Raw genomic sequence first — 112,647 nt, 5'->3', positions numbered from 1 at the left:
TTTCAGCGAAGCCGATCTGAACTGATCGTCTCCGCAGCAGCGCGCCCGGTCCATCATAAGGGGGGATTGAGGGCGGCCGTGTGGAAATAGTCGCGCCAGGCGACGATCTTCCCGTCACGCAGTTCGAACGTACCCATGACAGGGGTGGCGAACAACATATTCCCCCGTCCATCCAGCATATCATCGACTCGCTCAGTCACCACGGTGTTGCCCATGCGCGCGATGGCATGGGTATGCACGACCATCCAGCCGCCGCTGGTCGTCATCTCATGATGTCGGACGAAATCCAGAATTTGCTCGATCCCATAGACTTCGACATGCCGATATTCTCGTAAACGGCGTCGTCCGAGAAATACGTGTTTACGCCCTGCTCCCAGCCTTTTGGCTTGTCCCACATGGCTAGGAATGCGGTTACGGTAGCGACGGGGTCTGTCATCCTCTCTCCTTGGCGCAAGCTGGCTGCGCGGGCGGCTCGCCTGTTTATCAGCCAGCGATGCGCCATATTCACTTTGCCATGGCCGCTATTTCCGATGGAACGAGCGGCGGCTGGCGGAGACGCGACGTCAACGATACCAAGATGAACTGACCGGAGCGGGCCATTCATCAGGAATGCTGACACTCGGCGCGGATATCATTCGCGACGCACAATCACATCGCTGATTTGCAGAGAGAAGCTGACTGCGGCATTGTTGCCGGAAAAGGGTTCTGGGCCTGCCGAAGGGAAAAATTGGTGGAGGATTTTAGTGGTAAGCGCGCTCTGATCACTGGCGGTGCCACGGGAATCGGTTTGGCTCTGGCGCTCGCTTTGGTGCAGGAGGGTGCTGAAGTCGTCATCGGATCGACCAACGCCGAACGGCTTGAATTGGCTGTGGAGTCGATCCGCGCAGCAGGTAGCTCTGCTTCGGCGATCCCTTGCGATGTATCGGATCGAGCAGCGGTGCGTGCGATGGAGAAGGCGGCGGGTCCAGTCGATCTGCTCTGCTCCAATGCGGGCGTGACCACTGCGGGCAGCTATCTGGAGCATCGCGACACGGACTATGACTGGGTGATGGGCGTTGTGCTGGGGGGCGTGACCAACTGCGTCCAGGCTTTCTATCCCTCTATGGCGTCGCGCGGTTCGCTTCTGGTGCCAGCCTACACCCATACCGACATCGCACAGTCTGAACGGGCACGCCCCGCCCCTTTCGGCGAGCCGCTGACGGGCGAGATAGCCGTGCAGGACGGCGCGTCTGCGCCGCTTTCTGACCAGCCATTCGCCCTGTCGCCGGACCAGGTTGCCAAGCAGGCGATCGCCGGCGTCCGGGCCAATGCGCCATTGATCGCCACGCATGCAGGGATGAGACCTGTGGTGCAGGAGTATTTCGCGGGGGTGCTTGCCGCTTATGACGATGCCGCCCGCCGCCTAACAGGAAAGAAAACCGAAAAATGAATATTCAGAGCGTGATACGGCCAAGCCATATCCCCGAAGATCTGGTTTTCGATTTTGATCTCTATTCCATTCCGGGGCTTGTCGATGGATATACCGACGATGTTCATGCTCTGTGGAAGAAGGTGCAGGACGACTATCCCCGAATGTTCTGGACGCCACGGCACGGCGGTCACTGGGTCGCCACGCGCTATGATGAAATCGCAGCATTATGTACGGATGCCGGGCGTTTCTCGAATTCCGAACCTTTCGTGCCAATCGGCATCATCCCCCACACCGGTCCGTCGCAGCTGGACCCGCCTGACCACGCACCGTTCCGTAAGCTGGTTTCTAAGGCTTTTACACCGGCCGCCCTCAACCAGGCCAGTATTCGAGCTCGTGCCGTGGCGGCCGAGATCGTTGCAGACCTAAGGCCGAAAGGTCGCTGCGACTTCATGCGCGACTTTGCCGGGGTGATGCCGATCGTGACCTTTCTCAATCTGTTGGGCATGCCGGAAAGTGAAATGACTTATCTGCGTCACCTTTCGGAGCGGATGGTGCCGGGCCAGCCGGGGGCGGAGGAGGCGCAAGGGGAAGCGCGCGATTATATTGCCGATCTTATCGTCGATCGGCAGCGCAATCCTGGCGATGATTTCGTCAGCATGCTGGTACAAGCCCAAGTCATGGACCGCGATCTGACCCCAGAAGAGCGGCATAATGTCGTGCAGTTGGTCGTGACGGGCGGACTTGACACCGTAATCAACGTCACGAGCTTCGCCACCACCTATTTCGCGCGGCATCCCGAAATTCAGCGTGAACTGCGCGAACAGCCCGAACTGCATGATGGCGCGGTCGAAGAGATCATGCGCATGTTCGGCACGAGCAACCTAGCCCGTATCACGCACCACGACATGGAACTGGGCGGGGTCACCATTCTCAAGGGGGAACAGATACTGGGTATTTATCCGCTCGCCGGTCTGGACGAAACGGTCAATCCCGATCCCTTAACGTTCGATCCGCGCCGCAGGAATCGGCGGCACATGAATTTCGGTAGCGGCCTGCACACCTGTCTGGGAGCGCGGCTTGCCAAACGGGAAATCCGTATTTTCCTGGAGGAGTGGGTTGCCGCTATGCCTGAATTTAGGATCGTCGCTGGCACTGCGCCACGCATGTCGTCGGGCCTGATCAACACGATGCGCGATTTGCAATTGGAATGGGATCCGGCGTGACTCGGCGCTGACCGGTGATGCGGTCCTGCCGTCGGATCGCGTTGCACCTGTGAAATACCCGCCAACCGTCCGGCAAATTCGTGCGCGTTTGCGCGACGGATAAGCGGAAGCCTAATTCTGTCTGGTCAACAGGCAGCTTTATTGATTGAGAACGCAGTGGAGATGCTGCGGAAACGAGAGGAAAACAAGCTATGAGGGCAGTATTTTTCGACAAGGTGGGCGAGCCCCTGCAACTGGTGACGATGCCCGATCCCGAGCCGGGCGAGGGCGAGATGGTCATTCAGGTTCGCCGCTGCGGCATCTGCGGATCGGACGTTCATCTGACACAGGTGCATGGCTTCTATCCCGAACAGTCGGTGTTGGGCCATGAATTCGCAGGCGAAGTCGTCGCTTTGGGCAAGGGCGTGGAAGGTTACAAGGTCGGGGATCATGTTTCGGCGTTGCCCGCCGCCGGCTGCGGAACGTGCCAGCCCTGTCTGCAAGGCACCCCCTTGCTTTGCGAGAACGGCATCAGGGGCTACGCGGGCGGGTTCGCCGACTTCATGCGCATCTCGGCTTCGACCTCGATCCACTTGCCGCAAACTGTGTCGATGAGCGACGGCGCGTTGGTCGAGCCCCTGTCGGTCAGTTTGCACGGTGTGGCTATGGCGAAGCTGCAGCCCGGCGCGCGCGTGCTCGTGGTCGGCGCAGGGGCGATCGGGCTGGCGGCTATTTACTGGGCGCGCCGCATGGGTGCGGGCCGGATCGTTGCGATATCCCGTTCGCGCCGCCGTGCAGAGATGGCGATCGCCATGGGCGCCGACGCCTTTGTCACCACAGGCGAAACGGAAGTGGAAGATGTACGCGAAGCGCTGGGCGGCGCGCCGCAGGTCGTTTTCGAAGCGATCGGAGCGGTGGGCGGTCTGCAGCAGAGCATCAACCACGTCGCTACCAATGGAACGGTGGTCTCCCTGGGTTTCTGTTTGAAGCCCGATCCGATCCTGCCGTCCATCACGACGTTTAAACAGGTGACGCTAATATTCTCTATGGCCTATTCTCTGGGAGAGTTCCAGTTCTGCGCCGAGTCGCTCAGTAACGGGCATGTCGATCCCAAGATGATGATCAGCAGCACCATCCGGCTTGAGGATGTGCCTGACATGGTAGCAAGCATGCAGGCCGGAACCGCTAGCGAGGTCAAGGTCCACGCCGATATGTCCCTTTAACGACAGGCGATGATGTGGGATCTGGCGATCTCGCACAATGGAGGCGATGTTCTCGCCATTTGGGGAGAACATCGCCGCACGCACATTTCTGTTGGCACGGTCAGCATGATCTAGAGGTCGATCAGGCTACCCCCATCGCCGAACGAGCCGAAGTCCGACCGTTCAGTTAGCCGCGACACTTTCGAAGAAGGCTTTCCCGGCTTCCGTTGGATAGACATATTCAAGATAGTGGCCCAGTTCAGGCGCATCGACATAAGCAAAACGAACAATGTCCGCCTGACCGCCGAAGATGACGGGCCGTTTCTCTCGCTCCAGCAATGCCTCCATTCCATCCCATTCCGCGTCGTCGTGGATATAATAGCCAAAGTGGTGCAGCCGGATGGCGAACGCGTCAGTCTTTGGAAGCCAGTCGGTGTAGAGCGCTATATCCGTGCCTACGGCCTGGATAATCTCTATCTGATGCCCCTTCACCCAGGAGAGGCCGATCTCCATGCCACCGCCGGGGGCGAACGTCGTCCACTGTCGCACGCCATATCGGTCACCCAGAACCTGCGTGGCGCGGGCGAGGTCAGTCGTGACATAAGCGGTTTGAAACAATTCGAATGCCAATGACCCGCCGATGGTGGGGGTCTCTGGCGGCCGTACGACCGTGATAGCCACTATAATTCATCCTTCTCCCAGGCGTGACCTTATCTGGTCAGCGCTTATGCCGTAATCTTCCAGCTTGTAACTATGTGCGCCATGCTTGTCGGCCGGATTGGCCGCGAGCCAGGCCTCCATCGCTGCGGCAACTTCGTTGCTAAGCGTCAGGCCGAAATGGTCATAGATCGATCGGACAATTCGCATAGGATCGCGGTGAAAGTCCAAATGATCGACGTCCAGAATCTGGCCTTCGGGCCGTGTCTTTCGCGCTTCGTCGGTCGCGTGTTTCGCACGCGCCCAATAGGCCAGTTCGCGGGGACCGATCAAACTAACATGCGGGTCTTCGTAGAACATCTGCCGCGGCCCGGCCAACACGCTGCCGAGTGAACCCAGCGACTTTACGGGATCGCGATGGGTGATGACCACGCGGGCGTCGGGGAAGGCGGCGAACAGTTCGTTAAGATGTCCGAAATGCCCGGGGTTCTTTAGTAACCACGTCCGATCGTCATGCAGCCCGATCAACCGGATCGTGTCGGCCAAGCGCTGATAAAGCGGCGTTTCATCCTGCGCCTGAAACCAGTCGTCATATTCAGGAACGATATATATGGATGTGAAGCGGTTGGCGATGAAATCCAGCCGCAGAATTTCGAGGCATTCGTCCACTTCATCCGCGACGATATCGTGCGACACCCTCAGCGCGGGTATCAACTCGAACAGCTTTTCCAGAGCCGCCACCGCATTCTGATATCCCTGCTCCTGTGTCCATTCGGCACGCGGTGGACGGGGCTTTGGCCAGGATGTCAGCCAGTGATCAAGTCCCTGGAACTGCGGGTCTACCGACAGCAGCTTGTGCAGTGCGGTGGTGCCAGTGCGTGGGATGCCACAGATCACCAGCGGACGCTCGATCTGCCGCTCGCGCCAGCCCGGATTCTTTTTCCATTCATCCTCCCGGACCAGCCGTCCTATCAGGGCGACGATAAGATCCTCCCGCATTGCCGCCCGGCCACTGTCCGATAGCAACGAAGAGTCGAGATGTTCCGCCAGCATAGCGAGCGGCTTGTGAAATCCGTCTGGACCGAAATCGGTCAGCCCGGTCCGACCCGATGCTTCTTGGCACAATGCCTCGACGATGGAGCCGGCGGTTCCGGTGTCAGCTTTCATCATGCTCACCATTTAACCCGCATCTGCGCAGCACGGGCGCGCGCCCGGATACGGGCGTCCCGCTCCGTTGCATCGATTACCGGCGTGTCTGACGGCAGGTGATCCCGCAGCTCCGAAAGCTGAACCTTCTTGATGGTTGGCATAGGATGAGAAGAACATTTGTACCAGCGGCCCACCAGGGTGCCCTGCAGCCTGCCCACGGTGTCCAACCAGTTGGGAACGCCGGGGTCGTCGAGCGATATCACGGCGCGGAACTTGCCATCGCTATCCAGTTCGGCCTGATGCCCATTCAGATGGCTTTGCCGCCACACATATTCCAGCGTGTTCCAGATCTCGTCATTCAGCTGGATATTCCAGTAGGGTGCGACATCGGGAATCTCGGTTTCCAGGATAAGCGCCTCGCCCGGTTGCAGCTGAAACATGCCCCACCAATATTGCTGCACACGAATGCCGCCCAGTTCGGCAAAGCCATGATTTTCTATCCGGTTGATGATGCCCTTGTCGCGGATTTGATCCTGATAGCGCAGCCATTGGCGGGAATGGCGCTCGGCATATTCGGCCAGACCCATCAGCCGCGCTTCGACTTCCTGAGCCGATGGCCGTGGTTTGAGCGCGGGAACATCCAGCCGCTCGATCGCAAGGCGAGGATCGCGCTCGTTCTCCCAGTCATAGGCGCGGCGTCGGATCAGGAAGCCATTCGTTTCGGGCGGCATGCACAGCCATTGCCCTTCATAGCCTTCCGGGCGCTCGGCGCTGAAGATACATTCGAAGGTGCCGTCTTTGCCGAAGGTAAGGCACTCGTCCAGATCATATTCGGCCGTTTGTCCGCCCGGCGTTTCCGTCGTGCCGATGACATTGTGTCCCAGCGTAGCGGTAAGGAGGCGAATGGTGCCGCGCTCGCCAGACAACCGGTAAACGCCGTTGCCATCTACTTCTGTGCGAACATAGGTGTCGTCAGGATTGGGCTGGAGCCGCAGGATATTGTTATAGTTGGGCGTAAAGTCGGGATGATTTGCGTTAGCGCCCTGGAATAGAAAATATCCCTGCACCAGATTCATGAAGAACTGGTCGTGCAAGTCTGCACGCAGTTGCGGGTCTTTCGGGTTCCAGGTGGTGCTTTCGAGCGCAGCGCCCTTACCGATCGCGTCAAGATAGGACTGCAGTGTGTTGCTCATGTCGATCTCCAAATATCTATACTGCTTGTCGCCGAGGCCGCGCGCCATATTCTTATGCGCGGTGCAGATCGCTTCACCTTCGTGGGCTGAAAACATCCGCCGCTTGGAACATGGCTGACATCGTCAAACTGGCCTGTAAGATGCCGACGCAAAGGGAAAGACCATCGGACATACAACTTCCATCTGGGATTCGCGCGAAGAGGTGTCGGATCGACGGCCAATTGATTGATACAGGCTCGCGGCGGTCGCTTGTCAATCGCCGCTCCGCTGTCTTCACGTACTTAATAAGCGCTGCCTTGCACCCGACGGCGGGCGATGGCGTGGGTGCATTCCGCCCTTTAGCCGGTTTTCGCACCTCGGTCTTCCACATGTGGCGGCGGGAAGCCTCGACTAACGCCCGGGCGGCTGGAGTTGCCCGCAAGGTCATTTCGCACGGGGTTTCGGGGGGTGTGCTGGCCGGGTCGTTCTGGAGAACTTGTCCACGCCGGCACAGAGAGGGCCGATGGTATGGAATGAGCGCCCGGGTCACTTGTAACCCGGGCGCTCATCTATGTCAGAACTTGAAGGTGACTTCCGCGCCATAGGTACGGGGCGCACCATAAACGCCGGTGTCTAGGCCAACACTATCCTGAAAGGGGATCGCGCTGTCGACATAGCGCTTGTTGAACAGGTTGCGACCGAACACGGCGGCAGTGAACCCCGAGCCGGAGATATTGCCCAATTCGATACGGCCGTTGACCAGCGCATAGCCCTTTTGACCGAACACGGTATCGGTTGGCAAGAATGGCACAGCGCCGGGCGAAATGCGCCGGATCAACTGGGCGCGGTTCTGAAAATCTTCGCTGAAAAAGACCTTCGATTGATAGTAGACATTAGCGACGATCCGCAACTCGCCCAAACTTCCAATGTCCGGCGTGAGTATCAGGTTAGCGTTGATCTGATGCTTCGGCTGATACTTAAATTGGCGATCGGAAAAGTCATCAGGCTGCCCCGATACGCCACCGACAGTCGTTAAAGTCTGATAATCCTTATACTCGGCCTTGACATAAGCGTAATTGAAATTCAGCTCCGCCAGTCGCTCATAACGCAGCGACAGTTCCGCCTCACCGCCATAGATGTTGGCTTTGGCAGCATTCTGAATGACTGTACCGATATTGCCACTTGGCAGTACTACCGTCACGCCCTTCTGCACGTCGCTATACCACTGGTAATAACCAGCCAGATTGGCGGTAAGACGCATTCCACCACCGAGGTCTGAGCTCTGTTTGATACCCAGTTCGAGATCCTTGACCGTTTCAGGCTTGAAGGATTGTTGCGCAGACTCATTCGTAGAAGCGCGCAGATTGAACCCGCCGGCGCGGAAGCTGTAACGATGCGTCAGGTAAACAAGAGTATTAGGTCCGAACTTCTTGTCGATACTGAAAAGGTAGCTTGGCTTTGAAAACGATTTTTCTACGTCGAAGAAGCACTCGCTAGCCGGCAGTGGTGTGCCGGCATTGTTCGTGAAGTTGCAGGCGGTCAGCGGAAAGTTTCCGTTAGTCAGCGTGGCTTTGCGCTTATCCACCGTGTAGCGCAAGCCGCCGGTGACGTTGAGGCTGTCTGTAAGCTTGTAACTTGCCTGAGCAAATCCTGAAAAACTAGTGTTGTTGACTGAACCGTAAACCGTCGATGGCTGGCCGAAAGTGACGTTGCTCCCGATGGTGCCTGGAACACCTGATCCGTCGATACCCTTGAGCACATAATAATAGGCACCGAATATGTAGTTCAGGCGGCCTTCGAACGCCTTGCCCTGTAGCTGGGCTTCTTCCGAGTATGACTTGGTCGATGTAATACCTTGCGTATCAAGCACCGGCACCAAGGTACCATCGAAGTCGTTCGACACTTCGTCCTTGGCTTTGCGGTATGAGAATATGTTTTTGAAGATCAGATCTTCGCCAAGATCCACCGTATCGGTATGGATAACCCCCGTTACTCGCGTGCGGGCATACTGCAAGCCTTGGCCATCTTCCGAGTCATACACGCTGCGCGCCTTGGCTCTTGCATAAGCGTCGGAAATGGCACTGCCGAACACGAAACCGGCCGCGCCAGCCGGACTTGGCGTATCGAGCAAAGTGAACGCAACACCACCACTATCGGCGCGCGAATGATAGACTGTCGTCATGGTACGCAACCAATCGGTCGGATCAATCGCGGCGGTAAAGCGCAAGTTCAACTCGTCGCGATCGAACAGACGCTGGCCTGCCCTCGCCCCAGCGACGATACGGCCATAGCCATCGCTATTCGTGTAATCGACCGCACCGCGCAAACGGATTTTTTCGTTAACGGGCACGTTCAACACAGCCGTTGCCGTTTTCGTATCAAAATTGCCGTAGCCGAGGCGCAGACTGCCCTCGAACTCATCAGTCGGCTTAGCAGTGGTGAACAAAACCGCACCACCTGTAGTATTGCGGCCGAACAGGGTGCCCTGCGGGCCCTTCAGCACCTGAACATTCTCCATGTCGAACGTGCCAAGATTGCTACCCTGCATAGGAGAGAGCACAGCCTCGTCCATGTAGACAGTTATCGGCTGATCCTGGGTGAGGAGGGTATCATCGGCGCGTTGGCCGCGGATCTGGTAGACCGGCGTGGCGTTACGGCCAGCGGAATAGGTGATCTGGAGCCCAGCAACCGCCTGACGAAGATCAACCGTGCTACGCAGTCCGAGCGAATCAAGCTTGGTTCCCTGCACGGCGGTGATCGCGACAGGTACGTCCTGCAGGCGCTCACTCACGCGGCGGGCCGTGACGACGATTTCGCCATCGGAAGGAGCCGTGGAGCCATTATTCTGGGGTGTCGTTTCCTGTGCCAGAGCGGGCATCGACGCAATGCTGGCGATGATACTGGTGGCGGCAAGTAGCCGAGCTGCAATCACAAACCTCTCCTTGAAATTAGCGCATATTTTTAGGGTTGCGCGTTAGAGCGGCGGTTAGCATCTGGTAGTGAAAGGCGCAACGCGGTGTTGGCCGCCCAAATGTAAATCCCTAGTATGATTTATTCGATGACACGGGGCTCATTGGCAAAACACGCAGCGTATTGAATTCGGAGCTTACATACTAACGCTTCATTCGGTTGCATGGTAGCTTGTAAGCGGACCGCGGCACCCCTTTTGCCTCCGGGTCTGCAACTTCGATTCCACCGACTTGGTGCCCGGCTCACCTGCCATGCCTAGAATTCAATTGGAGGATATGCGCGTCGGACGTTTTGCCCGATCCGTGCATATACAAAAAGGCCGCCATATCCATGGCGGCCTTTTTCCTTCGGGGGTTAAGCGGGATCAGACGCGCCTCTGCCCCAGCACATAGCGCTCGAGCACCTGGTGGAAATTCACCACCTCCATCTCCTGCACCGGATTTGGCCTGGCATATTTGAACTTGCTCGATTTCATGCCCGCCTGCACCTCGGTCATGTTGGCGATGTCCTGGTCCAAGATCAGGCAGACGCTCTGCTTCGTCGGATCGGTGATGATCCGGGGCTCGGTCTTAGGCTCCTTGCCTGGTCCGTAGCGCTTAAGCGACCAGATCTCGAAAACGGATTTGTCGGGATTGTCGGGTTCGACGAAATCGGGCCGCGCACGATACCAGAGCGCGCCGTCGAAGTAGGGGAGCGTCACGCAATTAGGGAAGATATGCCAGTCCGTTCCGGCCTTCGACATTGCCTCAAAGGTCAGGCGTTCAGGATAGTCCGTGCCATCGTCGATTGCGGCCTGACGCCCCAGTTCAATGGCGGTGCCGAACGCGGTCATCGCATCTGTGTCGGCGGGAAGGATGTCCATAATCTTTTTGGACGCTTCATAATCGCGGTCCGTCATAATGGCGTTTAGGTCTTCTTCCATCTGGCGGAAGAACTCAATAACCCCGGGGCGCGGATCGGCAGGAGCCTCCATCTTCAAGCGAGGAGAGGGGACGCCGCCGGGTAGCGGATCTTTCCAATAGCCGAAGTGCGCGTGTTTGCCCTGTGCCGCACTTTGCGTGTAGTCGTTGCCCTGCACCGGCAGCAACTGGGGATGTGTGGCGGCGACGTGATAGCCTTCCATGAAGGCCTCCAGCGCAACTTTCCAGTTGACCCCCAGGTGCATCTGAACGCGCCAGCGATAGCGCATACCTTCGAGTTCGAACGGATCGAGATGCTCGGGGATAGTTTCCAAATACTCCGCGAGTGTTTCGCCTTCTTCCTCCATACTGATCCACACGAAGCCGCCCCAGGTGTCGACGCGTACGGGCCACAGGTCGATGCGCTCGTCAACGAGGCCGCCTTCCCAGTCGTGTTCATCCTGAACAGCGACGTTCTTGCCTTCCAGGTTGAACGTCCAGCCATGATATTTGCAGCGAAACTGGCTGGCCCGGCCGCATCCGTCGGCCAGGCGGCGGCCACGATGAGGGCAGACATTGTGATAGGCGACAATGCCAGCCTTGCTGCGCGTCACGACGATCGATTCGCGCGCCACATTGTAAGTGATGTAGTCACCGACGTTGGGGATTTCCTCCTCGCGGCAGGCAACCTGCCAAACTTTGCCCCATAGATGTTGATTCTCCGCCTTCGCGAAGTCTGAAGAAATGTAGTTTTGGACGGAAACACGCGGGATGGCACGTGCCGGCTTAATCTGGGTGGCCATGTTCAGCTTTTCCTCGATATCGGTTGCGCTCGTACGGCGTAAATCACGAAGCATTATAATGTATTTGCTGACTAATGTAGAGTGGGAGGGCCGGACGCACAACCGTACCGCGCTCCCTTCTCTTCAGTCTACGCCAAGCTGGGCACGTATCGCGTCGGCGATGACGAGTGCGGTGTCATCTTCCCGCGTCGGCGGCGACTGCAGCCGGTTGTGGGTGATGGCGACCGCCAGCTTCGTTTCCGGATCGGCAAAGCCAATCGAATTACCCGCGCCCGGGTGACAGATGGCGCGCCGGTGCTTGGCGGCTGCGCAAGGGGGCTGGTCTGTGCCAAGCCAGAAGCCTGCAATGCCCAGCGGGATCGGCATGCCGAACATCACCGGATCGGGTTCGTCGCTATTGGGGCGCGGCGTGTTGAAGCTGCGCACGATGTCTTCGGACAGGATACGGACCCCGTCCAGCTCGCCGCCCTGCGCCAGCATCGCCCAGAAGCGGGCGCAGCTGCGCGCGGTGAACACGCCGCCAACGCCTGCAATCTCGGCGCGGCGCACTTCGGGCAATTCGAATACGGCGGGTATCAGATCGACCTGCGGGGGCATCGACGCGGTGTAGAGCGGGGGCAGATGTTCCGCCGGAATCTGCGGCCGCGCTTCGATCTGTTTGGCGACGCGACCGAACTGGTCGTCGGGCAGTCCGACCCAGATGTCGGGCGCGTTGAGCGGCAGCGCGATCTCCTCGCGAATGAACTTGCCGATGGTGCGTTTCGCAGGGTCGGTGCGGCGCACGATCTCGCCGACGATCCAGCCGAAGGTCATCGACAGGTAGAGCGCCTTTTCGCCCGGAGGCGCGAGCGGGGTGAGGTTGGCGATTTGGTCGGTCATCCAATCCCAGTCGCACATCTTTTGCGGCGTAACGCCTTCGGGCATCTGCGGAATGCCGGCGCGGTGCGTCAGCACGTCGCGAATCGTGGTCGCGCCCTTTTCATTGGCGGCATATTCCGGCCAGTAATCCGAGACCTTCGCATCATAGTCGACCAAACCCCGGTCCACCTGAATGTGGAGGGATGTGGCGGCCAGCGGCTTAGTGACCGAATACATATTGAACAGCGTTTCGCCGTCGACCATCCGGCCCGTGTCCGGGTCAGCGATGCCGGCGAAACTGTCTACGACGAGTTTCCCGTCCAGATAGGCCGCGACCTGAACTCCAACTTCGCGCCCCTCGTCGATCAGCTGTGCGATCGTCGTATCGACCAACGTGGCCTGTTGTATGGTTTGGGTCGTCATGGACTGCTTCCTTGAAAGTTGGGCTTATGGCGGACGAAAGGCGTCCTCTCTCGCGCGCAAGATGGCCCAGGCTCGTCGTGGCGCAATGCCTTGCGTACCCGGAGGTTACAAATCACGTCCCTGAATTATGGCGTTGACCTGCTTGCCCGTCACGTATTGACGCGGGATTGTCGGGCCGTCACCCTGAAAACGGGAACGATCAGGATGGGAGAAACGATGTCGGACGAGCTCGCGGCGCGGTTGGACCGCATGGAATCGATCGATGCCATCCGGCAGCTGGCGTCCAAATATGCGCTCGCGGTCGATATGCGCGACACCGACGCCATCGTGAACCTTTACATCGCCGATGCGAAAGTGTCGCGAGATGAGAGCGGCCGGTCGGCGCTCAAGGCGTCGTTTGACCGGGTGCTGCGCAATTTCCGATCCAGCGTTCACCATATCGGCGGCCATGTCATCGAGTTTGACGACCCGGACAATGCCCATGGTATCGTGTATTGCCGGTGCGAGCATGAGATTGGCGACAAATGGGTGCCAGTCTATCTCTATTATCTGGACATCTACCGGCGTGACGCGGGCCGCTGGTATTTCCGGCGGCGCAATCCCAGCGAGCTATATGGCGCCGACGTGCTGGAACGACCCGAGGCGGGCATCATCCACTGGCCCGGAACGGGCGACAGGCGCGGCACGTGGCATGGGCATTTCCCGTCCTGGCAGGCATTTTGGGACGCAGAGCCCGCCGGATGGGCACCGTCGGTGGCGTCCGAGGCGCCCATCGACGGCTTCATCGACGCCATGCGTCACGGCAACCGCCGTGTGTTGCCGATGGATTTTAGCTTCAGCGGTTGACCATCATGCCCTGCCTCGTCCCCAGTCCTCAGGGCCGCTTGAGCTGCGTCACAGCAAAACTATCCGGGGCCGGGCCGAAAACTGCCGGCCGCGTCGTTCTTGACATCGAGTGCCGCCACTGCCGCCGCGTCTATAGTCACGTTCCGCGCAGCGAGATTTTCCGCCAGATGCCCGGCTGACGACACCTAGGGGATAACGGCAATCTCCTGCCGCACCAGCCAGGCGAGCACGAGCTGCGCCGGGGTAAGATCACGCGCCTTCGCCAGCGCCACGACATTCGGACTGGCCAGTGTCGCGCCGCGTCCTAAGGGGGCTCAACGCCTGGGTGACGATCCCCATCTCCGCATGCACGACGCGCAGCGCTCGCAGCTGAAAGGCGGGGTGCAGTTCCACCTGGTTGACCACCGGGATCACGCCGGTCTCATCGACGATGCTGCGCAGATGATCGGGCTGGAAGTTCGACACGCCGATCGCGCCCACCAGCCCCTCTTCGCGCAACTGGATGAGTGCGCCCCAGCTTGCGACATAGAGATCGAGCGAAGGCACCGGCCAGTGAATGAGATAAAGGTCGATCCGGTCCGGCGCCAGCGGGTCCAGACTGACCCGGCATCCCCTGATCGCCGGGTTATAGCCCTGCTCGGAATTCCATAATTTCCTGGTAAGATACAGCTCCTCGCGCGGTACGCCAGATGCGCGCAAGCCGCGCCCTACCCCCGGTTCATTGCCATAGATAGGCGCAGTGTCGAACCCCGCAATAGCCCAGGTCCATTGCGGTGCGGATCGCCGCAGGGATATCGGCATCGAGAATCTGCATTGCCCCCATGCCCATGGCGGGAATCGGGTGGCCAGAGGCGGAGGAAAAGTGATGGGGTATGATGGCTCTCCTGCGATTATCGTGTCGGGCACCAGGATAGCAGCGACGGCTTGCGCGCGTTGCCGAGCTGGCCAACAATCACAAATATGAGATGTAGGCGTGGAAGCTTGGCCGTCTCTCCCCCTGGGGGTACGTTCACGGGCAAGCAGTCGATCCCGATCGCTGCCCATAAAAAGAAATATGAGGAGCAGGGTTGGTCATGGACGTCGGACTATACTTTGATCTGCGCAATCCACCATCCTGGGAACAGAACACGTCCCGCCTCTACAACTTCGCCATCGAAATGTGCGAGGAGGCCGAGCAGCTGGGTGCGCATTCGGTGTGGACCACCGAACATCATTTGTTCGAGGACGGCTATATCACGCAGCCGCTGACCTTTCTTGCCGCCGTTGCTGCGCGCACGAAACGCGTGCGGCTGGGCACTGCGATCCTGCTCGCGCCATTCCGCTCGGCTCCGCTGATCGCAGAGGAGGCTGCGGTGGTCGACATCATCAGTGGCGGCCGAGTCGATCTGGGCCTGGGCGCGGGCTATCGTGTGCCGGAGTTCGAGCTGTATGGCGCCGACATCACCAAGCGTTATGGCACCACGCTGCTGCGCGCGCGCGAGCTTCGCCAGATCTGGGAGGAAGGACGGCTAAAGCCCATGCCGGTGCAGCGTCCGATCCCTATCTGGCTGGGATTTCAGGGGCCGAAAAACGCCTACAAGGCTGGCTTGCAGGGCGATCATCTGCTGACCGCCATGGGCTCAATGTACGAACCCTATCGCCAGGGTTTGATCGACGGTGGGCATGATCCGGCAAGTGCGCGCATGGCGGGCGGGCTTCAGGCCTGGGTGACGGAAGACCCCGAGAAGGACTGGCCGATCGTCAAGAAATATGTCGCAGCCCAGCTCGACAGCTATCGCTTCCATATGGTCGAGGGCACGGAACATCCGACGCCCCGGCCGGTCGATATGGACAAGCTGCGCAGCCGCTCGGCGCTCAGTTCGCTCGACTATTTCATCTTTGGCACGCCCGAGCAGGTGGCCGAACAGGTCCGTGCCTTCACCGCCGGCGCGCCGGTCGAGACGGTCTTCTTCTGGGCCTCGTTTGCGGGCATGCCTGAGGACATGGTCGCGCGTAATGTCGACACGATCTGCACAAAGCTGCGACCCCTGCTGGTCGATTTATAAGAAGAGGGCGAAGCGGCGGGGGCGGAGCCCTGCTCGCGCGGATCGATCGGATCGAGTCAACGCTTGCCATCCAACAGCTTCCGGTGCGCTATGTGCTGGCGGTCGAGGGCGCGACATCGACGCCTGGGTCGCCTTGTTCTTGGAGGTCGTGAACTGCGGCCGGCACGGGACGGGGCGGCAGGCGCTGGCGGGCTATATCGAAACGCTGATCACCACCTTCTACCGCTCTCAGCATTTCATTTGCGGCCACCGGATCGACTTTGTCGATGCCGACCATGCTAGCGGAACCGTCTATTGTAAGGCGGAACATGAGGATGGCGACAATTGGATCGTCATGGCGATCTTCTATTACGACAGCTATGAGCGGCGCGAAGGGCAATGGTATTTCGCCCGCCGCGCCGAGCGGAGCTGGCACAGCACCGACACGCTGGTTCGTCCGACCGGTCCTAATTCCACTAACTGGCCGGGGTAGCCCGACAATCCGGATCCGTCGCCCCCTCACAAATACCCGCAATGGCGCGCCTATTGGGACAGGATCGGGCCGGAGATCGAGAACAAGCGGACTCGCCATCCGATCCGCTGAAGGATTCCCTGCGCCCCAATATAGTTCAGGCGATAGCGGGTGCCGCCTGAACGTTGAGAATGCGCCGCATCGCTCGTGCCGCAACGCCCAGCGCTGCGATGGCGAGCGGCGCCAAAATGCAGTGCGCTATGATGATCGACGTGCCGATACGACTGTCGTCACGCAGGATATATTCGGTGATAAATGCAGTCACCGATGGCCCGCAACCAACACCCAACAACGTGTAGACGAAGAGATAGAGCGCCGACGTGCGCCCGCGGCAGGGGGCCGGCGTTACCAACTGCAGCGCCGCCACGGCCGCACCGGCATAACCTAGACCCGGGAAATACAGCGCCAGCAAGACAAAGCATAATGTCAGATTGTCGGTGGTCATCGCCGCCGCCATGATCACCGTCTGTACGCCGATTACCAGCATCGACAATTTGAGATGAGCATCGCGCCGTCCGCTCGCGAAAAGCCGATCGGCCAACGCGCCATAGACAAGCACGCCGATCAGCCCGCCCACGATCGTCGCTGCGGCCAGACCCGCGCCGGTCGATACTATGTCGAGCTTGTGATGTCGCATCAGGAAGGTCGGCAGCCAGCTGGTGACGGAGAAACCACATGCGGAATAGAGGCCGAAACCGATGAAATGGCCGATATAAAAACGCCGGTTGGCGCGCAGATGACGCCAGACCTCCGTCATGGGAGTGGGCATTGCGGATCGGAGCTTGTGTCCGGGATCGCCGACAGTGAAGATGATAGGTGACAACAGCAGGCATGGAAGGCCGCAAAGCAGAAACACGAATTGCCACGCCTCGAAATGGCCGAGCAAGTGCAGGGTGACGCCCGTGCGTGGCACATGGGCAATGAGGAGTGCACCGCCTAGCGTCGCTGCGCCACCGCCCAGCAGCGCCCCCGCCGAGAAGATCGACATGGCAAGCCCGAAGCGATGCGGCGGAAATCGGTCTGCGATCAGGGAATAGCCTGCCGGCATCAGCCCTGCCTCGCCCGCGCCCAGCGCGAAGCGCGCGAGCGCCAACTGCCAGAATTTATGGGCAATGCCACCAGCGGACGCCGCGATCGACCAACAGAACACGCCGGCGAATATGACCCAGCGGCGCGGGAGGCGGTCGGCCGCCCATCCCATCGGCAGGCCGAACAAGGCGAAGAATATCGCGAACGCCGCGCCCTGGACCAGGCTGATCTCGAATTCTGTGATGTCCAGACTGCGCCGGATGGGGTCCACCATCAGCGAGATGATCTGCCGGTCGAGATAGGATAGCGTGTAGAGCAGCATCAGTACGAAGACGAGCCACCAGCCTCCTGCCCCCGGTCCGGCGGGCGCTTTGTCGGCTTCGGCGGGGCTCAGCGCTGTCGATGCCATCGGGCCTTCTCCTGAAGAGCGGCCATGCACCGGCCGGCTCCATTGTTTGACACGCTATGCGCGTAAAATGGCCCATTTGCCCAGCTACATCGGGCTTATCATCCCTGTGATTTGGCGGATCACGCGCCGTTCTTGTTTTCAGGTCCGGGTTTTTCGCGCGTATGCGTGCGAGATAAAGACGTAAGGGGAGGGGGGAAGACAATGGCTTCCAAAATCATGGTTTCATCGTCGCGCTTCATTGTGCTGCGTCGCGGTCGACTGGCGCTGCTGGGTGCTATCTGCATTGCTTCCCCGGACATCGTCCGTGCTCAGGCGGTCGAGAGCAACGAAATCATCGTTACCGCGCAGCGCCGGTCCGAACGGCTGGAAAGCGTGCCGATGTCGGTATCCGCCGTCACAAACGAAACGCTCGCCGCGACCGGTGTGAACAGCGTTCGCGACTTGTCTTCAGTGGTTCCAGGCTTTCAACTGGCGGCAAGCGGGGTCTTTCCGCAGCCGGCCATTCGTGGCATCAGCGCGACCGTCGCCAGCTATTTCGAAAATAACGTCGCGGTTTATGTCGACGGACTCTACCAGACCTCGTCGCAGGTGCTGAACATCGACCTGCCCAATATGGAAAGCGTGCAAGTGCTCAAGGGGCCGCAGGGCACGCTCTATGGCCGTAATGCGACCGGCGGCGCGCTGCTCATAAACACTTTTGATCCCGACGACAGTTTCCGCGGCAACGCGGAACTGACTTATGCCCGGTTCGACGACAAGCGAGCCAGCGGCTATGTTTCGGGGCCATTGGCGGAAGGCATCAGCTTCAGCGTTGTGGGCTATATCCGGCGCAGCGACGGCTATTACAAGCTAGCGAGCCGGACGACACCCGGCGCGACCAGCAAAGGGCCGCCGGTCAAGCAAGATTCTGTCCGGGCGAAGCTGAAATTTGACATGACGCCCACCCTGTCGGCCACTTTGCTCTATTCAAACCTTCACATCGACGATACCCGCACGAACATTTTTTCTCCGATCGAGAATGTCTCCCGCTTCTATGCATCGCGCCCTGGTGGCGCGACCCGCGCGACCGAAGAGGGCGTGTGCCTATAATCCGCGCAATGTTGCAGCGTCCGAACAGGATGAATTTGGCCTCAAGCTCCGGCTCGACACGGGATTGGGCGCGTTGCAATCGATCACCGGCTATACGGACACACGGTGCATAATCGCTTCGATTTCGACGGCAGCTATATTCCGGCGTCCTATATCGTGCTCGATCCGGTAAAGACCTATACGTTCCAGCAGTCGCTCGACTATAACATTGATGCTATTAATCGTTTGAATCTCGCCTTGGGGGCGTCCTATTTCGACATTCTGACGAAAGCGGCACAGTTCAATTATGCCGGCAAGGATCTCAACAATCCCGGCGCGACTCCGCTGACGCTGGCCAATGACTACAATGTCTCGTCCAGCTCTGTTTTCCGCCATCATAAAAAAGCCTGGGCCGCCTACGTCGATGCGACCTGGGAATTTTCCGACGCCTGGTTTCTAACCGCAGGCAGTCGTTATAGCACAGAAATGATGAGTGCTTTCGGGCAGGCCCTTTCGGCGAACGCCGCTGCGGTGCGTAATCCCGTCAATGCGGAAACCACGTTCAAGAAATTCACGCCCCGCGTCACGCTGCGCTACGAAATCTCGCCGCGTACCAACGTCTATGTGTCTTATTCGCAGGGTTTCCGCAGCGGCACCTATAATACGATTTTGCCCGCCTGCGTGAATACCACGCCCAACTGTTTCGTGCCGGCCAAGCAAGAAAGCGTCAAAGCCTACGAAGCCGGCGTTAAGACGGCGTCGGGCAATATGCGGTTCGACATTGCCGGTTTCTATTATGATTATCGCAATATCCAGATCAGCGCGACGAAAACGGTCGATGGCGTCGTGTTCATCGACCTTGGCAATGCCCCAAAGGCGAAGATCTACGGTGCGGAAGCCAATATCTTCTACAAGCCTATCAAGAACTTTACCGTCACCGCTAGCGGGACTTGGCTACACGCACGCTATGGTGATGGCTTCATCTATTCGGGCCTCGGCCTGTCCAACGCCACCATCGGCCTCAACAGCAATGCCGATCCCCTCAAGACTTATTCCAACGTCGATCAGTTCCAGGATCTATCCGGGCTGCAGATGACCCGTGCACCGAACTACTCGGGCAATATCGGCTTCAATTTCAAAGTGCCCAACGGCGATGGTGGGTTGCAATTGTCCAGCAACCTCAAGTATTCGTCCCGTTTCGTGCCGAGCAATCCGTCTGTTTGGGGCATCGGCGCTGGCGTTCCGGTCGAACGTCAGCATGAACAGCCTTCACTCAAGGCTCCTACGCGCAGCTTAACGCATCGGTCACCTGGACCAACCCCGGCGGTCATTATTACGCGCGGATCTGGGGGAACAACCTGACCGACTATCAGTATAAGCTGCACTATAACGGCAACAGTTCCTTCGGGACCTATATACCGCTGTCCGACCCGCTCACCGTGGGTATCACGCTAGGCGCAAAAATGTGATCAATCCGGCTGTCCGGTTTGCAGGCCGGACAGCCCTCACTCATGGAAAGTGATGATGCGACGTGAGTGAAGATCCGAAACCCGTGACACCCAGACTATCGGCGACCATCCTACTGCTGCGTGACGAGCCGCTGGAAGTGCTGATGATCCGGCGTCATGCGAAACAGGTCTTCGCGTCCGCATTAGTGTTTCCGGGCGACACGCTCGATCCGAGCGACGGATCGGACGAATGGTTGCCCTATCTGGTCGGGACCGAACTATTTTCCGTCGAGGACCGAACTCTGCGCATCACCGTCTTTCGCGAGACGTTCGAAGAGTGCGGTATCCTGCTGGCCCGCGACGATAGCGGTGCTCCGGTTGCCTGTGTCGATGAGGACAGGAGCGATTTTCTGGATATCGTGCGGCGGACGGGCGGTAAGCTGTGGTTGGAGGATCTCGTGCTGTTCGGCCATTGGATCACGCCAGAGTCCGCGCCCAAACGATTTGATACTCGCTTCTTCCTGGCGGTTGCGCCCCGCGCGCAGGTGGCTCGGTGTGACGGGCGTGATGCTGTCGCGCTGGAATGGGTGCGGCCACACGACATGCTGGCGCGCACCGGGACGGAGGGTCGCGAACTGATCCTGCTAACCCGTATGAACCTGCTGCTGCTCTCACGCAGCGACGAAAGCGCTGGCGCGTTGGCGGACGCGCGGGCGCGCCCAGTCTTCACCGTGCTGCCGCGCATCGAGCGGCGGCAGGACGGTGTGATGCTGACAATTCCCGCCGAGGCGGGCTATGGGGAAACGGAGAGCCTCGTGCCCCACAGACCGATCTAGCGACGGTCGATTTCGTTTTTATCCGCCATTGCTTTGCCCGCTCGCAATGAAAATATGCAGACAACAGAAGAGATAGCGAAGCAGACCTGCGTTATCAGCGTGCCCCGGCCGCGCTCGCCGTCACCTCCTGCGCGGTACTGGCGACCAGTTGTCCCGTCCGGTCGTAGAGAAGGCCGCGCGTCTGCCCGGTCCCCCCGGCCATGGCGGGGCTGTCGATTGTGTAGAGCAGCCAATCGTCCACGCGGGCCGCTATGGAACCACAGCGCCTGGTCCAACGCGATCATCACCGGATAACTGTGGGTCAGCGCACTATCGCCGTCTCCGCCATCCACACGACGCTCAGATAGGCCAGCACGGCGGTATGAACGGAGGGATCTTCGATCATCGCGGCTCCAGGCAGGCGGAACCATATGCGGCGTTCGGGCGGGCGCGGTTCCGCGCCGCCCACCGTCGCGCACCCGCTCGACCGTTAGTGTGATCCTGTGTGCGCCGCTGCCCGCAGCGATGAAATGGACATGGGCCGAATGGAGCGTACGTCCAGGCGCGGTCGCGATCGCCGCGGCTAACGCATGTGCGACGATTTGGCCGCCGAAGATGCGATCGGCCGGCATCGACACCGACGCCAGGTTTTCGAAACGATCCCCGCCCAAGGCGTCCAGTGCGACCAGTTCGGCAAGTTCACCGTTCTACCCGACCGTGCGCCCCGTCCGCTTCATGCCGACGTCTTCCCGTCAATCATTCTCCGGTGAAGATGGGCGCGCGCTTCTCCAGGAAAGCATCGACCGCCTCGGCATGGTCCTGCGTCTCGTGTGCGATCGCTTGGAAAGCGGCTGACAGCTCCAGCACATCCGACAGGCGCTGGTTCTGCGCCTCCCGCAACAACCTCTTGGTCATACGCAGCGCGCGCGACGGATTGGCCGCGATCTTCTGGCCTAGCGCCACAGCTTCGTCGATAAGTGTATCGGCGGGCACAGCGCGGGAGATGAGGCCCATGACAATCGCTTCTTCAGCCCCGAACGTATCACCGGTGAAGAACAGTTCCGCCGCCTTTGCATAGCCCACTGCGCGCGATAGCGCCCAGGCGCCACCGTCGCCAGGCACGATGCCGACCTTGATGAAGCTCGCCGCGAACTTCGCGCTGTCGGCCGCGATACGCATGTCGCACAATGCCGCCAAATCCAGCCCCAGGCCGATCGCATGACCGTTGACGGCGGCGATCAGCGGCAGTTCGCAGTCATAGATCGCCTTGGCGACCTTATGCACGCCACGGCGATAGTTGGCGCGCGTGTCATCTGGCGTGGCGAGCCGGCCGATGCCGCTGCGCTCCTTCATGGCTTTGAGGTTCCCGCCAGCGCTGAAGGCCCGGCCGCTGCCGGTAATCACCACTGCGCTGACGCGGTTATCACGCTCCAGTTCGGTCAGCGCATCGACGATCGAGAAACAATCCTCCTGCGACGCCAGTGCATTGAGCGTATCGGGGCGGTTGAAGGTCAGGATGGCGACCTTGCCGCGACGTTCGATCTTCGCGAAATCTTGCATGAGGGGCGACATATCCTTGGACTGAAGGTGAGGGAAGGAAGGGAAAATTATGCCTTGGGCCATGCCTGCAACGGACGGCAACGTCATGTCCGCGACTCGGCGCGAAAGCAGTTATCATGATGACGATGGTTATCGGAGCGTTTCAGGCACCCTGTTCGCGGGTGCAAGACTGCGGAGCGGTAAGGAACGCTATGTTTGCCGACGCCCGGAATTGAAGTGGAAGCTCGTTGAGAGCTTGTAATTCAGCCTATATTTCAAATAGCTAGATGCGTACAACGCGCAGCGAAAAAATCTGGCTGCGCGACTCTCTTGACCGCGACCGAACAACTGTTAGGATCGCGCTCATAACGGAGAGACAAGATGCAACTGAACAGGTTGTCGCGCGCGCTGGGTGAACTCAATGTCGTGGGATGCGAGGACGACGAGACCGATCGCGTCGTCAAGTCAGCCGGTCGGGTTCTGCGAATATTGGAACTTTTCGACGTCCTGAAGCGCGAGGCGCTTGTGTCAGAAGTTTCCGAACTGCTCGAATTTCCGCAGTCTAGCACATCCGTCCTTTTGCGCAGCATGGTGATCCTGGGCTATCTCTACTTCAATCCTGAATCGCGGGCGTTCGGTCCGACGACCCGGGTTGCCCTGCTGGGGAGCTGGATCAACGGCCCGATGATCAGCGACGGCACGCTGACGCGCTTGGTCGAGGGTGTCAATAAACGCACTGGCCAGGCCGTTGTGCTGGCGGTGCGGAACCGCATCTGGTCGGAATATATCCACGTTGTGCAGGCGACCGACCCGCTGCGCATGTTCGTGGTAAAGGGGTCGCGTCGTCCGCTGGTCTGTTCCGGCACCGGCTTTTCGCTCATTTCCGAACTGCCTGATAGCGACATCAAGCGCATCGCGCTTCGGTACAATGCCGAATCGAACGAAAATGTGTGCCTTTCCACCTTGCTGGAGCAGGTCAATCGCACACGGGTTCATGGCTGGGCCGCCAGTTACGACACAGTGACGCCCGGCGGCGGGATGATCGCGATGCGCCTTCCACTGTTCGACAACGAGGAATGTATCGTCGTGGGCGTGACTGGCCTTACCAGTGTGCTGCGCGAGAATGAGGGCCGGTTCGTCGCCGCGATGCAGGAAGAAATTGCGGATAGTATCGCGGGCGTGCGGATGGAGCCTCCGCAGCTTATGGCGGTCTGATCCCGGCTGCGCGTCCCGCGCTGTTTGGGAAATCAAAAGAGGCGGTGGGCGATCAGGTCGCCCACCGCCTCTTTCTATTTATCCGCGATCGTTTAGGATCATCGCGGAAGCGCGCGACGCCATCGCCATGGTCGGCGCGTTGGTGTTGCCCGCGATCATCTCCGGGAAGATCGACATGTCGCACACCCGCAGCCCCTCTATCCCCCTTAGGCGCAGTTGTCCGTCGAGCGGCGCGCTGTTATCCTGGCCCATCTTAATGGTTGCGGTGGCGTGATAACCCGATTGCCCGCGTCGGTGATAATAATCGAGTATCTCTTCATCCGTCTGGGCGTCTGCGGTCGGCCCGACTTCCCCCACAACATAGGATGACAAGGCGGGTTGCGCCATTAATGCGCGGATATAGCGGGTGGCGCCGATCGCGGCCTGTCGATCGCCTTCCTCAGTCAGATAACGTGGATCGATCGCCAACGGCGCGGCAGGATCGGCCGAGGTGATGGTGACGCTGCCTTCGCTCTCCGGGCGCAGGCGGAAGGAATAGAGGCTGACTCCCGGCTCCTTTTCGAACGCCATCGCGCGTTTGGGGTCGGTGGAGTAGGGCTGGAACATGATTTGGGTGTCAGGGCGCGTCGATTGCGGCAACACCCGTACGAAGGCTGCTGCCTCCGTCGATCCATAGGACAGAGGGCCGGTGCCCAGCAACATGTGTCGCGCCACATTGGCTAGCAACTTTACGCCAGAATAGGCGCTGTTGTCGCTGTCGGCCTGACGCCTCAACCGAAAATTCTGAAGGATAAGCAGATGTTCACGCATATGTTGTCCGACGGACGGGCTTTCTAGAACGACGGGCACGCCCGCCGCGTTCAGGACGTCGGCCGGCCCGATGCCCGACAGTTGCAGGATGCGCGGTGACCCGATCGCGCCTGCCGAAAGGATCACTTCACCCCGTGCGGCAAACGTCACCGGTCGGCCGTTCTGCATCCCTTCGATGCCCACGGCCCGATGGTTGCGGATGGTGACGCGGTCCGTGCGTACGCCAGTCAACACGGTCAGATTTGACCGGCGCTTTGCCATGGTCAGGAAACCGCGCGCGGAACTTACCCGCCGGCCGCGCCGATCGATGTTCCACTGCATCGGGCCAATGCCTTCCTGCGCGACGATCGAATGTTCCTCCTTGACCGGCAGGCCCAGCTGCGCGCCTGCTTCTATCCAGGCGTGCGTCAGACGCGAGGGGCGCGGATGGCTCTGCACAGTGATCGGCCCGCCAGAGCCGCGCGTGTCGCTTTCCCCCATCAGATGATTTTCGATACGGCGCATATGCGGCAGCATCTCCTCCCACGACCATTGCGGGCCGGCTAATTCCGCCAGCCTGTTATAGTCCGCCGGGATGCCCCGGTTCCAGACCATGCCGTTCACGCCGCTCGATCCACCCAGCATCTTGCCGCGCAACCACATTTCCTGCGGCACCGTGCCTTCGCGCGGATTGACGGTGGGGTAATAATGGGTGGTGGCCGGGTTCATCAGCGTCTTGCCGAACCCCTTGGGCATTTCAATTATCCAGCTATCGCCGGTCCCGCCCTCCTCGACCAGAAGAACCTGGCTCTTCCCGTCGGCAGACAGCCGCTCGGCAAGTACGCAGCCAGCTGATCCGCCGCCAACGATGATATAGTCGAATTCGCCCATCTTTATGTCTTGCTCTATCAGATGAATGCCCGGCGCAGCGGGCGGGAGTAACAAAAAAAGCGGAGCACGGGTTCGCCCCGCCCCGGTCAAGCCGGATCGAAACGCACGTGCAGGTGATGGGGAACGCGCATCATCGCTCCCCGAATGGAGGGCGATGGCATGTCCGGGTCCAAACGCAAATTGTGCAAATTGTCGAGAATTGCGGCGACCGCCCGGGTCATTTCGACCCGCGCCAGATGTTGGCCGATGCAGATATGCGGTCCGGCGGAAAAGCTTAGATGCCGGTTCGCGTTCGGCCGATGGATGTCGAACTTGTCAGGATCGTCGAATTTGGCGGGATCGCGATTGGCTGCGCCCGCCATGACATGCACGATCGATCCGGCCGGGATATGCACGCCCGCCACTTCCACATCCTGGGCCGCCCAGCGCGCCTGCTCGATCACCGGCCCGTCGAAGCGCAGCGCTTCCTCGATCGCATTGGGCAGCAGCGAACGGTTCTGCCGAAGTGTTTCAAGCTGGTCAGGATTTTGCAGAAGTTTGGTCAACAGGATGCTCGTGCCGCGATAGGTGGTGTCGCCGGCCGCGTTGATCAGTTGGCGGAAGAAGGAGACCAGCACATCCTCCGGCAAATATTCGCCGTCGGCTTCCGCTGCCGCGAGCAGGCTTACCAGGTCGTCGCCCGGATTGCGCCGCCGTTCATTGATCAGGCGAGGGAAATATTCCCCCAGATTGGCCGATGCTTCCTTCCCTTGCTTGGCGTACATTGACACCAGCGTTTGCGTCACAGCAAGCTTGTGGAAAAGTTTGCCTTCGTCGGGCGGCAGGTCGAGTTGGCGATAGATGACGCCAAACGGATAGTGCAGCGTGAACTGGCTGATGAGGTCGGCCTTACCCTCACCGATGAAGCTGGCCATCAGTTCGTTCACGACCGGATCGACGATCGACGAACCCCAGTGCTTCACATATTGGGGCAGGAATATCTTCTGGAAGATGCGGCGGAAACGTGGATGTTCCGGCGCATCCATGGTTGACACCGACCGACCGAAACTGGTGCCCAGATTAAAGCTGTACGACTTATTGGAAAAGATCTGCGGCGCGAGCAGTGCCTTGCTGACTTCCTCATAGCTCAGGATCATATAATGACCCGCTTCGGCCGGATGCGTAACGTCGGGCGCCAGGCCCATCACCTCGCGATAATCGCCTGCCATCGCGCCGCCGCGCGCGCGGAGTTCGGCCAGATGGGGATAGGGATCCTCATGATCACCGAAGAAAAGCTTCTCTTCGATGAAGGGATTGAAATCCGCATCTTCCAGATCGCGCAGTCGGCCAAGTTTTGTCATGTCTCTCCTCCAGGAGCAGCGGCGACCGTTGTACGAGCCAATCGTGCTAGCGCTATATAAGCCGGTTTGCGTTCGGTCACCAGGCATCATGGTCAATCACACCAATGATTTGTCGCCGCAACCCCCGGCATGAGGTGGTGCGTCAGCCCGCCTTTTGTTAGCTCCAGCGCCCGGCCCGGAAACTTCCGCGCCGACCTGTTTAGGCCCCCGCCCAGTCAGAGGTGTGATTTGAAGTTCCGGTTCGACGAAAGTGATGAGCAGTTTCGCCAGATGATGCGCAGCCGGATCGCGCAGATCCTGCCGACGGACATCAGCGATCGGCATCGCCGTATCTTGTCCAACTCCTCCCATCTTGAGGATCAGCGTCGCTGGTTTTCGATTCTCGACGCGGAAGGCTGGTCGGTTCCCGCCTGGCCTGTCGAGTTTGGAGGTACCGGCTGGACCGCGTTGCAGCGCTTCATCTTCGAGGACGAGATGTACGCGGCCGATGCGCCGGAGTTCAACTGGATGGGCTCCCACATGGTTGGCCCTGTGCTCTACACCTTCGGCTCGCAAGCGCAGCGCGATCGCTTCCTGCCCCCGATCCGCAATGGTCAGGAAATCTGGGCGCAAGGCTTTTCGGAGCCGAGCGCGGGGTCGGACCTCGCCTCGCTACGTACCCAGGCCCGGCGCGAGAGCGACGAATATGTCGTCAACGGGTCCAAGATATGGACCAGCGGCGCGTTTGAGGCAGACTGGCTGTTCTGTTTGGTCAAGACCGACACGCGGGGCAAGCCGCAGCGCAGCGTGTCCTGCCTGATGATCGACCTCAAGTCGCCTGGCGTCACCATTCGTCAGATTCGTCAGATAAACAATGAAGCGCATCTGTGCGAGGTCTTCTTCGACGATGTGCGCGTGCCCGTCGATAATCTCGTGGGCGAAGAAGGCATGGGCTGGACCTACGCCAAATTCCTCCTCGACCATGAACGCACGACCAGTTCCTTCATCTTCTGGATCAAGCGCGAGCTGGCGCGCACCCGCGAACTGGGGCGCGCGATCCTGCGCAATGGCCGACCGTTGATCGAGGATCCTGCCTGGTCGCGCCGGCTGGCCGTCGCCGCCGCGGAGATTGAGGCGCATGAATGGTCGGTGCTACGCGTATTGTCGGAGGAGCCTTCCGGCTTCCCCATCACCGCCGCCGCGTCGGTGCTCAAGGTCAAGGGTTCGGAGTTGCAGCAGACCATCACCGGACTGCAGGTCGACGCGCTGGGCGATCAGGCGCTACGCGATTATGGGACCGAGCTGCTGGACGCCTCCACCGATCCGATCTGGCCCGACCTGTATCAGGGGCGGACCAGCCGGGCGCTGATCACCCGGGCATCGACCATATATGGCGGCGCATTGCAGATTCAGAAGAATCTGCTCGCCAAACTCGCGCTGGGACTTTGAGTAAACAAGATGGATTTTGAACTCAGCGAAATGCAGCAGATGGTCGTCGACAGCGCGCAGCGGCTCGTCACGGCCGAAACAGGGCTGGAGCAGTGGCGTGATCGACGTGCGCTGGCGGACGGAGTCGATGCGCCGCTATGGACGAAGATGGCGGAACTGGGCTGGATGGCGCTGGCCGTGCCGGAGGATGCCGGCGGCCTCGGCAGTCCGATGGAGGATGTCGCGCTGCTGATGATCGAACTGGGCAAGGGCCTGGTGACGGAGCCGCTGGTCAGCACCGGCGTATTGGCCGCGCATATTCTCGACCGCGCCCTGTCTGGCGATACACGCGCGAACTGGTTGGGGCGGATCGCTGGCGGTGACGTGCGTATCGCGCTGGCGCATGAAGGGCCGCAGGCGCCCGGAACCTCCGACGTCACGGCGCGCCGCGACGGTGGCGGCTTCGTGCTGGACGGGCAGAAGATGATGGCGTTCGATGCGCCCTCGGCTGACAATATGCTGGTGACAGCGACCTTGGACGGGGCGACTGCCTTGTTCCTGATGCCTTCGGACAGCGTGGGGGTCAGCGCTAACGCCTACGCGTTAATTGATGGCAGCCGCGCAGCCGATTTGACTTTCACGGCGGCAGAGCTGCCTGCCGACGCGCTGATCGCGACCGGCGAAAGCACGGACATGCTTCTGGACGAAGCGCTGGACCGGGCGCGTGTGGCGTTGATCGCGCAGGCGGTGGGCGTAATGGAAGTCGCGCTGCGGACTACGGCCAACTACGCCAAGGAGCGCCAGCAATTTGGTCAGCCGATCGGCAAGTTCCAGGCGATCCAGCATATGGCGACGGATATGTTCGTCGCTTCCTATCAGGCGCGTTCGTCGCTTTATGCGGCGCTGCGCGATATTGAGGGCAGCCCCGCCGTCCGCGCGCACGCTGTGTCGGTGGCGAAGGTTGTGTCGGGCATGGCGGGGCAGACCGTCTCGCGTTACGGCATCCAGATCCATGGCGGCTACGGTGTGACCGACGAATATGCGATCAGCCATTATTATCGCCGTCTGGTGGTCCTTGAAAAGCAATATGGCAGCATAGACGTCCAGGCGAGCCTACTGGCCGCCGCCGAGACAAGCGCGTGAACCGGGGCACTGGAACGTCGATCCAGTTTGAACAGGGAGTGAAGGAATGACGCGACCAGCTTCGACCGGGCCGCTGGCCGGCCTGAAGGTCATCGACATGACGCGGGTGATCGCCGGGCCGTTTAGCGGACAGATATTGGGCGATCTCGGCGCGGACGTGATAAAGATCGAACGGCGTGGAGAGGGTGACGATTGCCGTCGCGTAGGTCCGCCTTGGATTCGGGAACCCAGTGAGGGCATGACGGGAGAGTCCACCTATTTCCAGGCGGCTAATCGCAACAAGCGATCGCTGTCGGTCGATTTTGCCAAGGAGGAAGGGCAGGCGCTGATCCGTCGCGTGGCCGCCGACGCCGACATATTGATCGAAAATTATCGCACCGGCACGCTCGGGCGCTATGGTCTGGGCTATGAGCAGGTGCGGGCTGTCAATCCCGGCGTCATCTATTGCTCCATCACCGGATTCGGTCAGGAGGGTCCGTATAGCGGACGTTCGGGCTATGACTTTTTGATCCAGGGCATGGCCGGTCTGATGAGCGTAACTGGCCATCCTGACGGCGAACCCGGGGAAGGGCCTATGCGTGTCGGCATACCGGTCGCGGATATTCTGGCTGGCCTCAATGCCGTTATTGGCATCCTCGCCGCACTGGAGCACAGGCGCGAGACCGGCAAGGGACAGCATATCGACATATCGCTGTTCGATTCTCAGGCGTCTGCGCTGCTTAATTCGGCCTCGGCGTGGATGAACGCGGGCACCAAGCTCGGCCGCACTGGAAACGATCATCCGAGCGCCGCCCCTTATGGTGTTTACGAGGTAGAAGACGGCTACATCATCGTTGCCACCTTCAACGACCGCGAGTTCAACCGGCTGGCCAACATATTGGGCCATCCCGAATGGATCACCGACCCGCGCTTTGCCTACAATGGCGACCGCGTGCGCAACCGGCCCGCGCTCAAGGCCGCCGTGACCGAGGCGCTTAAGGGCAAGACCCGCGTGGAATGGGTAAAGATATTGAACGACGCCACCGTTTCGGCGGGGCCGATCAACGATATCGAGGATATGGAGAATGACGAACATGCGATTGCGCGCGGCATGTTCTTCTCCATGCCCTCGCCCGAATTTGGCGAGGTGAAAATGATCGCGTCGCCCTATCGCATGTCCGCGTCGCCACCCGACTATCGTATCTCGCCACCAAGCATCGGCGAGCATAATGATGAAATTCTGGCGGAAGCGGGACTGACGGCCGAGGAATGCGCCGCACTGCGCGACAGCGGCGTCATATAGAACCGAAAGGCCGGCGGGAACACCGCCCGCCGGCCTTCGATTGGGCGAACAGCGCGCACGCGCGCAGCGTTCGTCAGAATGTGACGACGATCTTGCCGCCGCCGGCATTGGCGTTCATCGTGCGCATCGCTTCCTGCACTAGTTCAATACCCTTATAGACTGTCCCGATCGGCACGGTCAGTTTACCGCTGCCCACCAGAGCAAGCAGGCCATCGATTGCACGCTGAAAGGCGACCGGCTCACCCTTCATGCCCATCGCGTCTGACCCGGAATACTGCAGGGTCGAAAAAATGTGTAGCTTGGGTTGCTTGTGGAACCACAGCGGCCAGCTCACTGTGACGGGGCTGGGATCCAGGTAACCAAACATCAACCAATAGGCGTTCATGGCGCAGGACTTCACGATCTCGTCCGTGATTGCCCCGCCTACACAATCATAGACAATGTCCGCGCCCTTGCCGCCGGTGAGGTCCGCCACTCGATCCGAGAGGCTTTCCTCTTCGGTGGCGACGACCGCGTCCGCACCTAACTCCAGCAACCTCGCGCGGCTGGCGCTGCTGCGGCTGGTGGCAATTACGCGCGCGCCCATCAGCTTGGCGAGCAGCACTGCACTATTGCCATTGGCGCTGGTTGCGCCGGACACCAGCACGGTCATGCCCGCGCGCAGGCCCGCCGCTTCCACCAGCCCCAGCATTTGGGTAAGGTGTGTGAAAATGAAAGATGCGCCCTCCGCATCGCTCAGGCATGCGGGTGTGTGGACCAGCGCCTCGGCCACGACGATCGTATGTTCGGCGAAATGCGCATAGGTCAGCGGGTGCGGCAGGTTGCTGACACGATCGCCGGGCTTGAAGGCGGTCACGCCTTCGCCGACCGCATCGATGATGCCGCAAAATTCGGCGCCTACGCGACTGGGCAGTGAAGGAGTGAAGAAGCCAGCGGTGACCCAGAGCAAATCGGACCGGTTCATGCCGACGGCCCTGGGCTTGACGCGGACCTCGCCCGGGCCGGGTTCGGGGATAGGCAAATTTTCGAGGACGAGCGATTCAGGGCCGCTCGTCTCGTGAATGCGCCACGTTCTGCTGGTCATGGGATCTTCCTCTCCGGGCAAGCGCGCTGTTGCGCGTAATGCGGGCCTTCTCGCGCAGGCGGCCGCGCCGGGCAACGGCAACAGCGCACAATTCATGAATATGGTAAAGTGAAACGTGAGCAGGCAACGCTTTGCAGATGCACGCCCCGGCCGCATGCTCTTCTGTACTAGATCGATAGCGGGAGAGAAACATGCTTGAACAATGGGCGGGCCTCAAGGGCAAGACGGCTTACGTCATTGGCGGAGCGGCCGGCATTGGCCAGGCAGTGACGATGCTACTCGCCCAGGACGGCGTCGATCTGGCTATCTGCGACAAGGATAGCGAAGCGCTCAAGCGGACGGCGGCGGATGCGCGCGCGCTGGGCCGCAAGATCGTCGCGGTAGAAGCCGACGTGCTCGACGCGGCGGCGCTGGACGCCTTTTATGTCGCGGCGATAGCGGAATTTCCGCGTATCGACGTGCTTGTCAATCTGGCCGGCGGCACGCTTCAGCGCGATTTCCTAATGGGCACCGACGCACAGGACGCAGAGGATATCCGCCGCAATTACGGCTATGTCATCCAGTCGATCCGCGCGGCCGTGCTGCACATGCCGCGGGGCGGCAGTATCATCAACTTCACCACGATCGAGGCGCGTCGCGGCGCGGCGACCTTTTCGGTCTATGCCGGGGCGAAGGCGGCGACTAGCAACCTCACGCGCGCGCTGGCGGTTGAATTCGGCAAGCGCGGCATCCGCGTGAACGAGGTCGCACCCGACACCACCCCGACCCGCGGCAATATGGAAGCGATGCGCCCCGATCTACTGGCCATGGCGACCGAAGCGGGCGAGGACGTGGGCGCACAGGCGATGCGCCTCTATATCCCGCTCGGCACCCCGCCACACCCCGAACATATCGCCGACACCGTACTGTTCCTGGCGTCGGACCTGCCGGCGATGGTTAGCGGCGTCACGATGCATGTCGACGGTGGCACGTCGGCGGCTATGGGCTTTCTCGACTGGCCGTTCGGCGTCGGGCCGATCCCGACGGCAGTCGGTCCTGCGGCCACCGCGCTGTTCACCGGCAATCCCTATCCCGAAGGTTAAGGTAGGACAGACGTAATGAGCATAGAAAATAATAAGGCGGTGGTCGTGGCCTTTTTCGACAAGATCGAGAGCGGCGACATTGACGGCGCGTTTGCGATAATGACCAATGATGCGAGCTGGTGGATACCTTCCGATGCGCCCGGCGGCGTCACCCTGACAAAGGCGCAGATGTACGACGCGATCCAGGTATTTGGCAAAGCGTTCAGGACGCCCCCGAAGATCGAGCGTGGCCGCATCACAGCGGAAGGCGACCGTGTCTGTCTGGAACAGGTGTCGCGGGGTGGCGAGACCCATGGCGGCGCGACTTACGCAAATGACTATCATCTGCTGATCTCCCTGCGCGACGGCAAGATCCAGGAGATCCGGGAATATATGAACCCGATGCTGGGCGTGGCGCTCATGGCCGAGATGCAGGGTGGCGCCTGATGCCGGGTGACGAGCAGGCAGCACAGGTGGAGGCGCTGGTCCGGCGCTATATCAACTTGTTCAATGCCGACGATTTCGAGGCGGCGTTTGAATGCTATCGCATGCCCTTCACCTGGCTGTTTGGTAAACGGGCGGTGACGGTCGGGTCGCGCGAGGAATTCCTGGCGATGATGACCGCGACCAAGGGGTCGCTGGTGAAAAATGGCCTAGGCCGAAGCCGCCTCGTCCAATTGAACGTGCGGATGATGGACGAGCATGTCGCGCTTGCCGGCACGGCGGTCGTGCGCACCCGCGCGGATGGCACCGAGATCGAAACGATTGGAGGAACCTATATGGTGCATAACGATGGAAGCGGTTGGCGCTTGGTGGGGCAGGGAACCCATGCCCCCGATGCGATAGCACCGACGCGAAGGCTGTGAGCATGGCCACCGGCATCTGCCTGACGACGTCGCCCGCCGGAGTGCCGGTGCGTGGCGATTTCGCGCTTGTCCCCTATAAAGTGCCCGAACCGGGAGAGGGAGAGATCAGTATCCGTGCTCTGATGGTGTCGGTCGATCCCTATCTCATGATGCCCATCCGCTCGGGCGGCTTTCCTGAAGGCCGCGTGCGCAGCCGCATCATCGCCAGGGTTGAAATGTCACGCGCGCTGGGCTTCGCGCCCGGCGATCTGGTGCTCGGCTTTGCGCGCTGGCAGGATCGGGACTGCGTGCCTGCAACAGAGATGCGGCGGCTGGAACCGACCGCGCCGCTTTCCGCTTATCTTGGCATCGCGGGCCATTCCGGCTTTACCGCGATGGTCGGCATGAACCTGCTTGAGCCGCAGCCGGGCCAGACGGTCGTCGTCAGTTCAGCTGCTGGCATGGTGGGCCTAGTGGCCTGCCAGCTTGCGCAGCGGGCCGGTGCGCGGGTGGTGGCGATAGCCGGAGGCGAAAAAGCGGCGCGCGTCGCCGACCTTTACGGGCTGGCGGCGGGTGTCGATCATGCCGCGCCTGATTTCGCCACGCGGCTGGCAGCGGCGTGCCCCGACGGCATTGACCGGCATTTCGAAAATGTCGGCGCGAAGATACTGGACCCGGTGCTGGGGCTAGCGAACGAGACTGCCCGCATCGCCCTGTGCGGCCTTATCCAGCATTATGGTGACGATGCGCCGGTACGTCTGACGCATTTCCGCAGCCTTTTGCTTAAGGGCATCTGCATCCTGCCCTTCAGCATCTATCGCCATGAGGACGCTTATCCGGCCGCGCGGCGCGATCTGGAGGCGATGTTGCTGTCCGGCGCGCTGCATGCACCTGAAACGATCCATGATGGGTTCGACGCCATACCCGATGCTTTCCTGGCGATGCTGTCAGGCGACGGCATCGGCAAACATCTGGTGAAGGTTGCGGATTGAGCTGCATTCCTGCAGCTGACCGTTATGCTGGCACAATAAGATCTGTCGGGGGGCAGGAGGGTTTGAATCGCCACCCGATTTGTCGCGCGCGTGTCGGCCGGGACGAGCGCATATCATCATTGTGATCTTGTGACCGCGCTGGCTGTTTTCCTGTGGGTGGGAGCGCATAAGAGCGTCCCTATGGCGCGTCGCCGCCGAACAAGTAGATAGGAGCATTGGGCATGAGCGTGGATTTCGCGGGCAGGACGGTTATCATTACAGGCGCAGGCGGTGGCCTGGGTCGCGGCTATGCGCTCGAAATCGCGCGGCGCGGCGGCAATGTTGTGGTCAACGATCTGGGCGGCAATGTCGAAGGCGACGCCGGCACGTCTGAAATGGCGGACAAGGTCGTAGCGGAAATCCGCGCAGCAGGCGGCAATGCCGTCGCCAACTATGCCAGCGTAGCCACGCGCGAAGGCGCGCAAAGCATCGCGCAAACGGCACTCGACTCCTTCGGCCGCATCGACGCGCTGATCAACAATGCCGGCAATCTGCGCAATTCCTGGTTTGAAGCGGTCAGCGACGTGGATCGGGACTCGGTGATTTCCACCCACCTGCTCGGCACATGGAACGTGACCCAGGCGGTTTGGCCGCACATGATAAAGGCGGAGTATGGCCGCGTGGTCTTCACCTCCTCCGCATCCGGCGCCTTCGGTAACCAGACCCAGGCCGCCTATGGAGCCGCGAAAGCCGGCATTATCGGGTTGATGAACGTGCTGGTCCAAGAAGGGCTGCCCCACAATATCCTGTGCAACGGTCTGTTGCCCAGCGCAGGTAGCCGTATGGGCGCGCAGATGACGCCCGAGGAGATGGCGCCGGTCTATCCCCACATCATGAAGATCGGACCCGACACGATCTCGCCCGATTATGTCACCGCTCCCGTCGTCTATATGGCGAGTGACGCCTGCACGACTACGCATGATCTCTACTCGGTGACTGGCCGCCGCGTCTCCCGCGCCTTCGTGGGCTTTACCGAAGGCTGGATCAACCCGGCGGTGGCGCCAGCGACCGCAGAGGAGATCGCCGCCAACATCGACCTGATCCGCGACGAGAAGCGCGGCGTGCACATCCCCACCAGCCTGATCGACGAATTCCGTATCGTGGGCGAACAGTTCGAGGCGCTCGGAGGAGCCTGAACGAAACAGCGCGAGACCGGGCGGGGGACAGCAGGAGGCGGAATGAGTGACGGGATGGAGGCCATTCGCGAGAGCATCGAGGCGGTGCTCGGCGATCGGTGCGGCAGCCTCGTCCTCCATGCCTTTTTCGACGGCGAGTCGAGGCTGGCCGAAGACCGGCGGGGGCAGGCGATCGCCCTTGGCTGGCTCGCCGTTGGCCTGCCTGAAGCATCCGGCGGCTTTGGTCTGGGCGCGCCAGGCCTCGGCCTGCTTCATCGTGTGCTGGGGCGGTTCGCTGCGCCCGGTGACCTGATTGCGCAAAGCGTCGCGCTCGATGTGCTCGTCGGCTCGGACGACGCAGTCGCGGTCGATCTGGCGCAGGCGGTTGTGGCGGGAGAGAGGCGGGCCGCCATCGCAGCGCGGCCAGCCGATTGCGCGCAGGGCACCCTGTGTCTGGGTGACACGTCCTCCGACATTGCGCTGGTTCTGGCGGGGGATGATGTCCTGCTCCTCGACATCTCCGGCTGCACTCTGGAGGCGGGTGACTTCTGGGACCGTACCCGCACCCTGTTTGACTTGCCCGCCAGCGCGGGCGTGCTGGTCGCGACATTGCCGGGCGCCCGGAGCAAGCTTGAAAATGCGCTGGCGCTGGCGCTGGCGGCCGACAGCGCCGGGCTGGCGCGCGGCATCGCCGAACGCACGCTCGCCTATATGAAGGAACGGCAGCAGTTCGACCGGCCGATCGCCTCTTTCCAAGCGCTCAAGCATCGGATTGCCGATATCTGCAAGGCGATCGACAGTGCTGACCATCTGGTCGACCAGGCGGCTGCCTGTGCCGCGCAGGGCGGGGCGATGGCGGCGCTCTGGGCGATGCAGGCCAAGGCATCGGCGACCGACATGGCCGCTTTCGTGACCGGCGACTGCGTGCAGCTTCATGGCGGTGTTGGCTTCACTTGGGAATATGACCCCCACGTCTATCTGAAACGGGCGCGCATGAACGAGATGCTGCTGGGTGCGAATGGCGCGCTGCGCGACCGCGCGCTCGTCGAGATGGAGCGCGCGGTGCTAGACGGCATCGATGTGATGGAACTGGCGCTGTGATCGTCGAGTTGAAGAACGACCCCGTCGCCTTCCGCGCCGCCCTGCGCGAATGGCTGGCCGACAAGGTGCCGCCGGGCTGGGCCGCGCACGCCGACCGGGAAGGGGAAGAGGCGCATATCGAGGTTCAGCGCGACTGGCTGGCGAAACTGGGCAAGCAAGGGCTGGCCATGCCGCACTGGCCATCGGAATATGGCGGGGCCGACCTGGACCTCAGCGGCCAGATCATCTTGACCGACGAGTTGGTGCGCGCCGGTGCGCCGCAGCTTGAGATTTTCACCATCTCGCTCAATCACGTGCCCGGCACGCTCATTCCCTGCGGATCGGAAGCGCAGAAGCGGCGCTATCTGCCCGAAGTCCCTAAGGGCGCGATCTGGTGCCACGGCTTTTCCGAACCGTCGGCCGGGTCGGACCTTGCCGCGCTACGCACCCGCGCGGTGCGTGACGGCGATCATTATGTGATCAACGGCCAGAAAATCTGGTCGTCCATGTCGCGTTTCGCGCAGCACTGTATCCTGCTGGTCCGTACCGATCCCGACACGCGCAAGCATGCGGGCATCATTTCCTGCTGATGGACATGGATACGCCGGGGCTGGAAATACGGCCTATCCGCCAGATGAACGGCCATCGTGAATTTTCCGAACTGTTCCTGACCGACGTGCGCGTGCCGGTGGAATCTGGTCGGTGCCGAAAATGGTGGCTGGCAGGTGGCGCAGGCCACGCTGGCGTCGGAACGCGGCCTGTTGTGGTTCGACTATGCCGAACGCCGCCGTATTGTGATCATGGACTATTTCCGGCTCGCACTGGAAGAACGTGCGGCCTGGCTGAACGATCAGGAATTGCGCCGTGAATTCATGGCTGTGCTGGCAGAAGCGCAGGCTGGCCGCCGTCTAATTCGCCAGCTGCTACGTGAGAATCGCGATGGCCATGGCGCGCCGGCGCAGACCGCAGCCTTCGTCAAACTGCACGACACCACCCTGTCGCAGAGGTTGATGAACCTCGTCACCCGAATCGAAGGGATGGAGGGCCAACGCACTCGGGACAGTCGCACCCACACGCATCTGATAGGCCTTGGCGACTATCTCTGGTCGTTCGCCAGCACGATCTCGGGCGGTACGAACGAGATCATCCGTAACATCATCGCGGAGAGGGGTTTGGGCATGCCGCGCGGCTGACGGGGTCGACAGTCAGCAGGGCGCGGTCATCATGGCTGTGATACCCCTGCGTTGGCGGGTGACGATGGCGATTACCCACTGCAAAAGTCTCGCGCATTTAGGCAGAGAGGCGTTTCGCCATCCACCGGAGTTTCCCGTTGCAGACGTTCATCGCCAATCCCATACCTTGGCCGGACAACGCAGCCGCGTTGCGCGCTACCGTGCGCGACCTGGTCGCCAGGCATCCCGACCCCGCCGATCCGGCCGACCGCGCCAATAGCTGGAGTGTCGCCGATCCCTCGTTCAGCCGGAAACTGGGCAAAGCAGGCCTGATCGGCATGGCGTGGCCAAAGGCCTATGGCGGACATGAACGGTCCAGCCTGGAACGCTATGTCGTGCTAGAGGAGTTGCTTGCCGCAGGCGCGCCCGTCGGTGCGCACTGGATGGCGGATCGCCAGCATGGCGGCATGTTGCTGCGCTACGGCACGGAGGAAGAGCGCCAGCGCTGGGTGCCCGGCATGGCGCGGGGCGAGATATATTCCTGCATCGGCCTTTCCGAACCAAATGCCGGGTCGGATCTTGCCTCAGTGCGCACCACCGCGCGGCGCAAGGGCGACCGCTGGGTGATAGACGGGCAGAAGGTCTGGACCACGGGCGCGCATTTCGCTCATGTCATGATCGCGCTGGTGCGGTCGGAGGAAGGATCGGAACGGAACGTGGGCCTCAGCCAGTTCGTCATTCCGATGGACGCACCCGGCGTCACCGTGAAGCCGATCATCGATCTTACCGGCGGCCATGATTTCAACGAGGTATTCTTCGACAGCGTCGAACTGCCGGAAACCGCTCTGGTGGGCGAGGAAGGGCAAGGCTGGCGTCAGGCGACGGCGGAACTTTCGCTCGAACGCTCGGGGCCGGAGCGCTATCTCTCTTCAACAGCGCTGCTGCTGGAGCTGATCCGCCATGTGGGGCCGAACGCCTCGTCCGAAGTGCGTGACCTGATCGGTCGCCTGACGAGCGATCTGTGGACGTTGCGCATGATGTCGGCGTCGGTCGCCGCGCGACTGGCCGCGGGCGAAGACCCCGCGCTCGAAGCTACCATCGTCAAGGATCTGGGCAACAGTTTCGAACAGGCGATGCCGACGCTGGTGCAGGCGAGCATCGAACTGGACATGGCCGACCCAGCTCCGATCGGCCGGGTGCTGGCCCATCTGCTTCAGGTTTCGCCCTCCTTCTCGCTACGCGGCGGGACCAGCGAAATCCTTAAAGGCATCATCGCGCGGGGGCTTGGCCTGAGATGAACGAACAACAGACAATGCTGAGCGACATGGCTAACGGGCTGTTCGCCGAACTTGGTAGCAGCGCGACCGTCGCGCAGTCGTGGGACCGTATCGAGGAGCTGGGACTGGCCTCGCTCCTGGTCGGAGAGGATCAGGGCGGCTTTGGCGGCAGTTGGGATGACGCGCGGGTGGTGTTCCGCCTCGCGGGCTATCATGCGCTGGCATTGCCAGTTGTGGAGGCCGCGATCGCGCAATATGTCGCGGCTCCCTTGGGCATAGAGGGACGCGGCACGATCGCGAGCGCGGTTGATGGTAATTTCGCCGACAGCCGCTTTACCGGCACGGTCAAAGGCGCGGTGGCGAGCGAGGGTGCGACGTATATCGTCGCGCCGGCCCCGGACGGCGGCGCACTGGTGTTGCGCACAGCCGATGGTTCGCGCAGGGCGCACGAAACCCTGTCGGGCGAAGCGCGCGACGCGTGGACGTTCGACGGCACTCAGGCCATTAATGTGTCGGTCGACCTGTTCCGCCTGGGTGCCTTCGCCCGCGTTGCGCAGATTGCTGGCGCGCTCGACGGTGCGCTGTCGCTTTCGGTCGGCTATGTGAATGAACGCAAGCAGTTCGGTCGCCAACTCGCCAAATTCCAGGCTGTGCAGCAGAACCTGGCGACCTTCGCTGGTGAGGCGGCGGCCGCCAATTGCGCGGCGGTCGGCGCGGCGCAGGCGCTCGATCGAGGCGAGGGCGATTTCGAGATTGCCGCCGCCAAGCTGCGGACGAACCGTGCAGTCGGAATCGGCGCGGCGATCGCGCATCAGTCCCACGGCGCGATCGGTTTCACACACGAATATAGCCTGCATTTTTTCACTCGCAGGCTATGGACATGGCGGTCCGAATTCGGCGGCGACAGCTGTTGGTCCGCTGTGTTGGGCGCGCGCGTGACGCAGGCCGGCGCGGATCGTTTCTGGGCCGACCTGACGGCGCTCACCGACTGAGCGCCGTTGCACCCGTTTGGTCGGCTAGGGCGGGGCGCGCATAGTTGATGCGCGCCATGAAAGTAAGTGTGCGCCACTCATCACATATCGCGTCGCGGCGGGGCAGATAATGATCGACATAGGCGTCGGCACGAGTGATCTCCTGCGCTTGTTCCCGGCTGTCGAACCAGAGTTCCGTTACGGCGTCGAAATTATAGCCGGGCTGCCGGTCCGTCACGATGTTGACGACGGCGCGCGCTCCGCCCTTGGCCATTGCACCGTGCACGTCGAGTAGCGCATTGGTGAACCCATCCATGTCGAGCTTGCGGTCACGCTTCAGAAACAGGATCAGGCAATAAGGGCGCATGGGGCCATCGACCACCACATGTTCCAGCGTGGTTAATGAGAAGTGCCGCACATAGCCGTCGAAGGTCGCCAACTCGTCGGGCAGGACCAACTCCAGCACTTCGTCGCTCTGCCAGGGGATCGAGGCGTAGGCTGAATCAACCAGGGTCAGCAGATTGACCCCGTCATAATCGAGCGCTGCGCGAGGCATGACCTCCCGGTCGTAAAGGTTGATGCACTGCGCGACCTGAGCGAAGCCCGGCCGAATCGAGGGCATCGACCCGGCCAGTAACGAATGCTGCCGCCAGCGCGCGGGAAACTCCTCCCGGCTAAGGCCCGGGTTACGCCGCGCCAGATAGACGACCTTTGTAACCAACTCGCTCGCCATTGTTCGTTCGCTCCCTGCCTGCTCGCCTGCCGCCTTCAGGCGGTTCCAGCCGGTCCGGCCTCTGCCCAGCCGGGCACATAGGTGGACAGGGTGCCGCCAAAGCGGCGGCGGCGCGACGCCATCGGTCCGCGTACATGAACGGGCAACAGCTCGAAATCAGGGTCTTCGCCCAGCTTCTGCGCGGCGTCGATCGCCCAGTTGGGGTTGTAGAGCATCTCGCGGCCCAGCGCGATGATGTCGGCCGCGCCTTCCTGCAGGATTGCTTCGGCCTGCTGAGCGTGGATAATATGGCCGACCGCCATAGTGGCGACACCGGTTTCAGCGCGCAGTTTCCGCGCATAGGGCACCTGATATCCAAACTCATCTGCATTGACGCCGGGAATGTCGCGCATGTCGTCACGCAAGCCACCGCTGCTGCAATCGATCACGTCGACGCCCAGCGCCTTGAGTTTGGCGACCAGGGGCACGATCTGCTCCGGTCCCACGCCCGCCTGATCTTCGCAGGACAGGCGCACGAACAGCGGCTTGTCGTTGGGCACCTGCGCGCGGACCGCCTCGGTCACTTCCAGCATCAGCCGCTGGCGATTTTCTTCAGTGCCACCATAGCGGTCGGTGCGCTGGTTTGCGACTGGTGAGAGAAAGGCGTGGAGCAGATAGCCGTGTGCACCGTGCAGTTCCACCGTATCAAAGCCCGCAGCCATGGCCCGCCGCGCCGCTGATGCGAAGGCGTCGATGATGCCAGGTATCTCGTTCAGCTCCAACGCGCGTGGCATCACCTTGTCCGGGCCGTGCTGGACGGCGCTCGGCGCCACCGCCTCTTCAGGCACCGTACTTGCAGCACCGCGTTTCCGCCCGGTGTGGCCCAGTTGGATGCCGATAGCCGCGCCGTGGCTGTGCGCGAAATCCACGATCGGGCGAAACAGCGGCACTACCGCGTCGTCCCATAGGCCGAGATCGCCGATGGTGCCGCGCCCGCGCGGCTCCACCTTCGTCGATTCCATCATGATGAGGCCCACGCCGCCAATGGCGAAGCGGCCGATATGGACATGGTGCCAAGCCGTGGGCTGGCCATCGACCGCCGCCGCCTGAAGCATGGGCGCCACTGCGATACGGTTGCGCAATGTCAGGCTGCGCAGGGTAAGCGGAGAAAAGAGTATCGACATGCGTTTTCCAGTTTTTTCGGGGGAAAGGGGGGAAGGGGGGCGTCAGGCGTCCTTCCAGCCCTTGCCCTCCTTCGCCAGCCGCTCCAGCAGCTTGCTCGGCGCCCAGCGCGGTCCGTTGCGCTCCGCTGCTGCTAGCGCGGCCTCGTAGATTTGGGTCAGCCCGACCTGCTGGCCCCAAAACATAGGGCCGCCCTTGTGCGAGGGGAAGCCATAGCCATTGACCCAGGCGACATCGATGTCGCTGGCGCGCAACGCCGTGCCGTCTTCGATCTCCTTGGCACCCTCGTTCACCAGAGGCGCGAACAGGCGGAACTCGATCTCCTCGTCGGTGAAGCTGCGCCGCGTGATGCCCAGTTCCGTGGCGACGTCCTCGATGATCTGCGTGGCCTCGGGATCAGGCGACTTGTCGCGTCCTTCATAACGGTAGAAGCCTTTGCCCGTCTTCATCCCGCACCGTCCACGTTCCACCAGCCGCTCCAAAATGGGCGAGAAGCGCTCACCGGGCGGCAGCGTCTTTAACCGCTCTTTGCGGACGAGCACGCCGATGTCGAGGCCGCTCATGTCGCGCATGGAAATCGGCCCCATAGGCATGCCAAACTTCTCGGCGACCCGGTCGATCTGCTCGGGGGTTGCGCCCTGCTCCATAAGGAACTCGGCCTCTCCGGTATAATATTGGAGCATGCGGTTGCCGATGAAGCCGTCGCAATTGCCGGCGAGCACCACATTCTTGCCCAGCGTCTTGCCCAAACCCATGACGGTCGCGATCACCGCGTCGGATGTCTTGGCGCCCCGGATATTTTCCTGAAGCTTCATGACGTTGGCGGGCGAGAAGAAATGGACGCCGATCACATCTTCCGGTCGCTTCGTCACCGCCGCGATCTGGTCGATATTCAACGAAGAAGTGTTGGTCGCGAGGATTGCGCCCGGCTTCATCACGGCGTCCAGCCTGGTGAAGATGTCCTTCTTGAGGTCCATCTTTTCGAACACCGCTTCCACGACGATGTCGGCCTGCGCGAAATCGGCATAGTCGATGGCGGTGGAGATGAGCGAGAGCGCCTTGTCCATCTTGTCCTGCGTCATCGATCCGCGACTGACCGAAATCTCGTAGTTCTTACGGATCGTGGCCATGCCCTTCGTCAGCGCTTCGTCGCTGATGTCGGCCAGCGTCACCGCGATGCCGGCATTGGCGAACACCATGGCGATGCCGCCGCCCATCGTGCCCGCGCCGATTACCGCAGCCGACGCGATCGGCTTTGCCTCGGCGGTCAGCCCTGGCACCTTGCGCGCCTCCCGCTCGGCGAAGAAATAGTGCATCAGCGCCGATCGCTGGTCGCTGGCGTACAATTCGGCGAATTTCGCCTTTTCGAACGCTAGACCTTTCGCCGCAGATCCGTTGCAGGCGGCCTCGATGCAATCGATAATTACCATAGGCGCGATCTTGCCGCGCGCCTTCTTACCCACTGTCCTACGCGCCTGCGCGAAAACGGCCGGATCGACGCCAGTGATCTTCTCGTTCCGCTCGATCACCGGCACGAAGCTGCGGCCCGACGCCAGCGCGTCGCGCGCAAAGGCGATGCCACCTGCGCGGACATCGTCCACCACCGCGTCGATCAGGCCCATCTCCAATGCCTTGGGTGCAGGAATATGCTTGCCGGACGTGACGATATCGATCGCTGCTTCCACCCCGGTCAGACGCGGCATGCGCTGAGTCCCGCCCGCACCCGGCAGGATGCCCAGATTGACTTCAGGAAGGCCGACCTTCGCAGATGCGACCGCGACGCGCGCATGGCAGGTCAGCGCCAGTTCCAGCCCCCCGCCCAAAGCGGTCCCATGTATCGCGGCGATCACAGGCTTCGGGAAGGCCTCCAGCATGTCCTGAAGGTCGTAGAGAGTGGGGCTGGCCTTGCCCTTTTCGGTACCGAACTCAGTGATGTCGGCGCCGGCGATGAAAGTGTTGCCGCCGCCAAGGATGACGACTGCGCGCACCGAATTGTCGATGCGGGCGCGGTCCAGCGTCTCGGCCAGGCCGCTGCGCACCGCGAAGCTTGCCGCGTTGACCGGCGGATAATCGACCGTCAACACTGCCACTTCGCCATCAACCTCGTAAATCACCGCGCTCATATGGTCTCCAATTTCAATCTATGCTCATCTATGCCGACCATCGCCGCACGGCGCGAGGGCGATGATGCGATATCGCCAATATGATTCCCGCTCAGTGCACAAGCCCCGCCGGCGCATTAGCCATCATGCATGTAATTTGGCCAAACCAGCGGGGTTCTTGTCATCCCAATAGCGGAATACGATGGCGTTTGAGCTCACGCTCAACTAATCTCATTCGAGCACAATATTGTGCGTGCTGACGTCGGACCAACTGACGCTGCATCCAACAAAACCTTTTTGGGAGGTGCCAATATGTTGCGTATGCCTTTAATGGCAGGCGTCAGTCTGTCCGCTATGTTCATCGTGTCGGGGGCTCAAGCGCAGGTTTCGCCATCTGCCGGTATTGCCGAGATCATCGTGACCGCACGCAAAACGGCGGAATCCCAGCAGAGCGTGCCAATCGCGATCACTGCTCTGGGCGGTGAAGCGCTCCAGCAGAAGTCCGTTCAAAGCGTCCGCGACATCCAGTTCAATGTGCCTGGTCTGGTTGTCTATCCCGAGCCGCAAGGCGGCGCGCCTGACTTTTCGATCCGCGGCACACGCCAGCAGGGCATCACAGGTTCGCAGGGCGGCGTCGCCGTTTATCTGGGCTACGTGCCGCTGACATCAACCATGGCGATCAAGAACTCGAACTATGACATTCAATCGGTTCAGGTTCTGAAAGGCCCGCAGGGCACACTGTTCGGCAAGAACACGACCGGCGGCGCGATCCTTTTCACCCCGAATGCGCCGACCGACACGTTCGAGGGCATGGCCAAGGTAGGCTATAGCCGCTGGAACCGCAAGGACTTCACGGGGATGCTCAACCTGCCGATCACGGATGTAGTTTCGCTGCGAGTGGCGGGCCGTTATATAAAGAGCGACGGCCGGATGAAAAATATCATCGATCCGACTGATCCCGATGTCGCTTTTTATGATTCGCTATATGGCGCGGGCACCCACAACACGAAGGATCTGTGGGCTGAAGACAATCAGTCTTTTCGGGTATCGCTCAAGATCAGCCCGACTGATACGTTGACTAACACCACGATGCTGGACTGGTATCATCAAACCAAGGACCAGACCGACAACCAGGGGGGTTTGATCACGAAAATCAACGGTACTTGCGGTGCGCTCTACGGTACCTTTGATTTCTCGAACTTTCCCAACATCGCGCCCGCAGCCAATGATTCAGGATGCAATCATGATTTCGCCCGCCAACAGGCGCAGGGTAAGCGGAAGACCACGCGGATATGGCCGGTTTATGTCGCGGGTACCTGGTGGGGCATCACCAACACGACGGAGCTCGAACTGGGCGACGTGACCGTGCGCAACATCTTTGGCTATCGCAACGACAAGATCGAAAATTCTGAAGTTGATTCCGGTGTCGACGCACCGATCCTGAATGGCTGGAACAAAGTTCCTGCGCACGCTTATACCAACGAAATTAACATCTTCGGCAAGGCCTTCGACAACACGCTCGATTATACAGTCGGCGCTTTCTATTCCGATCAAACCACGCGACAGATGCTGAGCTACTCGGTCCTGAATTACTGGCGTGATCGCGATCCGTTCGGCGTACTGCCACCATGGTTTGCGCTGAACCCACGTTGGGCCGACTACACCTACGGCAACAAGACCCTAGCCGGCTTCGGGCAGGTCAACTACCATATCGATGACAAGCTGACCTTAACGCTTGGTGCGCGATACACGAACAATAAGCAGACGTATCGCGCCAGTGAGTACACCGGCGTGCGTGCGGGCATCGATCCCGCGTCGCTGATCGGCAATCTCAATAATCAGGGCCAGCCTACGGCGTTGTCCAACATGACCTGCGTCAGCGGAGCGTTCGCGACAGCCGGCGAGGATTACGATGCCGCAAATTGCACATTGCGTCGTAAGGCGACCTTCAACTCGTTTATCTTCAACGGTGGCCTTCAGTTCCAAGTCGATCCGCGCACGATGATTTATGTGAACGTCGGCAAGGGCTATCAGTCGGGCGGCTTCAACAATCAGCAGCCGATCGCCTTTTCAACCTACCGGCCGGAAACGGTGATGAACTTCGAGGCGGGCCTTAAGAAGGATTGGGAACTGTTCGACCGGCCGATCCGCACCAACTTCGCGCTGTTTTATTCCAAATATAAAAATCAGCAGCGCTCGCTCAACGGCTCTTTCACGGCGACAGATGTCGCCAATTTCGGCCTGCCGGCCAGCCTGATCGGCAATTCGTTCATCGCGGTATTCAACGCCTCCAACTCGACGACATACGGCGGCGAACTGGAAGTTTCCTACAACGTCAGCGACAACTTCCAGCTTTCGGCTTTCTACACTTATATCAGCGCTAAATATGACAGCTTTGATTCGCCTCCTTATGGCAACGCCACTGGCGTGGTTGATCTCTCCGGTCGCGCCCTGTCATCCACCCCCTCGCACACTGCGAACCTGTCGATGAACTATACCGTACCGATCACGGCCAATGAGGGGGGGCTACGTTTCACGCTCAATGGCTATTATCGATCGAAGGTGCTCGCAGACGACCGGGATTCCAGCATCGATACGCGCGTTTCAGGCTACGCAATCCTCAACGGGCGCATCGACCTAGTGAATACGCTGCCATTCGACATCGGTATCTGGGCCAATAATTTGCTCGATAAGAACTATGCGATCAACAAGAATCAGACGCTCGACAATTTCGGTCTTGCCCGCACCGATTACGGCGAACCGCGCGCCTACGGTGTCGAAGCAACCTACCGCTTCTGATTGAGGCCGCAGAGAAAAAGTAGGGCGCGACTACGGTCGCGCCCTACTTTTTTTGCGCCCGCTCTTTCGCTGGTCCACTCCCCAGCGATCCGCGCGATCAGCGCCGTCAATTCAAGAGGGCGATCGAGCAGCACATGATGGCCAGCGCCGGTCATCGTTTCGAACCATGTGCCGGGCGTCATATGGCGTCGCAATGCCCCGCGCGGCTGCGGACCTACGACCAGCGATCAATCCGCATCGATCATCGCCATCGGGCAAGCGCGCCGCGCGGCGTATATCCAATTGTTTTTCCATTCCAGCCGCTCCCAAAAATTGGGGTCGAACGCCCAGCGATATCCCGGTCCACGAGGATCTTCGGGCGCGAAGCGACGCAGCGAATGGCGCGCCATCCGGTCGATATAACAGGGATTCGGACAGGTTTGCGGAGGCGCCAACGCTTCCGAAGGCGGCATAAGCGTGCGGCGCCGGCAAAGGCGGAAAGCGTATCGGTCACGCTGCTGTTCGATGATCGTGTCGATGACGATCACCCCCTCCAGTGCGTCGCCATACCGTTGTGCCAACGCCAGCATCGGGCCGCCGCCATAACTGCGCGCCGCCGCCCAGGCGTCGCGCACATGCCCCTGAACCGAATAATGGTTTCGCCAGTCGGATCCGCCCATTCCCGACCGGCTGAGCGATGCGACGCGAAACCGGTCGGTAAGCATCGCCGCAATCGGCGACCACCAACGGGCATGAGCGCGGCTGCCATGCAGTAACAGCAAGGCCTGGCGCGCCTCGCTGACCCCAGACCAGCAGTTCGAGCGTGGCCCCCTCGACACGCAACGGCACCATCTCAAAGGGCCGCCCGATAGCCTCTACGAAACAACTTGGCGCGGGCGGACGCGCACCGGCAAAGCCTCTGAGCGGCGCGACCATTTCTTCGTCAGCCGATCGTTCCATTCTCCGCGTCTCGTTCGACCGCACCCGACTTGTACCGGGCGCGTAACCCATTCCTTACATGTTACAGATTTGCCGCACCCCTATCAGTTTCGAACGTCTGATTGCCAAATCAGAACCATGATCATCCAAAATGATCTCTGGAGCGGATTGTGAGCGGCAAGGTCTACGAATAGGGACGCCGCCAGGAGAGGAAGACAAACACGGTGCCAAGTTCGCCCTGTTTGTCTTCGTTTTTTTAGTGCGATTGGAGAGGATATTTCGCGCATGAACCGTTTCCATCTATTTTCCGGCGCCAGCGCCATCACATTGCTGGCCTGCGCATCTCCGGCCTTCGCGCAGCACGCCACCCCGGAGGACGATCAGGGGACGATTAACGACATCGTCGTGACCGCCCGCAAAACCAATGAAAATCTCCAATCCGTGCCGGTCGCCATCACCGCACTCAGCGGCGAAGCACTTCAGAGCAAGACCGTGCAGAGCGTTACAGATCTTCAGTTCAATGTGCCTGGTCTCGTCAACTTTCCTGAACCGCAGGGCGGCGCGCCGAGCTTCGCCATCCGCGGTACGCGTCAGCAGGGTATCACTGGATCGCAGGGCGGCGTCGCCGTCTATCTGGGCTATGTTCCGCTGATCTCCAGCGTGCCGATCAAGAACGCCAATTTCGACATGCAGTCGGTTCAGGTGCTTAAAGGCCCGCAAGGCACGCTGTTCGGCAAGAACACGACCGGCGGCGCAATCATTTTCCAGCCGAATGCGCCGAGCGAAGAGTTCGAAGGCATGGCGAGCCTTCAATATGGCAACTGGAACCGCATAGACTATACCGGCATGATCAACGTCCCGGTCGCCGATGGCATTGGTCTGCGTGTAGCAGGACGCGTCGTTGCGCGCGACGCCTGGGTGAAGAATATCGCCCCGGGCCAGCCCGATCTCAATAATGAAAACAATCAGTCGATTCGCGTGTCGCTGCGTTTGCAGCCCACCGACACACTGACCAACGACACAGTAGTCGACTATTATCACCAGAATGAACGCACGAACCAAGCGGGCATCCAAAGCGCCGTCCTGGGCTTGGACGGAAATCTGCACTTCGGCAACGGCGCGACCGTCAGCAATCCAGCCTATGCCGGTTTCGCCCCGTGCGATGTCCTATATTCCGACTGCTCTGCCCAGTTCGCTGAGCAGAATGCTATCGGATATAAGAAAATACGCCGTACCTTCCCCATTTATGTCAAGGGCGACTGGTGGGGCGTCTCCAACACGACCACGCTGGAACTTGGCGCGATCACATTGCGCAACATCTTCGGCTATCGCGACGATCATCTGAAGAACAGCGAAGATGACGATGGCACGACTAACCCCGCGCTCGACGGCTTCAACGAACTCAAGTCGCGGCAATATACGAACGAGCTGGACCTGATAGGCAAGCTGTTCGACGATCGCCTCGACTACACCCTCGGTCTCTATTATTCCGACTACAAGGCTGATCAGTTCCTGAACTACATTGCGATCGATGAATCCCCGACCCGCGACCCGTTCGGTATCCTACCGCCGGCCGGGGCGATCTCCCCGAATCTTACGAACAGCCTGTATGGGACCAAGAGCTACGCCGCTTTCGGGCAGGTCAACTATAAGATCGACGAAAAGCTGACGCTGACACTCGGCGCGCGGTACACACATGAAAAGCTGAATTATGCGTTGCAGCAATATTCGGGTACGCCGCTCACCTGTTCGACGCCGATCTATGCGCTGACTGACGGCAACGGCAATATTACGGAAGATTATGACGCTGCCCAGTGCCGCGTATTCCGCAAAACGACATTCAATAGCTTTATCTTCAACGGTAGCCTGAATTATAAGGTAGATCCGCGCACCCTGATCTATGTCAACGCGTCGAAGGGCTATCAGGCTGGCGGCTTCAACGCCCAGATCCGTGAGCCGGAATATCAGACCTTCGCGCCTGAAACTGTGATGAGCTTTGAAACGGGTGTGAAGAAGGACTGGTTCCTGGCCGGTGCGCCGGTGCGTACCAACTTGGCGCTCTTCTATTCCAAATATGACAATCAGCAGCGGTCGCTGAATGGGTCGTACAGCGACAACCGTGCGTGGGTCGCTGTCTTCAACGCCGCTTCGTCAACCGTCTGGGGCGGCGAGGTCGAGCTGAACATCAATCCGACCGATAATCTCCAGTTGTCGGGCTTCTACAGTTACGTCAATGCGAAGTACGACACGTTCAAACCGCCGGTGGTGGGCGGCAACGTGCCCAGCACGTCTGATCTGTCGGGCTTCCCCCTGACCTCGACGCCCAAGCACACGCTGAATGCGAGCGCGATATACACGATACCGGTCGGTTCGAACGACGGTGGTCTGCGGCTGACAGGATCTTATTATTATCGTTCGGGGGTGAACACTGACGACCTCTACTTCCTCGATGATACCACCAAGATTCCGAGCTACGGTCTGGTCAACGGCCGTATCGATTTGGTCAAGACGCTGCCGTTCGACATCGGTTTCTGGATGAACAACGTTCTCGACAAGAAATATGCGATCTTCAAGACGCAGCAGCTCGCCAACTACGGTAACGCACGTGTTGGATACGGCGAACCGCGCAGCTATGGCGTGCAGGCGACTTACCGCTGGTAATCAGCGGCATGCCATCGTGCATGTGAAAAGACCGTCGTCTCGCCTGTGCGAGGCGGCGGTCTTCGCACATATTCCCGTTGTCGTCGCGGGCAGGCGAGCTATCGCGGCATCCTGACGGAGTGGAATGTGGGCGGGGAACGCTCAGGATCTAGTCTGCCGGGAAAGAGAAATCATGAAGCTTTACGCTCTGACATTTTCGCCGTTCGCCGCGCGCGTGCGGCTCGCCCTGCGGATAAAGGGCATTTCCTACACTCAGGAAGCGCCGCCGGGCGGCGGCACCCGCTCGCCCGAATATCTCGCCATCAATCCGATCGGAAAGCTGCCCGTGCTGGTCACCGACGATGGTCTGGTGATCGCTGAATCGGAGACGATCATCGACTATCTGGACGATCTCATCCCAGTGCCTGCGCTGGTTCCCGTATCGGCCATGGCCCGGATGCGGATGCGTAACGCCATCCGCACGCAGGAACTTTATGTCGTGCCCGCGCTATTCCGACTGTTCCCAAATCTCGACCCAACATCGCGCGACGCGGCTGTCGTCGACGCAGAAATCGCCCGGCTGCGGGACGGCCTCGCCCTGATGCAGCATTTCGTTGACGATGGGCATTTCGCGGCTGGCGGCGCGCTGTCGAAGGCGGATTGTATCGTGCTGCCGACGCTTTTGCTGTGCGAAGTGATCCTGCCTATGGTCGGCGTGGCGGACCTCTGGGCCGATTTCCCTGTCTTGTCCGGCTATGCCGCCAAGGCGCGGCAGCATGCAGACATGGGCGCTATCTGGGACGAGATGGAAGCCGCGCTGGCGGCCCCGCGCGGCTGACCGCGCCGGTCCGTGCGATGCGCCATCATGGAGTGGGCCTGCGCGCTCCCGCAACCTGTAGTCTGGGAGACTTCAATCCCAACCCAGCGCATCGACGCGGATGCGTTTGAGTACCAAGGTCTGGATCTTCCAAGCGCCGTCGATCCGGCAATAAGTGTCGTGATAATGGCCGTAGCCGGGCAGCGAGCGGATGGGGACCGCCGAGCCAGGTGCCCAGAACAGCATATCCCCCATCGCCCAGATGCCCTGCGCGCTGTCGTCTGAGGTCAGGCTGATTTCCGGGCAATGCCCGTGATGGAAGCTGGTAACTTCCGCGCCAGCCCTGCGCGCGCCCACGCCACGGCGGCGTCGGCCCCGTGGATCAGGACGCCTTCGGGTATGTCGTCGCTGATGTCGAGGATGACATCGTTGGCAAACACCGCGCGATATCCGTCCCAGTCCGTCGTATCGACGCAGCGGAAATAGCGCCTTGAGCTGGCGGATCGGTTCCATCTCCCGAAGGATGTGGGCCGTGTCGGTCATGTCTGGCCTCCCACCGCCGCCGCGCTACCCATAATAACGATGTTGAATTGGATGCCCTGTTTGACATCCCAACTCGTCATTATTGCGGCCTCGTCATTTTGAAGGATGCGGACCGGCGCTCTATCACTGGCGAATAGATCCTGCCACTGCGCGCCGGCCAACATAAGCCGCCATTTGAAACAACCAACTGAAACCAAAGTGACGTTCCGGCAATATTGTCGCCAAGACTCAAATATTATGCCTACAATCATGCAGATGATATCGCCGCAGGTTATCGCTATGTGCGACCGGCCCGCTACCTAGACCCGCAAAGATCGCACTAGGCGAACAGGGAGCGGATGAATGTCGATTGTCTACGATGAGCAGATGCACGCCAGGTTGGTGCGATGGGCGACCGATCACCGCGCCATGTATATTGGATCGGGCGGCACGCGGGTCATATCATGGATGCGCGCTTTCTGGGCGGACATCGCTTCCAGCCGATGGTGCTGATCCGCTATGTCGGACGCAAGAGTGGCCGCACGATGATCACCCCGCTCGGCTACGCCAATCTGGACGGACAGGTGCTGATCGGCGGGTCAAAGGGCGGGGCGGAAGAACATCCCGCCTGGTACCTCAACATAAAGTCCGGCAGCCCGCTCGCCTTTCAGATCGCCACGCAGGCGTTCGACGCCAGCTGGCGCGAGCCGGAAGGGGCGGAGCTGGACCGGGCCTGGGTCGCGATGCAGGACCAAAATCCGCCTTTCCGCGAGTATCCCTCGGCCACCCGGCGAAAAATCCCGCTGATCCTGATGCAGGCGCTCGACGAGATTTCCGTTTTCATGGAATAGGCCGGCAATGCGTCACGATCCTTCCCCCAGCAGTTCCGCGATCCGGCGGATGGCTGGATTGCTGTCGATCGGCATGGCGATGCCGGCCGCCCCGAACAGCGAGAAGGCGCGTTGCACGATCCAGCCGAAGCGCCACGCGGCGAAGAATTCATACCATTCCATCGCCTGCGCCCTGCACCCCATTTCCTCTTCCCACAGCGCGATGGTCGCTGCCCGATCGCCCAGGCCCTTGGCTCGCTCCATACCTATGCCGACGCTAGTGGCGCGGTCGAAATACCGCCACCAGCCAAGGTCATATTCGCCCCCACCCAGTGATGCGGTCTCCCAGTCCAGCACGGCGACGCAGCGATTGTCACGGAACAGAAAGTTATTGAGCCTGGCATCGCCCCAGGAAACGCCGACCGGCGTGGGAGCAGGCCGGTGATCCTCCAGCCAGCGCCCGTCCCCGGTCGAGTATGTCGACGCCCGGCCGGCCGGCCCACGCCCGGAAACGGTCCCAGCGCGCCAGTTCCTGATCGATGCCGCACGGCCCCAGGCTTTTGTCGTCCAGAAAGGCGAAGGGAGTGGGATCGGTTCGGTGGACCCGCGCCAGCATGCGGATGCTGTCGCGCCACATCGCCTCGCGCGCGGCGGGACTCGCCTCCGCCAGTACGCCCTCGCGATGATATTCCTCCGGCGGAGCCTGCCCCTCGATCCGCTCCATAAGAAAGAAGGGGCTGCCCAGCACAGAGGGGTCGTCCTCGAACCAGAGCGTATGGGGCACTGGCACCTCGCCGATCCGCTTCAGCGCCTGCATGACACGATATTGTTTCCTAACCGCCGGATCCTCATAGACCTGCACTTGCGTCGCCTGGATAAGCAGCACCCATCGCGCCGCGCCGCCCGTGCCCAGCGTGGCGTCGACTAGATAGGTTTCACTGGAAAAGCCGCCGCTGGGAACGACGATGCCCGTGACGACGACAGTATCGGACAGGCGCAGTGCCAGCCACTGTTCCAGCGTACGCTCCAAAATGTCGAAATCGCGACGAACTACCATCACCCTGCATCCTCACATTTATGTTTTTCTGACCATTGCGTAACAAGGGAAAGGCCCTGTGACGATGCGTGATATTGCCGTATTCGATCCCGCTGACGATCGTCCGCACACACCAGGAGCTGACCCATCGTGGCAGTAGAGCGCTCTTTTCACCTGGCATGACCCGAAAGCAGGGCTGGGCGGCTTCTGGCGGCTGGGGCAGGAGCCGGTCGTGGGCGCGCTCAATTCCTGCTTCGGCGTCTTCACGGAGGATGGGACGCGGTTCCGCTCCAACGTCACGGGCGCGGCGATGGCTGCAGCCGACCGGGGGGAGGCGCATATGGGATGGGGGCCGCAGTTGCGCGTCAGCTTCGATGGTCATGCCGACATCGTTGCCGATTTCCCTGATTGCCAGGCGCGCCTGCGTTTCGACGATGATCATCCACGCTACGACTATATGCAGATGGTCGGGCAATCCACGGGCGAGAGTCATCATTTCGAAGTGGCAGGACGGATGACTGGGACGGTCTGGCTGGGTGATCGGGAGATCGCGATCGACGCAGTCGGCTATCGCGACCGATCCTGGAGCAATCGCGACTGGGGAGTCATCCTGGGCACGCGCTGGTGGCCCTGCGTGTTCGGGCCTGACTTGTCGTTGCACCTGCTGCACGCGGCGGTGGAGGGCGGCGTGATGTTCAAGGTCGGCTATCTATTGCGCGATGGCGATCCGATCCGGGTCACAGACAGCCGCATCCTGGTCCACCTTGAATCGGACGCGCTCAGTTACCGGACGGCCAGCGGTCATGTCGTGCTGGAAACCGGCGAGGAACTGACGCTCGACTTCGCCTATCGGGATGATATCGTCATGCACGTGCGCGGTTATAGCGCGGTGGAGGCGATCGGCACCGTGACGATGGGTGACCGGAAGGGCTTTTCCACGCTGGAGGTCAGTACCAATCCCGGCGGCGGGACCAAGCCGCCGGTGGTCGCGCTCTATGCCAATAATGTTGAAGGCATTAGTCGGCGGTAAGCTACGGGACGAAAACGGACCGAAGGGCTTCGGGTTCTCGTCGAAATCCGAAGCCCTTCGGTATCAGGCCAGCCGCAAGTGCTGGCGGATGAACCGAACCTGTTCCGCCAGATACTCGCCATCCTCCGGCGCTCCCATGAAACCGCCATGCGGCATCGCTTCCCAGACATGCAATTCGGCCGCCACACCGGCGCGCAGCATAGCGCGATGCAGCAGGACCGTATTGGACAGGAACAGGTCGCGCGTGCCGGACAGGAGGATGGTGGGTGGAAAGCCCTCGAAGCTTCCGAACACGGGAGACACATAGGGGTCGCGCAGATCGTGGCCATTGGCATAGAGCGCGATGGTGGTGGTAAGCCGATGTCGCAGTACGACGTCAATCGTGTCGTTCGTTTCGAACGTATCGCCGCTTTCGGTCAGATCAGCCTCTGGCGTCACAAGGATGCATGCGCCGGGCATCGGCACGCCCATGTCTCGTGCCTTGAGAAGCAGGGCGGCGGCCAGCCCACCCCCTGCCGACATACCCGCGACGGCGATGTCGCCTGGCGCATGGCGGTCGAGCAGCCAGCGATAGGCTTCCAGCGCATCGTCTAGCCCGACTGGAAAGGGATGCTCGGGCGGCATACGATAATCCACCGAAAAGGTGCGTAAACCCGTCTCGGCCGCGAGGGGTATCGCCATGTTCGCCGCCGCGAGGCCTGCCCCATAGATATATGCGCCGCCGTGCAGAAAAAGGATTACCTTGTTCCGTTCGGCATCATTCAGCTTGTCGGGTGTTAGTTCATAGAGCGGAGCCGCAAGATGTCGATGCGTGTCCACGCACGCGGCGGATAGCACTACGCCTTTAGCGATAAACTCGTCTACCACTGCGTTCGACAGCGTAATGTGCGCACGCCAGGCGTCGACATCGTTCGGGTCGGTCGGAGCCTCCTGCATCGGCGAACGCGGTATGGAAAGAAAAGCCTGCGCTTCTGGGCTGATCGTGGACGGCGGCGGAATCCGGCGGGCAGGCACCAGCAAGCCCTGGTCTTCCTCATCCATGGTCATCATTTTTCTCTCCACCAGCTTTTTCTAGCTTCGATCACATGCCGGATGATCATAGCAGCGCGCAAGTCCCGGACTAATTTAGGTCCGCACACGGAAGGCGCTTCTATGATCGTCCCCCTAATTCAGTCAGGAGGATGACACATGGCGGAGCGGATTGACCTGAGCGGACAGGTGGCAATCATCACAGGCGCAGCTGGCGGACTGGGCAAGGTCTATGCTCTGCTCCTGGCGGAACGTGGCGCGGGTTGTCGTCAACGATCTGGGCGGCGTCTCGCTGGCGCAGGCCGTGGTGGAGGGAATTTACGCCAAAGGAGGTCGCGCCGTCGCCATTGGCGACAACGTAGCGACCAAGGGCGGGGGCGAGGCGATAACTCAGGCGGCGCTCGACCATTTCGGTCGCGTCGATATCGTCATCAACAATGCCGGCAACCAGCGCAACGCGCTGATCGAAGATTTGACCGAGGACGATATTGAATCGATGCTTGCCGTCCACCTCAAGGGCGCCCTCTAAGTCACCCAGCCGCTTGTCGCCTGATGAAGCAGCAGGGTCATGGACGGATCATCTTTGCCTCCTCGCAATCGGGCGTAATCGGCAATCTCTATCGGGCCAATTACGGCGCGTCGAAGACAGGCGTGATTGGCTTGATGCGCGTGCTGGTGCAGGAAGCGCCCGACAGCATCTGTATCCACGCGATCATGCCGAACGCCACCGGCGCGCCGCATGGGCGCGCTGACAGGCGAGCGGGTAGACGCCGACTTCATGGCCGCCGCTATGGCCCGAGGCAATAAATATGGCGACCAGATGGCGCCGGAATATACCGCAGCGCTGATTGCCTCGCTTTTCAGCCCGCAATGCAGTGTGACCGGAGAAACCCACTCTATCCTGCGCGGCAATTACAGCCGGGTATTCAGCGGCCTGAGCGAAGGCTGGAGCGGTATGCTTCGCGTCTGTCCCTCGCCTGACGAGATTGCCGCGAATCTGCCCGCCATGTTCGAACCGCGCCATTGGGACGAGCCCGCCACCGGCCTTGACGAGATAGACCGGGCTACCGTCCGCTTTGACCGCCGCTATGAGGGCAGCTGACCGGGCGGGGTACACCTACCACCTCACCAAATGGCAATTTACTTCGCCGCGCCTCCGCATGAACCTGTGCAGCAAGGAGAGCGAGAATGAACGTCAGTCCCCTGCCGGCGCAGACGTCGTTCGGCTGCGTCGTGTCGGGCTTCGGCGCGGCGGACATTGCCGACGGCGCGGTGCGTGACACTATGCGGCTTCCGTGGATCTTGAACGCGAGGCATTTCTCATGCTGAGGGACGGGCCGCCCGGCATGATCCGCCATGGGGAACACACGCCCGTCGCGGACGATCGCGCTCCGGGACGTGTCAGCGCAATATCAACACTTAAAGCGGCTTGGGCAAGGAAGACAGGATTGCCTGCTCGGGTACGATCGAATCCCAGTATCCGAGGAGCAACTATCTGATGACCGTCGAGAACAACAAGGGTTTCGCATCCGACCAGCCGCTTCAGGTCGTCCAGCACATCGTCAAGGGCGAGCTGGTCAAGGGCACGGACGAGGTCTTTTCTGGACGACCGCCCTTCGCCACGCCGAAGATCGACATCGGCAGCCTGGTCTGGTCGCGCATGGAGCCATGCCCGGCCGCCGATGTTCCGGTGGCGGAGATCATCGACATTCTCGACCGCACGGGAGAGGCGTTGCGCGCCGACGTCGATGGTCATGTCGCCAAGGCGCTCGATCGGATGAGCCGCACTTGCACGCTAGAGCGGCGGATCGTCGAAAATCTTTATGACGACCTGCCCGGCATGTTCTCCGACCGGGCGGGCATCGCCTATATGCTCAAGCGCGAGCTGGGGTCGTTGGAGATACTCGACGGCTGGCAGCGCGAAGTGCTGACCAACGGCAAGATGATCAAGGTGCGTGCCTTCCCACCGCGCATCCTGCATGTGCTGGCCGGCAACGTGCCGATGGTGGCCGCTGGTGCGATCATCAAGGGCGCGCTGACCAAGGGCGTGCACCTGCTCAAGATGCCGACCAACGACCTGCACACCGCGCCCGCGATCCTGCGGACCATGGCGCGCATCGTACCAGGCCACCCGATCCTCAAATCTTTCACTGCCGTCTATTGGCGCGGTGGCGACGAGCGAGTCGAAGGTGCGATCTGCCGCCCGCAATATTTCGACAAGATCGCTGCCTGGGGCGGCGAACGCGCGATCACCGGCATCAAGAAATATGCCGGGCCGGGGCTGGAGCTCATTACCTTCGATCCCAAGACGTCCATTTCGCTGGTCGGCAAGGAAGTGTTCGCCTCCCAGGCGAACATTGAGGAGGCGGCCGAACTGGCGGCGATCGACGTCGCCAATTTCGACCAGAGCGCCTGCGTCTGCTCGCGCTTCATCTTCATCGAAGGCAGCGTCCAGGATGTCGACCGTTTCTGCGCCACGTTGCACGGGAACATGATCAAAGAAAGGCGCTATACTGCCGCCGCCTGTTTCCCGGTGTCGACCGACCTGCGCGAAGAGATAGAGGCCTTCTCGATGCTGGAGCCTGACTATCGCGTATGGGGCAGGTATGACGGATCGGGCATCGTTGTGCGCTCTGACGAGCCGGTCGAATTCCACCCGGAAGGCAAGATCGTCAACGTGGTTCGCGTGGAGAAGCTGGCGGACGCGGTGCGCCATGCCTCTGTTGCCACCTCAACTGCAGGCATCTACCCCTTCGCCCGCAAGGCCGAACTGCGGGACACGTTGGCCAATGCCGGCGCCCAGCGGATCGTCAACCTCGGCATGGCGATGTCGTTCGGATCGGGCGCGCCACATGACGGCTTCTACTCCATGCAGCGCTACATGAAGTGGATCAGCGACGAGGGCGAACCCTGATCGCGCGGGCTACTCATCATCAGAAGGGATGTCGGCATCCCGGAAAAGGCAGTAAGATGGCCGCAATCATAAAGCGGAGGATTGCGGCATCTCTCCAATGGCGTGAAATCTACGCCAATTATATTCAGACCGAGGACTTTTAGCCTGCGGCCGAGCTAGCCTTTCGGTCGCTCACTCGCCCTTTTTATGGAGATCGCACCGATGACGAACGCTATCGCCTTTGCCGCGCATTCACCTGAGCATTTCGCGCCTTTCCATTTTGACCGGCGTACGATCGGCGAGAAGGATGTGCGCATCGACATCCTCTATTGCGGCGTTTGCCATTCCGACGTGCATTTCGCCCGCAACGATTGGCATAACGACATTTATCCGTGCGTGCCGGGCCATGAGATCGTGGGGCGTGTCAGCGCCGCAGGAGCGGGCGTCAGCCGCTTTGCCGTCGGTGATCTGGTCGGCGTCGGCTGCATCGTCGATAGCTGCCGCGAGTGCGCGTCCTGCCATGAGAATTTGGAGCAATATTGCGACCTGGGCATGGTCGGCACATATGGCAGCAAGGACGCCGAAGGAAAGCCGACCTATGGCGGCTATTCTGACCATATCGTGGTCGATGAAAATTACGTGCTGCGCATGACCCACGACGAATCGCAACTGGCTGCGGCCGCGCCGCTTTTGTGCGCGGGCATCACCCTCTATTCGCCGCTGCGCCACTGGCAGGCTGGACCGGGCAAGACAGTAGGCATCGTGGGGATTGGCGGACTGGGGCATGTCGGTGTGAAACTGGCCCATGCGATGGGCGCGCATACCGTGGCCTTCACCAGGTCGCCTGACAAGGCGGCCGAGGCGCACGCGCTCGGCGCAGACGAGGTGCTCATCTCCAGCGACCCGGACGTGATGAAGGGCAACGTCGGGCGCTTCGACCTGATCCTCAATACTGTGTCGGCCGCGCAGGACTTGGTGGCCTATACCAATCTGCTCAAGCGTGATGGCGCGCTCGTCATGCTGGGGGCCGGTACGGAACAGCATCACTATCCTGCCTCCATGCAGTTGGCGATGCGTCGCCGCACGCTAGCGGGGTCGATCATTGGGGGTATTGCGGAAACGCAGGAAATGCTCGATTTTTGTGCGAAGCACGGCATTGTCGCGGATATCGAGATGATCGATATGGGTGCGGTCGAGGACGCCTATGAAAGAATCTTGGCGAGCCAAGTCAAATATCGTTTCGTGATCGATATGGCGACTTTGCCCGCGGCGGTTGGTTAGGCGATCTAACCGGCGAGCAATATCATTCCGGGAGAGAAAGATGAACGAACAGGCCAGCTTAAGGTGGGTGAAGGACCGCATCGAAATCTATGATTGCCTCATCCGCTACTGCCGCGGCATGGATCGTTTCGACCGTGATCTGCTAAGTTCGGCCTATCATGCCGATGCCTTGGATGATCATGGCGAATATGTCGGCGGGGCTGAAGGCTTCATCGATTATTATTTTGCCTATCACGCAAAATATCAGCACCGCACCATGCATACGCTGGGCAATCACAGTTGCGAAATTGAAGGCGACACAGCCCATTGCGAAACCTATTATACCTTCACCTCGGTCAACAGGGACAAGCCAGTCCATAGCCGCACGACCGGGCGCTATATCGATCGGCTGGAACGGCGTGACGACAAATGGGCGATCGCCGCGCGCATCTGCGTGATCCATGGCCTGAACGATGCGATCGATCCGGACGGGGCACTGGGCGACATGGATTTCATACCTTCTACACGAGACAAGTCAGACCCGTCCTACATGCGGCCGCTGACGATCGATCCGGCTCGTGTCAACAATCGCGCGGCGCATCTGGCTTAGGAGCCCCCCCCTCTGCCCGCACCGCGATGGGGGAGAGGGATTTGGACGAATGTCATCCTTATCGGGGAGAAGGCTGGCGCTATCACCCGATATCAACGACCGTGAGTATGGCCGGCTGACGCCGGATTTTCATCGGAAGCAAATCCCTATAGCAGGCGCAGCTGAAGAGAATCGACAGCAGGAGCCCCGCATGTCCGTGACACCCTTTCGTATCGACGTGCCCCAACCGGTACTTGACCGGATTGCCAGGCGCGTGGCCGACAGCCGTATCGGCTACGCGCCTGTCGAAGGCGCGCCTTGGGACTATGGCATGGACCCGGCATATCTTGCCGAACTGGTCGCCTATTGGCGCGACAGCTATGACTGGCGCGCGCAGGAGGTCGCACTCAACCGCTGGCCGCAATTCATCGCCGATATTGACGGCGTGCCCATCCATTTCTACCATATTCATGGCGACGGATCGCGGCCAGTTCCGATCCTGCTCACACATGGCTGGCCCGGTTCGGTGGTGGAGTTTCAGGCCGCGATCCCGCTGCTGCTCGCCGCGGGCTTCACGCTCGTCATTCCCTCGCTGCCCGGCTACGGCTGGTCGGGGCGCCCGACAAAGCCAATCGGGCCGGCCACGGTCGCAGCGATGTGGCGCAAGCTGATGGTCGAGGCGCTGGGCTATCCGCGCTTCTACGCACAAGGCGGCGACTGGGGATCGGCGGTCACGCGTGAGTTGGGCGCGGGCCATGCCGATGTCGTTGCCGCGATCCACCTCAATTTCTTCTTCGGGCCGCCGCCTGGGTCCAGCGACGATCCGGAACTGGCCGAGTATTGGGCGGGCGTCGGCCAAGCGACGGCGGGCGAAAGCGCCTATCAGCATGAACAGGCGACAAAGCCAACGACCATCGGCCTGGCTCTGCACGACAATCCGGTTGGCTGGGCCGCTTGGGTGGTGGAGAAGTTCCGCGGCTGGGGCGACACCGGGGGCGACGTGGAAAGCCGTTTCAGCAAGGATCAACTGCTTACCAACCTCATGACCTATCTGGTCACGGACAATGTGATGTCGTCGCTTTGGATGTATTATGGCGTGACCCGCGATCCGGGAAATCCGGGGCCGGTGAAGGTGCCGACTGCGCTCGCACATTTCCCCCGCGAATTCTATCCTATGCCAAGCCGCCGTCTGGCCGAACAGGCCTTTAATGTCGTTCGCTGGAGCAAGATGGAGGCGGGCGGGCATTTCGCAGCGATGGAAGAACCACACGCCTTCGCCGCCGACGTGATCGCTTTCTTCTCCAGCCTCGACTGAAGCGCTCGGCGCACGCGCTGTTTCAGCATGTGCGTGATAACGCTGAGCCCGCCGTTGCGGTGGACCGGACACGACCTTACCCATAGATCTCAAGCGGGGCGGGAATCGCGTCGGCGTGGCGGTAGGAGAGCAAACGTGATCGAGAGCATATCGCCCGAATTGTGGGAAGAAACCCGATCGCTCCGCCCGATTGTCGAGGCGGCTAGGGACGAAGCTGACACGCTTCGCCGCCTTCCCGATACGGTCGCTCGCGCCTTTGTCGAGCGTGACATTTACCGCATATTGCTGCCGCAAGACATGGGCGGCAGAGGCCTGTCGCCGCTCTGCCTGTTCGACTTGATTGAAGAAGTATCGACCTATGACGGGTCGGTCGGGTGGAATTACGCCATTGGCACAAATGGCGGATCTTTGGCCGGCGTCATGGATCAGGACTTTGCCCGCGAGCTGTTCGCCGACGCGGAGGTCGCGACTGCTGGCTCCGGCCCGCCGCAGGGCCGAGCAGTCGCGACAGAGGGCGGTTATCGGGTCAGTGGCACCTTCGGATGGGCCAGCGGCGTCCATCAGGCCAAATGGGTCATGGGCGGATGCTTCGTGTTCGACGGGGCGGAAATGCGCAAAGGGGCGACCGGCATCCCGGTGGTGCGCCATGTGCTTGTCCCCGTGTCGGACATCACCATCCTGGACAGTTGGAAGACCGGTGGGATGCGAGGAACGGGCAGCACCGAATTCACGGTGGACGACGTGTTCGTGCCTGAACAACGGGCCTTCGCCATGTTCGGATCGGTGCCCCAGCACGACTCACCGATCTATCGCCTGCCGACCAGCTATTTCGGTTTTGGTCTGACCGCCGTACCGCTCGGCATTGCGCGCGCGACTATCGGGGCGCTGCGAGACATGGCCGCTAAAAAGACGCCGCCGCCGCCGCGACAAGGCCTCGCCCACCAACCCTTCGCGCAATATGTGGTGGCGAAGGCCGACGCGATGGTAGAGGGCGCGCGGCTGGGCGTGCGCGACGCCTTTGACCGGATGTGGCGCGAAATAAAGGAAACTGGCGAGACCAGCATGGAGGCGCGCGCGCGTATGCGCCGGTCGAGTGTCCATGCGGTGGAGACCAGCGTCGAGGCGGTCCAGCTATGCTATCGCGCGGCGGGCGGCACGGCGCTGTTCAGCGACCAACCTTTCGAACGCGCTCTGCGCGACGTCAATGCGGTGGCCGGCCATATTGTGTTCCAGCGCGCGATGATGGAGGATGCCGGCCGCGTCGCCATGGGCCTGCCGCCATTGCTGCCGATGTTCTGAAAAAACGCGCCGCGCGGACTCAGCGCGGCGCTAAAAAGCTGTTGGAATGGTCGCGTCCGAAACGGTCGCCCATTTCCGACGGCTTGCCAAACATGCCCGTCTCCCAGTCAGACGCCTTATCGTCCACGCGGAACCAGTCGATCAGCACATGGCGATGTGCGATCCGCCACTGCCCCACGCGCAGTTCCATATGGTCGAGATAGCGCCCGGCGGCATGGACATCCTGCTGCTCGCCCTGTCGCTCCTCCTGATGCACGGCCCAGAAATAGCTTTCGCTTGTTGCCCGCGCACCATCGATGCGGATCAGGATATTGGTTAGTTGATGCTGGGTGACGCGCATGTTTTCCAGAAGGGGGATGACCCGTTCGATGAAATAATGGGCGTTGAGCGGCGGCTTGCCCGGCACGGCATGGCTGTCGAGCGCATCGGGCCAGAACGCGCTTCGCAACAGATCGGCGTCGCATCGATCGATACCCCGGCAATAGCGATACAGACAATCGCGGATCGCCTCACGATCGGCTAATTCCTCCAGAAAGCGTGTCCGATCCGGCATGGCCAGAAAGGGGTCGGGGGTGGTCATATCCTCTGCCATGTGGCGAGGGTTGGTCAGGAGAGACGAGCCCGGCAAGCGCGCAATACCTTCCCGTCGTACGTCTTCGCCAATGATCACCTATTTGATGAAGCGGCCCTCTCCCTCCGATGCCCTGCCGTGCTAACCATTGGCGATAAGAGGAGTTCGGAGTTTATGAGTGACAGGAAATCGGCAGTCATCGTCGGCGCCACGGGAACCGTCGGGAGCGGCATCGTGCGTGTCCTCTCGGCGGCGGGATGGCAGGTCGTGGCGGTCGCCCGCGACTCTGCGAAGCTTGCCGCTCTGGCGAAGGCGGTGCCGGGCATCGCAACGGTCGCCGGCTCGGTGGACGGGGACGCAGCGGCCGGCGATCTGGCGGCGAAGGTCCGCGCCGCAGCGCCCGATATTGATGCCGTCGTCACCTCGATCAACATCCCGCTTTTCACCACCCAGTTGCTCGATTGCCCGGCGGACAAACTCATCGAGATATTCCAGGGCAATCTGATCTCGCATCATTGTGCCGCCCGGGCGCTCATCCCCCTGTTGGCGCCGGGCGCGCGCTATATCGGCATCGGTGGCGGCATGGCCGACTTCACCTTCGCGGGCGTGGGACCAGTGTCGCTATGCCAGGCAGCGCAGCGCAACATGTTCCGCTTTTTCGCGATGGAAACGCAGGAGCAGGATCTTTCAGTCGTCGAGCTGATGCTGTTCTCGCATATCGTTGATCCGGCCGACGAGGACAGCGCCAATCCGCGCGAAATCAGGGCGGACGAGGTAGGCGACCATGTCCGCGCCATTCTCGACCGGCCAGAAGATTTTCCCGGCCCGATCCTGGCACTCAAGTCGCGCAAGCAGGTCGGCCAGCCCGAGCGACAGTAGCCGCGATGCCCGCCGTACTGGACGCCCTGACTATAGAACGGATTTATGCCGGGGCGCTGGCCGATGCACCCTGGCAAGATGCCGTCGATATGCTGTGTGATGCGCTTGGCGCGGTGATCGTCGCGCTCGCCTTCCGCACCGTTCGCGAGGGGCTGCCTTCCGTCGGCGTGCAGGCCTTTCGCGGTAATGGCCGCCGCATGTGGGACGGTTTTTTCGAACAATATAGCAAGGTCGAGACCTTTCCCTACGACCGGATGGAAGCAGGGGTCATCTATCCGCTGAACCAGTTTGCGGGGCAGGATGCGACGGAGCTGGAACGGCTGCGCACGGATTTGCAGAAGCCGCTGGGCGGGGGTGAGACCTACGCGTTGGCGTTATGCGATCGCGGTCAACCCGTCGCCTATCTGATCTGGGTCACGCCGGCGGATCAACCACTGACGCCCGAGCAGGCGCATTGGGTCGAAGCGGTGGCCGGGCCGCTGGCACGCGCCGTCGGCGGCTATCACCGCATGCGGGTTGCCGAACTGTCCGGGCGGCTGACCGGCGACGCGCTAGGCCGACTGGAGGTTGGCGTGGTTGCGATCGATGCGGAAGGGCGCATCCTCTTCAATAACGCGATTGCCCGCGACCTGATCGCGCAATGCGCCGATATGGGCATGCATAGCGGGCGGTTGGTGATGACCCGAGCCGACCTTGCGGCCCGGCTGGAAGCGAGCCGCGCTGTCCCGCAGGCGGCACAGGTTGCAGGGCGCGGGGAGGTGAGGATCGGCCTGATGATGGTGCCGGTGGCCGATGGACGCGACGAACTTGGCCCCGGTTCGCGGCCGGAACGCGCCATCTACCTGCACGATATTGCACGCTCCGCGCCCGTGCCGGAACGACTGATCGCTGAATTGTTCGGCCTGTCGCGGGCCGAATCGCGGCTGGCCGCGCTGCTCTGCATGGGACGGACCCTGCGCGAAGCGGCGAAGGAAATGCACATCACCGAAAACAGCGCGCGTACCTATTCTAAACTTGCCTTTTCGAAGCTGGGCGTATCGCGCCAGGCCGAGTTGGTGCGGCGGGTGCTGAGCAGCGTGGCGATCTTCGGCAATATCGGCGCGAACTGACGGATCGACATCGAACCGATCCCCATTTGGTAAGTGCGGGCGCCGGGCGAACATGGTCTGTGATAACAGATCGCACAAAGACGACGATCCGACAAAGACGAGACGGAGGGATGCACCATGGCAACGCTCGCCGAAATTAATGACAGAAGCACGGCTTTATCGATGCCGAGGCGCAACTATCTGCTCGACGCTGTGGAGCGCATCGGTCTGATCGAGGCGTTCACGATGGAGTCTGAGGAATTAGAGACTCTGCAATTGCGCGCCGCGCAGGAAATCTTCGCCACCCGACGCGGCCAGATCGCCGTGCTGGACAGACGCGCGCGCGAAACCGGGATCGACGAAATCCGCACAATCGACGACATCGTGCCGCTGCTGTTTTCCCATACGACGTATAAAAGCTATCCCATGTCGTTCGTTACCGAAGGCCGTTGGGACCGGCTGCTGCGCTGGTTCGGCACTCTGGTGGCGACTCCGGTGGACAATGTCGATCTGACCGGCGTGGAGGATTTCGACAGCTTCATCGCCGCGCTTTGGGCGGCGGGCCATTGCGCGGTCGTCACCAACGGCACGACCGGCAAGGTATCGCTGCTCAACCGTACTGTGGGCGACAATGACCGCTATCGCGCGCTGGTTGCCAAGACGATGGCCTGGCCGACCCCCGCCAAGCCGGAGAAAGCTCATCATGTGTTCAAGTTCATGCCGAACGGCGGCCCCTACCTTATGATGATCGCCAGCGCGGCGCAGGAATATTGGTTCGCGCGGCCCGACTCTATCCATCCGCTGTCGGACCAGCCCCTTGAAGTCGGCAGCGTCGTGCGGATGGCGCAGATGCGTATGGGCATAGCCGATGGCAGCGCCACGCCCGACGAGATAGTCGCGTTCGAGGACCAGATGAAGGAAAAGGCTGCGCGTACCATCGCCCGCGCCGCCGAGATGACCGACATGCTGATCGACCTGCGGCGCGAACCGATGATTATCGGTGGCCCCTGGTTGCAGATGTGGAACGTGTTACTGCGCGCCCGTGAGCGCGGGGTGGGCGACGGTGAATTTCATCCCGACACCATATTGGTGTGCGGCGGCGGCACGAAGAATGCGCCGATCCCACCGGATTATCGCGAACAGATCCTCGCTTTTCTGGGGCCCGTGCGTACCAATCAGGGCTACGGCATGTCGGAAATGTCCTGGCATTTCCCCATGTGCGAGGCCGGTAATTATCACGTCAATCCGTGGACGATCCCGATGCTGCTCGATGCGGAGGGGGAAAAACTGCTTCCGCGCACGGGCGTCCAGACCGGTCGCTTCGCCTTTCTCGACATGGGTTTTGAAGGGCGCTGGGGTGGACTCATCACTGGTGACCGGGTGACGATGGATTATAGCCAGACGTGCGGCTGCGGCCGGAAAGGCGCGGTGGTGTATCCCGACATCAGCCGCTTCGCCGCGCTGGGCGAAGAGGATAAGATCGGCTGCGCGGGCACGATCGACGGCTATATTCGCGGCGCGCTGGCGCAATGAGCGGGACCGTCGATACCCTTCATCTTTACCGTTCCCCCCGCACAGGCTGATCCATGCCCGATGTCAGCCGCGCGCATGGCGCATTTCTCGACACCCTCTTCTCGCTCAGGGGGCAGGTCGCACTCATTACCGGCGCGGGGCGCGGGCTGGGTCTGGAAATGGCGCGCGCGCTGGCGGCGGCGGGCGCGACGGTGCTGCTGGGCGGCCGCGATGTGGCACGGCTGGAACCGGCTATTCGGCGGATCGTGAAGGAGGGGGGCACGGCCTTTCCGTTCGCGTTCGACATGGACGACGCAGGCGCCACGGAGGCGGCCATCGACGCAATCCTGTCGACGCACGGTCGATTTGACATATTGATCGCTAATGCTGGCGTGCGCGATCGCACTGGCTTTGCGGGTCTCAGCCGCGCCAGTTTCACGGCGCTGCTGGGCACCAATCTGGTCGCGACGGGTGATCTGTGCCACCGCGCCGCGCAGGCGATGGCTGCTGGCCGGCGCGGTGGACGGGTCGTCGTCATCGGTTCCATGATCTCCTCGATGTCAAATGCAGGAGATCCGGCGTATCTCGCGGCCAAGGCCGGCCTCACAGGCTTGGTCCGCGCGCTGGCCGCCGAACATGGACCGCAGGGGATCACCGTGAACGAGATCGCGCCAGGCTCCTTCGCAACCGAATATAATGCGGCGCTCGCCGCCAATCCGCAGGCGAATGCCATGGTGCAGGCGCGCACGCTGCTCGAACGCTGGGGCAAGCCGGAGGAGATCGCCGCCGCAGCGCTGTTCCTCGCCTCGCCCGGCGCTGCTTATGTGACCGGGCACCGCCTGCTAGTCGATGGAGGCATGTCAGTAAAAGCATGAAGGCTACGCTCAATTATATACCCCCCGCGCAGGCGCGCGATCTTCCCGGCCTTCGCCTGGTGCTAAACGCTGGCGTGCCCGGCCCCTGGAGTGAGGCAGCTAAGGCGCTGTTCCATGTCAAGGGCATCGATTTCGTGCCGGTCCCACACCTGGGAGGCATGCCGAACGATGATCTTGTCGCTTGGACTGGCATAGCGAACGCCCCGGTCGCGATGCTGGATAACGAACGGCCCCGCTCGCACTGGAGCGAGATATTGATGTTGGTCGAGCGGCTTGCGCCAGAACCGCGCCTGCTGCCAAAGGATCAGGCGCTGCGAGTGCAGGTGCTGGGGCTGTCGCATGAGATTTGCGGGGAGGACGGCCTCGGCTGGAATCGTCGGTTGCAACTGTTTGAACAGTCAGAGGCGAGCGCGCGGCGCAAGGCAGCGGAAAAGGATCCTGCCGCGCTGGATCGGCCCAACGTGCCGATCGCCCGGATGCGCTTTCGCTATTCTCCCAACACCGACCTGGCGGCGGCCGAAAGCCGCACACTGGCGGTTTTGGCGCATCTCGACGCTGCGCTTAAGGCGAACCGTGCGGCAGGGTCCGACTGGTTCGTCGGCGACACGATAACGGCCGCAGACATCTACTGGACGGCCTTTTCCAACATGTTCGCGCCGATCCCGCATGAGCGGTGTCCGATGCCGTCCTATTATCGCGATAGCGCGGTGGTCCAATCGGCCGCCGTCGCTCGGGCCATCACGCCCGCGCTGCTCGATCACCGCGACAAGGTGGCGGCCATCTGTTTTGAAAACCCCATGCGGTTTTGAACGCCCCGGCAACACCCGGCCAAGGGAGAGCAACATGTTCGATATCGTCATTCGCAACGCCACCGTCATCGATGGGACAGGCGCGCCCTCGCGTTTCGGTGACGTCGCCATAACGGGTGACAGGATCGTTGCTGTGGGCGAGGTGGCCGGGGAAGCGCGCGAGGAGGTGGACGCGGGCGGCCTGGCCCTGACCCCCGGCTTCGTGGATATCCACACCCATTATGACGGGCAGGTGTCCTGGGACAACGAGATGGCCCCGTCGTCGTTGAACGGCGTCACCTCGATCGTCATGGGCAATTGCGGCGTCGGCTTCGCGCCCGTCCGCCCGGAACATCATGACCGGCTGATCGAGTTGCTGGAAGGCGTAGAGGATATTCCGGGCACCGCCCTGCACGAAGGGCTGACCTGGGACTGGGAGAGCTTTCCGGACTATCTCGACGCGATCGACCGGCGGCAATACACGATCGACATCGGTGCGCAGGTGCCGCACGCGGCATTGCGTGTCTATGTGATGGGTGATCGCGGCGTCGATCATGAGGCGATCCCCACCGACGCGGAACGGGCGCAGATGGAAGCGCTGGCGCTCGAAGCGGTGCAGGCAGGCGCGCTGGGCATCACCACCTCGCGTAGCGTCGTCCACCGCGCTATCACGGGCGAACTGATCGGTACGCTGACGGCGGAAAATGACGAGATCATGGCGCTCGCCCGTGCGCTCAAGACCGCCGGGACCGGCGTGTTCCAGCTCATCACCGACGCTTATATGAAAGGCGACGCTGATTTTGTGGACGCCGAAATGGGCATGATCGAACGGATCGGGCGCACCGCTGGCCGGCCCGTATCCTTTACCCTGATGCAGACCGACGCGCTGCCAGACCGCTGGAAGGAGCTTCAGGGGCGGGCGGAAGCCTGGTCGCGAGAGGGGCTCGACATCCGCACCCAGGTTTCGGCGCGGCCCGTGGGCGTGATCCTGGGCTTTGCCACCTCTCTCAACCCCTTCGCCTGGACCCCCACTTATGGGTCGCTGCACAAGTTGCCCGTTATCGAGCGGCTCAATGAACTGCGGAAGCCGGACGTGCGGGCCGCAATCCTGGAGGAGCATCGCACGATACCCAGGGACGCGATGACGGCTCAGACCCAGACCGCCTTTTCCAAGATGTTCCGCATGCAGATGCCGGTCGACTATGAACCGCAGCCGGAAAATTCGATCAACGCGGAAGCGGAGCGGCTGGGTAAGGATTCGACCAACCATATGTATGACGTGTTGTTGGAGAAGGGCGGCTATCGCCTGCTCTATTTCCCGGTGATCAATTTTACTGACCATTCGCTCGACACCGTCCACGCCATGATGGCTTCGGAACGCGCGCTGTTTGGCCTGTCGGATGGCGGCGCGCATTGCGGCACAATCTGCGACGCCAGCTTTCCGACTACTGCAATTGATTTCTGGCGGCGCGGCAACCGGCATGGCAAGGCCTTTTCAATCGAAGCAATGGTGCATGGCTATAGCCAGCGCAACGCCCGCTATGTTGGTTGGGAGGATCGCGGCGTGATCGCGCCGGGCTATCTCGCTGACCTCAACCTCATCGATCTGGACTCGCTGGCACTGCCGCCGCCGGAGATCGTACGTGATCTGCCCGCCGGCGGCGCGCGGCTCATCCAGCGACCGACAGGCTATCGCATGACCATAAAGCGCGGGCAGGTGACTTTCCGCGACGGTCGCGCGACCGGCGCGCTGCCCGGACGTCTGGTGCGTGGCGAGCAAGCGCTGAAATAAAGAACGGCACGGGGGATGGGACAAGCGATGACGGGCAAATCCGAATGGGGCAAGGGCTGGCGCACAGTCGCCAGCGGGACGCTGGGCATGACCGCGATGGCCGGCATTTCCAGTGTGACCGGCGTCGTAATGGAGCCGCTGCACGATGCGTTTGGCTGGTCGCGCGCAGTGGTGGCCATCAATGTGTTCCTCTGTTCCGCAATGACCTTGCTGCTGGCGCCTCTCGCAGGCGCAGTGACCGCACGGCTGGGCGTGCGCAAGGTCGCGATCGGGAGCACGATTGCCACGATCCCCTGCCTGCTGTTGATCAGCGCGACCGGCGGTTCACCATGGACTTGGTATGCCGCCTGGACAGTATTCGCGGTCATCAACATCGGCATAGGGCCGATGATCTGGTCGATGGCAGTCAGCGGACTGTTCGAGCGATCGCGGGGCCTCGCGCTTGCTGCGACGCTCAGTGGCGGCGGCCTTGCCTACCTCCTCTTTCCGCCGGTCGCCGTTCTGACGGAAGCACATTATGGCTGGCGCGGCGTATATGTCGCTATCGCAGCTATTTTTCTGCTGTTTCTGCTGCCCGTCCTGATCGGCCTGTTTCGGGCGCGGGAGGATTTGCCAGCGGCGGAGGCGATGGATGGACCGTCATCGACGGGTCACGCCGTGGCATCATTGGCGATCGGGCTTGTCTTGGCGGAAGCCTTACGCACACGCCATTTCTGGCAGCTCGCTGTTCTCGCACTATTGGTGGCGTTCGTAGAAGGCGTGATGATGGTGCACCTGTTTCCCATATTAAGAGAAGAAGGCCTGACCGCGACGATGGCCGCAAGCATCGCGTCGGCGATGGGCCTGTCGTTGATCGTTGGGAGACTGCTGACTGGTGTGCTGCTGGATCGTATTCAAGCATCTCATGTGTTTGCGGCATCCATTCTGTTCCTGCTGCTTTGTTGTCTGATAGCGCGCATTGTCGAGGGCAATGTGCTGACTGGCGCGGCCGTAGGCGTCCTGCTCGGCCTTGGTTCGGGCGGCACGACGAGCACGCTGGCCTATATCACCGGGCGCTATTTCGGCTTGCGGGCCTATGCCGCGATTTTCGGAATGATGATGGGTATATTCGCGCTGAGCTATGGTATCGCACCGGCACTCGCAGGCCATGTTCGCGACCTGATGTCGAGCTATTCCCCGCTGTTCTTCTATCTGGCGATAACATCAGCCGCTGCCGCGATACTGGCGTTGACATTGGGCCGAGGTCCGCAATCAGTGAAATCGGGGTAGGCTGGCGGAACGGCGTTTCGACGAAGAATCTGCGGTTTCCATTTGAAGTGCGACTTCCGGTGGTTGCATAGCACTTCGATTGGGGGGGCGGCCCCCACCCCCCCAATCGACCAAATCATCTTGTTTGCCGGAAGGGCAATCTGCTCTCCCAGCGCCTCCTGCGGCGTTTGGTAGTCGAAGCATTTGAGGGCGTGTTGTTGACCCGGTCAACAAGCGCCTAGCGTTCTATGTCCGACACCAGCGCGATGTCCTTTGTCGAGCGGCAGAAAGCGCCGTATCCGGCCGTTGCTGTTTTCGAAGCTGTCCTTCTGTCATGGGGCGGCTGGCATACGGAAATAGCTCACCATGCCGAGTTTCTCTTGCAGGGTCAGAAAGGCTGCAAATTCCGTCCCATGTCGAAAGTTATACTTTAGCGAAGGGAGGGGGCCAGGGCCTTCAACTCCCTGCCGATACCAGCCATCATACCGGCCGAGTGAGGCTCGGATTGCGCGGCAAAATCGTAGATCGGCTGCACCATTCAACTAGCGACGTCTGATTCGCTTTGCTAAATTCCTGTCGGAAAGCCACTAGGTCGCCTTCGCGATGACCAAAGCAGTTACGGCGGTCGATTTCAGCGGGCCGCACTTTGATCGTGTTGGCCAGCGAAATATGAACGCCGCGCGGCTTGCAGGCATAACGCCGACGTCGTGATCGGCGAGCATGTCCACGATATAGGTCGCCAGTTCGGGATTGCGCGCAACTTTCGCGCCGCGCACACGGCGGCTCGTAGCCTTGATCTGCGCGACCATAGGGAAATAGACGCAGAACAGCGGTTCCTCTTCCAGATGCCGGTTACGTTTGATCTCACGATATAGCGTCGAGGGGTGGCGCCCCAGTTCCATCGCAGCCTGCTTTACGCTTCGTCCAGTCTGCACCAAACGATATAATACTCGCCGCTCGTCCGATCTGAAGTGATGGTATCTGCCCATCATTCGCATTCCTTGCAAAGGGGAAACCCCATAGAATCCAAGGAATTCGCACTTCGAAATAGAATCCACCCGCTTACGTTTTAAAAGTCCGATAATATATCTTATGTTAAATCGAGACCCGTAAAAGAGCTATTGGTCAATAACCATAACATGGAAGGCATAGTGACTATATCAGTTTCCAGCCAATGCCTGTCTCACCGTTGCCGTGATCGTATAGACCGCTTCGCATTGTGCACCCCGATTGAGATGATCAACCCGGTAGCCTTGATAATGGCGTTGCAACAATCCAGCGCGTACAAGGTCTGATACTGCCCGGCTGACATTAGTCCGACCCGATCGCAGGATGCGCGCCTCGATCTCTTGCTCGAGTTGAAGAGCCAAATCGTCCGAGATTTCTGAAGCTTCCGTGGTTTCCGTCAGCTTGGACCGGACTGCTGCGATCTTGGCAGTACGGCGGCAGTCGCGATGAGCCAACGGAGCCATCGCTTGGCATAGCCAATCCCGCACCGGAATTTGGCCCACTTCGTTTCGAACGTATGGTCCGAGTCTACCGTCCTCCCGCGCGGCTTTCGCAATAAGGTTGAGGATCAGCAATGCATATCTGGGACGTTTCGAAACTCGGGATACGCGCGCCACAAGTTCTGGCAATGCAAACGCGGTGGGCACTGCAGCCGGCGGGGATTTCTCGATGCGATCGAACAGGTCAGTTTGATGGAACATTCCAAGAATTTAACATAATCGATCCGCCTGTGAATCCCCTTAAATCATTCGCTTAAACAAAAATCACCAGTGTCACTTTACCCGCTGCGGTAAAGTGACACTGCCTTTCGGTAGTCGCGCGTTCCGTTTGGCGTCCGCCTCAGATAGACGGCGCATGCGAAGGCTCGGCGCGCTTGCCGGGAAGCGCCTCAATCATGATCGAATAACTGGGAAGCTCGTTGCGCTCCGCGATTTTCAAGATTTCGAACTTGAAGCGTCGGTATTGTCCCTCGGCGCCTGATTTTTCGAAGAGGGTAGGCAGGGATATTACAAATCCCGCATCGCCGGCTCCGCCCGCGTGCTTTCTAGCGACTCTGTATAGCCAACGCTCCCCGCCATCGCTGATATCGGAATAAGCGCGATTGATCGATAGGATGCCACCCTGCATAAGGACACCCTCATAGGACCAGTTGCTGAACTCGATCGTCATACCGCGCGAGCGCTCTGTTTTTCATCGATCATTGGGTCCAACCGTCCAACCAGCTGAAGGTCGCCTCACGCCCATTTTTGGCCTGGATATTGGTTTTGACGGTTGCCGAGACTAACCGGTGCAGCGACTGGCCCAGGAGTTCGTAGGCCCGGCCAGTTGTCGGGCGGCTAATAGCACGGAGTAGATCTTAGGGCATAAGATGCAGTTTGCGCGGGACATCATTCACACCGCGGCGCGCCATATCCGCAAGGGTAGAAGCGCAGTAGATCAAGATGTCAGCGTCCTAGATTGTTGCCATGCCATAATTGGGGTTGGCAGAAACATGGACGCACAACTTGGCGTCAGGCGATTGGTAGTCAATCGGCTTGATGCGCTTTGACTTTGCAAGGCTGAAGAATGGCCGTTCGATCATCTCGCGTTGGTCGCGCAAGGGGAGGTCCGAAATATAGGGAAGGAACAAATTGAACTGCTCGGATATTTGAGATTTTCTTGCTTTTGTCACAGCTAGAGCCCGACGATATACGATTGAGCTCCCGGGAGCCTGGCGATCGGTGCGGTTCGTAGGGTAGGGGGAAGAACCTGCCCTGGAAGGACCGATGAACAGATAAAGAGCCTGATCGATCGAAGCGGGCAGAGACCGCGTTTCCCCGGGGAAATTTCGCGCCGCAGCGGTCGTACCAGTTATCCCTGATCGCGCCCGCTTCAGAACGCGAAACGATGTGGCGGCGGTTACGCCTCAACGACGCCTCCGTAGGAAAAGCAAAGCGGCGTGCGGTCAGCTTTCCGACGGAAAGTTCCGCATGCGCGGGGACGGCTCACCGGGGCCTGCGAGCAGAGCGACCGGTGACCGCAGACGACATGATGTTCTATGTAAAAGGGCAGGGGGGGGGCGGCGCCAGCCCCCGGACCGTTCGGGCGATTGCAGCTTGGTTAGAAGCAGCTGGTATCGCGGCAGGGCCGGTGTTTCGGCGCGTGAATGCGCGGCGCTACAAAGCCAAGGCTAAGTCCCGAAACAGCTCCTCCTTGCTTGCAAAATGGTAGATAGCAAGGCCGTGGGGTACCTGCGCGAGTTCCTTAATCTGTCGCATTGATCTGCCCGCACCGAGTGGACCGATTGGTTTGTTAGTGGATTAAGGTGTCGCCGTTTCTAATGCCGGGGGTCGGTATCCAAGGCTGCTGTGCGGGCGAACGGTGTTGTAATGCCGTCGCCAAGCTTCGATCAGCACTTTGGCTTCGGCGACGCTGTAGAAGATCTCGCCGGTGAGCAGTTCGTCGCGAAGCGACCCATTGAAGCTTTCATTATAGCCATTCTCCTATGGTGATCCCGGGTGATATAGAGCGTCTTCACGCCGATCTGCCCCAACCATTTCTGGACAGCGGCCGCGATAAATTCGCTTCCATTGTCGGACCGTATATGTGCCAGAGGACCGCGCGAAATGGACAGGTCAGCCAGATCCGTCAGCACTTCCTCATGCTTGAGCTGCCGCGCGACGATGAGCGCCAGGCACTCCCTGCTGGCCTCGTCGATGATGGTCAGAATACGGAACTTGCGGCTATCGTGTGTGCGCCCTTCGACGAAGTCGTAGGCCCAGACATGACCGGGATACTCAGGCCGTAGGCGGATACATGATCCGTCGTTGAGCCACAGGCGTCCCCGTTTGGGTTGGCGCAGCGGGACCTTCAGTCCCTCGCGTCGCCATATCCGCTCAACCCGTTTGTGGTTCACCGTCCACCCCGCATGGCACAGCAACGCCGTCACCCGGCGGTAGCCATTGCGACCATATTGCTTCGACAACGCGATGATATCCTGCGGGAGCGCCTGTTCGTCATCCGCCCCACGCGGCAACTTGCGCTGTGTCGATCGATGCTGCCCCAGCACCCGGCATATCCGTCGCTCGGACACCCGGATCGGCCAATCTGGTCGCAACTGATCGATGCAGCGCCGCCGCCGCGCGGGGCTTGGAAGTTTCCCTTGGCAGCCTCCTGCAAGATCAGCTTGTCCAGCGTCAGATCCGAAATCGCCCGGCGTAGCCGCTGGTTCTCTTTCTCCAGATCCTTCATCCGCCGCGCCTGGTCGGTCTTCAGGCCGCCATATTCCTTGCGCCAGCGATAGTATCTCTGCTCGCTGACCGCGATCCGTCGGCACGTCCCTGCTGTCGAGGCCCCCTGCGCCAACACGATTTCAACTTCATGCAGCTTGCCAATAATCTCTTCCGGCTTGTGCTTCTTGCTCGGCATTCATCGTCCCACTCGTGGTCCAGACCATCATAGTCTCTGGGCCACTCAGCGGGGGCGCAGTGCAAGCACAATAGAGATTGGATTGCCATTGCGCTGGCGCAGGCCTTTTCGCCATGTCGGCCTGATGCCGACGACGTTCATCACGATGCAATGGCTGGAATGGGCGACGGTCCTTTTGGCGCGATGCGACGGGCAGATCATCACCGACATCGCCTTTGAAGTCGGCTTTAACGATTCCGCCTTCTTCGCCCGATGTTTTCGCCTTCAGTTCGGCCTGTCGTCCAGTCGATGGCGGCAGGGTGCGGGACGGGCCGTGTCGTGACGAACAGATATTGGGGCAGCGCCATGTTCGCATGTGTCCTGATCCACCGTTAGCCCGCATCCAAGACCCGGAACATCTGGGTCACTAAAAGAAGTGCAAAATCGCCGGAACAGGCGTTATTTCAACGGGAGAGACATCCCATGGATAAAACGACCATCGCGTTGTTACTGGCATCTTCTGCTTGGACAGCGGTTCCGGCCTTCGCGACGGTCAGTCAGCAATCAACCACGGCCAGTGACGGGAACGCCAACCAAGGCGGGATCACGGACATCGTCGTCACGGCGCAGAAGTGCGCTGAAAATGTACAGGATGTGCCGATCGTGATTTCGGCTTTTGCTTGGGACGGCGGAATTCGTACCCGGAAATTTTGCGGGAACGACCAATTTGCCAAGCACCGCATTTGATCCGACCGGCACTACCGGTTTCCTTTTCGCCGGCGTGTATAAATTCTGCGTTGGCAGCATGGGCGCGGCGCAGAACTTGAAGTGGGGGATGCAGGCCTTGTCACCGGACCGATCGACGCCGAGATCATATTCCTAATATAGACAATCTATCTTTATCTATTGGCGCGACAAGGCGTCTTCGAGGCTATAGCAAGCGGGCGTATCGCCGTTTCATGCAGCACGACCCGGCGCGGGTCGCGGATGCAGGCCCCCTATTACGGTGTCGCCGACGGTCCGCCCCAAGATTTGTTACAGGAGCGAGATATATGCAAGCCGTTGTCTTTCGTCGCTATGGGGGACCTGAAGAACTGGTCCTGACAGATGTGGCCGATCCGGTTGCGACAGATGGCGAGATGCTGATCAGGGTGCGCGCCATTGGGGTCAATCCGGCTGACAGCAAATGGCGGTCTGGCATGTTCCAGTCCATCGCGCCCGTACCGTTGCCGCACATCGGCGGCTATGATGTTGCTGGCGAGGTGTTGAGCGGAGGCAATCTGCCCGCTGGCACCCGCGTGGCGGCGATGGTCGACACATTTCGGTCGGGTGCCTATGCCGAACTGACCGTGGTAAAGGCTGAACGGGTCGCCCTGTTACCCGATGGCATGGACTTTGCGACAGGAGCGGCATTGCCTACTCCCGGCCTGACGGGTGCCCAGATCATCGAAGAAAATCTGGATGTCGCCGCCGGCCAGCGGGTGCTGGTGACGGGTGCAGGGGGTGCTGTCGGGCGCTTCGCGGTCCGTGCGGCCAAGACCCGTGGCGCGCATGTCGTGGCGGGAGTGCGTGCCTCCGCACGTGCGGACGCGCTGGCGCTTGGGGCCGACGAAGTCATTGTGCTGGACGGTTCGGACTATGAAGGCCCCGCGTTCGATCGCATCGCAGACACGGTGGGTGGCGAACTGGTCGCGCCCTTGTGCCGTAAGGTGGCGGTCAATGGCCGCATCGTTACCGTCGCCACCAATCCGATCCCGGCCGATGATGTCCCTGTCGAAATCGCGTTCGTCAGCGTCCATCCGGACGCAGCCCGACTGGCGCAGGTCGTGGACTGGGCGGCCTCGGGTGTCATTCCGGTACCGATTGCAGCGCGCTTCCCGTTGGCGCAGGCAGCCGGGGCTCAGCAAATGGTCGACGGCGGCGGTGCCGGTGGCAAGATCGTGCTCGAACCCTGAGCGAAACCGCCATGAACGATGAATTGGAGAAGAAAATGGGCGCTGACGTCGAGTCGCTTGTGCGCGAACTGAAGGATCGGCAGGACATCCGCGACTGCATGGTGCGATATTGCCGCGGGGTCGATCGCTTCGACAAGGAAATGGTGCGATCGGCCTATCACCCTGATGCCATGGACGACCATGGCGATTTCGTTGGCGGTGTCGAAGGCTTCATCGACTGGGCCTTCGATTATCACACCCGCTACCAGCACCGCACGATGCATTCCATCACCAACCATCATTGCGAACTGGACGGCGATACGGCGCATAGTGAAACATATTGGAACTTCATTTCGGTCAATCAGGACGCGCCCCATCAGACTTTTTCGTCTGGCCGCTACATCGACCGGATGGAGCGCCGCAACGGGGAGTGGCGGATCGCCGCACGTATCTGTGTCATAAATGGCCTCGACCATCAGACCGATCCGCAGGCACAGTTCGGCGACATGGCGTTTGTCCCTTCCGTTCGGGATCGCAGCGACCCGTCTTACATGCGTCCGTTGACCATCGACCGCTCACGCATCACCCCAACGCGCTGAACCGCTCGACCCGTCCAGACAAGGAGCCGCAACATGGCAAAAAACTGGTTCATCACCGGCACATCGAGCGGCATCGGTGCCGCGCTCGCGCAGGCAGCACTGGCGCGTGGCGACGCTGTGGTCGGCACCGTTCGACAGCCCGAACAGATTGCCACATTCGAGGCCCTCGCGCCTGGCCGCGCGCATGCGCTGCTGCTCGACGTCGATCAACTGAACGATATCGCTGGAGCCGTTCAGACGGCAGTCGATCGGCTCGGGACGATCGACGTCGTAGTCAACAATGCCGGCCGTAGCATCTTCGGAGCGGTGGAGGAGACGGCCATCGATGATGCGGCCGACCTGATGCGCACGAATTTGCTGGCACCCATGGCAGTGATGCAGGCGTTTCTGCCGCATTTCCGCGGGCGCGGCAGCGGCATGTTCATCAACATGTCTTCGGGCTGTGGCCTGTTCGGTACGCCGGGCGTAGGTGCCTATTGCGCCAGCAAATTCGCGCTGGAAGGACTGTCGGAGACCGTCGCCGCCGAAGCTGCCGGGTTCGGCGTCAAGGTCATGCTGGTCGAACCCGGAGCCGTGGCGACGCGCTTCATCTCGCATGGCACGCAAGAGGCGCGTACGCGCCTGCCAGATTACGAAGCCCTTTCCGGCCGTGGCAAGGCGGCGCTTGACGTCTATTATCAAAGTGCGGCGGAGCAACCTGAAACGGTTGCCTCGGCGATCCTTGCTGCGCTGGAAAGTGATAACATGCCCTTGCGGCTGCCACTTAGCCAAGGCGTTCGCGACGGGCTGAAGCACAAAGGCCAGGCCTATATCGACATGGCATCCGACTGACGTTTGCCAGGCAAGGATGGCATAGAGGCCCGCGCATCGGCTTGACTCACAATGAAGGCAACAAGAATGAGCCCCGATTATTTCGATCGTTATGCCGGGATCGCCTTCCGTCGCGAGGACGGCATCTTGGAAATGCGCATCCATACGCGCGGCGGTCCCGCGCGGTGGGGTCATTGGGGTGGACTTCACCGAGAACTCGGCCCCGCCTTCCGCGATGTTGCGGACGATACCGAAAATCGTGTCGTGATCCTGACGGGCACGGGGGACAGTTTCTGTTCGGCCTATGATGATGAGAGCGAACAGCCGCCCGCCTTGAATGCTTCCGCCTGGGACACGATCGTGCGCGAAGGTCAGGCGCTTTTGCGCAATCTCCTGGCGATCGAGGTGCCCGTCATTGCCGCAGTGAACGGCCCCGCCTTCATTCACGCCGAACTGGCGGTACTCGCCGACATCGTCCTCGCGTCTGAAAACGCGTCCTTCGCCGACAAGGCGCATGCGATCGCTGGCGTTATGCCCGGGGACGGCGTGCAGAAGATATGGCCTATGCTGATCGGCCCCAATCGAGCCCGGTATTTCCTGCTCACCGGAAGGAGATACCGGCACGCGAAGCTATGGCACTTGGCATCGCCGCAGAGGTGCTTGCGCCAGATGCGCTGATGGCCCGGGCCTGGGAACTTGCCCGCGAGATTGCGCAGCGTCCACCTTTGGCCATGCGCTATGCCCGCATTGCGCTCACCGCGCGGCTGAGGGAGGAACTCATGGGGGATCTTACTCCGGGACTCGTGATGGAAGGTATGGCGATCCTGGCTGCGATGGGCTGACCGACAGTCCCAAAGACGCTCCGCCGGACCTCGCCCCTCAGGGGGCGATGGTCGCCGGGTCACCATCAGCCTAACGAAGCAGTGATCGCGTGGCGACCGCCGCCCCCCGGCGTCCATACCTGCGTCCGATGCTAGGCCGCCTCAACAGGCCACCGCGCTGTCGGCGACCGGGGCGCCCTGCGCGCCGCGAACGAGCCGGCCTGGCAGCGCGCCGGTAGGCTCGCCTTCGCGATAGACGATCTCGCCCGACACGATGGTCGCGACATAGCCGTCCGCCCTCTGCTCCAGTCGACGTGCACCGGCGGGCAAGTCGCGCTTGGTGAGCGGCGCGTGCAGATGGATGCGGCTCATGTCGATCACGTTGATGTCGGCCTTGTACCCAACCTTGAGCAGGCCGCGATCCTCCAAGCCTACTGCGATCGCAGGGTCCTGGCAGAGCTGCCGGATGAGCATGGGCAAGTCCAGCGCACGTCCGCTCTCCGCATTGCGCACCCAGTAAGTCAGCATGTAGGTGGTATAGGCCGCGTCGCAGATCATCGAGTAATGCGCGCCCCCGTCGCCCAGCGCGATAATCGTGCGTGGATGAGGTACCAGATTCTCCACTGGCCCGTGGAAGCGCTCGCCCACCGCGCCGCCCATCGGGCGGTAGAGGATTTCCTTGCCGTCGCGCTGGAGCAGCGCGTCGTAGAACACCTCCGCCACCGGCCGGCCTTCGCGCCGGGCCATGGCGGCCAGCGAATCCTTCTCCTCAGGATTATAGTTGGGCGGATCGCCAAGTACGTAAATCCGTTCGGTTTCGGAAATCAGAAATATGAAGAAGGGATTGGGGTCGTCCGGTTGCTCGGCGATCAGCTTCGCGCGGAAATCAGGATCGCGCATGATCGCTACCTTCTCCGCCAGCGGCAGGTCGGCGATCGCCTTGTAGCTGGGATTGAGCGCGAAGGGGTGGAGCGTGAGGTCAAGGCCCATCATCACCGCCGAGGGGCGCGGCAACACCTGGCCGCGAATGTCGAGGCCCGCCGCGGCGGCGCTCTCCAGCTCGTCCAGCATGAATTTCCAGCCATCCGGCTCGTGCGGCGACTGGCCAAGGGTAAAGGACACCGGACGCCCTGACGTCTCCGCGATCTTACGGTGGAGCTTCGCCTGGGAAGGGGAGTCGATCTCGTAGCTCGGCAGCAGCTGAAACACGCCCGCACCTGCGTCGCGCAACCCGGCGGCCAGTGCCAGAACCTCTTGCTCCTCGGTCGGCACCGACGGCGCCAGGCGACCGTCGCGGAAGCGATGAGCGATATGGCGGGAGGTCGATGCGCCCAGCGCACCGGCGCGGATCGCCTCCGCCGTCAGCCGCCGCATCTCGGCCAGATCCTCTTCGGTCGGAGGTTCCAGATTAGCGCCGCGGTCGCCCATCACATAGACACGCAAGGGGCTGTGCGGCAGCTGTGTCGCGAAATCGATATCGACATGACGCTTTTCCAGCGCGTCGAGATATTCGGGGAAGGTTTCCCAGTTCCAGGGCAACCCTTCGGCCATTACGACCTCAGGAATATCCTCCACCCCTTCCATCAGCTTGATCGCTAATTGGCGCTGGTGCGGGCGGATCGGCGCAAAGCCGACGCCGCAATTGCCCATGACGACGGTGGTCACGCCATGGCTGGACGAGGGCTTGAGCCGATTTTCCCAAGTCACCTGCCCGTCATAATGGGTGTGAATGTCAACGAATCCCGGCGTCACGATCGCGCCACTGGCGTCCAGCTCTTCTCGTCCGGCGGCGATGCCGGCTCCGATGGCGATGATCAGACCGTCACGGATGGCGATGTCCGAGACGAAGGGCGCGGCGCCCGACCCATCATGGATCAGGCCGCCACGGATGACGATATCCGGTGTGAGGGTCACGACATGCTCTCCATTGCTTTTGTATCCGATCGTACTGTCCGGTCAAAGCATGGCGATGGCGATACCCATATGGTAAGTGGTCGGCGGCGAGGCGCTGACTGGACCGATTGTCAAGGTCAGGCCTTGATCCAGATCCCGCAGCCGTGGACGAGCTGAACACCTCTCGCGCTCAGCCTTTGTAGAAGCGACCGTCGACCTGTTGGCGGTCCATATGTCCCCGGGTTGCTATTTTGGCCAGCACGGTCTCCAGGATAATCGCTATCCGGTCGCCTGACTGAAACTTGGCCGTGCCGAGCAAGCTGGCGGCCACGCCCTGAGACTGGATGGGCATGTGCGGGCATCGTCGATTTCCCTGACCCAACCGATCCCATCTTCGCCCACGTCGATCGTGAACGTTCCCTCCAATACTCCGTCCAACCCCATAGTCTTGTCTCTCCCCCGCCACCTTTAAGCAGGCATGCCTAATGGTCCGTATCATGGTTGGCATTATGGCGCATCTCCGTAAGCGGTGCGCGTCGATCCATTTGCAGTGAGCGGTGGGCGTAAATCAACTATCACCACTCTGATACCAATTCTGGTTTAGTAATGCTTGCCTGTTGGTCACGGGCACGCGGTCGCAGTCTGCGAACTTTAATAAGGACGTTGGCGGTACTGCCGATAGCGCGACTCGACGGGAAGGGGAGAAGATATGGGGCAGGATCGGCTTCTGGATACAGCGTCCATTATCGAAACCGCCGAAGTGGCCGCTGGGGTCACCGGTCTAGTGGATGACGGTCTGAGGCGGCGGGTCGACCGTCTGGCGGAAATTTTTAGCGCAGCCGGCCCTGATCTGTCGCCACCGAATGGACCGATTGGTTTGTTAGTGGAGCAAGGTGTCGCCGTTTCTGATGCCGGGGTCGGTATCCAAGGCTGCTGTGCGGGCGAACGGTGTTGTAATGCCGTCGCCAAGCTTCGATCAGCACTTTGGCTTCGGCGAGGCTGTAGAAGATCTCGCCGTTGAGCAGATCGTCGCGAAGCGATCCATTGAAGCTTTCATTATAGCCATTCTCCCATGGTGATCCCGGGGTGCTACAGAGCGTCTTCACGCCGATCTGCCCCAACCATTTCTGGACAGCGGCCGCGATAAATTCGCTTCCATTGTCGGACCGTATATGTGCCGGAGGACCGCGCGAAATGAACAGGTCAGCCAGAGCCGCCAGCAGATCCTCATGCTTGAGCTGCCGCGCGACGATGAGCCCCAGGCACTCCCTGCTGGCCTCGTCGATGATGATCAGAATACGGAACTTGCGGCTATCGTGTGTGCGCCCTTCGACGAAGTCGTAGGCCCAGACATGACCGGGATACTCAGGCCGTAGGCGGATACATGATCCGTCGTTGAGCCACAGGCGTCCCCGTTTGGGTTGGCGCAGCGGGACCTTCAGTCCCTCGCGTCGCCATATCCGCTCAACCCGTTTGTGGTTCACCGTCCACCCCGCATGGCACAGCAACGCCGTCACCCGGCGGTAGCCATTGCGACCATATTGCTTCGACAACGCGATGATATCCTGCGGGAGCGCCTGTTCGTCATCCGCCCCACGCGGCAACTTGCGCTGTGTCGATCGATGCTGCCCCAGCACCCGGCATATCCGTCGCTCGGACACCCGGATCGGCCAATCTGGTCGCAACTGATCGATGCAGCGCCGCCGCCGCGCGGGGCTTGGAAGTTTCCCTTGGCAGCCTCCTGCAAGATCAGCTTGTCCAGCGTCAGATCCGAAATCGCCCGGCGTAGCCGCTGGTTCTCTTTCTCCAGATCCTTCATCCGCCGCGCCTGGTCGGTCTTCAGGCCGCCATATTCCTTGCGCCAGCGATAGTATCTCTGCTCGCTGACCGCGATCCGTCGGCACGTCCCTGCTGTCGAGGCTCCCTGCGCCAACACGATCTCAACTTCACGCAGCTTGCCAATAATCTCTTCCGGCTTGTGCTTCTTGCTCGACATTCATCGTCCCACTCGTGGTCGAGACCATCATAGACTCTGGGCCACTCAGCGGGGGGCAGTGCAATTCGGCATATATCTCCGCAGCACGCCAACGTGCCCGCGCCTGGGATTTCACCGATAAACAAGACTGTTGGCAGGCCAACGCCAAGTTCATGCACGATAGCGACATTGGCAAGATCACGCTCTTCTTCGACTATAATGACAGGACGCAGCCGAACAAGGACCCCACTGTCTTCTTCAAGCCTTCTGCGGGCGGCCCTGCCACGCTGGTGCAACTTTATACGTCCTACACCAAGCCGTTCTTCTACCCCGAGTTTGTCACCTACCGAACATCCTATCTGAGCGCGGCAGGCAACTCGCCGGTGGCCGAAGGCAGCAACTATCGCAACTACTATTTGGCTGCGCAGCGGACGGATTTTCTCGGCTATCTGTGCTACGACGCTCATCTCTCCGACCACATGAACTGGTCGCCGACCGGCTATTATCACCAAAATGACGGAGCGGGTGTTGTTGCCGGTCCGCTAGGGCAGTCAATCGCGACCGCACAGGCATATCTCGATCCCGCTTATGCGACCCTTCCTGCCCACTGCCGCTTCACGGCTAACAATAACGGTATCAAGCCTGCCGCTTGTACCGCGCTGACCTCTGCACAGGCGAGCGCGGCGCTGTTGCCGCGACTGGCGGATCGGGCCTGATTAGGCGTACCACTGAATATCGGATCGAGCGCGGCGGCATAATTTCGGCGCTTAACATTGATATCGGAACACACAAGATCGAGCTTGGTGGATGGTTCAAGCATAACAGCACGACTCAGTGGCGCCGTTGGTATGGCGTGGACGTCGCCGATCCGGCACTGAGCACGCCTATATCCGGCCGCTCGACGTTGCCAATCCACTGTCCACCCATGAAGCGAAGATCAACAATCTGCAGATTCATATCCAAGACACTTGGCAGGTAACCCAGACTCTGCTTGTCCAGGCGGGTTTCAAGACGAGCGCCCAGTGGGCGGATGGTCGCTATCCCAACGTATGATTTCAACGGACATGAGCAGATATACTTCAACGCCCAGAAGAATCTGCGGCAGTATCAGGCCTATCTGGCTGGCGGCGGCCGCCCTTAGTTCACGGGGAGTCAAGCGGCGTTCGATGCATTCGCCGATGAAGGCAAGCCGGAGAGCAGCTGGACCTATGAAGCGGGTCTGCGCACCCGCCCCAGCTTTGGCGGCGGCATCGGCTTCGATGCGCAGATCAACTATTATCACGTCGAATTCAAGGATCGACTGCTTGCCATTCCAACCAATCCGGGCCGCATCACCGGCGGTAGCTCGACCCTGGTCAATGTCGGCGACGTCAAGACCGACGGCGTCGATGCGGCGTTCACCTTTCGCGTAGGAAGCACATTCTCGCTGTACAATGCGATTTCATATAACCTCGCGAAATATCAGAATGACTACACGTCGACTGCCCTCGGCATCGGGGCAACCAGCGACACCTGCATCGGCGGCTATCTCGTCGTCGGCGGCGTCGTGCCCACTTGCGGGAAACAACTGCCGGGCACGCCCAAATGGATGACAAAACGGTCGCCACCTTGTCTGTAGATCCGCTTGAGGTTCAGCTAATCGGCGATTAGGTTGGCCGCCGCTTCAGCACCTTTACCTACGATGCCAGCGTGAAGTCCTATTTCCTGACGTCACTGCGGGTTGCCGGACGCGTGCCGGAAGGCGTACTGCGATTGCGCAAGATGGACCGGCGCTCAACGTGACGAACCTCACCGACAAGAAGGGCGTCTCCACTCTTTCGATCGGATCGGCAACCAACAGCTATTCGGCATATCCAATTGCGCCGCGCCAATGGTTCCTGACACTGTCGGCCACATACTGACAACATCAGGCGCATCTTGGTGGTATAAAAGCCGGTTACCAAGATGTGCTGATATTTACTTCAAGAAAATGATGTCAGCGAAAATTTAATCTATGTTGCCGCCACCATAGGCGCATGCCCATGTTGAAAAAGCCGCCAACTGCCATGGCGGCCTTTGCAATTCGCACCACCTTATGGGCGATGGCGATCAGGAGCTGTCGCATTGGGCTTTAAATAAAGCGGTCACATCCGTGCGGCGCGCAGTGCGCCACGCCGAACCTTGCCGGCATCGTCACGCAGCCGATCGTGAGTGAACTCAATCGACCGGGGCCGTTTGAACGGCGCGATCGCCCCGACAGCTGGTGTGATGAAGGCCAGCGCATCTTCCGCCGCCGGAGCTGCGCGATCGCGCGCCAATTCGACGATGGCATGGACGCGGTTACCGATGTCGGCGTCGGGCAGACCGATTACCGCCGCGCATAGCACGTCCGGCAGTTGCTCGATCGCGGCCTCCACTTCGGCGGGATAGACATTGATACCTCCGACCAAGATCATGTCGGTGCGCCGGTCGGCGATGTAGAGATAGCCTTCGGCATCGACCCACCCCATGTCACCCAGTCCGTCGAGGTCGCCCCTGATCCGGCTTTCCGCGCCGATATAGCGGTAGCCAGAGCCCGGTCCGGCCGCGCGGCGGAAAAATATCTCGCCGATTTCGCCGGGCGGCAGCGGCACGCCTCCATCGCCCATGATCACGATCTCGTCGCCGCCGACAGCTCGGCCGACCGATCCGGGATGGGCCAGCCAGTCTTCGCCGTTGATGAGGGTGGCACCGACCCGTTCGGTCCCGCCATACACCTCCTGCAACACGCGCGGCGCAATCCGCTCCAGCCACCAGCGCTTTACCTTCTCCGGGCAGGGCGCCGACGAGTGCATGATGACCTGAAAGGAGGAAAGGTCGGCGGCCCGCGAAATGGCGGGATCCAGCTTAGCGATCCGGCTCATCATGGTTGGCACCATTGTCGCGAAGGTTGTGCGATGCCGTTCCGCCAGACGCAGCCACTCCACGGCGTCGAACCGCTCCATGCATACGACATGACATCCCTCGGCCAGCGCGACCACAGCGAAGGCGAAGGGCGCAGTGTGATAGATAGGACCTGCATTCAAAATGGTGCTGCCCGCTGGACGATAGGGTACCGCCTTGTCCGGGCCCCAGCCAGAATCGTTGGGATCGACGATCAGCTTGGGTTGCCCTGTGCTGCCACCGCTGCCCAATATCTTGCCGGGTGACGAGATGGCGACCGGCAGCGGGCGGTCGTCCATCCCGTCCGGCAGGGGGCGGTCGATGTCGAACAGCGGCGCGTCAGCGCTCGCCTTGTCCGCCGTGCCTAAGATTATGCGGGGCCGGGCCAGCGCCACCACTTGCCCAAACTCAGCCGGGGTCAGACGCTGCGATATGGGTGCGGGCGTCGCCCCCAGCTTCCACAGCGCATAGACCGCCTGTGGATAGGCGGGCCGATTTCCCATAGATAGGATGACGGTGTCGCCCGTGCCCACACCCCGCGCGGACAGCGCGCGCGACATGCGGTTGGCGGCCGCGTCCATCTCCGCGAACGTCCATGTCCGCTGGCCGAAAGTGAACGCGGGCGCATCCGGATTGCGTGCCGCCTGTGCGCTCAGCAATATGCCTAGCGGTGCGCCATCGCGCGCCCTGCCGTCGTCATGTAGCCACTGGCCGATATTACCAACCGGATCTGGCGCGCTGTTCGTCATGGGCTAACTCCCGTCACAGTCCGCGAGCGTCCTAGCATTGCGGGCGCGCCTCGTCGCCGCACGGTTGTGATTTCTGGACGGAAGCCTCGCCCGTCGCCGTAGCTTCGTGCGAAGCAACGGTAAAGCTTCAAGAACAAGCGAAAGGACATATCATGCAGACCAACCAGGCCGCCCATGGGCCGGGCATTGGACCGGAACGGACCGCCGCGCTTGCCGACCGGGTCGAAAAATTCGTCCGCGAGGTCGTGATCCCTTATGAAAAAGACCAGCGTCGCGACCATCACGGCTGCCCGACCGAAGAACTGGTCAAGGAACTGAAGGAACGCGCGCGCGAGGCGGGCGTGTTGACCCCACATATACTACCCGATGGCAGCCACCTGACGCAGCGCGAGACCGCAGAGGTGCTGATCCGGTCTGGCCTTTCGCCGCTCGGCCCGCTTGCCTGTAACACCGCCGCGCCCGACGAGGGCAATATGTACCTGCTCGGCAAGATGGGATCGCCGATGGTCAAGGAACGGTTCTTGCGCACGCTGGTGGAGGGCAGGGGCCGCTCCGCTTTCTTCATGACCGAGCCGGACGGCGGCTGCGGCTCCGACCCGTCGCTTATGCGCACCGCTTGCCATCGCGAGGGTGACGAATGGGTAGTGAACGGGCGCAAAGCCTTCATTACCGGCGCGGCAGGCGCAAAGGTCGGCATCGTCATGGCGAAATCGATCGAGCCGGGGTCCGAAGGTGGCGCCTGCATGTTCATCGTCGACCTGCCACATCCCGCCATCCGCATCGAGCGCGTCCCCAATTCGCTCGATTCCCAGCTTCCAGGCGGCCACGCGATTGTCGCGATCGAGGATTTGCGCGTGCCCGCAGACCAGATGCTGGGCGAACCCGGCGAGGCATTCAAATATGCTCAGGTGCGCCTCTCGCCCGCCCGCCTGTCGCACTGCATGCGCTGGTTGGGGGCGTGCCAACGCGCGCACGAGGTCGCCGTCGATTACGCCAATCGGCGGCAAGCCTTCGGCAAGGTGATCATCGACCATGAAGGCGTGGGCTTCATGCTGGCGGACAATCTGATTGACCTCAAGCAGTGCGAGTTGATGGTGCAATGGTGCGCCGGTGTGCTGGACGACACCGACTCGCTGGGGATGATGGAAAGCTCTATGACCAAGGTCGCCGTATCAGAGGCGCTGATGCGCGTCGCCGACCGTTGCGTGCAGGTGATGGGTGGCATGGGCGTCAGCGGCGACACGGTCGTCGAACAGATATTCCGCGAAATACGCTGCTTCCGCATCTATGACGGGCCGAGTGAGACGCATCGCTGGAGCCTGGCCAAGCGGATCAAGCGCGAATGGCGGGCGGCGAACGAGACAGGGGCGGCGGCGTGAGTGCGCCGGGCGATCCGGGTGCCATTACTGCGGTGCGCGATGGCTACGCGTTTGACGAAGGGCGGCTGGCCGATTGGCTGGCCGCGCATGTGGAAGGTTTCGCCGGACCGCTGACCGTGCGCCAGTTCGGGGGAGGCCAGTCCAATCCTACGTACCGACTCGACACGCCGGGACGCGCCTATGTCATGCGCCGCAAGCCGCCGGGCCCGACGCTGAACGGCGCACATGCCGTCGATCGCGAGGCGCGAGTTATGGGTGCACTGGGACCGGCGGGTTTCCCGGTTCCGCGCATCTTTGCGCTATGCACCGACGACGCGGTGATCGGCAGCTGGTTTTATGTGATGGCCATGGCTGACGGGCGGATCGAGCGCGACAATAGCCTGCCGGGCAAGACCCCGGTAGAGCGGGCGGCGCATTTCGACGCGATGAACGCGACGATCGCCCGGCTGCACGCCATAGATCCCGCCGCCATCGACCTTGCCGATTATGGTCGCGCGGGCAACTATTTTGAGCGGCAGATTTCGCGCTGGAGCCAGCAATATACGGGCGACACGGATGCCGGGCGCGATCCGGCGATGGACCGGCTGATCGAACGACTGTCTACGTCAATGCTGCCCGACGAGCCGCCACGCATCGTCCATGGCGACTATCGTCTGGAAAATCTGGTCTTCGCGCCCGACGGGACTGACGTGATTGCGGTGCTGGACTGGGAACTCTCGACATTGGGCCATCCGCTCGCCGACTTCGCTTACAACGCGATGCTCTACCGGCTGCCAGCGGACATAACCTCCGGTTTGCGCGATGCCGATCTAAGGGCTCTGGGCGTGCCGGACGAGGTCGAATATCTGGGCATCTATTGCGAACGCACCGGACGCGGGGCATTGGCAGAGGCGGACTGGGCATTCTGCGTTGCGTTCAACCTGTTCCGCCTTGCCGCCATCTATCATGGCATCAAGGGTCGGATGATCCGGGGCAACGCCGCGTCCGAACATGCGCAGCGGCGTGCAGACAATTATCCCGTGCTTGCCCGGCTGGCGTTGGAAACCCTGGGCGCGCGATAGGGGTGTTCAGTCCGCCGACCGCTCTACCGGCATGCGGCCAAGCAGCACATAGGCAAGCGCGGCGCACAGGAACAGCACGAGCGCGATGTTCAGCGCCAGCCCATAACCGCCGGTCCTGTCGAACAACAGGCCGATCCCGGTCATACCTAAGACGCCCGCGCTGGTAATTCCGACGGTGCAGACGCCGAACACGCTGCCGAACTGCGCCATCGGGAAATAGCGGGCGATCATGAAGGCGACGATGTCGATCTCCGCCCCCTGCGACGCGCCGATCAGGACGACACCGACATAGGCGAGCCGTGCGTCGTGCGGCGACAACAGCAGGCAGCCGACGCCTACGGCCGACAGCAGCATGATGCCGGCCGCCGTCATGGTCGGGTTGGTGCGATCGAGCAACAGGCCCGCGCCGAACGCGCCGGCCAGCGCCGCCAGCCCTAATATGCCGACCATCGTCGCGGCGCGCGCGGCAGGCAGGCCCGCGTCGATTAGCATCGGCTGCAACTGGCTGATGATTGCGAGCAGCGGCATATAGGCAAAGGCTGCGCCCGCCGCGATCGTCGGCATGCGGGGATCGCGCAGCAAAACGCGCCAGGACATAGGCACAGCGGCGTTCGCATCGAACCTATCCCTCTGTGGCATCCGGGGGGCACGCCGGTCCCGCTCGATGCCCCAATAGACCGCCGGTATGGCGATCAGCACCGTCAGCGCCGCCATGCCCGCATAGCCCGCCCGCCACCCGCCCGACTGCATCAGGGCGAAGAGGAGCGGCGGCAGCAACGCCGCCATCAGCGCCAGTCCGCACCGCCCGACCGCCAGCGAAAAGCCTCGCGAGCGGACGAACACTGCGGCTATTGCGCGTGAAAATCCCACGCCCGACGTCGCGAACCCGCTAAGCGAAAGCAGGGCGAACAAGGCATAGTAGACAATGATCGGTCCTGGCATCAGGGCCAGCCCGACCCAGGCCAGCGTCACGCCTGCGAAACCGCAGAGCAGCACCGGCCGCGCGCCCCGCCGGTCTATCACCCGACCGATGGCCGGATTGAGCAGCGCCAGCAGCAGGGCAGCGTTGTTGGCCATCGCGATCTGGCCACGCGTCCAGCCGAATGCCTCCTGCAATGGCAGGATGAACAGGCTGGAGATATTCGGGAAAATGGACGCACCCAGTCCGAGCGCCAGTAATGTTGCGACGCCGGTGGGCCAGTGCTGTCGCCATTCGGCGCGTGTCGCGGCCCAGTGGCCGGGGGCTTCTGTCTGCGTCGTTTTCATATCGGGCCCATCTTGCATCAATTCTTCGCCAGAACCAGCGCTGCGCGATCAGGGACGTGAATTGTCAGTTCGGGATGCGCGGCGCGATTGCCCGAACCGGCGCCACGCCGCGTCGTAACACCGTGAGCGAGACCGGGAGAAGAGGATGACGGCCCGCGTGGACGGGCCAGGCGGGGGGCACACCGAAGGCAACGGCTTTGCAAGGCGCTGTGTGGATGCTGGGCGCTATGATCCTCAACACGCTCGAAGTGGCGTTGGTCCATCTCTTGGGGTCGCGCTGGCCCGCACCGGTCCAGCTGTTCTGGCGGCAAGGGGTCGCGCCGGTGCTGCTCTTGCCCATCTTGTTGTCCAGTCCGCGCGCCATACTGACGGTATCGCGACCCGCCCTGATGCTGTTTCGATCGGTCGCGGCGGTTTCCGCGCTGCTGTTGTCCATCTATTGCCTGGTGGATGTGGCGGCAGCCGGACCTGCACGACGGGCTGTGCCTCATCGCGCTGGGCCTCACCAGTCTCCGCGGCATCGCCTGTTTTGCCAACGCCCTGCGTAAGGCGGATGCGGCGGCGCTGGTCGTACTCGATTATTTGCGGCTGCCGCTGTCGGGTGCTTTGGGCATCATGATGTTCGGCGAGCAACCGACATTCGCGCTGCTGGCGGGATCCGTGATGATCGCGTGCGCCCGCCTGTCGATCGTGCTGCGCGACAGGCTGGTGAAGCGAAAAACCTAGATTCGTTCGGTTCAACAGAGTTATTTCTGGGTGAAACGGATCAGCTATTCAGGCGCGAGTGCGGCCGATACGATCAGCGGGTCGAGATATTCGCGGAAGACAGTGATCTTGCCGTCTTTGACGATGAGTTTGCTGTGATAGCAATTGGCATAGGTCCGCCCGTTGGGGAGTGGCATATGCCCGACACACTCAATTGCGACGCGGTCACCTTCCTGGATCATTTCGGTGATCGGGAAGCGGGTGCCCCCGACCGCCAGCCCTTGAAGCATGCGCATGCCGTTGACGAGCTCGTCCCGCGACACCGATCCTGCGCCAGTGTACCAGCATTCGCAATCGTCGGCGATTAGCGCGAACGCGTCTTCCGTACGGCCAGCGGCGGAGTGGTCCAGAAAGGCCTATGTAACCTGCTTGGGTTCCATGGACATCATTCTTCTCCGCTTATTGCAATGATCGGCAGAAAGGGTCAAGCGTCGCGGGCGACCTCTGCCATGGCAGCGTCGAAACGGCTTTCGATCTGCGTCATGTCCGCCTCCGTCATCACCGTGGAACAGTTGAGCACCAGACGCATGACCATGAACATACCATTGTTCATGCAGGCAAGCTGGAAGGCGGTGGCCAGTCTATCGTCCTGCCGCAACTGGTTGACCGGTGGCAAATCCTCGCTGAAATAAAGGTTCATCAGAGAATGGAAGCGACGCGTACAGAAGGGCAGGCCATGTTTCGCGGCGGACGCGGTCAGGAATTTCTCCAGTCGTTCCATGCGCGCAGTCAGCAAGTCGATCTTGTCCTGCGTCAGATGCGTCAGGAATGCTGTGCCGGCTGCCATGGTGAGCGGATTGCCGGAAAATGTGCCCGAAATCAGCAGCTCGCCACGGCTCGGGTCCAATACCTGCATAAATTCGCGCTTGCCGCCGATCGCGCCCGCTGGCGTGCCGCCGCCGATCACCTTGCCCAGGACGGTAAGGTCCGGGTCGATACCGATGATCTTCTGCGCGCCGCCGGTTGAGGTACGGAACACCGTCGCCTCGTCGACGATGAACAGCGCGCCGGCACGGCGGGCGGCGGCGTGGACACGGTCGAAAAACTCTTTCGGCGCGGTAACAATGCCGCCAGCGCCCAGCAGCGGCTCCAGGATGACGGCGGCGATCTTGTCGCCCTGTTCGTCCAGGATGCGCTCAAAGCTCTCGGCATCGCCAAAGTCGCCTAAGCAGGTGTCGAGCCAGTCGGGCCGGGCTTCGGGCGTGTGCGCCTCGATGATATAGCCATGATAGGAGTAGCGCGCAGCCAGGACGCGCCGTCGCCCGGTGACGTGACGCGCGACGGCCAACGCCGCCAGAACGCCCTCGCTGCCCGAATTGCAGAAGCGGACCTGATCGACCGAGGCAACGCGATCCACGATGATCTCTGCCAGTTCGACCTGGCTCTCCGCCTTGGCGACCCAGGTGGTACCCTTTTGCGCTGCCCGGGTGATTGCCTCCACCACGGGGGGGAAGGCGTGGCCGTGAACCAGCACGGTATAATTGTTGATTAGGTCGTAATAATCATTGCCGTCGATATCGTAGAGGTTCGGGCCGGTGCCATGATCGATCGTCACCGAATAGGGCGCGTGGAAGGTGGCGGCTCGTGTTTCTCCGCCGGGCAGAACCTTCGAAGCGCGCTCCGTCATGGCGGCGGACAGTAGCGTGCGCGCCTTGAACCGCTCCATGATCGGATCTGTACCCGCCTTGGCCAGCGCATCGCCGGCCGCATTGAATTTGAACGCCATATTTCTCTCCTGCCATGCCGGACTTTCTTCAGCGTATCGCGTTGATCCCTCCGTCCACGGGGAAGTTCAGTCCTGTGATCATCGTCGCTTCGGACGAGCATAGAAAAATTACTGCGGCTGCAATCTCTTCCGGCTGAATGGCCCGCTTGAAAATTTGCCCAGCAGCAAGGTCCACCTGTTGTTCTAGGGTGAACATCTCGTTGACTACCTTGGTCGCGACCAGGCCGGGGGCCACGGAATTGACGCGAACATTGTGCGGGCCGAACATCCGCGCGGCGTAAGCCGTCATCTGGATGACTGCCGCCTTGGCACCGGAATAGACGATGTCGGCGGACGGCGTGGTGCTGACCCCTGCCATCGACGCGGTGTTGACGATCGCGCCGCCGCCGCGCGCGCGCATCACCGGCAATTCGTGACGCAGCGAAAGGAAGACGGACTTAAACGTCACATCGGTCACAAACTGATAGTCGCGCTCGGTCAGCTCGTCGAAGGGCTTGTTGACGCCGCAGCCGACGTTATTATGCGCGAAGTCGAGCGATCCGAAGCGGTCGAGTGTGCGTTTGACCAGCCCTTCTACGGCGGCCCAGTCGGTCGCGTCGCACTTCACCGCTTCAGCCTCACCGCCCGCCGCGACGATTGATTGCGCGGTCTCCTCTGCTGAGGGCAGGTCGAGGTCGCACAGCATAACGCGTGCGCCGCGCGCCGCGAAGGCGCGCGCCGACGCCCGGCCTATGCCGGCACCCGCGCCGGTGACGAGCGCGGTCTTGCCGTGAAAATGGGTATCCGTCATTCTTTTCTCCAGCTATAATTCAGACCGCTGCTTCCAACAGGGCGCGGGCATCGTCGCCATCCCCGATCAGCCGGTTGGTGCGCTCAATGATCTTCCAGCCATTAGGCCGTCGCTCCAGTTTCCAGACATTCTGCGCGATGCGAAAGATGGCGTATTCGCCGTCCTTGCGTAGATAGATTTGCGTACAGTTGATCGCCACGGCCCGGTCACCGTCCACGCGCACCCATGGCAATCCCATGACGTGGGCGATCCCGTTTTTCACCGCGCTGAGATGCTCGGCATCCTTCAGCAGCGAGCCAAAGGCTGCCGGTCCCGTCATCCGGCCGTAGCTAACGTCATAGACGCCATCCTCCGCCAGCAGGTCGGGCGCCAAATCCGGGCTGCCGCTGTCCACCAGCGGGCCATAGCTTGCTACCAGCCGGATGATCGCCAGTTCATCTTCCACAATGCTCAAACGCTTTTCGAGCGCGTCGAGCCGCGCCGCAACTTCCGTCATCCTCTCGTCTTTCTGATCTTGTTGGGTAGGATGCGAGCTTATGCCTCGCGGCACGCGGCGTCAGGGGGCATTACCCCTCGCACTCTTGATATCAGCAATGTGATGTCGTCGGCTCAAAAAGGGCTCTTGCCCTTCCTAATGTTGACGGGATGGCCAGAGAGGTAAAACGAAAAACTAAGCATTGAAGGCCCGCACGGCAGGATTCGAACGAGGAGCAAAACGATGGCTACAGTGGCTAAAGACGCGCACGGCGATGTCGCCGCCGCCTATACCGGACCTATTTTCGATGCTGACACCCATGTCTGGGAAACGCCAGATGCCTTCACCAAATATTTCCCTGCCGACCTTAAGGAAGACTGGGGGATCGAGAAGAAGCGCGGCGCGGACGGCGATTTCGCTTTTTATGTAGGCCCCCGCAAGGTCGAGATCAGTGCGGACCATCTGGACGAGGATGGCAAGGTTCCTGCGCCCGGCAAGCTGCACGAATGGTTGCGTGCGATGAAGGAAGGTAAGGCCGACATCGACCTCAAGGTCGATAAGACCCCTGACATGCTTTCGCCGGCCGAGCGCGTAAAGAAGCTGGACGAATGGAACGTCCGCTCCAGCCTCATCTATGTCGGGGACATGGTGGCCTTGGTCAGCTATCTTGATCAGGAAGAGCCTGCCTACCGCATCCTGGATGCCTATAATCGCTGGATGCTCGACGCCTGGCGTTTCGACTATGAGGGCCGCATCTTTTCCGCGCCGCTGATGTCGCTCCAGAATGTCGAGAAAGCCTGCGTGCAGGTGAAGTGGGCGATCGCCAACGGCGCGCGCACCATCCTGATGCCGATGGGTCCGATCAACGGGAAGCCTCCCGCTCACCCCGATCATGACCCCTTCTGGTCGATCGTCAATGAAGCTGGCCTGCGCGTCGTTTATCATGTCGGTGAAGCCATCTATATGAAGGATCACATGGCGGTCTGGGGCGAGCCGATGCAGCAGAGCCGCATCAAGCAGACCGCCTTCGTGTGGATGCACGGTTATTCGGAACGGCCTATGGTCGAGACGATATCCAGCTTCATCTTCTGGAACTTCTTCGAGCGTTTCCCTAACATCAAGATCCTATCTGCCGAAAACGGATCCGAATGGGTGCCCTCGATGCTGGTAAAGATGGACAAGTGCCGCGGCATCGCCAAGAACGGCTTTTGGCCCGGCGGTCAGCTCAAGGAACGGCCGAGCAAGATCTTCATGCGTCATATCGGCGTCGTCGCCTATCCCGAAGACAACCTGAAGATGATGGTCGAGCAAACCGGCAATTCCGACTGGCTGATGATGGGTTCGGACTATCCGCATGCCGAGGGCACGGAAACCCCGCGGCACTTCGCGGCGGAAGCCTGTCGCGACCTGACGGAAGAGCAAACCCGCAAGATCATGTATGAAAACGGTATGAACTTCATGGGCCTCACCGTCTAAGGACCGATACTATTGTTCGTCGGGGCCGCATCTGAGCGGCCCCGATCTTAATCCGTCCGATCCAGGCGGTGTGTCATTTTTCAGGTTCCATGGGGGACAAATGCAAGTCGAAGGCCTTTCCGTCACGCGGCCTGAAGCCCATCCGGGTGTGTTGCTGGTCACGATCGATCGTCCACCTGTCAACGCGCTGAGCTTGGCTCTGTTCAAGGGGCTGCGCGACCTGTTTTCCACCATAGGACAAGAATCCAAGGTGCGCGCCGTCGTGCTGACGGCGGCAGGCAAGATGTTCAGCGCTGGCGCGGACGTCAAGGAACTGAGCCAGCGCACGACCGAGGGGCAACTCGCCCGTTCGGTAATTTCGCGCGGTTGTTTCGACGCGATCCGTCGGTGCGATGTGCCTGTGATCGTCGCCGTCAACGGCGCTGCGCTGGGCGCGGGGCTAGTCGTTGCTTCATCCTGCGACATGATGGTCGCTTCGGAGACTGCGGTCTTCTCCCTACCGGAAATCAACGTCGGCGTCATGGGCGGTACGAGGCACACCGCGCGGCTGCTGCCCGACAAGCTGGTGCGCTATCTGGCGCTGACCGGGCGAAAGATCGACGCGCGTACGCTGCAATCCTATGGCGGCGTCAACGAAGTCGTTGCGCCCGACAGGCTGCTGGACGCCGCCTTCGATATCGCCGACGAGATAGCGCGCAAGAGCCCGGCTGCAATCCGGCTGATGAAGGAATCGATCAACGTCACCGAGGACATGTCGATCACCGAAGGCTATCGCGTGGAGCAGTTGTTCACCACTCTTGCCTCCTCAATGGACGAATCCAAAGAAGCGTCTGCGGCCTTCCTGGAAAAGCGCGAGCCGCGCTGGATCGCGGAGCTCAGGGAATAGGCGCATGATCCAGTCCGGCACGACCCTGACCATCGGTCACATATTGGAGGAGAATGCCCGTCGCTTCGGCGACGACCCCGCCGTGCTGTGCGGCGACGCTACGCGCACCCATAGGGAATTGTTCAGCAACGGTTGTCGCCTCGCCGCAGCGCTTGAAGGCCTCGGCATGCGCAAGCAGGACCGCATGGCGGTCATGTCGATGAACAATCTGGAATTCATCGAGGCCTATGTCGCCGGCTGGACCGCCGGCTATGTCGTTGCCACCGTCAACTTCCGGCTGGCGCTGCCCGAAATCGTCTGGATCCTGAACGACATCGCGCCCCGCGTGCTGCTGATCGAGGATCAATATGCCGCGATGATCCCAGCCATCCGGGAGCAGGTGGGCGCGATCGAGACGGTAGTGGTGATCGGCACCGAGGCGCCGGACGCGTTGGAATATTCAGCCCTGCTGGCCGCTGCGCCATATGACATGCCCAAGGCGCGCGCCGCCGAAGATGACGTCGCCAGCCTGATCTACACTAGCGGCACGACCGGGCGGCCAAAGGGCTGCATCATGGGTCAGCGCGAAATGGCGTTCAACACGCAGGTGCTGGTGCCGTCCATGGGCAATAATCCGGGCGACCGCTTCCTGTGCGTAATGCCCCTGTTTCATATAGGCGGGATGTCGATCGCACTCTGCATGCTGGCGAACGGCGGCACGGTGGTCGTCCACCGTCAGTTCGACCCGGCGCAGGTGATCGCCTCACTGGAGGCGGACCGCATCACCCATACCTTACTGGCGCCCACCATGGTGCAAATGGTCCTGCAATCGCCCAGCGTCGAACAGCGAGACTATTCCGCATTGCGCATGATCATTTACAGCGCTGCGCCCATGCCCACCACTGTTCTGAGAAGGGGCATGGCCGTGTTCGGCCAGGTCTTCCTTCAGATGCTGGGATCGAGCGAAGGGAACAGTATCGGCTGGCTGCCGATGAACATGCACCGCCCCGACGGATCGGAAGCCGAGCAGCAGCGGCTGGCCTCCACTGGCTTCCCCTACCGCTTCACCGCAATTCGTATCGTGGACGAGGACGGGAGCGACTGTCCGACGGGCGAAGTAGGCGAGGTGGTGTTGAAATCGCCGGTCATGTTCCGGGGCTACTGGAATAATTCACCCGCAACGCTCGAATCGATCCGTGACGGCTGGTATTTCAGCGGCGACGTCGGCCGCTTCGATGAGGACGGTTATCTCTATCTGGTCGACCGCAAGAAGGACATGATCATCTCGGGCGGCGAGAATATCTATTCGCGCGAGGTAGAGGAAGCGCTGCTTCAGCATCCGGCGGTGTCGGAAGTGGCGGTGATCGGCCGTCCCGACGAACAATGGGGCGAAACCGTCTGCGCGGTGGTGGTGCTCGCGTCCGGCAAGGCCGCCACGCAGGAAGAACTGATCGCCCACAGCCGGACGCTGATCGCTAGCTATAAGAAGCCCAAAGACGTGGTGTTCGTGACCGAACTGCCCAAAATCGCAAGCGGCAAGATCGATAAGAAGATACTGCGCACTGACCATGGCGGCGGCAGTTGAGCGCGCCTGACAGTCCCCAAGACCTGACTGACGGCATGACGGGCGATGTAGGCGCTCTGCTGGCGCTCGAACCGGCCGGCGAAGACATGTGGTGCTCGGTCCGGCCGGACACCAATTTCGGCGGTGAAGTGTTTGGAGGGCAATATCTGGGCCTTTCGGTGGGCGCGGCGATGCGCAGCGCGCCGGGCCGCGCGCCGCATGCCATGACCAGCTATTTCCTGCGCAGGGCGCGCGGGTCTCGGCCGGTCGACTACCATGTCGAGCGGACCCGTGATGGGCGTGGCTTCGCGCACCGACGCGTCACTGCGACGCAGGACGGCAAGGAAGTATTTCGGGCCGAAGTCAGCTTCCACGACTGGGAAGAGGGCGAGGCCGAACATGGCGCGCAGGCGCCGGCTTTTCCGCCGATGGAGACGCTGACGTCGCTGCACCAGAATGTGCGTGACCGCGCCGACCGGCTCGATTCCGTGACGATGGACCGCGTGCTCAAGCGCTGCACCTTTGACACCTATTTCCTCGACCCCGACGAAGGGCTGGGCAAGGCCGGCGCCCGGCCGGAAACCATCGCCTGGTTGCGGCCGCATCCAAAGCCGCCGGAGGACGATCCGGTCGCTTATTACACGACACTCGCCTACTTGACGGACGCTTGTGCGAACTTTCCGTCACGCACCACGCATGCAACAGCGCTGTTCGATGGTCAAATGATGTCGGTGTCGCTCAATCACGCCATCTGGTTTCATGCCCGCCCGTGCCCGATCGAGCGGGTTCTCTATGCGATGGAAGGCCCCTTTTCGGGGGGCGGCCTTGGCTATAATCGGGGCGCCATGTATGGCGCGGACGGGCACATATTGGCGTCGGTGGTTCAGGAAGCTCTGATCCGCCGGCAGCAGCCCGGGGGGAATTAAAGCGTCATGTCGATCAAGATGCCGGAACCGGACCAGAGTGTCCTCGCGCGCCGCGATGCGATCGTCGCCGCCCTGCGCATGATCGTGCCAGGCGAAGGCGTGATCGACAGCGCGGCGGAACTCAAACCCTATGAGTCGGACGGGCTGACAGCCTATCGCCAACCGCCTATGGTCGTCGTACTGCCCGAAACTACCGAGCAGGTCGCTGAGATCCTGCGCTATTGCCAGCGTGAGGGCGTGAAGGTCGTACCTCGTGGATCCGGCACGTCGCTGTCGGGCGGCGCGCTGCCGCTCGCCGACGCGGTGCTGCTGGGCATGGGCAAGTTCAATCGCGTGCTCGATATCGATTATGAGGACCGGCTCGTGGTCGTGCAGCCGGGCGTCACCAACCTCGCCATCACCCGCGCGGTGGAAGGCGAAGGCTATTATTATGCCCCCGATCCGTCGAGCCAGATCGCCTGTTCGATCGGCGGCAACGTCGCAGAGAATTCGGGTGGCGTGCATTGCCTGAAATATGGTCTGACCACTAACAATGTGCTGGGCGTCGAACTCGTCACGATCGAGGGTGAGATTCTGCGCTTCGGCGGCAAGGCGCTGGATGGCGCGGGTATGGACCTTCTGGGCGTGATCGTGGGATCCGAAGGGCTACTGGGCGTCGTGACCGAGGTAACAGTGCGCATCCTGCCCAAGCCGGAAACGGCGCGCGCTCTCCTGATAGGCTTTCCCGCAGTGGAGGCGGCTGGCCAATGCGTAGCCGATACCATCGCGGCAGGCATCATCCCAGCCGGCATGGAAATGATGGACCGGCCAGCGATCCATGCGGCGGAGGCGTTCGTGAATGTTGGCTATCCGCTCGATGTCGAGGCTTTGCTGATCGTAGAGCTGGACGGCCCGGCGGCCGAATGCGATCATCTGATCGACGAGGTTGCCGCCCTAGCCGAGCGCAATGGCGCGACGACCCTGCGCATCTCGCGCGACGAGGATGAGCGGCTAGCCTTCTGGGCTGGTCGCAAGGCTGCCTTCCCCGCCGTGGGCAGGCTCGCGCCGGATTATTACTGCATGGACGGCACCATCCCCCGCCGTCGCCTACCCGAAGTGCTTCAGCGAATGGCCGCGCTGTCGGAGCAATATGGGCTGGGCGTGGCGAATGTTTTTCACGCGGGTGACGGTAATCTGCACCCGCTGATCCTCTATGACGCCAACCAGCCGGGCCAGCTCGACAAGGCGGAGGCGTTCGGCAACGACATATTGCGCCTTTGCGTAGAGGTGGGCGGCGTGCTGACCGGCGAACATGGCGTGGGAGTCGAGAAGCGCGACCTGATGCCCGAAATGTTCGACGAGATCGACCTCAAGCAGCAGCAGCGTGTCAAATGCGCGTTCGACCCGGAATCGCTGCTCAATCCGGGCAAGGTCTTCCCCACGCTGCATCGCTGCGCCGAGCTGGGGCGGACGCATGTTCATAGTGGCCAGCTCCCCTTCCCGGACATTCCACGCTTCTGATGCATCAGCCCCATACACCCGACGACATTGTCGCTATCTTGACCGACGCAACGGCGCGCGGCGCCACAGTGGAGATCGCTGGAGGCGGCACGCGCCGCGCGTTCGGCGCGCCCACGCCAGACGCCGAGCGGCTGTCGACCGCCGCGCTGTCTGGTATTGTCACCTATGATCCTGACGAACTGGTGTTGACGGCGAAAGCTGGCACATCGCTCACCGAGCTGGAGGCGGCGCTCGCCGAGCGCAACCAGGCCTTCCTGTTCGAGCCGCAGGGCGCGCCCGGATCAACCATCGGCGGCGTGATCGGTGCGGGCCTGTCTGGGTCGCGGCGCGTGTCGGGCGGGGCGGTGCGTGACCATCTGCTGGGGTTTGAAGCTGTGTCGGGCCGCGCCGAGCGGTTCAAGGCGGGCGGCAAGGTGGTCAAGAACGTGACCGGCTACGACCTGTCGAAATTGATCTGCGGCGCCTGGGGTCGACTCGTGGTGCTGACCGAGGTGACGCTCAAGGTGTTGCCGAGCCCGCCCCAGAGCCTGACGCTGGTGTGGTCCGAGCTGGACGATGCCGCCGCATGGGAACTGATGGGGCAGGCGATGAGGCTGCCCGCCGATGTCGCCGCCGCTGCCTATCTGCCCGAAGGTGGTGCGGCACTGGTGCGTATCGAGGGCTTCGGCCCCTCTGTCAGCGTGCGCGCGCTCCTGCTGAAAGGCGCGCTCGCCCGGTTCGGCGCGCCGCAGGAGGTGGCGGGCGACAAGGCGACCATGCTGTGGCAACCTTTTGCGGACGCGGCGGCGCTGAGCGATGCATCGACGCTCTGGCGGCTCAGCGTGCCACGCAAGGCCGGGTTGGGTGTCGTACGCGCTCTGGCGCAGGACGGCGCCCGCTGGATCGCCGACTGGGCCGGTGGACTTATCCATCATGATACGCAGGCCGATCCGGCAATGGTGCGCGCCACCGTTACCGCGGCGGGCGGCCATGCGATGCTGTTACGCGCGCCCGAAGACATCCGTTCGCGCGTTCCAGCCCTTCATCCCCAACCTCGGGGCGAAGCGGCTCTTGCCGCGCGCGTCCGCCGCGCCTTCGACCCTATGGGCCTGTTCGAGACCGGCCGCTTCCTGGACGAGCCCCATGCAGACTGAATTCAAGCCCGAACTGCTTGCCGACCCGGCCATGGCCTCGTCGGAGGCGGTGATCCGCAAATGCGTGCATTGCGGTTTTTGCACGGCAACCTGCCCCACCTATGTCCTGTTGGGCGACGAACTGGATAGCCCGCGCGGCCGCATCTATCTGATGAAGGACATGCTGGAACATGCGCGCAAGCCGACGCCTGAAGTCGTCAAGCATATCGACCGCTGCCTGTCCTGCCTTTCTTGCATGACCACTTGCCCGTCGGGCGTGAACTATATGCACCTGGTCGATCACGCTCGCGCCTATATCGAGGAGCATCATGATCGCGGTTTTGTCGACCGGATGCTTCGCGGGCTTGTTGCCTTCGTCCTGCCGCATCCCGCACGCTTCCGCGCGGCACTGGTCGCGGCGAAGCTGGGCCGACCGTTAGCGCCATTGATCGGCCGGATCGCGGCGCTGAAGCCTTTGGCTGCCATGCTGGAGCTGGCCCCCAAAAGCCTGCCCTTGGCCGTGTCGGCCCGCGCTGTCGCACCTGCCGCGCCCAAGGGTCGCGTCGTGCTGCTCCAAGGTTGCGCCGAGGCGGTGCTCAGCCCACAAACCCGCGCCGCGACTGTGCGGCTGCTGGAGCGCTGTGGCTATGGCGTATCTTTCGCGGCGGGAGAGCAATGCTGCGGTGCCCTCGTCCACCATATGGGCAAGGAAGAAGCGGCGCTGGAAGCAGCACGGCGCAATGTCGATGCCTGGACACGCGAGATCGAGCAGGGGCTGGACGCGATCGTCATCACCGCGTCGGGCTGCGGCACAACGATCAAGGATTATGTCTTCATGCTACGCAACGACGCCGCCTATGCGGCGAAGGCAGAGCAAGTGTCGGCGATGGCGCGCGACATCAGCGAACTGCTGATCGACATAGACATTTCCAAGGTCGCAGGACAGCGTAGCGCTGGTATCACTGTTGCGTATCATTCGGCCTGTTCGATGCAGCATGGGCAGAAGATCGCCACCCAACCGCAACGGCTGCTGCGCGACGCGGGCTTTACAGTAAAGACCCCTGCAGAATCGCACCTGTGCTGCGGGTCTGCAGGGACCTATAATATCTTCCAGCCGGAAATCGCTGACAAGCTGGGCAACCGCAAGGTCGCTCAGATCGAGAAGCTGGAGGCAGATGTTATCGCTACGGGCAATATCGGGTGCGCGGTGCAGATCGGCCGCCGTTCTGGCACGCCCGTTATTCACACTGTCGAATTGCTTGACTGGGCGACTGGTGGCCCCGTGCCGCCCGCGCTTACCGACCATCCCGCTTTTACAAGGAGTTAGACCATGGGTGCCATCAGCCTCGATCAGGCCAACACGATAATCGCCGCCGCCTTCTCCAAGGGCAAGGAAATGGGCCTGAAGCCGCTCACCATCGCCGTGCTATGCCCGGGCGGGCATCTGATCGCGTCCCAGCGCGCGGATGGTGCTTCCACGCTGCGCCCGCAGATTGCGACCGGCAAGGCCTCGGGCGCGCTGGCGCTGGGCGTAAATTCGCGCACGATCGGCGACATGGCGGCCGATCGCCCGACCTTCATCGCTTCGCTCGGCCCGATCTCGCAGGGCGGCATCATCCCAGCGGCGGGCGGCGTGATCGTCAAGGACGCCTCGGGCGCAATCGTTGGTGCCGTGGGCATCACTGGCGACACGTCCGACAATGACGAGACGTGCGCACTGGCCGGAATCGTTTCTGCGGGGCTGACGGCGCAGGCCTGATCCTTCGTCCGGCGCGCCTCTTGGCACGCCATCACATATCGAATGGCCGGCAGCGATGCCGGCCATTTCCGTTTCCGTGCCATTGGAATGCTTGTCTTGGCCGCAGCTTCAGGTCTAATACGATTGTATTAAGAGGGTTCAGTTGAGGCTTACCTATGTCATCTTGTTCTGGACCCAAGGAGTTGACATGCCTTCATCGCGCCGATCCTGTGAGCATTCCGGTACACCCTACAAGCATGGACGCACGCGGCCAAGGAACCCGGCTCGCGCTGATCCATGCGGCCGAAATGCTGTTCGCCGATCACGGCATCGACGGAGTAGGCGTGCGGCAGATCGCGCGCGCGGCTGGCAGTGCCAACAGTAATGTTGTTGCCTATCATTTCGGCGGCAAGGCGGAACTGGCCGCCGCCGTCATCCTGCACCGACTGCCGCCGATCGAGGAACGGCGCGCCGCGCTTCTCGCGGCCAAGGGGGACGCGCCGCTGTCGATGGCGGTACTGCTCGACATCCTCTACCGGCCATTGCTGGAACAGACTGATATTCATGGCCACCGCAGCTATGCGCGGTTTCTCGCCGGGCTAGGCCGGTCCGGCGGCATGGCCGTTCGTGTGGCGCTGGGCGCACGCTTTCCCATTACGCAGCAGCTGCTCGACCAGCTGCGCGACACGATGCCGGCGGACGCACGGCCAGCATTCGCGCCGCGCCTCGGGGCGGTCGCTGCAATGATCCACGGCACCATCGCGATGATGGATGGTGGCGCAGCGGACGAAATGCCAATGCCTGGTTATGCCGATATGCTCCGCATGGCCGCCGCCGCTCTGTGCGCGCCGATGACCGACGACAATTGGGGGCGTAGCACAGAAGGCGACCACATGACCGTAAGGACAGGCCTATGACCAGACGTCGCGCACTGCTGACGACCAGCCTCCTAGCCCTGACGCTGCCATGGCTTCCCGCCCACGCGCAGGATAGAGGCGCGGGCGTCGCGCGCACCGTTCTGCCCCTGCCGCAGCCAGCGCGCGTCACCGTGACGGACCCTGACACGGCGAAGACCCTACCCGTCTATCCGCGCCTGCCCACTGCGCCCGCCGGTGCGCCCAATATCATCCTGATCCTGACCGACGATACCGGGTTCGGCGCGGCATCGACTTTCGGCGGGCCGATCCCAACACCCAATCTGGACCGGCTGGCAGCGCGCGGCCTGCTGTACAACCGCTTTCACACCACCGCCATGTGTTCGCCCACGCGCGCAGCGCTGCTGACCGGGCGCAATCATCATGCGGTCGCGACCGGCGCGCTGACGGATTTCGCGACCGGTTATGATGGCTATACCGGGATCATTCCCCGCGACAGCGCGACGATCGCGAAGGTGCTGAAGGGAAATGGATATAATACGGCGTTCATAGGCAAGCATCATAACGTCCCCGTCGGCCAGAGTTCCGCCGCCGGTCCCTATGACCAATGGCCGCTGGGGCTGGGTTTCGAACATTTCTTCGGCTTTCTGGGCGCGGCGACTGACCAGTGGCGGCCTAACCTCTACAACGACAATTCGCCTGTTCCCGACGCGCCGATCGGCGATGTGCTGGACAAGCGATTGACCGACGAAGCGATCGGGTGGATACACGCGCAGAAGGCAGCAGCACCGGATAAGCCCTTCTTCCTTTATTTTGCGCCCGGATCGGTCCACACCCCGCTGCAGGCTCCCGCTGACTGGATCGCCCGCTTCCGAGGCAAGTTTGCGCAGGGTTATGACAAGGTACGGGAAGAGACACTCGCGCGCCAGAAGCGGCTGGGCCTGGTCCCCGCCGGTACCCGCCTGCCCGAATGGCCGGCCGCGGTGCCACGCTGGGCAACGCTCAATGCTGATCAACAACGTATCCAGCAAGCCTATATCGAAGCATTCGCGGCCATGCTTGCTTATCAGGACGCGCAGCTAGGCCGAATGCTCGACGAACTCGATCGCATGGGCGTGAGCGATAATACGTTGATCGCTTTTGTCGAAGGCGACAATGGCGCCGATGCCGCCGGGTCGTCCGAAGGAAAGCTGAGCGAGTCGGGCGAAATCGCCAACCGCCACACCACCGATGTGGAGAAACTGGCCGCGCTGCCGACGTTTGGCGGGCCAGATTCGGCGATCCTTTACAGCACGGGCTGGGCGATCGCGATGGACGCCCCTTTCCCGCAATATAAGCAGGTCGCGTCGCATCTAGGCGGCGTGCGCAACGGTATGGTGCTGTCGTGGCCAGCAGGAATCAAGGCTCGGGGCCTGCGCGGTCAATATGCGCATGTCATCGATATCGCGCCCACTCTCCTGTCTGCCGCCGGTGTGCCACAGCCCGCGACGGTCGATGGCGTGCCGCAGCGGCCGATGGATGGAATCGCGTTGTCGTACAGCTTTGCCGACGCCAAGGCGCCTTCGCACCGTCGCACCCAGTATTATGAGATGCTCGGCAACCGGGCCATCTACCATGATGGCTGGCTGGCCGCGACGACCCCGCTCAAAAAGCCATGGGACATGGTGACGGGCCGCGATGCTGCGGACAATCTGACGCTGAACTATCCATGGGAACTCTATGATTTGAGCAAGGATTTCAGCCAGAGCCGAAACCTGGCTGCCAGCAATCCGGTAAAGCTGGCGGAGATGAAGGCGCTGTTCGACCAAGAGGCGAAACGCAACAGCGTCTATCCGCTCGACGATCGCACCGCCTTTACTCGCATGAACGCCTTCAGTGGGGCGATGGTCCGCCCGCGCGATCATTACGTCTATTACGGCAAGGGGATTATGCTGAGTCATGATGTGTGGCCAGCCATCTTCAATCGCGGCTTCACCATCGATGCCGACATTCGCATCGCTGCGGGGCAGGGCGATGGCGTGATCGCAGCAGTGGGCAGCGCCATGGGTGGATGGAGTTTCTTCCTGAAGGATGGTGTGCCGCATGTCGCCCATGCCTTTGCACCCGTTCCCGCCGACCAGACCGATGTGGCCGGGAGACAGGCAGTGCCGGTCGGCAAGCCGGTACGTCTACGCTACGCCTTTGACTACGGCGGCGGTGGCGCGGGCAAGGGGGGTGACATCATCATCTCCATCGACGGCAAGGAAGTCGCCCGCCAACATCTCGACCGGTCGATCCGGGGCCATGCCAATACCAACGAAACGTTCGACATCGGGCTGGACAGTAGCGTGCCGGTAAGCCCGCTTCTGCCGGGCAACGGCAGCTTTGCCGGCGCGATCGACAAGGTGGAGGTGAAGCTCGGGCCAGTGACCAAGGCGGGCTTACCCGACAATTGAGTACGTTGTCTCTGGGTCGAGAATGCGCAGTGGCTGGCGCCGCCGTCTTGCCACCCCATGGAATGGCTAAAGGCGGTTAAGCAAGGCAATTCGAACGTCGAGGTGTGAATCTGCTGGCGGCTATGATGCCGCCCGCAACCCTCTGCTTACGCCGCCCTGCGGTTGTGCGCTTTTTCGGCCGCGTCCTTCGCGGCGATATAGCCAAAGGCGAAGGAAGGCGAGATGCTCGCCCCCGCGCCCGGATAAGTGCGGCCCATCACTGAGGAGGTGCAGTTGCCGGTGGCGTATAGCCCGTCGATGATTGATCCGTCCTGCCGCAGGACGCGCGCGTGCTCGTCCGTCACCACGCCGCCGAAGGTGCCGACGTCACCTGGATAGATGCGCACGGCATAAAAGGGCGCGCGCGCGATCGGGCCCAGGCACGGATTGGGCTTGATCGTCGGATCGCCGCGAAAGCGATCATATTGCCGCTCACCCTTGTGGAACTCCTCATCCACACCGGTCTGCGCATAATGGTTGAACCGCTTGACCTGCGCACTCAGTCCCGCAGGGTCGATCCCCGCCTGGCTGGCCAGATCCTCGATCGTATCGGCCTTGATCAGGAAACCGTCCGCCAGCCATCGCTTCACCGGCTTCATACCGGGGAGCATGGGGCCGTAAGGGTAACGTTCCATATGATTTTGGTCAAAGATTGCGTAACCGGGCGTTGCACCAGATTCGTACATCCGCTCGCCCAGTTCCATGTAGGAAGCGCATTCGTTGACGAAACGGTTGCCGCCCTTGTCGACCCACATGATGTTCGGCGTCGCAATGTCGGCATTGTGCATGAACGGATAGACCCCGCCATCCTTGCCGGTCGCGCCCGCTGGTGCCGAACCGTCAGGGTTGAGCGACGTCGGAACCCATACCGCCAGATCCATATTCTCGGTCTCTGCGCCCAGCCGCATCATCTCCTCAAGCATCTCGCCGGTTTCGCCGGGATTGGCATTAGTCCATGACGCGCTGATCGGATGGCGCTGATATTTCTGGCGCATGGAGTCATTGCGGGCAAAGCCGCCGGCGTTGATCAGGACGCCGTAGCGCGAGCGCACAGTGACGCGGTTGCCTTGATGCTGGCCCTCGACCGCCACAACCCGTCCGTCCTCCTCCACCAGCCGGTCGGTTGCGAAGCCGGTAAAGATGGGGATACCGCGCTTGAGGGTCATTTCCAGCATACGCGCCTGAATGGCGCCGCCGCTGGCCACCACGTCGCGTCCCAGCAGTTTGTCGCGCATCAGCGCCAGCCCAAGCCGGGCGGCGATGCCTTTTGCCTTCCACGTCCGCTTGAGCATCAGCATCTGGATCATGGTGAAGGAACCGAAGGGAATGCCGGTGAACGGTGCGTAGAGCGACAGCTTCTTGCGCCACGGTCCCAACTTCTTCGAGTCGTACGGTTCAGCCATCAGCGACCGACCGCGCGAATGCCCGCCGTCGCGTTCGTCATAATAGTCGGCCCAGCCGTCGGGATATTCAAACTTCATACCCTCCGCTTCCAGGAAGCGGATCATCTCGGGCGCTTGCTTGATGAAGGCTTCGCGCCGCTGTGGCGTCGTGCCCTTGCCGACGAATTTCACGACGGCGTCGAAATAGCGGTTGGCCTGTTCCTCCGAATCCTGTGCGCCGTGGCTCTTCATCACATGGTTGTTGGGCACCCACCAGACGCCGCCGGAAAAGCCGGTCGACCCACCGATCTCGTTGCGCTTTTCAAGGATCACGGGTTTTAGCCCGGCATTAAGCGCCATGATGGCGGCGCACATGGAGCCGCCGCCACTGCCGACGATGACGAAGTCATATTCGGGTTCGAGCACAAAGGATTCAGGCGTAGGTAAGGTCAAAGGGATTCTCCTGGCACTGCCTGGTCGTATGGAGGATCAGGAAGCGATCAAATTCAAACGGATGTCATTGGGGAACAGCAAGCGGAGCACGTGGAGCTACGCCCCGCAGAAAATGATCTGCAGAATGCCATACCAGATTATCGAAATCGGCTACCGGCCCTTCCAGATAAAATTGCGTTATATTGCGCAGTACGCCGATCATCATCAGACGCGCCATGCGGGGTGACAAAGCGACGTCCATTTTGCCATCAGCCTGCGCATCGGCGAACAGCTCTTCGAATATGAAACGCATTTCGCGCGCTACTGCATTGATACGGGCAGTGGCCTCCGTCGTCAGATAGCGCCTCTCGTTCATGAACACCGAAACATAGTCACAGTTTTGGACGATATGCTTGTGATGGTCGGCAAAAAACCGGTGAACGCGCGCCTCGAATCCGACCTCTTCCTCGCAAGCCAGACGCAGCCATGCCAGCGGATATTCTATACCCACGCGACACACCATCTCCAGCGCCTCATCCTTGGAGCTGAAATAGGTGTAAAGGCTTGCCACCTTTATTCCGCGCAGTTCGGCGATCGCCCGCATGCCCGCGCCATGATAGCCAAAGCGAGAAAAAACATGGGCTGCCGCATCGATCGCTTGCATGCGCCGCAGGTTGCCGCCGAAACGCAGAGCCTCGGACACAACGACGGTCTCCGATTGCGGGCTCTCCTTCGTCATCTGGGCACCCATGTTTCGATCCTTCCGTTTCTTACCGAGATGCAAGCAGGCTACGACGCGTTCTTGCACAGAAAGAATCTGCGCGGAACAAAGTGAATCACGCCCGCTGATCGGACCGATGGCAATAGCCCCACATATTAGGGACGGGAAGGGCGCGATGGCGAACTCCAATACTGACAATTACGACCATAATATCGGCCGTGAAGACACCGTCACGCATGACGCGGCGCGATACAGCCCTACCATCTTCGTAAAGAAAGATGGGAAGGAAGACATTGCGAAGAACCCGGCAAGCGTCAGGCCCGAACCCACCAACATATCGTAATGTGAGGAGACGGTGCTGATGGACTATGAATTTATCGAGACCGAGCTGGACGCCGGGCTGCTGACCATCCGCCTTAACCGGCCCGACAAGCGCAACATGATGACCTTCCGCATGGGCGACGAGATCCGCCATGCGCTGGCACGGGCGGACGCGGACGACGCGGTACGAGTAGTGCTGCTGACGGGTAGCGGCGACTATTTCTGTAGCGGGGTGGAGATAAGCGGGTCCGAGGGCATGGACCCCAACTCCACCGAATATGTGCCTTTCCAGGGACGCAGCCGCGATCCCGGTGGCCTCATCACCATGCAGATGTACGAGCATAAGAAGTTCATCATCGTCGCTTATAACGGCCCGGCGATCGGCTTCGGCATCTCGCTCAGCCTCGCCGCCGACCTTCGCATCGCGGTGGAGGGCGCGCGCTTCGCCATTCCTTTCGCGCGCCGTGGCTTCATCCCCGAATCCAACCAATGCTGGTTCCTGCCGCGCATCGTCGGCATTTCCCGCGCGATCGAATGGGCGGCGAGCGGCCGCTTCTTCTCCGTCGAGGAAGCGAAGGAGGCGGGGCTGGTACGCGAGATTACGGCGAAGGATGGGCTGATACCCCGCGCGACTGAGATCGCGCGCGAGATTATCGATAATGCTGCGCCCGTATCGGTGGCGATGATCCGGGCGATGATGTGGCGGTTGATGGAACAGCCGATCGCTGAATCTAACCGGCTGGACACCGCCGCGTTGATGGCGATGGCGCGGACCCCTGACACGCGCGAGGGGTTTGGGTCATTCCTGGAAAAGCGCAAGCCCGACTTTCCGCTCAAACCCTCAACCGACTTGCCCGCCTTTTACCCCTGGTGGAAACCGCGCGAGGAGGAGTGGGGCGAGGCCCCGCTCAGTGTGACGCCGCGTGCTTTCCACCCGCGCGGATGATTGCGCCAGTTTGCCCCCGTCCCCCGTTCGTCCCATCCAATAGCGGAGTAAGATTATGACTCGAGTTCTGGTAACGGGCGGCAGCCGGGGCATCGGCCGCGCCATCTGCCTGCAGATCGCGCAGGACGCACGCAAGAAAGGCGAGCGGGCCAAGATCGTCGTCAGCGCGACCGGCCAGTCCGTTGATCTCGATCGTCTGGTCGAGGAACTGAAGGCAACCGGCGCCGACGCGCTGGGATTGGCCTGCGACCTCAACGATCCGGCGGTGCCCGCGCGGCTGGTCGAACAGGCGGTCGCCTTTTGCGGCGGCTTGGACGCCGTGGTCCACAATGCGGGCGGCGCGATCGGGGGCACGCTGCTCAAGACGAAACTGGCGGATTGGGATACGGTCTTCGCCGTCAACTGCCGCGCTTTCTTCCTGCTGGGTCAGGCTGCTCATCCGGCGCTCCGCCAATCTCAGGGGTCAATGTGCGCGATTGGATCGACTTCCAGCGAACTCGTTGGCATCAACACCAACGCCTATCCCCCGGCCAAGGCGGCGCTCAAGATGCTCGTGCAACAGATGGCCTATGAGTGGGGTCGCTACGGCATCCGCGTGAACTGCGTGTCGCCCGGCATCACCATGTCGCGATCCACCGAAATCGCATTCGCCAACCCTGACGACAAGCTGCGCGCGGGCGCACGCATCCCGCTCAAGCGCGTGGGAGAGGCGGGGGATGTGGCAAGCGTCGTCGCCTTCATCATCGGTCCCGACGCGGCCTATGTAACGGGTGAAAACATCAACGTTGATGGCGGTGTCCGGCATGTGACGATGGAAGGGGTGCTGGACAAGGATTCGGGCGACTGGGTCGGCAGCATGCGGCGATGGGCAAGATGCGGGTAGAGCCGACA

The 112,647-nt window shown here is 61.3% G+C and carries 112 protein-coding genes and 7 pseudogenes (1 of these 119 only partly in view); 74 read left to right on the top strand and 45 right to left on the bottom strand.

The window, feature by feature from the left end; translation table 11 throughout:
- A protein-coding gene (locus ACZ1JM_RS02245) for a nitroreductase/quinone reductase family protein (RefSeq protein ID WP_465132469.1) crosses the window boundary here: on the top strand, positions 1-25 show its final stretch. The gene continues 476 nt to the left of window position 1, outside the view; 25 of the gene's 501 nt are visible here — the last part of the coding sequence; the start codon falls outside the window, past its left edge; it ends in the stop codon at positions 23-25.
- Positions 26-53: 28 nt separating this feature from the next.
- Here the strand turns inward: ACZ1JM_RS02245 and ACZ1JM_RS02240 are convergent, their stop codons facing one another.
- Complete coding sequence (locus tag ACZ1JM_RS02240; protein WP_465132468.1) at positions 54-266, bottom strand: limonene-1,2-epoxide hydrolase family protein; 213 nt, start codon at positions 264-266, stop codon at positions 54-56.
- Entirely contained in the window at positions 263-436 is a 174-nt protein-coding gene (locus ACZ1JM_RS02235) for a hypothetical protein (protein WP_465132467.1), read from the bottom strand. Before ACZ1JM_RS02235 ends, ACZ1JM_RS02240 begins: the two co-directional genes overlap by 4 nt.
- 294 nt (positions 437-730) lie before the next feature.
- Here ACZ1JM_RS02235 and ACZ1JM_RS02230 point away from each other — a divergent pair, with 294 nt between their 5' ends.
- From ACZ1JM_RS02230 to ACZ1JM_RS02220, 3 genes are all read left to right on the top strand, one after another.
- Entirely contained in the window at positions 731-1,429 is a 699-nt protein-coding gene (locus ACZ1JM_RS02230) for an SDR family NAD(P)-dependent oxidoreductase (protein WP_465132466.1), read from the top strand.
- Complete coding sequence (locus tag ACZ1JM_RS02225) at positions 1,426-2,634, top strand: cytochrome P450 (protein ID WP_465132465.1); 1,209 nt, start codon at positions 1,426-1,428, stop codon at positions 2,632-2,634. The genes ACZ1JM_RS02230 and ACZ1JM_RS02225 overlap by 4 nt, the downstream gene beginning before the upstream one ends.
- Positions 2,635-2,825: 191 nt before the next feature.
- Positions 2,826-3,836, top strand: a complete 1,011-nt coding sequence (locus tag ACZ1JM_RS02220) for a zinc-dependent alcohol dehydrogenase (protein ID WP_465132464.1) — start codon at positions 2,826-2,828, stop codon at positions 3,834-3,836.
- Positions 3,837-3,998: 162 nt separating this feature from the next.
- Here ACZ1JM_RS02220 and ACZ1JM_RS02215 read toward each other — a convergent pair whose 3' ends face one another.
- From ACZ1JM_RS02215 to ACZ1JM_RS02190, 6 genes are all read right to left on the bottom strand, one after another.
- Entirely contained in the window at positions 3,999-4,496 is a 498-nt protein-coding gene (locus ACZ1JM_RS02215; RefSeq protein ID WP_465132463.1) for a hypothetical protein, read from the bottom strand.
- A gap of 6 nt (positions 4,497-4,502) precedes the next feature.
- Entirely contained in the window at positions 4,503-5,642 is a 1,140-nt protein-coding gene (locus ACZ1JM_RS02210) for a sulfotransferase family protein (protein WP_465132462.1), read from the bottom strand.
- 2 nt (positions 5,643-5,644) lie between these two features.
- Complete coding sequence (locus ACZ1JM_RS02205) at positions 5,645-6,814, bottom strand: DUF1214 domain-containing protein (protein WP_465132461.1); 1,170 nt, start codon at positions 6,812-6,814, stop codon at positions 5,645-5,647.
- Positions 6,815-7,367: 553 nt separating this feature from the next.
- On the bottom strand, positions 7,368-9,725 hold the full coding sequence (locus ACZ1JM_RS02200; RefSeq protein WP_465132460.1) for a TonB-dependent receptor: 2,358 nt from the start codon (positions 9,723-9,725) through the stop codon (positions 7,368-7,370).
- Between the two features lie 402 nt (positions 9,726-10,127).
- Positions 10,128-11,465, bottom strand: coding sequence for an aromatic ring-hydroxylating oxygenase subunit alpha (locus tag ACZ1JM_RS02195; RefSeq protein WP_465132459.1), 1,338 nt, complete (start codon positions 11,463-11,465; stop codon positions 10,128-10,130).
- 123 nt (positions 11,466-11,588) lie between these two features.
- The gene (locus ACZ1JM_RS02190; protein WP_465132458.1) at positions 11,589-12,746 is read right to left on the bottom strand and encodes a serine hydrolase domain-containing protein; all 1,158 of its coding nucleotides are present in this window, start codon (positions 12,744-12,746) and stop codon (positions 11,589-11,591) included.
- A 216-nt stretch (positions 12,747-12,962) separates the two neighbouring features.
- Here ACZ1JM_RS02190 and ACZ1JM_RS02185 point away from each other — a divergent pair, with 216 nt between their 5' ends.
- A complete protein-coding gene (locus tag ACZ1JM_RS02185; RefSeq protein ID WP_465132457.1) occupies positions 12,963-13,592 on the top strand; it encodes a nuclear transport factor 2 family protein in 630 nt (209 codons plus the stop codon).
- Positions 13,593-13,841: 249 nt separating this feature from the next.
- On the opposite strand, the gene ACZ1JM_RS02180 is transcribed toward ACZ1JM_RS02185, so the two are convergent.
- Entirely contained in the window at positions 13,842-14,393 is a 552-nt protein-coding gene (locus tag ACZ1JM_RS02180; protein WP_465132456.1) for an aldo/keto reductase, read from the bottom strand.
- 272 nt (positions 14,394-14,665) lie between these two features.
- Here ACZ1JM_RS02180 and ACZ1JM_RS02175 point away from each other — a divergent pair, with 272 nt between their 5' ends.
- Both ACZ1JM_RS02175 and ACZ1JM_RS02170 read left to right on the top strand, forming a co-directional pair.
- Positions 14,666-15,637, top strand: a complete 972-nt coding sequence (locus ACZ1JM_RS02175) for an LLM class flavin-dependent oxidoreductase (protein ID WP_465132455.1) — start codon at positions 14,666-14,668, stop codon at positions 15,635-15,637.
- 133 nt (positions 15,638-15,770) lie between these two features.
- Positions 15,771-16,109, top strand: a complete 339-nt coding sequence (locus tag ACZ1JM_RS02170; protein WP_465132454.1) for a nuclear transport factor 2 family protein — start codon at positions 15,771-15,773, stop codon at positions 16,107-16,109.
- 136 nt (positions 16,110-16,245) lie between these two features.
- On the opposite strand, the gene ACZ1JM_RS02165 is transcribed toward ACZ1JM_RS02170, so the two are convergent.
- Complete coding sequence (locus ACZ1JM_RS02165) at positions 16,246-17,586, bottom strand: MFS transporter (protein ID WP_465132453.1); 1,341 nt, start codon at positions 17,584-17,586, stop codon at positions 16,246-16,248.
- Between the two features lie 111 nt (positions 17,587-17,697).
- Here ACZ1JM_RS02165 and ACZ1JM_RS02160 point away from each other — a divergent pair, with 111 nt between their 5' ends.
- The 3 genes from ACZ1JM_RS02160 (at position 17,698) to ACZ1JM_RS02150 (ending at position 20,938) form a co-directional block, all read left to right on the top strand.
- A complete protein-coding gene (locus tag ACZ1JM_RS02160; protein WP_465132452.1) occupies positions 17,698-18,675 on the top strand; it encodes a TonB-dependent receptor in 978 nt (325 codons plus the stop codon).
- 105 nt (positions 18,676-18,780) lie between these two features.
- Positions 18,781-20,016 (top strand): TonB-dependent receptor, encoded by a 1,236-nt coding sequence (locus ACZ1JM_RS02155; protein WP_465132451.1) that lies wholly within the window; start codon positions 18,781-18,783, stop codon positions 20,014-20,016.
- A gap of 169 nt (positions 20,017-20,185) precedes the next feature.
- Positions 20,186-20,938: an NUDIX hydrolase gene (locus tag ACZ1JM_RS02150; RefSeq protein ID WP_465132450.1), complete on the top strand. Its 753-nt coding sequence runs from the start codon at positions 20,186-20,188 to the stop codon at positions 20,936-20,938.
- 94 nt (positions 20,939-21,032) lie between these two features.
- On the opposite strand, the gene ACZ1JM_RS02145 is transcribed toward ACZ1JM_RS02150, so the two are convergent.
- The 3 genes and pseudogenes from ACZ1JM_RS02145 to ACZ1JM_RS02135 form a co-directional block, all read right to left on the bottom strand.
- Positions 21,033-21,179, bottom strand: coding sequence for a hypothetical protein (locus ACZ1JM_RS02145; protein WP_465132449.1), 147 nt, complete (start codon positions 21,177-21,179; stop codon positions 21,033-21,035).
- Positions 21,180-21,239: 60 nt separating this feature from the next.
- Positions 21,240-21,386 (bottom strand): hypothetical protein, encoded by a 147-nt coding sequence (locus ACZ1JM_RS02140; RefSeq protein ID WP_465132448.1) that lies wholly within the window; start codon positions 21,384-21,386, stop codon positions 21,240-21,242.
- 52 nt (positions 21,387-21,438) lie between these two features.
- Positions 21,439-21,549 (bottom strand): annotated as a pseudogene (locus ACZ1JM_RS02135) (acyl-CoA thioesterase domain-containing protein); the annotation flags it as partial.
- On the opposite strand from ACZ1JM_RS02135, the gene ACZ1JM_RS02130 reads away from it, so the two are divergent.
- The gene (locus tag ACZ1JM_RS02130; protein ID WP_465132447.1) at positions 21,508-21,687 is read left to right on the top strand and encodes a hypothetical protein; all 180 of its coding nucleotides are present in this window, start codon (positions 21,508-21,510) and stop codon (positions 21,685-21,687) included. The pseudogene ACZ1JM_RS02135 and the gene ACZ1JM_RS02130 overlap by 42 nt on opposite strands.
- Here the strand turns inward: ACZ1JM_RS02130 and ACZ1JM_RS02125 are convergent.
- The gene (locus ACZ1JM_RS02125; protein WP_465132446.1) at positions 21,674-22,477 is read right to left on the bottom strand and encodes a crotonase/enoyl-CoA hydratase family protein; all 804 of its coding nucleotides are present in this window, start codon (positions 22,475-22,477) and stop codon (positions 21,674-21,676) included. The genes ACZ1JM_RS02130 and ACZ1JM_RS02125 overlap by 14 nt on opposite strands.
- 360 nt (positions 22,478-22,837) lie before the next feature.
- On the opposite strand from ACZ1JM_RS02125, the gene ACZ1JM_RS02120 reads away from it, so the two are divergent.
- Complete coding sequence (locus ACZ1JM_RS02120; RefSeq protein WP_465132445.1) at positions 22,838-23,671, top strand: IclR family transcriptional regulator; 834 nt, start codon at positions 22,838-22,840, stop codon at positions 23,669-23,671.
- A 78-nt stretch (positions 23,672-23,749) separates the two neighbouring features.
- Here the strand turns inward: ACZ1JM_RS02120 and ACZ1JM_RS02115 are convergent, their stop codons facing one another.
- Complete coding sequence (locus ACZ1JM_RS02115) at positions 23,750-25,351, bottom strand: GMC family oxidoreductase (RefSeq protein WP_465132444.1); 1,602 nt, start codon at positions 25,349-25,351, stop codon at positions 23,750-23,752.
- Positions 25,352-25,437: 86 nt separating this feature from the next.
- A complete protein-coding gene (locus ACZ1JM_RS02110) occupies positions 25,438-26,691 on the bottom strand; it encodes a cytochrome P450 (protein ID WP_465132443.1) in 1,254 nt (417 codons plus the stop codon).
- Between the two features lie 228 nt (positions 26,692-26,919).
- On the opposite strand from ACZ1JM_RS02110, the gene ACZ1JM_RS02105 reads away from it, so the two are divergent.
- The 3 genes from ACZ1JM_RS02105 to ACZ1JM_RS02095 are packed head-to-tail and all read left to right on the top strand — an operon-like array spanning position 26,920 to position 30,523.
- The gene (locus ACZ1JM_RS02105; RefSeq protein WP_465132442.1) at positions 26,920-28,119 is read left to right on the top strand and encodes an acyl-CoA dehydrogenase family protein; all 1,200 of its coding nucleotides are present in this window, start codon (positions 26,920-26,922) and stop codon (positions 28,117-28,119) included.
- A 9-nt stretch (positions 28,120-28,128) separates the two neighbouring features.
- Positions 28,129-29,241 (top strand): acyl-CoA dehydrogenase family protein, encoded by a 1,113-nt coding sequence (locus tag ACZ1JM_RS02100; RefSeq protein ID WP_465132441.1) that lies wholly within the window; start codon positions 28,129-28,131, stop codon positions 29,239-29,241.
- Positions 29,242-29,287: 46 nt separating this feature from the next.
- On the top strand, positions 29,288-30,523 hold the full coding sequence (locus ACZ1JM_RS02095) for a CaiB/BaiF CoA transferase family protein (protein WP_465132440.1): 1,236 nt from the start codon (positions 29,288-29,290) through the stop codon (positions 30,521-30,523).
- Between the two features lie 73 nt (positions 30,524-30,596).
- Here ACZ1JM_RS02095 and ACZ1JM_RS02090 read toward each other — a convergent pair whose 3' ends face one another.
- Entirely contained in the window at positions 30,597-31,295 is a 699-nt protein-coding gene (locus tag ACZ1JM_RS02090; RefSeq protein ID WP_465132559.1) for a quinone oxidoreductase family protein, read from the bottom strand.
- A 63-nt stretch (positions 31,296-31,358) separates the two neighbouring features.
- Positions 31,359-31,607: pseudogene (locus ACZ1JM_RS02085) on the bottom strand (alcohol dehydrogenase catalytic domain-containing protein); the annotation flags it as partial.
- Positions 31,608-31,798: 191 nt separating this feature from the next.
- Here ACZ1JM_RS02085 and ACZ1JM_RS02080 point away from each other — a divergent pair.
- The 10 genes from ACZ1JM_RS02080 to ACZ1JM_RS02035 all read left to right on the top strand — a co-directional run bounded on the left by ACZ1JM_RS02080 (position 31,799) and on the right by ACZ1JM_RS02035 (position 40,180).
- On the top strand, positions 31,799-32,689 hold the full coding sequence (locus ACZ1JM_RS02080) for an SDR family NAD(P)-dependent oxidoreductase (RefSeq protein WP_465132439.1): 891 nt from the start codon (positions 31,799-31,801) through the stop codon (positions 32,687-32,689).
- A gap of 15 nt (positions 32,690-32,704) precedes the next feature.
- Positions 32,705-33,115: a nuclear transport factor 2 family protein gene (locus ACZ1JM_RS02075; RefSeq protein WP_465132438.1), complete on the top strand. Its 411-nt coding sequence runs from the start codon at positions 32,705-32,707 to the stop codon at positions 33,113-33,115.
- Entirely contained in the window at positions 33,115-33,534 is a 420-nt protein-coding gene (locus ACZ1JM_RS02070; RefSeq protein WP_465132437.1) for a DUF6841 family protein, read from the top strand. The genes ACZ1JM_RS02075 and ACZ1JM_RS02070 overlap by 1 nt, the downstream gene beginning before the upstream one ends.
- Positions 33,535-33,536: 2 nt before the next feature.
- On the top strand, positions 33,537-34,505 hold the full coding sequence (locus ACZ1JM_RS02065; RefSeq protein ID WP_465132436.1) for a zinc-binding dehydrogenase: 969 nt from the start codon (positions 33,537-33,539) through the stop codon (positions 34,503-34,505).
- 221 nt (positions 34,506-34,726) lie between these two features.
- Complete coding sequence (locus ACZ1JM_RS02060; protein ID WP_465132435.1) at positions 34,727-35,680, top strand: SDR family NAD(P)-dependent oxidoreductase; 954 nt, start codon at positions 34,727-34,729, stop codon at positions 35,678-35,680.
- A 42-nt stretch (positions 35,681-35,722) separates the two neighbouring features.
- Positions 35,723-36,760, top strand: coding sequence for an acyl-CoA dehydrogenase family protein (locus tag ACZ1JM_RS02055; protein ID WP_465132434.1), 1,038 nt, complete (start codon positions 35,723-35,725; stop codon positions 36,758-36,760).
- Positions 36,757-37,329 carry an acyl-CoA dehydrogenase family protein gene (locus tag ACZ1JM_RS02050; protein ID WP_465132433.1) on the top strand — a complete coding sequence of 191 codons (573 nt, stop codon included), beginning with the start codon at positions 36,757-36,759 and terminating at the stop codon, positions 37,327-37,329. The genes ACZ1JM_RS02055 and ACZ1JM_RS02050 overlap by 4 nt, the downstream gene beginning before the upstream one ends.
- 105 nt (positions 37,330-37,434) lie before the next feature.
- Positions 37,435-37,932 carry an acyl-CoA dehydrogenase family protein gene (locus tag ACZ1JM_RS02045; RefSeq protein WP_465132558.1) on the top strand — a complete coding sequence of 166 codons (498 nt, stop codon included), beginning with the start codon at positions 37,435-37,437 and terminating at the stop codon, positions 37,930-37,932.
- Between the two features lie 137 nt (positions 37,933-38,069).
- The gene (locus ACZ1JM_RS02040) at positions 38,070-39,209 is read left to right on the top strand and encodes an acyl-CoA dehydrogenase family protein (protein WP_465132432.1); all 1,140 of its coding nucleotides are present in this window, start codon (positions 38,070-38,072) and stop codon (positions 39,207-39,209) included.
- Positions 39,206-40,180 carry an acyl-CoA dehydrogenase family protein gene (locus tag ACZ1JM_RS02035; RefSeq protein WP_465132431.1) on the top strand — a complete coding sequence of 325 codons (975 nt, stop codon included), beginning with the start codon at positions 39,206-39,208 and terminating at the stop codon, positions 40,178-40,180. Before ACZ1JM_RS02040 ends, ACZ1JM_RS02035 begins: the two co-directional genes overlap by 4 nt.
- On the opposite strand, the gene ACZ1JM_RS02030 is transcribed toward ACZ1JM_RS02035, so the two are convergent.
- Genes ACZ1JM_RS02030 through ACZ1JM_RS02020 form a run of 3 tightly spaced genes read right to left on the bottom strand, consistent with a single transcriptional unit; the run spans position 40,170 to position 44,176 of the window.
- Positions 40,170-40,892, bottom strand: a complete 723-nt coding sequence (locus ACZ1JM_RS02030; RefSeq protein WP_465132430.1) for an EthD domain-containing protein — start codon at positions 40,890-40,892, stop codon at positions 40,170-40,172. The two genes, ACZ1JM_RS02035 and ACZ1JM_RS02030, sit on opposite strands and share 11 nt — an antisense overlap.
- Before the next feature lie 35 nt (positions 40,893-40,927).
- On the bottom strand, positions 40,928-42,055 hold the full coding sequence (locus ACZ1JM_RS02025) for an oxidoreductase (protein WP_465132429.1): 1,128 nt from the start codon (positions 42,053-42,055) through the stop codon (positions 40,928-40,930).
- A gap of 42 nt (positions 42,056-42,097) precedes the next feature.
- On the bottom strand, positions 42,098-44,176 hold the full coding sequence (locus ACZ1JM_RS02020; RefSeq protein WP_465132428.1) for a 3-hydroxyacyl-CoA dehydrogenase NAD-binding domain-containing protein: 2,079 nt from the start codon (positions 44,174-44,176) through the stop codon (positions 42,098-42,100).
- 309 nt (positions 44,177-44,485) lie between these two features.
- Between ACZ1JM_RS02020 and ACZ1JM_RS02015 the strand changes: the two genes are divergently transcribed.
- Positions 44,486-46,954, top strand: coding sequence for a TonB-dependent receptor (locus tag ACZ1JM_RS02015; protein WP_465132427.1), 2,469 nt, complete (start codon positions 44,486-44,488; stop codon positions 46,952-46,954).
- Here the strand turns inward: ACZ1JM_RS02015 and ACZ1JM_RS02010 are convergent.
- Complete coding sequence (locus ACZ1JM_RS02010; RefSeq protein WP_465132426.1) at positions 46,942-47,136, bottom strand: hypothetical protein; 195 nt, start codon at positions 47,134-47,136, stop codon at positions 46,942-46,944. The genes ACZ1JM_RS02015 and ACZ1JM_RS02010 overlap by 13 nt on opposite strands.
- 45 nt (positions 47,137-47,181) lie before the next feature.
- Positions 47,182-47,772 carry an alpha/beta fold hydrolase gene (locus tag ACZ1JM_RS02005; protein ID WP_465132425.1) on the bottom strand — a complete coding sequence of 197 codons (591 nt, stop codon included), beginning with the start codon at positions 47,770-47,772 and terminating at the stop codon, positions 47,182-47,184.
- A gap of 385 nt (positions 47,773-48,157) precedes the next feature.
- On the opposite strand from ACZ1JM_RS02005, the gene ACZ1JM_RS02000 reads away from it, so the two are divergent.
- Together ACZ1JM_RS02000 and ACZ1JM_RS01995 are read left to right on the top strand one after the other, a co-directional pair.
- Positions 48,158-50,533: a TonB-dependent receptor gene (locus ACZ1JM_RS02000; RefSeq protein ID WP_465132424.1), complete on the top strand. Its 2,376-nt coding sequence runs from the start codon at positions 48,158-48,160 to the stop codon at positions 50,531-50,533.
- 172 nt (positions 50,534-50,705) lie between these two features.
- Positions 50,706-51,350 carry a glutathione S-transferase family protein gene (locus tag ACZ1JM_RS01995; RefSeq protein WP_465132423.1) on the top strand — a complete coding sequence of 215 codons (645 nt, stop codon included), beginning with the start codon at positions 50,706-50,708 and terminating at the stop codon, positions 51,348-51,350.
- Between the two features lie 72 nt (positions 51,351-51,422).
- Here ACZ1JM_RS01995 and ACZ1JM_RS01990 read toward each other — a convergent pair.
- Positions 51,423-51,769: pseudogene (locus ACZ1JM_RS01990) on the bottom strand (nuclear transport factor 2 family protein).
- 546 nt (positions 51,770-52,315) lie between these two features.
- Here ACZ1JM_RS01990 and ACZ1JM_RS01985 point away from each other — a divergent pair.
- A complete protein-coding gene (locus tag ACZ1JM_RS01985; protein ID WP_465132422.1) occupies positions 52,316-52,702 on the top strand; it encodes a nitroreductase/quinone reductase family protein in 387 nt (128 codons plus the stop codon).
- 12 nt (positions 52,703-52,714) lie between these two features.
- Here ACZ1JM_RS01985 and ACZ1JM_RS01980 read toward each other — a convergent pair whose 3' ends face one another.
- Entirely contained in the window at positions 52,715-53,134 is a 420-nt protein-coding gene (locus ACZ1JM_RS01980) for a phosphotransferase (RefSeq protein ID WP_465132557.1), read from the bottom strand.
- Positions 53,070-53,738, bottom strand: coding sequence for a phosphotransferase family protein (locus ACZ1JM_RS01975; RefSeq protein WP_465132421.1), 669 nt, complete (start codon positions 53,736-53,738; stop codon positions 53,070-53,072). Before ACZ1JM_RS01975 ends, ACZ1JM_RS01980 begins: the two co-directional genes overlap by 65 nt.
- 151 nt (positions 53,739-53,889) lie before the next feature.
- Between ACZ1JM_RS01975 and ACZ1JM_RS01970 the strand changes: the two are divergent.
- Together ACZ1JM_RS01970 and ACZ1JM_RS01965 are read left to right on the top strand one after the other, a co-directional pair.
- Positions 53,890-54,300: pseudogene (locus tag ACZ1JM_RS01970) on the top strand (DUF7065 domain-containing protein); the annotation flags it as partial.
- A 24-nt stretch (positions 54,301-54,324) separates the two neighbouring features.
- Complete coding sequence (locus tag ACZ1JM_RS01965; RefSeq protein ID WP_465132556.1) at positions 54,325-54,747, top strand: DUF7064 domain-containing protein; 423 nt, start codon at positions 54,325-54,327, stop codon at positions 54,745-54,747.
- A 63-nt stretch (positions 54,748-54,810) separates the two neighbouring features.
- Here the strand turns inward: ACZ1JM_RS01965 and ACZ1JM_RS01960 are convergent, their stop codons facing one another.
- Positions 54,811-55,797 (bottom strand): alpha/beta hydrolase, encoded by a 987-nt coding sequence (locus ACZ1JM_RS01960; protein WP_465132420.1) that lies wholly within the window; start codon positions 55,795-55,797, stop codon positions 54,811-54,813.
- A gap of 211 nt (positions 55,798-56,008) precedes the next feature.
- Here ACZ1JM_RS01960 and ACZ1JM_RS01955 point away from each other — a divergent pair, with 211 nt between their 5' ends.
- The 9 genes from ACZ1JM_RS01955 (at position 56,009) to ACZ1JM_RS01915 (ending at position 63,132) form a co-directional block, all read left to right on the top strand.
- Complete coding sequence (locus tag ACZ1JM_RS01955; protein WP_465132419.1) at positions 56,009-56,305, top strand: SDR family NAD(P)-dependent oxidoreductase; 297 nt, start codon at positions 56,009-56,011, stop codon at positions 56,303-56,305.
- Between the two features lie 23 nt (positions 56,306-56,328).
- Positions 56,329-56,583, top strand: coding sequence for an SDR family NAD(P)-dependent oxidoreductase (locus tag ACZ1JM_RS01950; protein ID WP_465132418.1), 255 nt, complete (start codon positions 56,329-56,331; stop codon positions 56,581-56,583).
- Positions 56,516-56,878: a hypothetical protein gene (locus ACZ1JM_RS01945; protein ID WP_465132417.1), complete on the top strand. Its 363-nt coding sequence runs from the start codon at positions 56,516-56,518 to the stop codon at positions 56,876-56,878. Before ACZ1JM_RS01950 ends, ACZ1JM_RS01945 begins: the two co-directional genes overlap by 68 nt.
- Positions 56,879-56,964: 86 nt before the next feature.
- Complete coding sequence (locus ACZ1JM_RS01940) at positions 56,965-57,105, top strand: hypothetical protein (protein WP_465132416.1); 141 nt, start codon at positions 56,965-56,967, stop codon at positions 57,103-57,105.
- 169 nt (positions 57,106-57,274) lie between these two features.
- Complete coding sequence (locus ACZ1JM_RS01935; protein WP_465132415.1) at positions 57,275-58,690, top strand: acyl-CoA reductase; 1,416 nt, start codon at positions 57,275-57,277, stop codon at positions 58,688-58,690.
- Between the two features lie 201 nt (positions 58,691-58,891).
- A complete protein-coding gene (locus ACZ1JM_RS01930; protein ID WP_465132414.1) occupies positions 58,892-59,950 on the top strand; it encodes an NAD(P)-dependent alcohol dehydrogenase in 1,059 nt (352 codons plus the stop codon).
- A 40-nt stretch (positions 59,951-59,990) separates the two neighbouring features.
- Positions 59,991-60,539: a nuclear transport factor 2 family protein gene (locus ACZ1JM_RS01925; protein ID WP_465132413.1), complete on the top strand. Its 549-nt coding sequence runs from the start codon at positions 59,991-59,993 to the stop codon at positions 60,537-60,539.
- A 190-nt stretch (positions 60,540-60,729) separates the two neighbouring features.
- The gene (locus tag ACZ1JM_RS01920) at positions 60,730-61,833 is read left to right on the top strand and encodes an epoxide hydrolase family protein (RefSeq protein ID WP_465132412.1); all 1,104 of its coding nucleotides are present in this window, start codon (positions 60,730-60,732) and stop codon (positions 61,831-61,833) included.
- A gap of 135 nt (positions 61,834-61,968) precedes the next feature.
- Positions 61,969-63,132: an acyl-CoA dehydrogenase family protein gene (locus ACZ1JM_RS01915; RefSeq protein ID WP_465132411.1), complete on the top strand. Its 1,164-nt coding sequence runs from the start codon at positions 61,969-61,971 to the stop codon at positions 63,130-63,132.
- A gap of 19 nt (positions 63,133-63,151) precedes the next feature.
- Here ACZ1JM_RS01915 and ACZ1JM_RS01910 read toward each other — a convergent pair whose 3' ends face one another.
- A complete protein-coding gene (locus ACZ1JM_RS01910) occupies positions 63,152-63,712 on the bottom strand; it encodes a nuclear transport factor 2 family protein (RefSeq protein WP_465132410.1) in 561 nt (186 codons plus the stop codon).
- Between the two features lie 165 nt (positions 63,713-63,877).
- Here ACZ1JM_RS01910 and ACZ1JM_RS01905 point away from each other — a divergent pair, with 165 nt between their 5' ends.
- The 7 genes from ACZ1JM_RS01905 to ACZ1JM_RS01875 all read left to right on the top strand — a co-directional run bounded on the left by ACZ1JM_RS01905 (position 63,878) and on the right by ACZ1JM_RS01875 (position 71,906).
- Positions 63,878-64,582, top strand: coding sequence for an SDR family oxidoreductase (locus tag ACZ1JM_RS01905; protein ID WP_465132409.1), 705 nt, complete (start codon positions 63,878-63,880; stop codon positions 64,580-64,582).
- Between the two features lie 5 nt (positions 64,583-64,587).
- Positions 64,588-65,691: a helix-turn-helix transcriptional regulator gene (locus ACZ1JM_RS01900; protein WP_465132408.1), complete on the top strand. Its 1,104-nt coding sequence runs from the start codon at positions 64,588-64,590 to the stop codon at positions 65,689-65,691.
- Between the two features lie 162 nt (positions 65,692-65,853).
- Positions 65,854-67,203, top strand: coding sequence for a hypothetical protein (locus ACZ1JM_RS01895; protein ID WP_465132407.1), 1,350 nt, complete (start codon positions 65,854-65,856; stop codon positions 67,201-67,203).
- 53 nt (positions 67,204-67,256) lie between these two features.
- Entirely contained in the window at positions 67,257-68,057 is an 801-nt protein-coding gene (locus ACZ1JM_RS01890; protein ID WP_465132406.1) for an SDR family oxidoreductase, read from the top strand.
- Positions 68,054-68,866, top strand: a complete 813-nt coding sequence (locus tag ACZ1JM_RS01885; protein WP_465132405.1) for a glutathione binding-like protein — start codon at positions 68,054-68,056, stop codon at positions 68,864-68,866. Before ACZ1JM_RS01890 ends, ACZ1JM_RS01885 begins: the two co-directional genes overlap by 4 nt.
- A 34-nt stretch (positions 68,867-68,900) precedes the next feature.
- Positions 68,901-70,637 carry an N-acyl-D-amino-acid deacylase family protein gene (locus tag ACZ1JM_RS01880; RefSeq protein WP_465132404.1) on the top strand — a complete coding sequence of 579 codons (1,737 nt, stop codon included), beginning with the start codon at positions 68,901-68,903 and terminating at the stop codon, positions 70,635-70,637.
- 27 nt (positions 70,638-70,664) lie between these two features.
- Positions 70,665-71,906, top strand: a complete 1,242-nt coding sequence (locus ACZ1JM_RS01875) for an MFS transporter (protein WP_465132403.1) — start codon at positions 70,665-70,667, stop codon at positions 71,904-71,906.
- Between the two features lie 131 nt (positions 71,907-72,037).
- Here the strand turns inward: ACZ1JM_RS01875 and ACZ1JM_RS01870 are convergent.
- From ACZ1JM_RS01870 to ACZ1JM_RS01850, 5 genes and pseudogenes are all read right to left on the bottom strand, one after another.
- Positions 72,038-72,877 (bottom strand): annotated as a pseudogene (locus ACZ1JM_RS01870) (IS30 family transposase); the annotation flags it as partial.
- 168 nt (positions 72,878-73,045) lie between these two features.
- Positions 73,046-73,348 carry a hypothetical protein gene (locus tag ACZ1JM_RS01865; RefSeq protein ID WP_465132402.1) on the bottom strand — a complete coding sequence of 101 codons (303 nt, stop codon included), beginning with the start codon at positions 73,346-73,348 and terminating at the stop codon, positions 73,046-73,048.
- A 378-nt stretch (positions 73,349-73,726) separates the two neighbouring features.
- Positions 73,727-74,565 (bottom strand): annotated as a pseudogene (locus ACZ1JM_RS01860) (replication initiator protein A); the annotation flags it as partial.
- A gap of 484 nt (positions 74,566-75,049) precedes the next feature.
- Positions 75,050-75,151, bottom strand: coding sequence for a hypothetical protein (locus tag ACZ1JM_RS01855; protein WP_465132401.1), 102 nt, complete (start codon positions 75,149-75,151; stop codon positions 75,050-75,052).
- Between the two features lie 42 nt (positions 75,152-75,193).
- Positions 75,194-76,301: pseudogene (locus ACZ1JM_RS01850) on the bottom strand (IS3 family transposase).
- Between ACZ1JM_RS01850 and ACZ1JM_RS01845 the strand changes: the two are divergent.
- From ACZ1JM_RS01845 to ACZ1JM_RS01815, 7 genes are all read left to right on the top strand, one after another.
- Positions 76,261-76,623, top strand: coding sequence for a helix-turn-helix domain-containing protein (locus ACZ1JM_RS01845; RefSeq protein ID WP_465132400.1), 363 nt, complete (start codon positions 76,261-76,263; stop codon positions 76,621-76,623). The pseudogene ACZ1JM_RS01850 and the gene ACZ1JM_RS01845 sit on opposite strands and share 41 nt — an antisense overlap.
- Before the next feature lie 140 nt (positions 76,624-76,763).
- Positions 76,764-77,027, top strand: coding sequence for a hypothetical protein (locus tag ACZ1JM_RS01840; RefSeq protein WP_465132399.1), 264 nt, complete (start codon positions 76,764-76,766; stop codon positions 77,025-77,027).
- 305 nt (positions 77,028-77,332) lie between these two features.
- Positions 77,333-78,235 carry an NADP-dependent oxidoreductase gene (locus ACZ1JM_RS01835; RefSeq protein WP_465132398.1) on the top strand — a complete coding sequence of 301 codons (903 nt, stop codon included), beginning with the start codon at positions 77,333-77,335 and terminating at the stop codon, positions 78,233-78,235.
- Positions 78,236-78,246: 11 nt separating this feature from the next.
- Entirely contained in the window at positions 78,247-78,813 is a 567-nt protein-coding gene (locus ACZ1JM_RS01830) for a nuclear transport factor 2 family protein (protein ID WP_465132397.1), read from the top strand.
- Positions 78,814-78,846: 33 nt separating this feature from the next.
- Complete coding sequence (locus ACZ1JM_RS01825) at positions 78,847-79,644, top strand: SDR family oxidoreductase (RefSeq protein WP_465132396.1); 798 nt, start codon at positions 78,847-78,849, stop codon at positions 79,642-79,644.
- A 66-nt stretch (positions 79,645-79,710) separates the two neighbouring features.
- Positions 79,711-80,301 (top strand): enoyl-CoA hydratase/isomerase family protein, encoded by a 591-nt coding sequence (locus ACZ1JM_RS01820; RefSeq protein WP_465132395.1) that lies wholly within the window; start codon positions 79,711-79,713, stop codon positions 80,299-80,301.
- The gene (locus ACZ1JM_RS01815) at positions 80,301-80,465 is read left to right on the top strand and encodes a hypothetical protein (protein WP_465132394.1); all 165 of its coding nucleotides are present in this window, start codon (positions 80,301-80,303) and stop codon (positions 80,463-80,465) included. Before ACZ1JM_RS01820 ends, ACZ1JM_RS01815 begins: the two co-directional genes overlap by 1 nt.
- Before the next feature lie 141 nt (positions 80,466-80,606).
- Here ACZ1JM_RS01815 and ACZ1JM_RS01810 read toward each other — a convergent pair whose 3' ends face one another.
- The 3 genes from ACZ1JM_RS01810 to ACZ1JM_RS01800 form a co-directional block, all read right to left on the bottom strand.
- Positions 80,607-82,358 (bottom strand): N-acyl-D-amino-acid deacylase family protein, encoded by a 1,752-nt coding sequence (locus ACZ1JM_RS01810; protein WP_465132393.1) that lies wholly within the window; start codon positions 82,356-82,358, stop codon positions 80,607-80,609.
- A gap of 169 nt (positions 82,359-82,527) precedes the next feature.
- Positions 82,528-82,689: a hypothetical protein gene (locus tag ACZ1JM_RS01805; RefSeq protein WP_465132392.1), complete on the bottom strand. Its 162-nt coding sequence runs from the start codon at positions 82,687-82,689 to the stop codon at positions 82,528-82,530.
- Between the two features lie 478 nt (positions 82,690-83,167).
- Positions 83,168-84,333 (bottom strand): IS3 family transposase gene (locus tag ACZ1JM_RS01800; RefSeq protein ID WP_465132391.1). Its coding sequence is split into 2 segments (ribosomal slippage): positions 83,168-84,069 and positions 84,069-84,333, totalling 1,167 coding nucleotides; the frame shifts between segments, so codons are not numbered across the junction.
- A gap of 14 nt (positions 84,334-84,347) precedes the next feature.
- Between ACZ1JM_RS01800 and ACZ1JM_RS01795 the strand changes: the two genes are divergently transcribed.
- From ACZ1JM_RS01795 to ACZ1JM_RS01780, 4 genes are all read left to right on the top strand, one after another.
- A complete protein-coding gene (locus ACZ1JM_RS01795) occupies positions 84,348-85,028 on the top strand; it encodes a hypothetical protein (protein ID WP_465132390.1) in 681 nt (226 codons plus the stop codon).
- Between the two features lie 118 nt (positions 85,029-85,146).
- Positions 85,147-85,365 (top strand): hypothetical protein, encoded by a 219-nt coding sequence (locus tag ACZ1JM_RS01790; protein ID WP_465132389.1) that lies wholly within the window; start codon positions 85,147-85,149, stop codon positions 85,363-85,365.
- Positions 85,366-85,531: 166 nt separating this feature from the next.
- The gene (locus tag ACZ1JM_RS01785) at positions 85,532-85,930 is read left to right on the top strand and encodes a TonB-dependent receptor domain-containing protein (protein ID WP_465132555.1); all 399 of its coding nucleotides are present in this window, start codon (positions 85,532-85,534) and stop codon (positions 85,928-85,930) included.
- Between the two features lie 160 nt (positions 85,931-86,090).
- Positions 86,091-86,213, top strand: coding sequence for a hypothetical protein (locus ACZ1JM_RS01780; protein WP_465132388.1), 123 nt, complete (start codon positions 86,091-86,093; stop codon positions 86,211-86,213).
- 222 nt (positions 86,214-86,435) lie between these two features.
- Here ACZ1JM_RS01780 and ACZ1JM_RS01775 read toward each other — a convergent pair whose 3' ends face one another.
- Positions 86,436-87,962 carry an AMP-binding protein gene (locus ACZ1JM_RS01775; RefSeq protein WP_465132387.1) on the bottom strand — a complete coding sequence of 509 codons (1,527 nt, stop codon included), beginning with the start codon at positions 87,960-87,962 and terminating at the stop codon, positions 86,436-86,438.
- 152 nt (positions 87,963-88,114) lie between these two features.
- Between ACZ1JM_RS01775 and ACZ1JM_RS01770 the strand changes: the two genes are divergently transcribed.
- Both ACZ1JM_RS01770 and ACZ1JM_RS01765 read left to right on the top strand, forming a co-directional pair.
- Positions 88,115-89,341: an acyl-CoA dehydrogenase family protein gene (locus tag ACZ1JM_RS01770; RefSeq protein ID WP_465132386.1), complete on the top strand. Its 1,227-nt coding sequence runs from the start codon at positions 88,115-88,117 to the stop codon at positions 89,339-89,341.
- Positions 89,305-90,402, top strand: a complete 1,098-nt coding sequence (locus ACZ1JM_RS01765; RefSeq protein WP_465132385.1) for a phosphotransferase — start codon at positions 89,305-89,307, stop codon at positions 90,400-90,402. Before ACZ1JM_RS01770 ends, ACZ1JM_RS01765 begins: the two co-directional genes overlap by 37 nt.
- 6 nt (positions 90,403-90,408) lie before the next feature.
- Here ACZ1JM_RS01765 and ACZ1JM_RS01760 read toward each other — a convergent pair whose 3' ends face one another.
- On the bottom strand, positions 90,409-91,668 hold the full coding sequence (locus ACZ1JM_RS01760) for an MFS transporter (RefSeq protein WP_465132384.1): 1,260 nt from the start codon (positions 91,666-91,668) through the stop codon (positions 90,409-90,411).
- A 64-nt stretch (positions 91,669-91,732) separates the two neighbouring features.
- On the bottom strand, positions 91,733-92,104 hold the full coding sequence (locus ACZ1JM_RS01755) for a hypothetical protein (protein WP_465132383.1): 372 nt from the start codon (positions 92,102-92,104) through the stop codon (positions 91,733-91,735).
- Positions 92,105-92,118: 14 nt separating this feature from the next.
- On the opposite strand from ACZ1JM_RS01755, the gene ACZ1JM_RS01750 reads away from it, so the two are divergent.
- Positions 92,119-92,394 (top strand): hypothetical protein, encoded by a 276-nt coding sequence (locus ACZ1JM_RS01750; protein ID WP_465132382.1) that lies wholly within the window; start codon positions 92,119-92,121, stop codon positions 92,392-92,394.
- Between the two features lie 44 nt (positions 92,395-92,438).
- On the opposite strand, the gene ACZ1JM_RS01745 is transcribed toward ACZ1JM_RS01750, so the two are convergent.
- The 4 genes from ACZ1JM_RS01745 to ACZ1JM_RS01730 form a co-directional block, all read right to left on the bottom strand.
- On the bottom strand, positions 92,439-92,783 hold the full coding sequence (locus tag ACZ1JM_RS01745) for a nuclear transport factor 2 family protein (protein ID WP_465132554.1): 345 nt from the start codon (positions 92,781-92,783) through the stop codon (positions 92,439-92,441).
- A gap of 74 nt (positions 92,784-92,857) precedes the next feature.
- Entirely contained in the window at positions 92,858-94,159 is a 1,302-nt protein-coding gene (locus ACZ1JM_RS01740; protein ID WP_465132381.1) for an aspartate aminotransferase family protein, read from the bottom strand.
- A 28-nt stretch (positions 94,160-94,187) separates the two neighbouring features.
- Positions 94,188-94,949, bottom strand: a complete 762-nt coding sequence (locus ACZ1JM_RS01735) for an SDR family NAD(P)-dependent oxidoreductase (protein WP_465132380.1) — start codon at positions 94,947-94,949, stop codon at positions 94,188-94,190.
- Between the two features lie 19 nt (positions 94,950-94,968).
- Positions 94,969-95,445 carry a nuclear transport factor 2 family protein gene (locus ACZ1JM_RS01730; RefSeq protein ID WP_465132379.1) on the bottom strand — a complete coding sequence of 159 codons (477 nt, stop codon included), beginning with the start codon at positions 95,443-95,445 and terminating at the stop codon, positions 94,969-94,971.
- A 222-nt stretch (positions 95,446-95,667) separates the two neighbouring features.
- Between ACZ1JM_RS01730 and ACZ1JM_RS01725 the strand changes: the two genes are divergently transcribed.
- From ACZ1JM_RS01725 to ACZ1JM_RS01680, 10 genes are all read left to right on the top strand, one after another.
- Entirely contained in the window at positions 95,668-96,900 is a 1,233-nt protein-coding gene (locus ACZ1JM_RS01725; protein ID WP_465132378.1) for an amidohydrolase family protein, read from the top strand.
- A gap of 100 nt (positions 96,901-97,000) precedes the next feature.
- Complete coding sequence (locus ACZ1JM_RS01720) at positions 97,001-97,786, top strand: enoyl-CoA hydratase-related protein (RefSeq protein WP_465132377.1); 786 nt, start codon at positions 97,001-97,003, stop codon at positions 97,784-97,786.
- Between the two features lie 4 nt (positions 97,787-97,790).
- A complete protein-coding gene (locus ACZ1JM_RS01715; RefSeq protein WP_465132376.1) occupies positions 97,791-99,350 on the top strand; it encodes a long-chain-fatty-acid--CoA ligase in 1,560 nt (519 codons plus the stop codon).
- On the top strand, positions 99,347-100,255 hold the full coding sequence (locus ACZ1JM_RS01710) for an acyl-CoA thioesterase (RefSeq protein ID WP_465132375.1): 909 nt from the start codon (positions 99,347-99,349) through the stop codon (positions 100,253-100,255). The genes ACZ1JM_RS01715 and ACZ1JM_RS01710 overlap by 4 nt, the downstream gene beginning before the upstream one ends.
- 6 nt (positions 100,256-100,261) lie before the next feature.
- Positions 100,262-101,755, top strand: a complete 1,494-nt coding sequence (locus ACZ1JM_RS01705; RefSeq protein ID WP_465132374.1) for an FAD-linked oxidase C-terminal domain-containing protein — start codon at positions 100,262-100,264, stop codon at positions 101,753-101,755.
- Positions 101,755-102,888, top strand: coding sequence for an FAD-binding protein (locus tag ACZ1JM_RS01700; RefSeq protein WP_465132373.1), 1,134 nt, complete (start codon positions 101,755-101,757; stop codon positions 102,886-102,888). Before ACZ1JM_RS01705 ends, ACZ1JM_RS01700 begins: the two co-directional genes overlap by 1 nt.
- Positions 102,878-104,194, top strand: coding sequence for a glycolate oxidase subunit GlcF (gene glcF, locus ACZ1JM_RS01695; protein WP_465132372.1), 1,317 nt, complete (start codon positions 102,878-102,880; stop codon positions 104,192-104,194). The genes ACZ1JM_RS01700 and glcF overlap by 11 nt, the downstream gene beginning before the upstream one ends.
- A gap of 3 nt (positions 104,195-104,197) precedes the next feature.
- Positions 104,198-104,626, top strand: coding sequence for a GlcG/HbpS family heme-binding protein (locus ACZ1JM_RS01690; protein WP_465132371.1), 429 nt, complete (start codon positions 104,198-104,200; stop codon positions 104,624-104,626).
- Positions 104,627-104,862: 236 nt separating this feature from the next.
- Positions 104,863-105,522 (top strand): TetR/AcrR family transcriptional regulator, encoded by a 660-nt coding sequence (locus ACZ1JM_RS01685; RefSeq protein ID WP_465132370.1) that lies wholly within the window; start codon positions 104,863-104,865, stop codon positions 105,520-105,522.
- Positions 105,519-107,915: an arylsulfatase gene (locus ACZ1JM_RS01680; RefSeq protein WP_465132369.1), complete on the top strand. Its 2,397-nt coding sequence runs from the start codon at positions 105,519-105,521 to the stop codon at positions 107,913-107,915. The genes ACZ1JM_RS01685 and ACZ1JM_RS01680 overlap by 4 nt, the downstream gene beginning before the upstream one ends.
- A 146-nt stretch (positions 107,916-108,061) precedes the next feature.
- Here ACZ1JM_RS01680 and ACZ1JM_RS01675 read toward each other — a convergent pair whose 3' ends face one another.
- Together ACZ1JM_RS01675 and ACZ1JM_RS01670 are read right to left on the bottom strand one after the other, a co-directional pair.
- Positions 108,062-109,789 carry an FAD-binding protein gene (locus ACZ1JM_RS01675; RefSeq protein ID WP_465132368.1) on the bottom strand — a complete coding sequence of 576 codons (1,728 nt, stop codon included), beginning with the start codon at positions 109,787-109,789 and terminating at the stop codon, positions 108,062-108,064.
- 64 nt (positions 109,790-109,853) lie between these two features.
- Positions 109,854-110,678: a TetR/AcrR family transcriptional regulator gene (locus ACZ1JM_RS01670; RefSeq protein ID WP_465132367.1), complete on the bottom strand. Its 825-nt coding sequence runs from the start codon at positions 110,676-110,678 to the stop codon at positions 109,854-109,856.
- Between ACZ1JM_RS01670 and ACZ1JM_RS01665 the strand changes: the two genes are divergently transcribed.
- Genes ACZ1JM_RS01665 through ACZ1JM_RS01655 form a run of 3 tightly spaced genes read left to right on the top strand, consistent with a single transcriptional unit; the run spans position 110,665 to position 112,639 of the window.
- On the top strand, positions 110,665-110,832 hold the full coding sequence (locus ACZ1JM_RS01665) for a hypothetical protein (protein ID WP_465132366.1): 168 nt from the start codon (positions 110,665-110,667) through the stop codon (positions 110,830-110,832). The genes ACZ1JM_RS01670 and ACZ1JM_RS01665 overlap by 14 nt on opposite strands.
- Positions 110,833-110,850: 18 nt before the next feature.
- On the top strand, positions 110,851-111,756 hold the full coding sequence (locus tag ACZ1JM_RS01660; RefSeq protein WP_465132365.1) for an enoyl-CoA hydratase-related protein: 906 nt from the start codon (positions 110,851-110,853) through the stop codon (positions 111,754-111,756).
- Positions 111,757-111,811: 55 nt separating this feature from the next.
- Complete coding sequence (locus ACZ1JM_RS01655) at positions 111,812-112,639, top strand: SDR family NAD(P)-dependent oxidoreductase (RefSeq protein WP_465132364.1); 828 nt, start codon at positions 111,812-111,814, stop codon at positions 112,637-112,639.
- Positions 112,640-112,647 lie beyond the last annotated feature (8 nt).

It is taken from the genome of Novosphingobium sp. BL-S-24 (assembly GCF_055521575.1).
Note: the sequence above shows the minus strand (reverse complement) of the source record. Positions and strands in the feature narration are given on the sequence as shown.

Excerpts from the sequence above, each read along its gene's own strand:
- ACZ1JM_RS02240 (WP_465132468.1), bottom strand. The coding sequence starts at position 266 with ATGACGACCAGCGGCGGCTGGATGGTCGTGCATACCCATGCCATCGCG.
- ACZ1JM_RS02235 (WP_465132467.1), bottom strand. The coding sequence starts at position 436 with ATGACAGACCCCGTCGCTACCGTAACCGCATTCCTAGCCATGTGGGAC.
- ACZ1JM_RS02225 (WP_465132465.1), top strand. The coding sequence starts at position 1,426 with ATGAATATTCAGAGCGTGATACGGCCAAGCCATATCCCCGAAGATCTG.
- ACZ1JM_RS02220 (WP_465132464.1), top strand. The coding sequence starts at position 2,826 with ATGAGGGCAGTATTTTTCGACAAGGTGGGCGAGCCCCTGCAACTGGTG.
- ACZ1JM_RS02210 (WP_465132462.1), bottom strand. The coding sequence starts at position 5,642 with ATGATGAAAGCTGACACCGGAACCGCCGGCTCCATCGTCGAGGCATTG.
- ACZ1JM_RS02205 (WP_465132461.1), bottom strand. The coding sequence starts at position 6,814 with ATGAGCAACACACTGCAGTCCTATCTTGACGCGATCGGTAAGGGCGCT.
- ACZ1JM_RS02195 (WP_465132459.1), bottom strand. The coding sequence starts at position 11,465 with ATGGCCACCCAGATTAAGCCGGCACGTGCCATCCCGCGTGTTTCCGTC.
- ACZ1JM_RS02190 (WP_465132458.1), bottom strand. The coding sequence starts at position 12,746 with ATGACGACCCAAACCATACAACAGGCCACGTTGGTCGATACGACGATC.
- ACZ1JM_RS02185 (WP_465132457.1), top strand. The coding sequence starts at position 12,963 with ATGTCGGACGAGCTCGCGGCGCGGTTGGACCGCATGGAATCGATCGAT.
- ACZ1JM_RS02180 (WP_465132456.1), bottom strand. The coding sequence starts at position 14,393 with ATGCCGATATCCCTGCGGCGATCCGCACCGCAATGGACCTGGGCTATT.
- ACZ1JM_RS02175 (WP_465132455.1), top strand. The coding sequence starts at position 14,666 with ATGGACGTCGGACTATACTTTGATCTGCGCAATCCACCATCCTGGGAA.
- ACZ1JM_RS02165 (WP_465132453.1), bottom strand. The coding sequence starts at position 17,586 with ATGGCATCGACAGCGCTGAGCCCCGCCGAAGCCGACAAAGCGCCCGCC.
- ACZ1JM_RS02130 (WP_465132447.1), top strand. The coding sequence starts at position 21,508 with ATGTGCGACGATTTGGCCGCCGAAGATGCGATCGGCCGGCATCGACAC.
- ACZ1JM_RS02125 (WP_465132446.1), bottom strand. The coding sequence starts at position 22,477 with ATGCAAGATTTCGCGAAGATCGAACGTCGCGGCAAGGTCGCCATCCTG.
- ACZ1JM_RS02120 (WP_465132445.1), top strand. The coding sequence starts at position 22,838 with ATGCAACTGAACAGGTTGTCGCGCGCGCTGGGTGAACTCAATGTCGTG.
- ACZ1JM_RS02115 (WP_465132444.1), bottom strand. The coding sequence starts at position 25,351 with ATGGGCGAATTCGACTATATCATCGTTGGCGGCGGATCAGCTGGCTGC.
- ACZ1JM_RS02110 (WP_465132443.1), bottom strand. The coding sequence starts at position 26,691 with ATGACAAAACTTGGCCGACTGCGCGATCTGGAAGATGCGGATTTCAAT.
- ACZ1JM_RS02100 (WP_465132441.1), top strand. The coding sequence starts at position 28,129 with ATGGATTTTGAACTCAGCGAAATGCAGCAGATGGTCGTCGACAGCGCG.
- ACZ1JM_RS02095 (WP_465132440.1), top strand. The coding sequence starts at position 29,288 with ATGACGCGACCAGCTTCGACCGGGCCGCTGGCCGGCCTGAAGGTCATC.
- ACZ1JM_RS02080 (WP_465132439.1), top strand. The coding sequence starts at position 31,799 with ATGCTTGAACAATGGGCGGGCCTCAAGGGCAAGACGGCTTACGTCATT.
- ACZ1JM_RS02075 (WP_465132438.1), top strand. The coding sequence starts at position 32,705 with ATGAGCATAGAAAATAATAAGGCGGTGGTCGTGGCCTTTTTCGACAAG.
- ACZ1JM_RS02070 (WP_465132437.1), top strand. The coding sequence starts at position 33,115 with ATGCCGGGTGACGAGCAGGCAGCACAGGTGGAGGCGCTGGTCCGGCGC.
- ACZ1JM_RS02065 (WP_465132436.1), top strand. The coding sequence starts at position 33,537 with ATGGCCACCGGCATCTGCCTGACGACGTCGCCCGCCGGAGTGCCGGTG.
- ACZ1JM_RS02060 (WP_465132435.1), top strand. The coding sequence starts at position 34,727 with ATGAGCGTGGATTTCGCGGGCAGGACGGTTATCATTACAGGCGCAGGC.
- ACZ1JM_RS02055 (WP_465132434.1), top strand. The coding sequence starts at position 35,723 with ATGAGTGACGGGATGGAGGCCATTCGCGAGAGCATCGAGGCGGTGCTC.
- ACZ1JM_RS02035 (WP_465132431.1), top strand. The coding sequence starts at position 39,206 with ATGAACGAACAACAGACAATGCTGAGCGACATGGCTAACGGGCTGTTC.
- ACZ1JM_RS02030 (WP_465132430.1), bottom strand. The coding sequence starts at position 40,892 with ATGGCGAGCGAGTTGGTTACAAAGGTCGTCTATCTGGCGCGGCGTAAC.
- ACZ1JM_RS02025 (WP_465132429.1), bottom strand. The coding sequence starts at position 42,055 with ATGTCGATACTCTTTTCTCCGCTTACCCTGCGCAGCCTGACATTGCGC.
- ACZ1JM_RS02020 (WP_465132428.1), bottom strand. The coding sequence starts at position 44,176 with ATGAGCGCGGTGATTTACGAGGTTGATGGCGAAGTGGCAGTGTTGACG.
- ACZ1JM_RS02015 (WP_465132427.1), top strand. The coding sequence starts at position 44,486 with ATGGCAGGCGTCAGTCTGTCCGCTATGTTCATCGTGTCGGGGGCTCAA.
- ACZ1JM_RS02010 (WP_465132426.1), bottom strand. The coding sequence starts at position 47,136 with ATGACGCCCGGCACATGGTTCGAAACGATGACCGGCGCTGGCCATCAT.
- ACZ1JM_RS02000 (WP_465132424.1), top strand. The coding sequence starts at position 48,158 with ATGAACCGTTTCCATCTATTTTCCGGCGCCAGCGCCATCACATTGCTG.
- ACZ1JM_RS01995 (WP_465132423.1), top strand. The coding sequence starts at position 50,706 with ATGAAGCTTTACGCTCTGACATTTTCGCCGTTCGCCGCGCGCGTGCGG.
- ACZ1JM_RS01985 (WP_465132422.1), top strand. The coding sequence starts at position 52,316 with ATGGATGCGCGCTTTCTGGGCGGACATCGCTTCCAGCCGATGGTGCTG.
- ACZ1JM_RS01975 (WP_465132421.1), bottom strand. The coding sequence starts at position 53,738 with ATGGTAGTTCGTCGCGATTTCGACATTTTGGAGCGTACGCTGGAACAG.
- ACZ1JM_RS01960 (WP_465132420.1), bottom strand. The coding sequence starts at position 55,797 with ATGATGACCATGGATGAGGAAGACCAGGGCTTGCTGGTGCCTGCCCGC.
- ACZ1JM_RS01955 (WP_465132419.1), top strand. The coding sequence starts at position 56,009 with ATGCTCTGCTCCTGGCGGAACGTGGCGCGGGTTGTCGTCAACGATCTG.
- ACZ1JM_RS01950 (WP_465132418.1), top strand. The coding sequence starts at position 56,329 with ATGAAGCAGCAGGGTCATGGACGGATCATCTTTGCCTCCTCGCAATCG.
- ACZ1JM_RS01945 (WP_465132417.1), top strand. The coding sequence starts at position 56,516 with ATGGGCGCGCTGACAGGCGAGCGGGTAGACGCCGACTTCATGGCCGCC.
- ACZ1JM_RS01940 (WP_465132416.1), top strand. The coding sequence starts at position 56,965 with ATGAACGTCAGTCCCCTGCCGGCGCAGACGTCGTTCGGCTGCGTCGTG.
- ACZ1JM_RS01935 (WP_465132415.1), top strand. The coding sequence starts at position 57,275 with ATGACCGTCGAGAACAACAAGGGTTTCGCATCCGACCAGCCGCTTCAG.
- ACZ1JM_RS01930 (WP_465132414.1), top strand. The coding sequence starts at position 58,892 with ATGACGAACGCTATCGCCTTTGCCGCGCATTCACCTGAGCATTTCGCG.
- ACZ1JM_RS01925 (WP_465132413.1), top strand. The coding sequence starts at position 59,991 with ATGAACGAACAGGCCAGCTTAAGGTGGGTGAAGGACCGCATCGAAATC.
- ACZ1JM_RS01920 (WP_465132412.1), top strand. The coding sequence starts at position 60,730 with ATGTCCGTGACACCCTTTCGTATCGACGTGCCCCAACCGGTACTTGAC.
- ACZ1JM_RS01910 (WP_465132410.1), bottom strand. The coding sequence starts at position 63,712 with ATGACCACCCCCGACCCCTTTCTGGCCATGCCGGATCGGACACGCTTT.
- ACZ1JM_RS01905 (WP_465132409.1), top strand. The coding sequence starts at position 63,878 with ATGAGTGACAGGAAATCGGCAGTCATCGTCGGCGCCACGGGAACCGTC.
- ACZ1JM_RS01900 (WP_465132408.1), top strand. The coding sequence starts at position 64,588 with ATGCCCGCCGTACTGGACGCCCTGACTATAGAACGGATTTATGCCGGG.
- ACZ1JM_RS01895 (WP_465132407.1), top strand. The coding sequence starts at position 65,854 with ATGCCGAGGCGCAACTATCTGCTCGACGCTGTGGAGCGCATCGGTCTG.
- ACZ1JM_RS01890 (WP_465132406.1), top strand. The coding sequence starts at position 67,257 with ATGCCCGATGTCAGCCGCGCGCATGGCGCATTTCTCGACACCCTCTTC.
- ACZ1JM_RS01885 (WP_465132405.1), top strand. The coding sequence starts at position 68,054 with ATGAAGGCTACGCTCAATTATATACCCCCCGCGCAGGCGCGCGATCTT.
- ACZ1JM_RS01880 (WP_465132404.1), top strand. The coding sequence starts at position 68,901 with ATGTTCGATATCGTCATTCGCAACGCCACCGTCATCGATGGGACAGGC.
- ACZ1JM_RS01875 (WP_465132403.1), top strand. The coding sequence starts at position 70,665 with ATGACGGGCAAATCCGAATGGGGCAAGGGCTGGCGCACAGTCGCCAGC.
- ACZ1JM_RS01855 (WP_465132401.1), bottom strand. The coding sequence starts at position 75,151 with ATGCGACAGATTAAGGAACTCGCGCAGGTACCCCACGGCCTTGCTATC.
- ACZ1JM_RS01840 (WP_465132399.1), top strand. The coding sequence starts at position 76,764 with ATGGATAAAACGACCATCGCGTTGTTACTGGCATCTTCTGCTTGGACA.
- ACZ1JM_RS01835 (WP_465132398.1), top strand. The coding sequence starts at position 77,333 with ATGCAAGCCGTTGTCTTTCGTCGCTATGGGGGACCTGAAGAACTGGTC.
- ACZ1JM_RS01830 (WP_465132397.1), top strand. The coding sequence starts at position 78,247 with ATGAACGATGAATTGGAGAAGAAAATGGGCGCTGACGTCGAGTCGCTT.
- ACZ1JM_RS01825 (WP_465132396.1), top strand. The coding sequence starts at position 78,847 with ATGGCAAAAAACTGGTTCATCACCGGCACATCGAGCGGCATCGGTGCC.
- ACZ1JM_RS01820 (WP_465132395.1), top strand. The coding sequence starts at position 79,711 with ATGAGCCCCGATTATTTCGATCGTTATGCCGGGATCGCCTTCCGTCGC.
- ACZ1JM_RS01815 (WP_465132394.1), top strand. The coding sequence starts at position 80,301 with ATGGCCCGGGCCTGGGAACTTGCCCGCGAGATTGCGCAGCGTCCACCT.
- ACZ1JM_RS01805 (WP_465132392.1), bottom strand. The coding sequence starts at position 82,689 with ATGCCCATCCAGTCTCAGGGCGTGGCCGCCAGCTTGCTCGGCACGGCC.
- ACZ1JM_RS01775 (WP_465132387.1), bottom strand. The coding sequence starts at position 87,962 with ATGACGAACAGCGCGCCAGATCCGGTTGGTAATATCGGCCAGTGGCTA.
- ACZ1JM_RS01770 (WP_465132386.1), top strand. The coding sequence starts at position 88,115 with ATGCAGACCAACCAGGCCGCCCATGGGCCGGGCATTGGACCGGAACGG.
- ACZ1JM_RS01765 (WP_465132385.1), top strand. The coding sequence starts at position 89,305 with ATGGCGGGCGGCGAACGAGACAGGGGCGGCGGCGTGAGTGCGCCGGGC.
- ACZ1JM_RS01760 (WP_465132384.1), bottom strand. The coding sequence starts at position 91,668 with ATGAAAACGACGCAGACAGAAGCCCCCGGCCACTGGGCCGCGACACGC.
- ACZ1JM_RS01755 (WP_465132383.1), bottom strand. The coding sequence starts at position 92,104 with ATGGACAACAGCAGCGCGGAAACCGCCGCGACCGATCGAAACAGCATC.
- ACZ1JM_RS01750 (WP_465132382.1), top strand. The coding sequence starts at position 92,119 with ATGTGGCGGCAGCCGGACCTGCACGACGGGCTGTGCCTCATCGCGCTG.
- ACZ1JM_RS01740 (WP_465132381.1), bottom strand. The coding sequence starts at position 94,159 with ATGGCGTTCAAATTCAATGCGGCCGGCGATGCGCTGGCCAAGGCGGGT.
- ACZ1JM_RS01735 (WP_465132380.1), bottom strand. The coding sequence starts at position 94,949 with ATGACGGATACCCATTTTCACGGCAAGACCGCGCTCGTCACCGGCGCG.
- ACZ1JM_RS01730 (WP_465132379.1), bottom strand. The coding sequence starts at position 95,445 with ATGACGGAAGTTGCGGCGCGGCTCGACGCGCTCGAAAAGCGTTTGAGC.
- ACZ1JM_RS01725 (WP_465132378.1), top strand. The coding sequence starts at position 95,668 with ATGGCTACAGTGGCTAAAGACGCGCACGGCGATGTCGCCGCCGCCTAT.
- ACZ1JM_RS01720 (WP_465132377.1), top strand. The coding sequence starts at position 97,001 with ATGCAAGTCGAAGGCCTTTCCGTCACGCGGCCTGAAGCCCATCCGGGT.
- ACZ1JM_RS01715 (WP_465132376.1), top strand. The coding sequence starts at position 97,791 with ATGATCCAGTCCGGCACGACCCTGACCATCGGTCACATATTGGAGGAG.
- ACZ1JM_RS01705 (WP_465132374.1), top strand. The coding sequence starts at position 100,262 with ATGTCGATCAAGATGCCGGAACCGGACCAGAGTGTCCTCGCGCGCCGC.
- ACZ1JM_RS01700 (WP_465132373.1), top strand. The coding sequence starts at position 101,755 with ATGCATCAGCCCCATACACCCGACGACATTGTCGCTATCTTGACCGAC.
- glcF (WP_465132372.1), top strand. The coding sequence starts at position 102,878 with ATGCAGACTGAATTCAAGCCCGAACTGCTTGCCGACCCGGCCATGGCC.
- ACZ1JM_RS01690 (WP_465132371.1), top strand. The coding sequence starts at position 104,198 with ATGGGTGCCATCAGCCTCGATCAGGCCAACACGATAATCGCCGCCGCC.
- ACZ1JM_RS01685 (WP_465132370.1), top strand. The coding sequence starts at position 104,863 with ATGGACGCACGCGGCCAAGGAACCCGGCTCGCGCTGATCCATGCGGCC.
- ACZ1JM_RS01680 (WP_465132369.1), top strand. The coding sequence starts at position 105,519 with ATGACCAGACGTCGCGCACTGCTGACGACCAGCCTCCTAGCCCTGACG.
- ACZ1JM_RS01665 (WP_465132366.1), top strand. The coding sequence starts at position 110,665 with ATGGCGAACTCCAATACTGACAATTACGACCATAATATCGGCCGTGAA.
- ACZ1JM_RS01660 (WP_465132365.1), top strand. The coding sequence starts at position 110,851 with ATGGACTATGAATTTATCGAGACCGAGCTGGACGCCGGGCTGCTGACC.
- ACZ1JM_RS01655 (WP_465132364.1), top strand. The coding sequence starts at position 111,812 with ATGACTCGAGTTCTGGTAACGGGCGGCAGCCGGGGCATCGGCCGCGCC.